Genomic DNA, 111,999 nt, shown 5'->3' with positions numbered 1-111,999 from the left:
CGCGCAAGGCTGCCTTCATCGCGGCGCGGTCGCGCTGCAGCGCGCCGGTCATTTCCGGCGTCTGGACATAGATCGCGCCGCGCGAGGCCGCGTCCCGGACGAGCCGGGTCATCGTCTCGGCGTTCCTCGCCGGATCGACGCCGGAACACATCTGGATCGCTGCAGCCTTGAACGTCATCGAACGTCTCCTTATGCGGCAAGCATCTCGTCGAGCTTGCCGGCACGGTCGAGCGCGTGCAGGTCGTCGCAACCGCCGATATGGGCGTTGTTGATGAAGATCTGCGGGAAGGTCGTTCCCCCGTTCGACCGCTCGATCATCTTCTGCCGCACCTCCGGCGCATAGGTGGCATCATGCTCCTCGAATTCGACCCCCTTGGTTTCGAGAAGTTTCTTCGCCGCTGAACAATAACCGCAGAATTGACGCGTATAGATCACTACCGAAGCCATAATTTGATCTGCTCCTTCACCGGCCCTCTGCCGGCATCCTTTCCTGTCATATAAGGCCGGACATGGCTCTTGCAAAGGTCAAAACCGTGACATCCCGGGCTCCCGCCTTCTTCAGCGCCCGCGTCGCCGCCGAAACCGTAGCACCTGTCGTGTAGACATCGTCGACCAGCACGACGCGCTTGCCGGACACGGCTGTCCTGCCCGCCTCTGTGACGGCAAAGGCACCGCGCACATTGTCCTCGCGTGCCTGAGCGCCAAGCCCGACTTGCCGCGCCGTCCGCTTGGTGCGGATCAAGGCGGTCGCGAGATGAGGCTTGCCCGAGAGCCGGGCGATGGCGCGGGCAAGCTCGGCCGACTGGTTGAACCGGCGCCCCCAAAGCCGATAGGCATGCAGGGGAACGGGAATGATCGCATCGCACGTCTCGACGGTCCCGTCGCTGGCGCGGACTATCCAGGCAGCCATCATGATGGCGAGATCGGTGCGGTCACGATATTTCAAGCCGTGGACGAGCGAGCGGGCAATGCCGTCATGGATGGCGACCGATCGCAAACGGTCAAACACCGGCGGGTTGGCGATGGCATCGGCCGAAAGTATGCCGGCACCGAGATCATGCGAGAACGGTAGGCCGAGAACCTCGCAATACGGCCGCTCAATCAGCCGCAAGGTCGCCCAGCAGGCGGGACACACGCCACGATGCTGGCCAACCATGCGGCCGCACCCGGCGCAGACCGGCGGATAGACGGCATCGACCGCCGCGGCGATCAGAGCGCGCAAGCCCCTGCCAAGCCGCCATCCCGGATTTTCCGCCTCTTCGCCCCGCATGAGGTTGACTTTACGATGAGGCGGGTTTCATTGCGACCAGATTCTCGGGCGACCCGATTATTGGGCGATCGGATTATTGGAGAGCCACCGTGGATATCGTTTTCGACCAGACACTCATCGAAGCCCGCCGCAAGCGGGCGCTGCGCAACGGCGACCCGAAGGCGCAATTCCTCTTGGAGATCGCCGGCCGCGAGCTCGCCGAGCGCCTGAGCGTCGTCGAGCGCCATTTCGACAAGGCCGTCGAGCTGCACGGCTATACCGGGCTGACCGCCGCGTTCCTCGCCGAGACCGGCAAGGTGTCCGACATCGAGCGCGTCGAGATCGACGAGGTCTTCGCAAGGGCCGATGATACCGTCTCGGTCGCCTCGCTCGAGACGGTGCCGCTAGCGCCGGAATCGGCCAATCTCATCGTCTCGCCGCTGTCGCTACACCTGACCAACGACACGCCCGGCGTCTTCATCCAGATTCGCCGGGCGCTGAAGCCGGACGGCCTGTTCCTTGCAGCCATCCCCGGCAGCGGCACGCTGCAGGAATTGCGCGAGGTCCTGCTTGCGGCAGAGAGCGAGATGACCGGCGGCGCCAGCCCCCGCGTCATTCCCTTTGCCGATGTCCGCGATATCGGCGCGCTGCTGCAGCGGGCGGGCTTTGCGCTGCCGGTCGCCGACACGGAAACCTACACCGTGCGCTACGATAGCCTGTTTGCGCTGCTGAAGGACCTCCGGGCGATGGGCATGACCAATCCGCTCGCCGCACGCAGCCGCAAGCCCCTCACCCGTCAATTTTTCCTCAGGGCCGCGGAAATCTACGCGGATCGTTTCTCGGATCCGGACGGCCGCATTCGGGCCACCTTGTCGATCATCTACATTTCCGGCTGGGCGCCGCATGAAAGCCAGCAGAAGCCGCTGAGGCCGGGCTCGGCAAAACGAAGGCTGTCGGATGCCCTTGGCACACGCGAACAGCCGCTGAAAGATCAGTGAGACACGTCAGGAGGCAGCGCCGTTGATCGCGGTGCTGATCTTGTCGAACACCTCCAGCAGGGAATCCGAAAAGCCTCCGAAACCGACGATTATTGCAACCGATATGAGGCTTGCCAGGAGGCCGTATTCGACCACCGTGGCGCCGGATTTGTCGGTCACGAAATGGGCGAGTGTCTTCATATGCTCCCAGCCTGTCAGGCGCATGTCCCGCGGATGAGGTCATCCGGAAAGGACGGGCATGCGCGCATCGTTGTCGGACCGCGTCGGTCCAGGCTGGCAGCGAACGTGGACCGGGCGCATGCCCGGCACAAAGGCCTCAGCAGCCGCTTTTGGTTCCATCACCGTCGATGATGCAGACGGCGCCCGGCATTTCCTGCAGCACGCTCCGGCGCACCGTGTAGCGCTTGGCGTTCGGGCTGCTCGGAATGGAGCCGGTCGAGATATTGTCGTAGTCGATCGGTGCATCCGCGAGCACCTTCTTGTCCGACTTCGACGCCAGCATCGGTGTCAAGATCAGGGTCAACGCAATGACGGCCGTTCCGAACAGCAGCGACAGGTTGAGCACGCCAGTCCGACGGCTCTGGCTCGTCACCAGATCCTTGTCCTGAACCGTTCTCCAAAAATCGTCGTCAACCATCGTCTGCCTCTCGAATGCCTGCGCTAACCTGAAGACGGTACATTCTCACCGCTCCAGACCATGTCCGCGCCGATATACGACCGGTGCCAATCGCGGGGATCATCCCGTAACCGTAGACACCGGCACTTCACTGAAGGCGATTTTGCGTGAGGGTGATAAATGTTCGATTAATGAAATCGAAATTTCCGGGATTTGATCAGAGCAAGTCCATCAAGTAGGGGATAAGTGGCTCGTCCGCCGGCGGCATCGGATAGTCCCGCAAGGCTTTCGGTCGAACCCACTTTACGGCCTGTCCTTCCCGCCCGTGGGCAACGCCCTCGTAGCGCCGGCAGACATAGAGCGGCATCAGCAGATGGAAGCTGTCATAAGTGTGGCTGGCGAAAGTCAGCGGTGCGAGACAAGCAACCTTGGTGCGGATGCCCAATTCCTCGTCCAGCTCGCGAATAAGTGTCTCTTCCGGCGTTTCGCCCGGCTCCACCTTGCCCCCCGGAAACTCCCAGAGACCGGCGAGCGACTTGCCCTCAGGGCGCTGGGCTAGCAGGATGCGGCCATCACCGTCGACCAGTGCGCAGGCCGCCACCAACAGAATGTTCCGCTCCGGAGGGCTCATCGCGAGGTCCCCTGCCGCCTGTAGGAATAGCGATAGACGTCCCTGAACCCGAACTTGCGATAAAGCGCAATCGCCGCCTCGTTGTCGCTGTCCACCGCGAGCCATGCCGTCCGGGCACCGCGCAAACGGGCCCAGCGCAGCGAGGCATTGACGACAGATGCACCGATGCCCTGCCGGCGGACACCCGGCGCGACGGCAACGGCGAGAATGCCGGCGAGATCGTTGTCGTGAACCGCAAGCGACACGGCGGTTGGACCGTGCTCTGGCGATTCGAACAGAAACAGGCCGCATTCCGGCTTGATGGCGTTGATGACCTCGGCCAGGCCTGCCCTGCCCTGGCTGCTTTCACCGCAGATCTGCAAGCGGGCGTCGACGAACCGGCCAACATCGCGAAGAGGCAGGTGCTCGATCGCTTCCGTCGTGTCGTTCGGTGGAATATCGGCCATCATCACGATGGTTTCCGAAAAGTACTGCCAGCCGTTGGCATCCATGTGGGCGATCAATTGCGGCGGCGCCAGCGGCGTCTGCCGCACCGTCAGCGGCCGTCCGTATTCGGCAAAGCGCCTGGCGGCTTTCTCAAGGCGGATTTCCAGATCGCGGTAGTCGGACGGGTCAAGCGGATTGAGGGAGTTCAACCGCTTCGAATCATGCCCCGCCGTAAGCCGGATCAGCCAGCTGCCGTCATACTGCACCGATGCCGCCGGCCAGGCGCGAAAGCCGACGGCTTCCAGGCGGCGGACATTCGGCAGGTCGGCTTTGGGATTCATGTCCTGCACTGAGAGCCTCGTTCGTTCAATGATGCGCATTCTGCCGAAGGATTTTTTCTCAGAAAGCGGGCTTTTGTCGAAGGGCATACCTTAAAGTACGCTCAAGACAAAAGCCCGCTTTCTGAGAAAAAAGCATCCGGCCCTCCGGGTTGGCTGAAATCGGCCGCCCACTGCGTCGGACGGCTTGACCGATGGTGATGGCATCGCTCCGCGCCATCCTTCTTGTGGATCGGCCGATTTGAGCCAACAGAATGCGCGTCATTGAACGAACGAGGCTCTAAATCAGCTCCGATAATCGCCGTTGATCTCGACATACTCCTTGGTCAGATCACAGGTATAGACCGTCGCCTTGCCGGAGCCGAGACCGATCTCGACGCGGATGGCGATATCCTGCTCCTTCATCACCGCCGTTGCCGCGGCTTCGGAATAGGACGGATCACGTTCGCCCTCGACGGCAACGCGAACATCGCCGAACCAGATCGCCAGCCGGTCGCGATCCGCCATTTCGCCGGACTTGCCGACGGCCATGACGACGCGGCCCCAATTGGCGTCTTCGCCGGCAACGGCCGTTTTGACGAGCGGCGAGTTGGCGATCGACAGGGCGATGCGCTTGGCGGCCTGATCGCTTTCGGCGCCCGCGACCGTGACCGCGACCATCTTGCGGGCGCCTTCGCCATCACGCACCACCTGCAGGGCAAGGTCGCGCAGCAGGTCGTTCAACGCGTCACGGAAGCCCTGAAGGGCCGGATCGGCAGCATCCGACACCTTCTTCTGGCCATCCCTGGCGGCCGCACCGGTGGCAAACAGCATCAGCGTGTCGGACGTCGAGGTGTCGCTGTCGACAGTAATGGAATTGAAGGTCGGGCCGGTTCCCTCGGACAGCAACACCTGCAAGGCTTCGGGCGCGATATCGGCGTCGGTGACGACGAAGGAGAGCATGGTCGCCATGTCCGGCGCGATCATGCCGGCGCCCTTGGCGATGCCGTTGATGGTGACCCTAACGCCGCCGATGTCGGTGCTGCGGGTCGAAACCTTGGGATAGGTGTCGGTGGTCATGATCGCCTTGGCGGCCTCGAACCAGAAATCGTCGGTCGCCTGAACCGTCATGTCGCCGAGAACGCCAGCGAACTTCGCCGCGTCGAGCGGCTCGCCGATCACGCCGGTCGAGGCAAGAAAGACTTCGCCGGTTGAGCAACCGACGGCTTGCGCCGCAGATTGCGCCGTGAGCTCGGTCGCCGCCTTGCCCTTCTTGCCGGTAAAGGCGTTCGCATTGCCGGAATTGACGACCACGGCGCGGGCAACGCCGCCCCGCAGGTTCTGGCGGCAGAAATCGACCGGGGCCGAGGGGCAGCGCGACCGGGTGAAAACGCCGGCGACGGCGGCCGGCTCATCGAAGACCATCAGCAGCACATCGTTGCGGTTCTTGTACTTGATGCCAGCGGCGGCGGTCGCCATGCGGACACCGCGCAGAGGCGGCATGTCGGCGAATGATTTCGGGGCAAGCGGAGAAACGGAACCGGACATGGATCTGCCTTTTAGCAAAAAGCCCGGCAAGCCGGGAAAGGAGAAATTGATTTCCAGGACAAGGGCCCCTCACCCTGACGCTCTCCCGCAAGCGGGGAGTGGCAAGACCGAATTTGCCGCTTGTCCCTTCTCCCCGCAAGCGGGGAGAAGGTGGTCGCCCTTCCTCTCAAAAAGGAGGGCCGGATGAGGGGCGCCTGATTAATTCGCAGTCTCGGGCTTGTTGGCTTCGTCATAGGCCTTCTTGAGCGCCGGATCGGTGATGTCGACGCCGGTCGCCTTCTTGGCGGTCGTCAGGAGGGCGATGTACTTGTCGCGCATGACGAGTTGCTTGACCTGCTGCTCGACCTGCGCGAGCGGCGGCGGCGCCTGCTTGCGCTTGTCTTCGAGCAGGATGACATGGAAGCCGAACTGGGTCTTCACCGGCGCTTGCGTGTACTTGCCCTTCTCGAGCTTGAAGGCGGCTTCGGAGAATTCCGGAACCATGCGGTCCTTGGTGAAATAGCCGAGATCGCCGCCGTCTGCCTTGTTCGGGTCGGTCGACTTTTCCTTGGCGAGTGTCGCAAAATCCTTGCCAGCGTCGAGATCCTTGATGATCGCCTTGGCTTCGTCCTCGGTCTTCACCAGGATATGGCGCGCCTTGACCTCCTCCTGTGGCGTAATCTTGGCGACTTCAGCGTCGTAGCGCGCCTTGACTTCTTCCGGCTTCACGGCGTCCACGACGTGCTTCTTGAAGAAGGCATTGTGCAGCTCGCGTTCGGTCAGATAGGCGATGCGCTGCTTGAAGGCCGCATCATCCTGCAGTCCTTCCTTGGAAGCATCCTTGGCAAGCAGCTTGACGTCGATCAGGCCCGAAAGGGCTGCAGCGCGCTTCTGCTCTTCCGGCAGCTGGGCGAGCTGCGGATCGAGGCCGGTAAGGGCCAGGTCGAGCTCGGACTTGTGGATCTCGGCATCGCCCACCTTGGCGATGACAGGATCGGCGGCATCCTGCGCGGTCGCCGGCGTCTGGGCGGCCATGACGGCAACCAGGGCAACCGCCGCAAGCATCTTGTATTTCAACATCCTCGTACCTTCCACCTGTGCTATCCGGAACCGTGCTCGCGGCCGGCCTGAAAAACGTTCCACATCATCAGATTGTGGCCGTTCTGTAGCCTTGGCGCGCCTCAACTCCCGTTGACATAATTCGACCCCCCTCTTATCTGTCACGCAACCTCGCGTCCAGAACAGTTCCGGGCGTTTCATAGTATTTCGCGGAAATTCCCCCGCGTTGGCGACATACAGGAAAGGACCATTCTTATGGTCAGTCTCGGCGGCCTCGCCCGCAAAATTTTCGGATCATCGAATGACCGGCGTGTGCGCGGCTACAAGGCCAGGGTGGATGCCATCAATGCGTTGGAAGCCGAAACCAAAGCGCTTTCCGACCAGGCACTGGCTGCAAAGACCGTGGAATTCCGCAAGCAACTCGCCGATGGCAAGACGCTTGACGACCTTTTGGTTCCAGCCTTTGCGGTGGTGCGCGAGGCCGCCCGCCGCGTCCTTGGCCTGCGGCCCTTCGACGTGCAGCTGATCGGCGGCATGATCCTGCACGAGAAATCCATCGCCGAAATGAAGACCGGTGAAGGCAAGACGCTGGTGGCGACGCTGCCCGTCTACCTCAATGCGCTCGCCGGCAAGGGCGTGCACGTCGTCACCGTCAACGACTACCTCGCGACGCGCGACTCCGGGATGATGGGCCGCGTTTACGGTTTCCTCGGCATGACCACCGGCGTCATCGTTCACGGGCTGACCGATGACCAGCGCCGCGCCGCCTATGCCTGCGACGTGACCTACGCGACCAACAACGAACTCGGCTTCGACTATCTGCGCGACAATATGAAGTATGAGCGCAGCCAGATGGTCCAGCGCGGCCACTTCTACGCCATCGTCGACGAAGTGGACTCGATCCTGGTCGACGAAGCGCGCACGCCGCTGATCATATCCGGCCCGCTCGACGACCGGTCCGAACTCTACAACACCATCGACAAGTTCATCCCTCTCCTGTCCCCGGAAGACTACGAGATCGACGAAAAGCAGCGCTCCGCCAACTTCAGCGAAGTCGGCACCGAGAAGCTCGAAAACCTGCTGCGTGAAGCAAACCTGCTAAAGGGCGAGACGCTCTACGATGTCGAGAACGTCGCGATTGTCCACCACGTCAACAATGCGCTTAAGGCCCACAAGCTCTTCCAGAAGGACAAGGACTATATCGTCCGCAACGACGAGATCGTCATCATCGACGAATTCACCGGCCGCATGATGCCGGGCCGCCGCTATTCGGAAGGCCAGCACCAGGCACTCGAAGCCAAGGAAAAGGTGACGATCCAGCCGGAAAACCAGACGCTGGCTTCGGTCACCTTCCAGAACTACTTCCGCATGTACAAGAAGCTCGGCGGGATGACCGGCACGGCGTCGACCGAAGCCGAGGAATTCGGCAACATCTACGGCCTCGAAGTCGTGGAAGTACCGACCAACCTGCCGATCAAGCGCATCGACGAGGACGACGAGGTCTACCGGACGGCGGAAGAGAAATTCAAGGCGATCATCGCCGAGATCATGGATAGCCACAAGCGCGGCCAGCCGATCCTCGTTGGCACGACCTCGATCGAAAAGTCCGAGCTTCTGGCAGGGCTTCTGAAGAAGACCGGGTTCACCAACTTCCAGGTCCTGAACGCCCGCTATCACGAGCAGGAAGCCTATATCGTTTCGCAGGCCGGCGTTCCAGGTGCCGTGACGATCGCCACCAACATGGCGGGCCGAGGCACCGACATCCAGCTCGGCGGCAACCCCGACATGCGCATCCAGCAGGAACTCGCCGATATCGAGCCAGGTCCTGAACGCGAAAGCCGCGAGCAGGTCATCCGCGCCGAAGTGCAGAAGCTCAAGGAGCAGGCACTGGCCGCCGGCGGTCTCTACGTTCTGGCGACCGAACGCCACGAAAGCCGCCGCATCGACAACCAGCTGCGTGGCCGCTCCGGTCGTCAGGGCGACCCTGGCCGCTCGAAATTCTTCCTGTCGCTGCAGGACGATCTGATGCGCATCTTCGGCTCCGACCGGATGGACGGCATGTTGCAGAAGCTTGGCCTCAAAGAGGGTGAGGCTATCGTCCACCCCTGGATCAACAAGGCTCTCGAGCGCGCCCAGAAAAAGGTCGAGGCCCGCAACTTCGATATCCGCAAAAACCTGCTGAAGTACGACGACGTCTTGAACGACCAGCGCAAGGTGATCTTCGAGCAGCGCATCGAGATGATGGATGCGACGGACATCTCCGAAACCGTCGCCGACATGCGCCACGAGGTCATCGAGGACATCGTCGCCAAGCGCATCCCGGAAAAGGCCTATGCCGAACAGTGGGATGCAGCCGGCCTGAAAACCGACGTGCTGAACTCGCTCAACCTCGACCTGCCGATCGTCGAATGGGCGGCCGAGGAAGGCATCGACGAGAACGACATCCGCGAACGGATCACTGCTGAGGCCGACAAGGCCGCCGCCGACCGCGCCGAGCGTTTCGGTCCCGATATCATGCTGTATGTCGAGCGCTCGGTCGTGCTGCAGACACTTGATCACCTCTGGCGCGAGCACATCGTCAATCTCGACCATCTGCGCTCGGTCATCGGCTTCCGCGGCTATGCCCAGCGCGATCCGCTGCAGGAATACAAATCCGAAGCCTTCGAGCTGTTTCAGGCGCTTTTGACCAATCTTCGCCAGGCCGTTACCGCACAACTGATGCGCGTCGAACTGGTGCGCGAAGCAGCCGAGGCGCCGCAGCCGGCACCACCGCAGATGGTCGGCCACCATATCGACCCGATCACCGGCGAGGACGATTTTGCCGACAGCATCAACCTGAATGTCGTTCCGCCGCAAAACCGCAATCCGCAGGATCCGTCGACCTGGGGCAAGATCGCCCGCAACGAAGCCTGCCCCTGCGGTTCCGGCAAGAAGTACAAGCACTGCCACGGGGCGTTCGAGGCGTAAGAGCCGTGCCCAGCTTGCATTTGCAGGGCAGTAAGGTTTATTTCTGGAGTGGCAGACGGGACTGCAATCCCGCCTGCCTATTGCTTATTTTACGAAGTTTACCCGGACGGCTATTGACCAGCCCGTCCGGGTTTTTCGCACCATAAGCGTGACGCTAAATGGCTTTTGCCACATAGATCACCTCCAGTTTCGACAGCAAGGCCGTTGCCACAGCCGGGGAGCCCGTCTTCCCGGTCGCGTTAGCTGGCCGGTTGCGCAAGCTGGTTTCGCGCACGCTGCTTGTGCCGTCGAATGCAACCTACAATAGCATATCGATTGTCGTTGTCAGCAGCGCGGCTGCTGCCTCGTTCTCCACCCTTTGTTAACGCTGTTCTGGCAAGACTGACGTCCTGTTTTGCGTAGTTTCGGGTACTCCCTTGTTCATGGCAGCGTGTCAAACGGCCGGACGAATATTGCCGCCCGCATTGCGGAGTTGGCTGTCGCCGCTGCTTGAAAAGCTCGGACCCGTCCTGACGAGCAATGATCCCAAGCATCTTGCCCAGCGCATGGCGCTCGTCGCCTTTGCCATCCGCGTCGTCAGCGCAGCCATCGCCTTCGTCTCGCAGATCATCCTCGCCCGCGTCATGGGCGACTTCGAATACGGCATCTTCGTCTTCGTCTGGGTCCTGGTCGTGCTGTTCGGCAATCTCTCCTGCCTCGGATTCCATACGGCAATCATCCGCTTCCTGCCGCAATACCACGCCCGAGGCGCACTGGCGGAAATCCGCGGGCTGACGACGACGGTGCGTATCTTTGCCCTGGTCTCGGCGACGGCGCTTGCGGTCGTCGGCATTGGCGGGCTCTGGCTGTTCGGCCACCGTATCGACGGCTACTATCTGGTACCGCTTTATCTCGGCATCTTCACACTGCCGATGATCGCGCTCGGCGATGTGATGGACGGGACGTCGCGCGCCCACAGCTGGGCGGTTTCGGCGCTGAGCCCAACCTATATCATCCGGCCGGTGCTCATCCTCGGCTTCATGCTGCTTGCCGTGGCGATCGGCGAGCCGCACACCGCGCAGACCGCGATGATCGCTGCCATGGCCGCCACCTATCTCACCAGCGCCACCCAGTTCTTCATCCTCACCTTTCGGCTGCGCCGGCGCTACCTCACGGGGCCGCGCCGGATCGAATTCGCCACCTGGATCCGCGTCGCCGTGCCGATCTTCCTGATCGAGGGGTTCGGCTTCATGCTGACCAATTCCGACGTCGTCATCGTCGGCCTCTATCTCGATCCGGAAAGCGTCGCGATCTATTTTGCTGCGGCAAAGACGATGGCGCTGGTGCATTTCGTCATGTTTTCCGTGAAAGCCGCCGCCGCCCCCCGTTTTTCGGCCGCCATGGCCAGTCCGGACCGCCAGCAATTGGCTGTCATCGCCGTCGAAAGCGCCAAATGGTCGTTCTGGCCGTCCCTCTGCGTCGGCAGTCTCGTCCTTCTTTGCGGCACCTTTCTGCTGTCCCTGTTCGGCCCAAGTTTCGTTTCAGGCTATCCGCTGATGGCGATCCTGTTTGCCGGCATCATGGCCAAGGCGCTGGTCGGTCCCGCCGAAGCCCTGCTCACCATGGCTGGCCGGCAGACGCTGTGCGTCGCCCTTTATGCCGGCGCCCTCGTTGCCAACTTGCTGCTCAACGTCACTTTGATTCCAATGTTCGGCCTGACAGGCGCGGCCTTTGCGACGACCGGCGCAATGGTGGTCGAGGCCATCCTTCTTCATGTCGCCGTTCGCCGCACCTTCGGCATCGTTCTCTTCGCCTTCGCCGACCCGCACACCAGACACATCAAAGGAGAGGCCACCCCACCATGACCGGCGGCAACACGCACATACCCGACGATGCCAACAGCCGGTCGGCGCGTATTCTCGGCGGCCTGGTTCCGCCGGCGCCCGATCGCCCGATCGCTGAAAACACGATCGACATCGGCCGCCCCGGCCGGCAGCTCTGCCTCTATCCGGCACGCCAGGGCTACGAACTGCAGGCGGAACTCGATTTCCTCTCCAACCGGGCGCTGGAGCCGAACGTCTTCTTTACCGGCCGCTTCCTGGCGCCCGCCATGCCGCGCCTGGAAGACCGCATCATCCGCCTGGCCCTGATCCGTGACAACGACGAGCGCCGCAGCCGCATCCGCTTCCTGATGCCGTTCTCGATCGAAAAGCCGGGGTTCTCGATCGGCGCGCCGATCATCCGCGCCTGGTCCAACCCGTTCGGTCCGCTCGGCGTGCCGCTGCTCGATGCCGAAGGCGCGGCAGAAACCATCGACAATCTCTACGAGGCTTTTGCCAGCCCTTCGGCCGGCCTGCCCGGCGTGCTCGTGCTTCCCGACGTGCGCCTGATGGGCAAGTTCGCCCAGCTCGCCCGCGCCGTCGCCATCGGCCGGAATCTGCCGCTGACCGTTACCGACACCTTTACCCGGCCAATGCTGGAAAGCCTGGAGGACGGCGAGAGCTACCTGCGGCACGCGATCAGCCCGTCGCATTTCCGCGAGTTGCGCCGCCAGTGGAATCGCCTGGAAGCCCTCGGCAGCGTGTCCTACAATGTCGCCCGCCAGCCGGCCGACATCCGTCTGCGGATGGAGGAGTTTCTGGCATTGGAAGCGAGCGGCTGGAAGGGCCGCCAGGGCACCGCCATGGTGCTCGACCGCTACCGCTCGGCCTTCGCCCGCGAGGCGATCACCAACCTGGCCGAAGCCGACAGCGTGCGCATCCACACGCTCGACCTCGACGGGCAGGCGATTGCGTCGATGGTCGTGTTCATGATGGCCGGCGACGCCTATACCTGGAAGACGGCCTATGACGAACGCTATGCGAAATATTCGCCCGGCAAGCTGCTCATGGCCGAGCTGACGGAATGGCATCTCGACGATGCCAACATCGTGCGTTCGGATAGCTGCGCGACGCCGGATCATGCCGTGATGAGCCGCTTCTGGGAGGAACGGGATGAGATGGGCACGCTGGTGATCGGTCTTGCCCAGAACCGGGACCGCGATGTGCGCCAGGTCGCCGCCCAGCTCCACCTCTATCGCAACACCCGCAACATGGCGCGGTTGCTGCGCGACAAGATCAGGGCACTGACGCCCCGGCGCTCGAAATGATCACGCCTGCGCAATTGCCCTGTCGCGCAGGATGCGGCGGATGACCTTGCCGGAGGTCGTCAGCGGCAGGCTGTCGAGGAATTCGATCTCGCGCGGATATTCGTGCATCGACAGCCGCATCTTGACCCAGTCGCGGATCTCGGCGGCAAGCTCGGCGCCTGCGGCATACCCCGGCTTCAGCACCACATAGGCCTTGACGATTTCGGTGCGAACCGGGTCGGGCTTGCCGATCGCCGCTGCAAGCTGGACGGCGGGATGACCGGCCAGACAGTCCTCGATCTCGCCTGGACCGATGCGGTAGCCTGACGAGGTGATGACGTCGTCATCGCGCCCGAAGAAGGTGATGTAGCCTTCGGCATCCTGAACACCCTGATCGCCGGTCGTCATCCAGTCACCGATGAATTTTTGCGCCGTCGCCGCCTCATTGCGCCAGTAACCGAGAAACATCACCGGATCGGGCCGGCGCACCGCGACCTGGCCGACGGTGCCGGCGGGAAGCTCCCTTCCCTCGGCGTCGATGATTGCCACCTCATGACCCGGTGCGGCCTTGCCCATCGAGCCGGGTTTCAGCACGCCGAGATTGGCAGCCGACGACAGGACGATGTTGCATTCGGTCTGGCCGTAGAACTCGTTGACGGGAACGCCGAAGGCCTCGCTTGCCTGCTCAAAGGTTTCGCGCCCGAGCGATTCCCCGGCCGAGCCGATGGTGCGCAGGTTGAGCCGGTAGAGAGAGCGGGGATTTTCGACCGACTTCATCAGCCGCAGGGCCGTTGGCGGGATGAAGGCGTTGCGCACCTCCATTTCCTCCAGAATGCGGAAAGCCATGTGCGGATCGAATTTCTGCCCGGGCGATGACACGACGGGAACGCCGAGCAGCAGCGACGGCAGCAGCGCGTTCAACAGCCCGCCCGCCCAGGCCCAGTCGGCCGGCGTCCACATCCGATCGCCCGGTTGCGGCAGGAAGGCGTGATGGAACTGGAAGCCGGGAATATGGCCAAGCAGGACGCGATGGCCGTGAAGCGCGCCCTTCGGCGGCCCGGTCGTGCCGGATGTGTAGATCATCATCGCCGGATCGTCCGGCGTCGTCTCGGCGGCAACAAAAACCGGAGCGTGGCCTTCCGCCAGCGCGGCAAAGGCGATGGTTGCCGGCGCTTCGCCATCGACAAGCACGACGCATTTCAGATCCGGCAACTGCGCGCGGATGGCCGCGATCTTTTCCAGGCCGAAACGATTGGTGACGACGGCCGCGGCACCTGCGTCACGCAGCCGATATTCCAGCGCTTCGATCCCGAACAGCAGCGCCAGCGGCAGGGCAATGGCGCCGAGCTTGTAGATACCGACGTGGGCGATCGCCGTTTCGAAGCTCTGCGGCAAAAGGATCGCGACCCGGTCTCCCGGCAGGATGCCCTCTGCCCGCAGACCATGGGCGAATGAGGAAGACCGGGCAGCAAAGGTGCCGTAGGTCAGCGACAGATGCGCCCCCTCGGGGCTGAAATGCTGAAGACAGACCCGTTCCGGCTCGCGCGCTGCCCAGGCATCGCTGACGGCGGTGCCGATATTGAATTTTTCGGGAATCTGCCAGCGGAAGTCCCGCCGCAGGTTCTCGTAGGTATCGCAGATCGGAAGCATGAACCCGCCGGAAAGAGGTGTTGTTGCAGTGCAACTAACACTTCTGTGGGAGAGACTTCAACTCTGGACGTAGCGTCCGCCGCCGGTTTGCGACTTTACCGCGATTACATTCTAAAATACTAATTTAGGTAATTTATTCAAATTTGCGGGAGGATATTTGCGTGGCGACTTTTACATCCTTTTTTCCCGGCGGCGTAAATCCGGACCATTACCTCCCGCCCCTGCCGGGATTCGACTACATGCCGTTTTTCGAGGAGATCGTCAAAGCCAATGAGGCTGTCCGCACCGCCACGACATCGACAGACATCTGGTACAACCTGACGAACGGATTGAAACTGAAACTGGTCGGCACCGGTTTCACCTTTGATTCCTCGGAGGACCCGATCGGCGGAACGATTACCGCCATCGAGATCTATCTCAACGACGGCACGACAAAGATGCAGACGCTGACGGGCTTGAATATCCTGCTCGCGGCCTTCGACGATGCCGTCGATACCCTCAGCCAAAACGGGATCGCACGGCTGCTGATGAATGGAAACGACATTCTGAAAGGCAGTGCCGGCAACCAGGACCTCTACGGATATGGCGGCAACGACAAGTTCATCGGCGGTTCCGGCAACGATTTCGTCTGTGGCGGCGAAGGCAAGGACACCTATGACGGCAACGGCGGCAGTTTCGATACGCTCAATTTCGACGATGCCTACTTTACGCCTTCAGCCTTCCGCGGCATCAATCTGGATGCAACCGCCAAGACGGTCATCGACCCCTGGGGCAACAGCGAAACGGTCACCGAGTTCGAACAGTTTCGCGGAACCCAGTTCGCCGATATATTCAAAGGCTCCGGCGTCAGTGAATCATTCATGGGGCTTGGCGGCGCCGACAAGATCAACGGCGGCCTCGGTTCCGACGTGGCCCTGTATCATCGCGACGACCGGCGCGGCGGCACAGGCAACGTGACCGTCAATCTCCAGACCGGCAAGGCGATCGACGGCTTCGGAAAGATCGACACGCTGACCAGCATCGAGAACGTGCGCACCGGCGGTGCGGCAGACAAGCTGACAGGCAATTCGGTCGCGAATATCCTCAGGGCAGGCGGCGGCAACGACTTGCTCGCCGGTGGACTGGGCAAGGATATGTTGCTCGGAGAAGGCGGCAGGGATACCTTCCTCTTCAACACCACGCTTAACAAATTTACAAACGTCGACAAGATCGTGGATTTCAACGTCATTGACGACACGATGCGCCTCGACAATGCGATCTTCACGCAGATTTCCGGTACTCGGACGCTGACATCGGCGCAATTCTACAAAAGCGCGGCGGGCGTTGCCCATGATGGGTCCGACCGCATCATCTACGAGACCGATACCGGAAAACTGTTTTATGACAGCAACGGCAGTGCCGCCGGAGGCTCCGTGCTTTTTGCGACGATCAGCAAGAACCTTGCCCTGACGGCCGCCGACTTCTTCATCATCTGACGCGTGCCGGCCGGCTGCGGCCAAGAGCAGTCTTACGAAGCAAAGATCGCCTCGCGGCTGAGGCGATCGCTGAGGGCCCCGAGCAGTTCATCCTGGGTGGTGTACCCCGCAAAAAATAGCTCGATCACAGCACCGGCGGCGCTGACACCCTCCTGACTGCGCAGGCGAATGCTTCGTTCCGCACACCAGGAGAACAGGGCGCCGGACAGCGCTTCGACATCCTCGAGACCGCCGGCGGACGTAACAGACTGGGACATATTCGATCTCCATGTGCCGATTAGGGATGTGCCGATTGGGGCTGACCTGCTTCAGACTGAGCGTCCATAAGAATTTTTGCAATCACGATGCAGAGTGGCGGTTAACAGCCTGCAGGACCTGTGCTGAATTGGGGCAAACGGTCTGCACTATCCACTGCAGGAACAACGCAAGATTGCATATCGATTAAGCAAGTTGCGCTCTGCGCGCATCAGCCAATGCCGGATACGAGCCTAGATGCCGTCATTCCCCCATGTCCGGTACATAGAGGCACTTGGTCCGGCCCTTGGGGCCGAAATCGTTGAAGGCGGCACAACGGTGGAACTGGCCGTCGGGGGAGCGCTTGAGGGGCCAGGTATTGTAACTGATGATCTCGCCGGTCGTCCGCACCAGCCATCCCTTCTTGGTCGGCGTCACGTCGCTTGCCGCTATCGGCTTGCAATCGCGTCCGGCGCAGCAGGCGACTTCGTAGATATCGTGCGACCATGCCGGCACGCTCAGGCAAAGCCAAACCAAGAGTGCCAATGTCCTGCCCACAGGAAACTCCTCCGTGCTGCTCAGTTGGTTGGCTTGCCCGCGGCTTGATCTCTTGCGGTCGACGGCCTGGGTAAGCTTCGACTTTCACACCAACCCTGCGAGGAGGCAACATGCGCAAATGGGATTTTTCGCTCCGATCGTCCGGCAGCATTCCCTGGAGGTCGGCTGCGGACCACGCGTCAAGAGCGCTTTCGCTGTAATAACCGATGCTATTCGACCAGCATACAACCGCCGCCGACGCGTTTCCATCGGTCGTCGGCGTTGTTCATCACTCTAAAGCATTAGTGCCTAACACCTCTGCCGCATTGCTTGCTGCAACCGGAAGATAGTAAGCTGAGCGAGTCGGCTACGGCCATAGGGGTCAGCGCTTCCGGTGGTGTTTTTCGCGCTGGCCCCGCCCAACTCTTTCCAAGCCCTGTTACCGACCGGGGTTTGTGCCCGAGGGTCATCCGATGCGCGGGCACCCTTCACGATTGGCAAGACGCAGGGTCGTGTATTCACCGCGACGGCCGATGCCGTCAACGACGATCTGCCGGCGTCCGATGGACGTCACAGCGGGATCGCGCATTCCCAGCCTGTAGGCGCGGCGGAGGGCTTGTCGTTGGCTGCAGCCGCCCCGCCATTCATAGTCCCTGCGATATGGCTCTCGGTATTCCACGTCAGGGCCGCCCGGTCCAATGTACAGGTCCAACCCTTGCGCCAGCGGAGCAGACGGCAGCGCGGTCAGGACACCCGCAACAACCAATGCCGCAGCGAGACGCTTATCAACCACTCTTGTCATAACTTCCTCCTGCACTCGATCGTTCTCGATAAAGACTAACGAAATCACGAAAAATAGGTTCCGCGACGCGGCCCTTGACCTGCTCAACCACAGGAACATAATAGGAACAGAAGCGGCGATGCAGCCGCCAATCTGAAAAGTTGTCCACAGGATATCCACCGTCTTTCCACAGCGGAAAGGCGTATCGACGGCGGGACGCCGAGCTTGGAACGGGAGGATCTCAGGCGCCGGAGCACAGCACTGCCGCTGGACCGATGTCGCGGCGACGCCGGCCCGACGTCCGGGGGACGCACCACCCCGCAAAACTAACGCGCGGGGTGGATCAGGTCGCGCCGCATTCACAAACCAGCATTAGCATCTTCTGAAATCAATGGCTGCAGCGTTTCGGCCACAGTCAGATGCTGACGTTAACCTCTTACCCGGCGCGACCGCACAATGGGAGGCTGCGGCACGCGTCGTGCACGGCTTTGCGGGGGGATTCAGATGACGAGGCGATCTGTCGGATCGGCGAATAGGTCCAAAAAACGGCAGCACCCTCCCGCTTTTCCAGAAAGAGGTTCATTGGCGGTGCAGCAGGGATGGCACGCGCTTGAGCAACACTGACAACCTCCAAGCTACTGTCGATCGCATTGCCTTTATATCGCGCGCTTGCAGCTCAATTTTTTCATTCGCCGCAGCAAGCATCTCATCCAGTATACGATTGGCGTTTTGCGCCTCAAGAACCTGACTTTCGGCCCGCCCGAGCTCACCTATCGTCAAATTGGCGCGATCCCGCGACTCCGCAAGTTCGTTGCATGTGGCTGATAACTTCTCCTCCACCTGCGCCAGGTATGGCCTCACCGCTTGAATGTCTTCCCAGGCCAATCGCGCGATAAGGTCGGACGTCGCGCCTCGAATTTTCTCGCACCAGCCCTCCGGATCAGCACGCATGTGGCCTGCATAGACCTCTTGCTCAGTTTTCCCGTCAGGCACTGAAACGCGCAGAGGTGATGGCCACCAGGTCACCTGATCAGCAACATCCAGCGCGGTCGCAAATTCGGGCATTCGCGCATATCGCGAGGCCATGCGTTTGGCGCTGAAATGAAGGACAGTTGGTGTACGGCAATAGAAGATGGGCTGGTTTGGATTTTCCCGAATTATCCTGCGCCAAAGGATCCAGTCGGCAGCAGATTCCACATCCTCAGGCCAAGCATCTCTGACCGGAAGGCTATCCGCGCGATAGAGAAAACAGCTCGCCGGTATACTGTTCCGGCGCTCCATAAAGGTTGCGAGCTCATCATCTGCCGTCAAGTTCGTCATGAACGGAGCGGAAATTCCGTCAGTCGAGACCCAGAGCGCCTGGCTGTAAGCCAGCGCGCTGCCCGCTTGCAGTCCTTTCAACAACATCTCCAGGTGGTCAGGGAACAGCAGATCGTCGTCAGCGGCGAATCCGATGTATTTTCCCCTCGCCTCCCTCATCGCCACGTTTCGATTGGCGTAGCCGAAGAATGGTGCCTTGGGCAGATCAAAGAATCGAATTCTCTGGTCGCGGAAGCTTGAGACAATTTCGGCTGTTCCTGGCGCGCAACCGTCGCCCACCACCAACAACTCAAAGTCCTCGACTGATTGGGCCAGCACTGATTGGATTGCGAAGCCAATCACGTCCGTGCGTGAGTGGGTCGGCATAAGGATTGAGATACCGGGTCGGCCTACCATCCCTTTGCATCTCCAAAACTATAGGGAATCAGATCTGTATCCAACGGGAGACGGTATTTGTCCGGGTTGGAATGATCGTATTGTATTGTTGGGAAATTCAGAACAACCACGTCTGTTGTGCCGATGTTGCGGTCAGCATGCCACACGAACTTCGGTACATTGACCAGCCGTGGGCGGGACCCAGACAGGTAAATTTTGCAGATTTTGCCGCAAGTGGTTGATTCAGGCCTCGGATCAAATAGCACGAGTTCCATCTCGCCGCTCAGCACGAAATAGCGGTCCTCATGCAACTTATGTAACCCCCAACCCTTCACAAGCCCGGGCCGGATTGTGAAGGCATAGGAAAAGACAAGCGGATCGCCGTGCCAGCCCCATCGCGGATCGAATATTTCGGTGACGCTGCCGCGATCATCGTCATGTCGAATACTATCGTGGAAGGACATTCCATCCAGTAAAGGAGCAGTACTTCGACGTTGGTCATCGACCGTTCGCTGATCCTGGGCTGCGGCCGCCAAGGTAGATTGAAGTAACTCTGCTCGGTTATTTAACTCTAAGCCGTCTCGCACGTCCTTGCTCCTCACAGCGGGTGTCAGTTGCAACTCCTAACATCACAGTACGGTTGTGCGCTAGACGGCCCACATGTGCGGCGGTGCTCCAGCACAGTGTTCAAATTAAGTCCTGGCTTGATCTTCGCGCCAATATAGAAAGACGCCGGCGGCCGAGATGAGAGCGAGCGTGATCGCCAGATTTTTGCCAGGGTCTTTTTGATGATGGGCATTAATCTCAAGGGTGTTCCGTGGATTTTGGGTGCAGCAGAGATCTGCGCCGAGGGGAAAGGGGATCGATCGTCGGGCCAAGACAGTTGAGGTTAGACGGCGCAGCGTGTATGGGTGCGCGCGCTACCGAGTACTCGACACAGGGAAGAGCTTAAGCGAATGGTTTCCACTCTTCAGCTGGGATTGACAAGGCAGATCCGCGTGATCACGGCCTTAATGATCCGTGAAGCCAGGCTACGCAACAGCAAGCACGCGTTCAGTCAGTTGTTTGACGTGCTTGAGGCCGTTGTGTTTATCGTGGCTCATTTGATCATTTTCACCTATCTGCACCGCGAGCTCTTGATAGGCGACAGTCTTCTCTTGTTCGTTACGACAGGCGTCCTGCCGGTATTGCTGTTCCGTACAATCAGCCTGAGAGCAGCCTCAGCCATAGAGGCGTCCAAGTCTGTAACAAGCATACCCACCGTTCAACCTGTAGATTATGCAATCGCTAGAAGCTTTGTGGAACTCCTTTCCTTTGGGCTGATGTTCACGGCTTTCTTTACGTTCATCGATTTATTTGAGATCTCACGGTACGCATTGCCCTACAATCCGCTCGCGCTGGTGCAATTCATACCTCTGCTTTACCTGTTTTCATTTGGCCTAGGCCTAATTAACTCTTTCATTATATATATATTCCCGCTGTGGAAATTTATATGGTCCATGTTTTCCCGAGTTCAAATTTTCTTTAGCGCAGTCTTCTTTATCCCGGAATACATGCCTCCGCAGCTCAAAAATATACTGTCGTACAATCCAATAATGCATTTTGTTTCGTTATTCAGGACGGCATTTTACCCGACTTACCCCACCCACCTTCTTTCCATCAGTTATATAGCCTTGTGGACGTGCTGCGTTCTGGTGCTTGGGCTGGCGATTGAAAGAAACCTGAGAAACCAAAGGGCATCCCACTGACGGGATTTGGGGCTTTCGCGTAGGGAAGCCGCAAGATCGTCCCAGTTGCCAAGTACGAAATCTGACTTTGCCGCCATCCCCTTCGCCGTTGCTGCCTTCCGCCAGGGGTAACGCTTTGGCTTGCCGATCGAATTGAAGTAGTTCCGCTAATAGGTATTGGTGCCCCATGCCGGAATCGAACCAGCACTCCTTTCGGAACTCGATTTTGAGTCGAGCGCGTCTACCAGTTCCGCCAATGGGGCACGGATACCGTCGAGGTAGCAAAAAGCGTGTACACGAACCGTTTCGCGCCGGTCAACCGGGATTTTGACGATCGGGCCTGCCGGAATCACAAAACTGTGCGCTTCGCAGGTGCAGCACATCATTTACAGCATCGGCAATCCTGCCTAAAAGGCTTCGAGATTAACTGGAAAGCCCGCATGCTTCGTAGCCTTTACGACTGGACAATGTCGCTCGCCGCCCGGAAATCCGCTGAAGTCTGGCTGGCGGTCATAGCGTTCGTCGAAAGCTCCGTCTTCCTCGTTCCTGCCGACGTCCTATACCTGCCGATGGCGCTCGCCCGGCCGGAGCGCGCCTGGCGCTATGCGTTGGTTGCGACGGTCGCGTCGGTGCTCGGCGGCATCGCCGGCTGGTATATCGGCCACTACGCCTTCGAGACGCTGGCACGGCCCATCCTGCAGTTCTACGGCAAGCTGGAAGCCTTCGAACACTTGAAGGCATCGGTCGGCTACGAGACGCTGGTGCTGCTCCTGGTAACGTCGGGCCTTGCGCATTTGCCGCCGATCAAGGTGGTGACGATCCTTTCCGGCGCCGCCAACATCAATCTCGGCCTGTTCATCATCTCGGCAATCATCGCCCGCGGCGCACGCTTCTTCGTGCTCGCCTGGCTGCTGCGCCGCTACGGCGAGGAAATCCGGCATTTCATCGAAAAGCGGCTGGGCATGCTGGCGGCGGCCGTTGCCGGCCTGCTGATTGCCATGTTTGCCGCCTATCGTTTCCTTGCCTGAGACGACGCCCAATGGAGCTTTCCTTGAGCCATAGCCAGACACAGCCGGCCCGCGGCCTTGCTGCCTCCCTTATCGCCACGCTCGGCATGGCGGCAACCGTCGGCGGCGCGCTCGCCTTCGAGCATATCGGCGGCTATATCCCCTGTGCGCTCTGCCTGATGCAACGCACACCCTATTACTGGGGCATCCCGATCGGCATTCTCGCCATCGTGACATCGATTGTGAAACTGCCGGTCTGGCTGACGCGGTCGCTGCTTACGATCGTCGGCATCCTGATGCTGGTCGGTGCCGGGCTCGGCGTCTACCACGCCGGCGTCGAATGGCATTTCTGGGAAGGCCCGGCGACCTGCGCGACATCGGCTTCGGGCGTCTCCACCGATGTCGGCGACCTGCTCGGCGATCTCGACAGCAAGCACGCCCCCTCCTGCACGGATGCGGCGCTGCGCGTTCTCGGCCTTTCCTTCGCGGGATGGAACGTCATCGCCAGCCTCATCCTGGCTGCCATCGCCCTGCGCGGTGCCGCTAGAGCATGATGCCGAAAAGTGTAAGCGGTTTTCGGACGACATCATGCGCTACTTCTTTGATTCCAGAGCGGATTCAGATTTTAGGTCGACTCGACCTAAAATCATCCGGCTCTAAGGCATAAAACAGCATCAGCTTCGACTTACGCTGCTCGTGCTCGTCCATTCAATGTGCGTGACGCTGTTCCGTCAAGGCTGCAGTTCGACATCCCAGTAGAGATAGTCCATCCAGCTGTCATGCAGATGGTTGGGCGGGAAGAGCCGGCCGTTGTTGTGCAGGTCCTGCACCGTCGGGTGGAACGGCTTCTGGTGGGGGAACATGCCCGCCTGGCGCGGCAGCTTGCCGCCTTTGCGCAGATTGCAGGGCGAACAGGCGGCCACGACGTTCTCCCAGGTGGTCTGGCCGCCGCAACAGCGCGGAATCACATGGTCGAAGGTCAGGTCATCCGGCGAGCCGCAATACTGGCACTCGAACCGGTCACGCAGGAAAACGTTGAACCGGGTGAAGGCCGGATGGCGCGACGGCTGGACATAGCTTTTCAGGCAGACGACGCTTGGCAGGCGCATGGTGAAGCTGGGCGAGGAAACCTGGTGGTCGTATTCTGCGAGGATATGCACACGGTCTAGAAAAACGGCCTTGATCGCGTCCTGCCAGGACCAAAGCGACAAGGGGTAGTAACTCAGCGGCCTGTAGTCAGCGTTCAGCACGAGCGCTGGAAGGCCGTGTGGTGAGACTGCAATCGTCAAGCCAGTATACTCCTGCTCGATTCGGCACCTGCACCTTCTATATTAGGCGCGTTGCGTCAGGATTGTGAAGCCAAAAGGAAAAAGGAAACAAAAGATTCGCTTTTTACCTTATGGCGCCACCGGCAGGCCGTCCCGGCGCATCTCGGTCGCATAATAGGCCCAGAAAAGCCTCGCGGCGACACTGCGCCACGGAGCCCAGAGCTCCGTCAGCGAATCAAGCTCGCGCGCCGAGGGTCTGACCTCCAGCGTCAGCGCGTGGCCGACGGCATTCTGCAGCGCCACGTCGCCGACCGGAAAGACGTCGGGATGACCGGCGCAGAACAACAGGTAGACCTCCGCCGTCCAGCGTCCGACCCCCTTGATCGAGGTCATTTCGCGAATGGCGACGCTGCCGTCGATCTCGCAAATCGCCGCGAGATCGAGCTCACCGAGCGCCACGGCCCTTGCAACGGCGCGCAGGGCATCTGCCTTGGCGTGCGACAATCCGAGTTCGCGGCAATCCTCGTCGCTCGCCGCAAGGACCGTCTCGGCCGTGATGTCGCCGAGCTTCTCTTCCATGCGCCGCCAGATCGCCGCGGCACTCGCCTTCGAGACCATCTGCGAGACGATGATATTGGCGATGCCGCGATAGCCGGGCTCGGCGCGGCGCAACGGCACCGGTCCGGCCTTGGCAACCACCGGCTCCAGTCGTGCATCGAGCATCACCAGCCCTTGCAACCCGGCGGCGATATCCTCATGCGTGCGGATGATCCGCATTTCCCACCCTCCAACGCAAAGCGGCGTTCACGCGATTCTCCACCAACGGAATGAAACGAATGGCCCGGCGCCTTCTTCCATGGCAAGAAGAAAGCATGAACGCGCCATTGCCAAAACAACCGGTCTTTCGATTCGCGCCGAGCCCCAACGGCCAGCTTCACCTCGGTCACGCATTGTCGGCCATTCTCAACCATGACATGGCGAAGGCGACGAGCGGACGCTTCCTGCTGCGGATCGAGGATATCGATCTTACCCGCTGCACGCCGGAATTCGAAGCCGGGATTTATGACGATCTCGGCTGGCTCGGATTGTCATGGGAAACACCGGTGCGCCGGCAATCCGAGCATCTCGATCTCTACCGGCAGGCACTCGGCCGATTGATCGACCGGGGCCTGGTCTATCCCGCATTCCTGACGCGTGGTGCGATCAAGACCGCGGTTGCGGCGTTCGAAGCCAAGGGCAAGGCCTGGCCGCGCGATCCGGACGGCGCACCGCTCTATCCCGGTGAGGAGCGCAAGCTCTCCGCCGCCGGGTGGCAGAGGATGCTTGCCGCAGGCAAGCCGCATGCGTGGCGGCTCGACATGGACAAGGCAATTGCCGAGCTGGACGCGCCGCTGACCTGGCAGGAAACCGGCGCCGGCCCGAACGGCGAAACGGGCCAGATCGCCGCCGATCCGGCGGCCTGGGGCGATGTCGTCCTGTCGCGCTCCGACGCACCCTCGAGCTACCATCTCGCGGTCACGATGGACGATGCGATGCAGGGGGTGACGCATGTGGTGCGCGGACGCGACCTCTATCATGCGACCGCGGTGCACCGGCTGCTGCAACGATTGCTCGACCTTCCCGAGCCCGTCTACCATCACCACCGCCTGATCCACGGGCCGGACGGGCGCAAGTTGTCGAAGAGCAACAAGGACACGGGGATTGCGGCTTTCCGGGAAGCCGGAAAGACGCCGGACGATGTTCGGGCGTTGATCCTATAGAATATTTTCCTTGCGGGTTTCCGCCGCCTGCGTCCCGCTCTCCCTCGTGCCCCTGAAGCTGCGCATCACCATGCGTTTCACCTTGTATTTCATGATCGCCGCATTGATCTCCGCGCCGATGATGAAGATGGCGCCGACGATGTAGAGGAAGACCAGTGCGATCATGATCGAGGCGAGCCCGGCATAGGTCGAAACATAGTTGGCGAAGGTGGCCAGATAGGAGGCAAAGACGTAGGCGCCGATCGACCAGGCAACCAGCGTCAGGGTGATGCCGGGCAGCACATCGAGGATTTTTCGGTGTCCGTCGGGCAACCACAGGTGGCTGACGATCAGCCCGGTCGTCAGCATGACGAAGACACCGGCAAGGCTCCAGCTGTCGAGCAGCGCCAGAAGATTGTTGAACCATGGCAGGTAGGTTCCGGCATAGCGGATGGCCAGCGGCACCGCCACCAGAAGGATGCTGACCATGGCAAGCACCAGGACGCCCGCCAGCACGAAACCAAGACTGGCCACGCGCGTCTTGTACCACGGCCTGCTTTCGGCGACGCGGTAGGCGCGGTTGAGCGAGATCCGCAGCGCCTCGACGCCGTTCGAGGCGAAGTATGCGGCCGCCAGCACCGATACGGTCAAAAGCCCCCCGCGCGGGATGGTCAGCACCCGCACGACCTCGTCGGAGATCGGCTTGGCAATCGATTCGGGCCAGGTATCGAAGATGAAATGCACGGCGGTGGTGGCAAACTGGTCGGCGCCGAGAAAGCTGCCGAGCGCCGTGCCGAAGATCAGGAAGGGAAAGATCGCCAAAAGGGTGGAAAGCGCCACATGGCTCGCCATCGCCCAGCCGTCATCCTCGCTGAAATGCCAGAGCGCGTCGAAGACGACCTTCCAGGCTATGCGAATGAAGGCCGGCATTTCCTCTCCACTGTTGCGCGATGCTGTTCGGATTGTAACCTGTTAATGAATATGGGAAACCGGGCGGTAATTTCTACAGGGTTCGAACAGAATGACCGACCGTCGCTCGATAATCGTCACCGGCTGCTCTTCCGGCATCGGAGCCTGGTGCGCCCGGGCACTCGCCAGCGACGGCTGGCGGGTGTTTGCGACTGTCCGGCGGGTGGAGGATCTGGGGCCACTGGAAAGCGACGGCATTGAAGCCTTCCTTATGGACTATACCAAACCGGACACCATATCGTCTCTTGTAGAACAGGTGCTTGCCCGCACTGGCGGAAGGCTGGACGCGCTGTTCAACAACGGCGCCTATGGTCAGGCTGGCGCGGTCGAGGACCTGCCGGTGGAAGCTCTTCGTCTACAATTGGAAACCAACGTCATCGGCTGGCACGACCTGACGCGGCAGGTCATCCCGGCCATGCGGGCGCAGGGCCACGGTCGCATCGTGCAATGCTCATCCATTCTCGGCATCGTGCCCTATCGATGGCGGGGCGCCTACAATGCGTCGAAATTCGCACTCGAAGGCCTGACGCTGACGATGCGCATGGAGCTTGCCGGAAGCGGCATCGAGGTGAGCCTGATCGAGCCCGGGCCGATCACATCGCGCTTCACCGCCAATGCGGTCGCCTATGTCGAGCGCTTCATCGACATCAAGGGCTCGGTGCACGCCAAGGAATATGAACGGCAGATGCGGCGCCTGAAAGGCGAGAGCGGACCTGCCAGAGGCAAGCTGGGGCCGGATGCGGTCTATGCTGCGCTGAAACGCGCATTGACGGAAAGGAAGCCGAAGCCGCATTACATCGTGACGCAACCGGCCAAACAGGGCGCAATTCTGAAAAAACTGCTTCCGGCCGCTCTGTTCTATCGGATCATCGGCCGTCTCGGCTGAAGGGAAAGACGAGGTAATCACATGAACAGTTTTATGACCGGTCTGAGCCTGCTTGTCATGGGCCTCGTCGTCATCGTTCTCATCCGCGGCCTGATAAACATGATGCGAGGCGGCGACGGCAATACCTCCAACAAGCTGATGCAGGCGCGTGTGTTTCTGCAGGCGGTGGCGATCGTTCTGATCATGCTGACGCTGTGGATCACCGGCGGGGGTCGCTGAACGATGGTGAAGCTCAACAAAATCTACACGCGGACCGGTGATGACGGCACGACGGGTCTCGCCGCCGGGCCGCGCCGGCTGAAAAGCGATCTGCGTGTCGAAGCCTACGGCACGATCGACGAGGCCAATTCCTTCATCGGACTGGCGCGCCAGCAGACCGCCGAGTTCACGGATCTCGACGCGATGCTGATGCGCATCCAGAACGACCTCTTCGACCTCGGCGCCGATCTTTCGACGCCGGACACAGGCGAGACGCTGGCTTACGAGCCGCTGCGCATCATCGCGGCGCAGGTAATCCGGCTCGAAACTGAGATCGACGCCTTGAACGCCGAGCTCGATCCGCTGCGCTCCTTCGTGCTGCCAGGCGGCAGCGGCGCGGCGGCGGCGCTGCACATTGCCCGCACGGTCGCCCGGCGAGCCGAGCGGCAGATGGTCGAACTGGCGCGGATGGAGGGTGAGGCCGTCAGTCGCGAAGCGCTCGCCTATATCAACCGCCTGTCGGATTTCCTCTTTGTCGCGGCGCGCTGGACGAACGGCAAGGGCAAGTCGGATGTGCTTTGGGTTCCGGGAAAAAACAGGTAGCCTCGTGACGCTACCAGCCTACAGGGGATTTCATGTTCATACCGCTGCACGACGCGAATTCCCTGAAGCACATCAAGGTCCAGTATGTCACGATCAGCCTGATCATCGTCAATGTGGCCATGTGGCTGCTCACCGGGCCGCTCATGGTGCCGGAGGCCTTTTCCAACGCCACCATCCTCGGGCTTGGCTACATTCCCGCCATCGCCTTCGAGCATGCGCAACTGACACCCGAGCTCGTGCTGGTGCCGGACGGGGCCACCTACGTGACCTATGCCTTCCTCCACGGCGACTTCTGGCATCTGGCCGGCAATATGCTGTTCCTGTGGGTGTTCGGCGATAATGTCGAGGATGCGCTCGGACATGTTCGCTACCTGATCTTCTATCTCCTGTGCGCGGCCGCTGGCGCCCTGACTCACGGCCTGGCCAACACGGCATCCGAGGCGCCGCTGATCGGCGCTTCCGGCGCGATCTCCGGCGTCGTCGCCGCCTATTTCCTGCTGCATCCGAAAGTGCGCGTCTGGGTGCTGGTGCTGTTTCGCATTCCGCTGCCGCTGCCCGCCTTCATTCCGCTCGCCTTATGGATCGGCCAGCAGTTCTTCATGCTCGTGGCGGATCCCGAGAGCGGCGTCTCGTGGGGCGCGCACGTCGGCGGCATCATCGCCGGGCTTGTCCTGGTGGTCATTTTGCGACGCCGGGACGTGCCCCTGTTCGACCGTACGATCGTTACCCCGCGCGCCGTCCAGCATGTCGAGGCGACGCCCGCCATGTCATCGCCCATGCCAGCAGAGCGCACAAGAAAGCCCACGCCTTGGGGAAGGCCGTCCTGAACGGTGTCCGGGACACCTGAAGGATGTCGGTTGAAAACAGGCCCTTAGCGACGGTCGAGATGTCTTCTTTTGACAAAGGGCCGCAAACTTCTGCCCTGCGATTACGATTCAATATTGACGCACACGTAAACGTAAGTAATTTTCCCGCTTCATTCTTTTGGCCGCGGGAGAGGCAAAGATTGTAATTGGAGAAAAAACGCGTATCGATGTCGCCAACCGACAATCAGGCACCTGCGTTAAAGCGCATTTTCTCGGCAAACGTCTTGTAAGGAAGGACACTATGAAAGTTCTTGTCACCGTGAAGCGGGTCGTCGACTACAACGTGAAGATCCGGGTGAAGCCGGATGGATCGGGTGTCGAGCTTGCCAATGTGAAGATGTCGATGAACCCGTTCGACGAGATTTCGGTCGAGGAGGCTTTGCGACTGAAGGAGGCCGGAAAGGCGTCGGAGGTGGTGGTCGTCTCCGTCGGTCCGGCCAAGGCTGAAGAGACGCTGCGCACGGCGCTGGCCATGGGCGCCGACCGGGCGATCCTGGTCGAGACGGATGATCAGGTCGAGCCGCTCGCCGTCGCCAAGATCATCAAGGGCGTCGCCGAGGCCGAACAGCCGGGACTGATCATCGTCGGCAAGCAGGCGATCGACGACGATTCCAACCAGACCGGCCAGATGCTGTCGGCCCTGCTCGGCTGGGCGCAAGGCACCTTCGCCTCCAAGATCGAGATTGCCGACGGCAAGGCTGCGGTCACCCGCGAAGTCGACGGCGGCCTGCAGACCATCGAAGTCAAACTGCCTGCCGTGGTGACGACGGACCTGCGCCTCAACGAACCGCGCTATGCCTCGCTGCCGAACATCATGAAGGCGAAGAAGAAGCCGCTCGACAAGAAGACGCCGGCCGATTTCGGCGTCGATACGACGGCCCGCCTCAAGGTGCTCAAGACCGAGGAGCCGTCGGGCCGTAAGGCCGGCATCAAGGTCAAGTCCGTCGCCGAACTGGTCGACAAGCTGAAAAACGAAGCCGGCGTGCTTTAACGGTCCAGGAAAAGGGAGACTTCATCATGGCCATTCTTCTTCTGGCAGATCACGACAACGCAACCCTGTCCGACCAGACCGCAAAGGCCCTGACGGCCGCCACCAAGATCGGCGGCGACGTGCATGTGCTGGTTGCCGGCGCGGGCTCGCAAGCCGCCGCCGATGCGGCCGCCAAGCTCACCGGTGTTTCCAAGGTTCTGCTCGCCGACAGCAGCGATCTTGCCAACAATCTCGCCGAGCCCTTGGCGGCGCTGATCGTCTCGCTCGCGGGCGCTTATGACACCATCCTCGCGGCCGCCACCTCGGTCGGGAAGAACGTCCTGCCGCGTGTTGCAGCATTGCTCGACGTCGTCCAGATCTCGGAAATCACCGAGGTGATCTCGGCAGACACGTTCAAGCGGCCGATCTATGCCGGCAATGCCATCCAGACGGTGCAGACGAGCGAGCCGAAGAAGGTGATCACCGTGCGTACCGCATCCTTCGCCTCGGCTGGCGAAGGCGGCTCGGCGCCGGTGGAAACCGTCGCGGCCGCCGCCAATCCGGGCCTGTCCAGCTTTGTCAAGGACGCGCTGTCCTCGTCCGACCGGCCGGAACTGACCTCGGCGAAGGTCATCATTTCCGGCGGCCGGGCGCTCGGCTCGGCGGAGAAGTTCCAGCAGGTCATCCTGCCCGTCGCCGACAAGCTTGGTGCCGCAGTTGGTGCAAGCCGTGCCGCCGTCGACGCCGGCTATGCGCCGAACGACTGGCAGGTCGGCCAGACCGGCAAGGTCGTCGCGCCGCAACTCTACATCGCCTGCGGCATCTCCGGCGCCATCCAGCACCTCGCCGGCATGAAGGATAGTAAGGTCATCGTCGCCATCAACAAGGACGAGGAAGCGCCGATCTTCCAGGTCGCCGACTACGGCCTCGTCGGCGATCTCTTCGACGTCCTGCCGGAACTCGAAAAGGCGCTCTGAGCCTTGCGAAACCGACATCCGCGGCCGCGCCCACCAGCGCGGCCGTTTTTTATTTTGCAAGCCGCGTGCATGCCGGTTTTCCGTAACTCATGCCGTGAATAAAGCTGGAAAATTAAGCTCGATGCCTTTATCACTGGCATCCGGACCCCGCCTTGGCGGTTTCACTATTCTTTGCCCTGATGATGGAAAATCGGCTCGATGATCAAGAATGTCGGAATTGTTGGCGCTGGACAGATGGGCTGCGGCATTGCCCAGGTATCGGCTGCCGCCGGTTACAAGGTGCATATCTACGACATCGCCGCCGACCGTGTCGAAGCTGGTCTTGCAACCATCAACGGCAACATGGCGCGGCAGGTATCGTCCGGCAAGCTGACCGACGAGCAGCGCAAGAAGGCACTGTCGCTGATCAAGGGCTCGGTTGACCTCAACGATCTCAGCCAGGCCGATCTCGTCATCGAGGCGGCCACCGAGGATGAGAGCATCAAGCGCAAGATTTACGGCCAGGTCTGTCCGGTTCTCAAGACCGATGCGATCCTCGCCACCAACACCTCGTCCCTGTCGATCACCCGGCTCGCATCCGCGACCGATCGGCCGGAACGCTTCATGGGCATCCACTTCATGAATCCGGTGCCGGTGATGAAACTGGTCGAACTGGTTCGCGGCATCGCGACGGACGAAGGAACCTTTCAGACCGCCAAGCAGTTCGTCACAGCTCTCGACAAGACGATTACGGTTGCCGAGGATTTCCCCGCCTTCATCGTCAACCGCATTCTCCTGCCGATGATCAACGAGGCGATCTACACGCTCTATGAAGGCGTCGGCAGCGTCGATGCGATCGATACCGCGATGAAGCTCGGCGCCAACCATCCGATGGGACCTCTGCAGCTTGCCGATTTCATCGGTCTCGATACCTGCCTGTCGATCATGCAGGTGCTGCATGACGGCCTGGCGGATTCCAAATACCGGCCCTGCCCGCTTCTGGTCAAATATGTCGAGGCCGGCTGGCTCGGCCGCAAATCCGGCCGCGGCTTCTATGATTACCGCGGCGATACGCCGGTTCCGACGCGCTAAGCGGTGCCGCAAGGCTAAATCAGCGGTAGAAACGTTCAACCGATCTTAACCTGTTTCGCCCACCGTCCTGGCTCAGCAACGGGCCGGGCCATGACAGTTCAGCGTAAATTACAATTCGCAGCTTTCGTGATGTGCTTTGCCGGCCTTTTTGCCGGCGGCCTCTCGCTGGCGCATACAGCCTTTATAGCCTCGTGGAACGAGCAGCAATTGCACCGCCTCGTTAGAGACACCCTTTCGCGCACGGAACAGGCCATCGATTCCGCCGTCATGAAAATGAGCGACGTCGTGTTCAACCAGCATACTTCCTGCGCCACGGTCGACCGGACGGCGATGACACGCGCCCTCTACGGTTCCAGCATCATGAAGAACATGCGGCTGGAAACCAGGGACAGCACCTGCTGGAGCTACGAGGAAAGGAACCAGGCGCTCGAGCAATCGATCGCATCCGCACAGCACAACCGGACCAGGAACCCGGACTATTCGCTCTTTTCGCTTGGTTTCCCGGGCTGGAAGGGCCTCGGCGTACGCTGGCAATACGGGCCGGAAAAAAGCATCATCGAAGTTCTCGCGACCAGCGGACTGCTCTTTGCGATTCTGCCGCTCGAACTGCGCGACAGCGCGCTGATGCAGCTTACCCTCGCGGACGGCTCGTCGTTCGCAAGCCACGTGCCCCGGGCTGGCTCTGGCAGGGATGAGGCGGCCCTCATCATTTTCGAGGAGAAATCCGTCCAGTACCCCATCGCGATCAGCCTGAAGGTCGATTCCGCCGCTCTTGCGCAATGGAACCATTCAGTGTCGCCGCTGACGAGCACGATCGTCGTCGCCTTTGGCCTTGGTTTCGGCGTGCTTGCCGCACGCGGTATGTTCCGCAGCACCTCGATCCTCGACGAACTTGACGCCGCCTTGGCCAATGGCGAGATAAGGCCGTATTTCCAGCCGATCTTCCACCTGGAAAGCCGAGAGCTTCTGGGTTTCGAAATGCTGGCGCGCTGGATCAAGCCCGATGGCGCGGTGATCCCGCCGCTCGCCTTCATCCCGCTCGCCGAAAGCAACGGCCGCATCGAGCGGTTGACGACAGAACTCTTGAAGCAGGCCGGCGCCCAGCTCGGCGGTCTGCTTCAAGCGCAGAGCCATCTCAAGCTCAGCTTCAACGTAACCCCGGACCAATATCTTGCGGCGGATTTTGTCGACAATCTCACCGCGCAGGCGACAAAGTTTGGGCTTCCCCTCAACTCGATGGTCGTGGAGGTGACCGAACGGCAGGCCATCGCCGACAAGGACAAGGCCGCTGCAGTCTCGGAAATGCTCATCGATGCCGGCATGCAGGTCGCCATCGATGATGCTGGCACCGGTCACAACGGCCTGTCCGCGATCCATGCGCTCGGCGCAAACTATCTGAAGATCGACAAGTTCTTCGTCGATGGTATCACGCTTGACCGCAAGTCGTCGGAACTGGTCGAGCTGCTCGCCGCACTGGCGGGGAAATTCGGCATGACCGTGGTCGCCGAGGGCGTCGAGACGGAGGAGCAGATCGCTGTCCTACTGCAACTCGGAATCCGCGCCGGGCAGGGCTTCGTTTATTCCAAGCCGGTGCCCGCAACAACGATCCTCGCCATGGCGGCAAAGGCAGTCACCCCGGGTCGGCAGGCCGACGGGGGCGGCTCGCAGCTAAGGAGTGCCTGAACGTGCGGCGGCGACTGCCGCCTTCACCAGCGCTTTGGCGTCGTCGCTGTCCCAGGCCGCCGGGCCGTTCATCGACGAGATCAGGCAGCCCTTTTCATCCATCAGAAGCGTGACCGGCAGGCCGAAGGCAAGGCCTTCCTTTTTCAGCGCGTTGAAGACGCCCATCGAGGCGTCCCGGTAATAGCCGAGATCATCCACGCCGGTCTCGTTCAGGAAGGCCTTCGGCTTTTCGTCGTCGCCGATATCGATGTTGACGGCAACGACCTCGAACGTGTCGCTGCCCTCGGCCTTCTGCAGCGCGTTCAACGCCGGCATTTCCTCGCGGCAGGGTACACACCACGTTGCCCAGAGATTGAGAAGGATGGTCCGGCCGGTGAAATCGGCAAGCGTCCGGTCCTTGCCGTCCTTGTCCTTGAAGCTCAATCCGGCGAGCCGACGCGGTTGGCTGACGGGTGCCATGGCGGCGACCTGGCCCTTCAGGAACGGCGTGATCGCCGCAACGCGGTCCTTGGCCGCCTCGCAGGCCCTTGCGCCTGCTGTTTCCACCGCCGCACCATTGCCAGACCCGCTTTCCCTGACGTATACCGCTGCCGCACCGGCGATCAGCCCGAAGAGGGCAGCGATCACAACCAGTCTGGCGGCGGGAAGGCGTTTCTTCCGGTCTGTCATTTCATTTTCCAATTGGGTCATTCTCCAGGGCGGGCATTCTTCATGGGCGACGGCACTTCCGAAACCAAATCCTCCAACCAGATGTGGGGCGGACGCTTCGCGCAAGGGCCGGACGCGATCATGGAGGAGATAAATGCCTCGATCGGCTTCGACAAGAAGCTTTTCGCCCAAGATATCCGCGGCTCGATAGCGCATGCGACCATGCTTGCGCATCAAGGCATCATTTCCGCCGAGGATAAAGACAAGATCGTTCACGGCCTGAGCACGATCCTGTCAGAGATCGAAAGCGGCCAGTTCGAATTCTCCCGCCAGCTCGAAGACATCCATATGAACGTCGAGGCGCGGCTCGCAACCCTGATCGGCCCGGCCGCCGGGCGCCTGCACACCGCCCGCTCGCGCAACGACCAGGTGGCGCTCGATTTCCGCCTCTGGGTGAAGGAAGAACTGCAGAAGACTGAGAAGATGCTGACGGCGCTGATCGCCGCCTTCCTCGACCGCGCCGAGGAACATGCCGAGACGGTGATGCCCGGCTTCACCCATCTGCAGACCGCCCAGCCCGTCACCTTCGGCCATCATTGCATGGCCTATGTCGAGATGTTCGGCCGCGACCGCTCGCGCGTGCGCCATGCCATCGAGCACATGGACGAAAGCCCGATCGGTGCTGCGGCGCTTGCCGGCACCGGCTTTCCGATCGACCGCCACATGACGGCCAAGGCACTCGGCTTTCGCGAACCGACGCGCAATTCGATCGACACCGTGTCGGACCGCGACTTCGCGCTGGAATTCCTGGCGATCGCCTCGATCTGCGCCACCCACCTGTCACGGCTCGCCGAAGAGATCGTCATCTGGTCGACGCCGCAATTCGGCTTCGTGCGCCTGTCGGACGCGTTTTCCACCGGCTCCTCGATCATGCCGCAGAAGAAGAACCCGGATGCAGCCGAGCTGGTCCGCGCCAAGACCGGCCGCATCAACGGTTCGCTCATCGCACTTCTGACGGTGATGAAGGGCCTGCCGCTCGCCTATTCCAAGGACATGCAGGAAGACAAGGAACAGGTCTTCGATTCGGCCGAAAGCCTGGAACTCGCCATTGCCGCGATGACCGGCATGGTGCGCGACATGACCATCCGCGCCGACCGTATGAAGGCCGCCGCCGGCTCCGGCTATTCCACGGCGACCGATCTTGCCGACTGGCTGGTGCGCGAGGCCGGCCTGCCCTTCCGCGACGCCCATCACGTCACCGGCCGGGCGGTGGCGCTGGCCGAACAGAAGGGCTGCGAGCTTGCCGAACTGTCGCTTGAAGAGCTGCAGGCGATCCATGCGGATATCACCGACAAGGTGTTCGACGTGCTCACGGTCGAGGCCTCGGTTGCCAGCCGCACCTCGTTTGGCGGCACGGCACCGAGCGAAGTGAAGAAGCAGATCGCCTGGTGGCGGGGTCGCAATTGAGGTCAAGATTCAGGGTGCACAAGCCCCTGAAAAGCCGATATGAGTTCTGACGAATTTTGCAAGAAGGGCTCACCACCCTGACCGGGAAGCATCCATGCATCTGCGAAACACCACCTATCTGCTTGCTGCGCTTGCCATCGCCGGCCTGACCTTGTCCGGCTGCGGCCGCAAGGGCGACCTTGATCGACCGGGTTCGACCGCGCCGATCAATACCAAGGCAGCACCGGGCACCGTCGAAAAGAAGGATGAGGTGCAGGACAAGCGCTTTCTCCTTGATCCTCTCCTTTAACAGGGCACTCCCTTGAACCATTTCGAATATCGCGACGGCATTCTCTTTGCGGAAGGCGTCTCCGTCATCGACATCGCCAAGGCGGTCGGCACGCCCTTCTATTGCTATTCCACCGCAACGCTCGAACGGCACTATTCGGTCTTCTCCAAGGCCTTCGCCGATATCGACGCCATGGTCTGCTATGCGATGAAGGCCAACTCCAACCAGGCCGTGCTGAAGACCCTTGGACGGCTGGGCGCCGGTGTCGACGTGGTTTCGGGCGGCGAGCTGCGCCGTGCCCTGGCGGCCGGCATTCCGGCAAGCCGCATCATGTTCTCCGGCGTCGGCAAGACGGCAGCGGAAATGGACCTCGCGCTCGAGGCCGGCATCTACTGCTTCAACGTCGAATCCGAACCGGAACTCGAGATCCTCAACGCGCGCGCCGTTCGGCTCGGCAAAAAGGCGCATGTTTCCTTCCGCATCAATCCGGACGTCGATGCGCGAACGCACGCGAAGATCTCGACCGGCAAGAAGGAAAACAAGTTCGGCATCTCGTGGGAGCGCGCCCGCGCCGTCTACGCCCATGCAGCGACGCTGCCCGGCATCAAGGTGACCGGCATCGACATGCATATCGGCAGCCAGATCACCGAGCTGCAGCCGTTCGAGGATGCATTCAAGCTCTTGCGCGAGCTGGTCGATACGCTGCGCGCCGACGGCCATGCGATCGATCACGTCGATGTCGGCGGCGGGCTTGGCGTACCGTACAAGGAAGACAACAATCCGCCTCCCCTGCCCGACGCCTATGCCAACATCGTCAAGGACCAGCTGCGCAACCTGAACTGCAAGATCGTCACCGAGCCGGGCCGGCTGATCGTCGGCAATGCCGGCATTCTGGTGACCGAGGTCATCTATGTGAAGGACGGCGGCTCGAAGACCTTCGTCATCGTCGATGGCGCCATGAACGACCTGATCCGCCCGACGCTTTACGAGGCCTATCATGAAATCCGGCCGGTCCGGATTTCCGCCGCCAATGCGCCCCGCATCAAGGCCGACGTGGTCGGCCCCGTCTGCGAGACCGGCGATTATCTGGCCCTCGACCGCGAAATGGCGATGCCGAAGCCCGGCGATCTCATCGCCGTCGGCACCGCCGGCGCCTATGGCGCTGTGCAGGCCGGCACCTATAACAGCCGCCTGCTGGTGCCCGAGGTGCTGGTCAACGGCGACCGTTTCCACGTGGTCCGCCCACGCACGACCTACGAGGACCTGATCGGGCTCGACTCGGTACCGGATTGGCTCGACTGAGCCCACCGCTCGTGCCCTGCCGCTGTTGATAGCGTCAACCACAGACGTACGAATTCGATCACGATTGCGTTGCCGCCCTCGTCTTCGCCACAAAGAGTGTTATTCTTCGTGGCACGTTTCGAATGCTGAAAGGGAACGGATGACGAAAATCCGCCGGGATAGCTCGACGGGGACGGGCTGGATGAGAAGCCTGGCGGTCAAGCGGACGCTTGCTCGTGTCATCCTCTTTGCCGAACGGGCCGCGCCCCGCGCCCTACCCCTGGCTGCGACCGTCCTTTTCTTCCTTTCCGCCGCCTGGTTCGGCTTTTTCCGCGTTGCGCCCGGCTGGATGCACGTGATCGTCCTCATTGGCTTCGCAGCCGCCTTTGTCGCTCTGCTCGTTCCGCTGCTGCGCCTTCGCGTTCCGGGCAATATCGACGCGGACCGGATGCTGGAGGAGCGCAACAACCTTGCCCACCAGGCAATCCGCGTGCAGGACGACCGGCCGGCGACCAGCGGCGCTTTCGGCCATGCGCTTTGGCAGGAACACCAGGTGCGCATGGCGCGGATGATCAACACGCTGGAGACCGGCCTGCCGCGGCCCGACATCGCCCGCAGCGATAGCTACGGACTGCGCGCGCTTCCTGTGCTGATCGCCTGTGTCGCTTTCGCCTATTCCTATTCGAACCGGGCCGGCCAGATTTCCGATGCCTTTCATCCGCCGCAACAGGTCGAGGCAAAGCCTGATGTGCGTATCGACGCCTGGGTCACGCCACCGGCCTATACCGGCCGCGCCCCGGTCTTCCTCACCGGCCGCCAGGGAAGCGAGCAGGCATCAGACAGTTCCGAACCGCTTAGCGTCCCGCAATTCAGCGAATTGACGGTCCGCATCACCAGCGGCGGCAAGGCCACGGCGGTTACCTATCATGAGGATGGTGCGAGCAAACCGCTCGTCATCCCTGCGGCGGAGCCGAAACCCTCCGAAGTGCAGAAAACCGCGGCGCAAGCCCTTCCGGCCGATCCGGCCAAGCCCGGCAGTGAAACCCATGTTCTGAAAATCACCAGGGACGGCAGGCTCGGCGTCGGCGGCGAAACATGGGCCTTCACGGTGATTCCCGACAGCGTGCCGGATATCGCATTCGACGGCATTCCCCACCCTACGGGAAATGGGGCGCTCGAAATCGGCTTCGCGGCCAGGGATGACTACGGCATTCAGGATGCATGGGCCGAGATCACGCCGCTCGACAAGCCCGAGGCGGGCGCCCGTCCACTTTATCCGCTGCCGGAATATCGTCTCGACCTGCCCAAGCGCAATGCCCGCGAGGCCAAGGGGCTGACCAGCCGCAACCTTAGCGAACATCCGCTTTCGGGAAAACGCGTCACAGTCACGCTCGTCGCCCGCGATGCCGCCGGACAGGAAGGCCGCAGCGTGCCGCAGGCGATGATCCTGCCTGCCCGCCAGTTCTTCGAGCCGCTGGCCGGTGCCGTCGCCGAGCAGCGCCAGGTGTTCTCGCTCGATACCAACCAGTTGCCGCACGCGATCGACCTCAATGACGCGCTGATGATCAGGCCTGACGAGACGATCCCCAATCTCACGCATTTCCTGCTCTTGCAATCGGCGCATACCCGCATGGCGCTCGCCCGCAATGACGACATGCTGCGCGACGCCGCGGGCCATCTCTGGGAAATCGCGCTCGGCATCGAGGATGGCGACTTGGCGCTGGCCGACAAGCGGCTGCGCGATGCGCAACAAAAGCTGTCCGAGGCCCTGGAGCGCAATGCATCCGACGAGGAAATCGCCAAGCTGATGCAGGAACTGCGCGAGGCGATGCAGGAGTATATGGAGGCGCTCGCCAGACAGGCCGCCAAGAACCCGCGCATGGCCGCCAATCCGGACCAGAACAACGTGCTGCGCCAGCAGGATCTGGAAAAGATGATGAACCAGATCGAGAACCTCGCCAGATCCGGCGCCAAGGATCAGGCACGCCAGCTGCTGTCTGAAATGCAGCGCATGATGAACAGCCTCCAGGCCGGCCGCATGCAGCAACAGCAGGGCGAAGCCAACAGCCAGATGCGCGAGCAGATGGACAAGCTTGGCCAGCTGATGCAGCAGCAGCAGCAGCTGATGGACGAGACCTTCAAGTTCGATCAGGCCCTGCGTGACCGCATGCAGCGCGGCGATCCGCTCGACGGCGAGGATCAGGAGCTGTTTAATCAGGACATGCCGCAGGAGCCCGGCCAGCAACCGGACGAGAAGGCCCAGCCGGGGCCGCTCGACAATATGACGGCCGAGGAGCTGAAGCAGGCGCTGAAGAATCTGCAGGCGCAGCAGGAACAGCTCGGCAAACAGCTTGGCGAGCTGCAGAAGGGCCTCGAAGGCATGGGTATCAAGCCCGGCAAGGGCTTCGGCGAGGCTGGCCGCGAGATGAAGGGGGCGGCAGGCGCGCTCGGCAGAGGCGAAGGCGAGCAGGCGGTCGGCAGCCAGGGCCGCGCGCTGCAGGCGCTGCGCGATGGCGCCCAGGACATGATGCAGCAGATGCAGAGCCAGGGTCCGGGCTCCGGACCGGGCCAGGGCATTCCGCAATATGGCCAGAACGGCCGCGATCCGCTCGGCCGGCGCCAGCAGAATGCCGGACCGGATTTCGGCGACCAGGTCAAGGTGCCCGACGAGATCGACACCCAGAGGGCGCGCGAAATTCTCGAGGAAATCCGCCGTCGTCTCGGCACGAATGCCTCGCCGGAAGCCGAGCGGCAATATCTGGAACGGCTGCTCGATATTCGCTGAACGTTTCAAGATTGGCCCGAATGCCCGGGCCCGCTTCTCCTGACCAAGGCTGAAACGGGTGCAGCCGCTGCTTATACCCGTTTTCGAACACCGGCTGTCGACAATGGCCACCGTCCGCCGCGCTTGGACCGGCCTCCGCGATACTGGTTGCGGCAAGGCGTGATCGACCATGCCACCAGCAGGTGCCTCGCGAAGGCAGACAAACGCTCTCTGTGTGGAGTAACTATAGCGTTACGCGTTTCTATTATAGTCCGCACAGTGACTTGCCGGTGAAGGAGGACGTCATGCCGGGAACCGGTATCGGGCAGCGTAATTGCGCGGTTCTGGCCGGCATACTGGTGCTTGCTGCCTTGTTTCGCCTCCACGATGTCCAGCAGCCCTTGATCGACGCGTTTAGCTGGCGTGAGGCCAGTACGGCGATGATGGCCGACAATTTCCTGGCACGCAGCTGGAACATCTTCTTTCCGGAGGTGAGCTGGACCGGTCCGGGCCCCGCCTATCAGGGGCGCGAACTGCAGATCATCTCCTATATAACTGCGCTGCTCTACGCGCTGTTCGGCTGGCATGACTGGCTGGGGCGCATGGTCGCCATCACCTTTGGCCTGTGGGGCGTCTTTGCCCTGCACCGGCTGCTTGATCGCGTATGGGGCATGGCGCACGCGCATGCCGGTGCGTTTCTGCTCGCAATCATGCCAGGTGCGGTTTTCATCGACCGGTCGTTTCTTCCGGACCCGGCGATGCTGTCGCTGGTCACCACCGGCGCGTGGCTCTACGTCGTCTATCTGCAGGAAGACCGCCCTGGTCTGCTGGTGCTCGCCGGTGTGATCGCGACCCTTGGGGTGCTCGCCAAGCTGCCCGGCATCGCCGTGGTCGTGCCGATGACCTATGCGACCTTTTCCATTCTCCAGGTGAGAGGCAGGCTCAATCCGCGCCGCATCCTGCAGATCGCGCCGGTCGCGCTGATGGCCGGCGCGCTGATCCTCGGCTACTATCGCTGGGCGATCCATGTCGGCACGAATTTTCCGCCCTATCATGTCGCCGGCAGCGGCTATCTCTGGGACGACGGGCTCTCCAAGTTCTTCAGCCAGGCCTTTTACCTTCCCGCCGCATGGAAGATCGCGAGCAACTGGCTCTTTACCCTGCCCGTTGTGGTCCTCGCCGGCATAGCGATGCTGGTCAGGCCGCCGGGGGCGACCAGCCCGGCACGCGGCAAAGTCCAGTGGTTCTTCCACGCATGGCTCGCCGGCGCCCTTATCGTCTATTTTTTCGCCGCGCGCGAGATCAAGACCAATCCGTGGAACTTCCATATCTTCAACGTGCCGGTGGCCGCGCTTGCCGGCCGCGGGCTCATCCTTTTGGCCAGAATTGACGGCAGCCTGCAGTGGAGCGCGCCATCAACCCTGCTGCGATCGGCCGTTATTGCGGCTATCGCGATCGTCGGCGGCAGCATTCCGGGGCTCCATCTCATGAAGACCCCCTACGCGCAATCCGGCCACCAACTTGGCTCGCGGTTGAGCGCTCTCGCGAAGCCTGGAGATCTGGTGATCGCGGCCTCGGCTACGATCGGTGATCCGATTGCAATCTATTACAGCAGACGCCGAGGCTGGGTTTTCCCACCGGGCGGCGGGATGAACGACTGGTCGGTGCTTCCCGACGACCGCGAGGCGATCGACATGCTGGAGACGCTGCGTGCCAAAGATGCGGCGTGGTTCGGGGTGACAAAGAATGCGCGCGACTCCAGGGGGCGAAAGCTCGTCGAATACAATACGGGGCTGATTGCGCATCTCGACAAGACCGCCGAGCGCGTCGTCGACAATGACACCATGCTGATTTACCGGCTGGCGCCGCCAACCGCGGATTAACTGGAAAGCCGCATCGGGACCATGGCTGTCTCGTTGGCGGCCAGGTCGGCCGATGGCTCAGACAAGTCAGTCGAAACTCCAGCGAGGCACGCACCGGGAGGTACGGCCAAAACCGCTCGGTGAGCAGATGTACGGGCCCTCGCCATAGGCGATCAAACGGCTGTTCGGCTTCAAGTCCCTAACGTATTTGACGGTTTTCGCGGAAGAGGCACGCTTTACACGATCCTCCGCTGTAGCGACGCTGCGAGCCGATGCTTTCCTGGGAGCGTGATACGGAGCGGCAGAGGCCACCTCGAGCGATCGCTCGGAACACGATGCGAGCAAGGAAACGAACCCGATTGCGATCACGCATGAAATGCTGCGAAACCGTCCCCTTACCCCGTTTGCCTCACCTTTTTTCGAATGCATCCTTGCCCCACAACTGGTCGCCGCCGGTTTCGGTCCTCAGTATGTCATCACAACCTTAATAATAGCTTTATTAGCATTTCTTCAAATATACGACCGAACCACATAGTGAAGAAAAATTCCGCCACTGTACGAAAGCTGTCGTATGCACAGAATTGGCGCAGCGCGTACTTTTTTAGTCTGAACAATCCTCTGGCCGCAACTTCTTCCATTGCAATTTCGAAGCGCAACTGCGCTTCCCGGCGCACCAATACTTCCGGGCGCGCAAGGCGGACGGGACTGTATGATAAGTATTAGTACGCAAAGACAAGTACAGATTCAGAGCGGGACTGAACCTCTCTGACCAGTCAGCACATCGAAAACCCCTGCGTTTTCCGAACCTTAAGAAAATTCCGATTCGACTTTGACTTATTTCAAAATCGCGTGCATAATCCAATTAATGTATAGGTAACCAATTTTTACTTCATCGGATCGCGCCCTTCGATCTGACTTTTTCATCCGCATAAGCGGCAGAACTTGTCCAAATCTCGTACTCACCCCCGAGTTATCCGTGATTCGGCGTTTCTGCACTCTCAAATTTTGGGGGAACGGTGTCCAGCCGCCCACAGAATTCGGGGGATATCTACGTACGACATCTAGTTTTGTGTAGTCCAGGCGGGAGCTGAGTCATGGCGCGAACGAACAAGCCCAAAACGGGTATTACTGAGAATATTCTCCAGTTTCCTAGTAACAAGAGTAAAAAACTCAAGAAAGTACTTGTGGCCGGTGGCGCGGGTTTTTTGGGCTCGCATCTCTGTGAATCGCTGCTCGCGGCAGACTATGACGTCATCTGCGCCGACGACCTCTCGACGGGGCGCATCGAGAACGTCAAGCACCTGCTCGACCTGCCGCACTTCACGTTCAGGCGGCACGACATCCGGTCACCGCTCAACGTCAAGGTCGATGCCATCTTCAATTTTGCAAGCCCGGCATCGCCGCCCGCCTATCAGGCCGATCCTATCGGTACGCTCTTCACCAATATTGTCGGTGCCCGAAACCTGCTGGAGCTTGCCCGTCGCCGCGATGCGACCATTATCCAGGCATCGACATCCGAGGTGTATGGTGATCCGTTGGTTTCACCACAACGCGAAGACTATCTCGGCAATGTCAACACGACCGGGCCTCGCGCCTGCTACGACGAAGGAAAGCGCTGCGCCGAGACCCAGTTTTTCGACTTTCACCGCCTCTATGGCCTGAAGATCAAGGTCGCACGGATTTTCAATACGTACGGACCGCGCATGCGCCCCGATGACGGGCGTGTCGTTTCGAATTTCATCGTCCAGGCGCTGCGCAATGCACCCATAACCATCTACGGATCCGGGTTGCAGACCCGTTCGTTCTGCCATGTCGACGATCTGGTCGGAGGGTTCATGAAACTCTTCCACTCGTCGCCCGACATCACCGGCCCCATCAATCTCGGCAACCCTGCCGAGTTGACGGTGATCGACCTGGCCCACCGCATCGTCCGACTCGCCAATTCGAAATCTCCGATCGTCCACATGCTTGCTGCCGTTGACGATCCCAAACAACGCCGCCCGGATATCAGCCGTGCAGCCGGGCAACTTGGCTGGCGTCCGAACATCGATATCGACGATGGTCTTCTCGCGACGATCGACCATTTCGACCAGGTTCTGCGGCATGCGGCCGCAAATAACTGAGAGGTGACGAGGTGAATACTGTTCTCGTCACCGGGGGCGCTGGATATATTGGCAGCCATACTTCGAAACTGTTGTATCATTCGGGCTTTACCCCCGTCACCTATGACAATCTCGCAACGGGATCCAAGGAGAACGTAAAATGGGGGCCGCTGGTCCGCGGTGACGTGCGCGACCCGGACCGGTTGAAACAGGCGATAAGGCTCTGGCAGCCGGCCTGCATCATTCATTTCGCCGCATCCGCCTATGTCGGCGAATCCATCACCGATCCGCGCAAATACTACAGCAACAATGTCGCCGGCCTCCTCTCTCTGCTTGATACCTGCGTGGACATCCAGCTGCGCAATATCGTCTTTTCGAGCAGTTGTGCCACCTATGGGATCCCGGCGAAACTGCCGATTGCCGAGCGTAGCCCGCAGGCCCCGATCAATCCTTACGGCCGCACCAAGCTGATCGGCGAAATGATGCTGAAGGACTATGCTTCGGCCTATAAGCTCCACTACGTCGCGCTACGCTATTTCAATGCCGCCGGCGCCGATATTGACGGCGAGCTTCGCGAGCGACACGATCCGGAAACCCATCTCATCCCCCGTGCCCTGATGGCGGCGGCAGGGCGAATCCCCGAACTGACCGTCTTCGGTAATGACTATGATACGCCCGACGGTACGTGCATTCGCGACTATGTCCACGTGACGGATCTCGCCCAGGCGCATGTTTCGGCAGTCCGGCATCTGATGGCCGGCGGCAAGAACATGATGGTGAACCTGGGTTCCGGCCGCGGCACGTCCGTGCAACAGATCATCGATACGATCGGACGGCTGACGCATCGTCGCGTACCCGTGCGTAGCGAGGCAAGGCGGGGCGGCGACCCGCCTGCGCTTTACCCGGATCTCAGCGTGGCGGCATCCGAGCTGAACTTTACCCCTCGCTTCTCGGACATCGAAACGATCATCCGCACCGCCGCCCCGACCTTCGGGCTGGAGATCAAAGATAATGTTGTCGCGTGACCGGGCGCAGGTAAGGACAGCAGGTGCGCAACGGCGCACCGCGAAGCACAGACTGCGCGAGGGACTGGTCCCCGTTTTTACGAGAGAGCGGCGCATCGCATATGCCGCGGGTGTTCTGACCTGGCTCGCAGCCCTCGCCTGGTTCTGGCGATGGTGGTTCCGGCCTGAGCATGTCATCGACATGATGCCTTTTCTGGCGCTGACGCTGATCATGGCCTGGATAACTCTGCTACCGGCCTACTTCATCTATCTGTTCGGCGGCAGCAGGCGGGCACAGCCTGTTGACGGGCAATGCGTCGCGGGGCGTATCGCAATGGTCGTCACCAAGGCGCCGTCGGAGCCGTTCGCAGTCGTCCGCAAGACGCTCAATGCGATGCTTGACCAGACCGACTATGATTACGACGTCTGGCTGGCGGACGAGGCGCCCGATCGCGAGACGATCACATGGTGCGAGCGCCACGGCATCTTCATCTCGACCCGACATGGTGTGGAGGCCTATCACCGCAAGACCTGGCCGCGCCGCACGCGCTGCAAGGAAGGCAACCTCGCCTATTTCTACGATCACTACGGATATGACCGGTACGATTTTGTCTGCCAGTTCGATGCGGACCACGTGCCTGACGTCACATACCTGCGCGAGATCATGCGGCCGTTCGCCGACCCGGGCGTGGGCTACGTCTCGGCTCCAAGCATCTGCGATTCCAATGCCGCGGAAAGCTGGGCCGCACGCGGCCGGCTTCAGGCGGAAGCCAGCATGCACGGCTGCCTGCAGATAGGCTACAACAACGGCTGGGCACCGCTTTGCATCGGTTCGCACTACGCGGTGCGAACCGATGCACTCAGACAGATCGGAGGTCTCGGTCCCGAACTGGCTGAGGATCATTCGACCACCCTTCTGATGAACGCAGGCCGATGGAAGGGCGTTCACGCCATCGACGCGATCGCCCATGGCAAGGGTCCCCGCACCTTTGCCGATCTCGCCGTCCAGGAGTTCCAGTGGTCACGCAGCCTTGTCACGATCCTGCTTCGCTATTCCAGGGACTATATACCGAGCCTCTCGGGCAAGCTGCAATTCCAGTTCCTGTTCTCGCAGCTGTGGTATCCGCTGTTTTCACTCTTCATGGCGGCCATGTTCCTGTTGCCGGTCCTGGCGCTTGCGACGGGCCGCAACCTCGTCAATGTCGCCTATCCGGATTTCCTGGCGCATATCCTGCCCTTGTCGTTGGTGCTGACCGGGCTGGCTTTCTATTGGCGCTCCACCGGAACATTCAGGCCCTACGACGCCAGGATCTTCGGTTGGGAATCGGCAGTGTTTCTGCTTGCGCGCTGGCCATGGTCACTGGCCGGCTCTCTCCTTGCCGTGTGTGACCAGATCAGGGGGTCCTTCGTCGATTTCCGGATCACGCCCAAGGATGGCAAGACTGCCACCTTCCCGCCATTGCGGGTGCTCGCACCTTATATCGCGATGTCGCTTTCCTCCGCGGCAACCGCGCTGCTTGTGTCCGATCCGGGGTCCGCCCAAGGCTACTATCTCTTCGCGATCGTGAACTCGATCGTCTATGCCGCAGTTCTCGCCATCATCATCGTCGGCCACGCGCAGGAAAACGGCCTTCCGCTGTTCTCGACATCAACGAGAGGCCTGGCCACGGTCGCAACGCTGGCGACGTGTCTCGTCGTCACCGGCAACGCGGTCTATGCGCGCGGTGTGCCCGGCCTCGAAGCCGTCGCATACGGGCAGAACATCATCACTTTTACTGAAACCCACTTTGCGGTCGCAGGGGCCGGCCAAGGGGGGGGCAAGATTACGCGTTTCAAGATCAAATGGCATGGCATTTCATGAACATCCCGTGCGGCATCGAGGTTCGGGATCGGTAATTTTTTCAACAGGAATTTCGTAACAACAACAACAACAGGGAGCCTGACCATGATCAAAGTCACCAAAGTAGCCGTTTCCGCCCTTTCCGCGGGCGGAATGCTAATCGGAACGCTTTTGCTGGCCGCCCATGCCGACACGACAAATATGCTGCTGAGAATAAACACACCGAGCGCAAAGGGAGATGCCGTCTTGCAGAAGACGAGCAGGCTCAGGGCCGGCGTCTCGTCCAGCCAGGGAGGCTGACATGCCACACAGACTTGTAAGGACCCTGGCGGGCGGTGCGCTTTTGCTGATGCCCGTCACGCTCATCACCACCGGCGCGGCCCCGTGGCCGGCCTATGCAGAGGACGCGGGTGTCGAAGCGGTCGTCGTCGACAAGCGGCCGATCCTGCACCCAAACGCCACGAAATTCGGCGCCTACGACCCCTATGGCGATTTCAGCACGCAGAGCGGTCTCGAAACCGAAGCCCTGTTTTTGCCGTGGGAAGACGTCGATCTTGCAACGCTCAGTGTCGCCGACGAATACGCTCTGCAGCGCAAACGCAAGCTCCTGATCACCATCGAACCGTGGTCCTGGAACGAAGACCGGCGGCCTGGTGCCGATGACCTGCGCCACAAGGTGCTGGCTGGAGTCTATGACGCGAACATCAAGGCGATTTCTGCCGTGGTGAAGACCTTGAAAAGCCCCGTGATCATCCGCTGGGCTCAGGAAATGGAGGACAAATCCGGACGCTTCTCGTGGGCGGACTGGCCGCCGCAGGACTATATCACGGCCTTCAGGAAAGTCGCCGACCAGTTCCGCAAAGACACGCCAACGGTGCGGATCATGTGGTCACCGAAAGGCCTGGAGGGCCTGGAGAAATACTATCCCGGCGATGACTATGTCGACCTCATCGGCCTCTCGGTCTTTGGCCTGCAGCAATACGATATGCGTGCCTACGGTGCGCCAAAAACCTTCACGGAGGCCCTGAAGCCGGGCTATGAACGGGTGGCGCCGCTCAGGAAGCCGATCTGGGTTGCAGAGCTGGGATATGAGGGGGACGCCCACTACATGCAACCGTGGATCCAAACGGCGACCGCCAGGAATGACCAGTTTCCGGATCTGAAGGAAGTGATCTATTTCAACGACCGCGACGTTATTGCATGGCCCTTCGGGCTCGGCCGGCCGAACTGGCGCGTGACGACCGGGTCAGGCGTGAACTGATCCCCAAGTCCGCGGATGGCAGCGACGCGCGTCGGCGGCCGGGCATCGGAGGCGGGGGAACGATGGGCCATGGCAGTCGCGCGCATGAAGAGCAGGCTTATGCCGCAAGAGCGACGGCCACGGCCTTGCGGATATCCGGCAAAGTGAAGGGCTTGGAGACGACATCCATGACCTTGCCGGTCAGATTATCGGCCCTTTCGCGCTGTTCGGCGTAACCGGTCATCAGGAGGATCTTCAGGCTCGGAAAGGCCGCCGATGCCTGATGGGCAAGCTCGATACCGTCCATGACGGGCATGCGGATGTCGGACAAGAGCAGATCGAAGTCTTCGCCACGCAGGCAGGCCAGCCCCTCGGCGCCATCGGCCGCCTCGACCGTCTCATGACCATCCAGTTGCAACGCCCGGGCAACGAAACGCCGCAGGCCGTCCTCATCTTCGGTAATCAGGATTTTCGCCATCATGGCCTCCGTTCCGGCAATAACTCCGCTGGGACCGGGCCCGTAGAGGCGCGCGTCCCTCATCCGCAGCACATCGCTGCGAGCTCACACCACCAGAGTTTTCTTTGTTTTCCGTAAACGCGGATGACGGATCAGCGGCCGCCCACAGCCAGCGATTACTCCGCGTCGCCGGTGACGATGCCGACGAAAGGCAGTTCGCGGAACGCGTAGGCGACATCCATGCCGTAACCAACGACGAAATAGTCCGGGCATTCGAAACCGACATAATCTGCATGGAGGTCGGTCTGACGCTTCACCGTCTTGTCGAGGAGAACGGCGATCGAAACCGACTTTGCGCCTCGCTCGTACATCAGTTCCTTGGCGAAAAGCAGGGTGCGGCCAGATTCGAGAATGTCGTCGATCAGAAGCACGTCACGGCCATGTACGTCGCTGTCGATGTCCTTGATGATCCTGACGCCCTGCGACACCGTTCCGGTGCCATAGCTCGACAAGGTGATGAACTCGACCTCCGGCGCAAGACCGACCGCGTGCATTGCGCGGATCAGGTCGGCGGCAAAAATGAAGGACCCCTTCAGCACCGCGATCACGAGAAGATCGTTTGTCGGGCCTTCGCCGATCTGCCTGGCGAGTTCGATATTTCGCGCCGCGATGGTCTCGGCGGAGTAGAGCGGTTCGATGTTTTTCCCACGGACGACGGGCATATGGAAGTCTCCAGAAAAGGTCATGGAGACTGCGTGCTAGGCCTCCGGAAGTTAGCCGCTTAGCACAATCACGGGACCGAATCACCCTTTTCGCCAAAGGAAACCGTCACGTCCGGCAGTTTTCCACCTGCGTGTGGGAGGCGCGCCGAAAAGGGCCGGCTTTCGCCAGGAGCCAGCACCGCCTCGCCCGGGAATATCCGGCTGGCCGTGCGTTTCTGTCCCCCAGCGATGACATCAACCTGGATCATCGGCACCGCCTTCGGCGCATCGGATTGATTTTCGACGGCGCCGTAGACCGAAACAACCTTCATGCCGTTGGCGTCGCTGAGCGCCGTGGTGACGCCGCTGATAGCCAGGGCGGGCAATGAAGCGACGGCCGGCTGATCGGGGGAAAGACCGGCAAAAAGCAGAAAGACGGGGGCGCACAGGCAGGTCACAAGCACCGCAAACGCCTTGGGCGACGCGGCCTGGAGAAGGCGCTCGAGATGGTTCACTGCCCAGAGGAGAGCCGACGCGACGCGCGATTCGGCGATTGCGTGCGCTTGTTGCCGAGGTGCAGCGCGGCGCTGATTGTCGTTGAAGACCGGGTAGACAGTGCGGCGGCTGTTCGCGGCGACGGTTTCGAAATCCGCGTCGATGATATCGGTCGCGCGGGGAGCCCTCATGGTCGGGGCGGAACGCTGAGGACGATCGGGAGGCAGAAAGTCCATCCGGGCGCTATGACCCCTGTTGGAACGAAAGGCGTTCATGGTCTCTCCTCTCGCCGCCATCCCGGCAACGCCAGAACGCCGGGGCGGCGCTGGCCGGAATCGGGCATTGAAACAAACCTTCCCGAGACGTAAACCTAAATGGTTAATGCTTCGAAAATGACGCCCTGGAACCAGCCGCTTTCACCGAAAATTAACCATTGTTTAACCATGTTGGGAGCTTAGCAGTGAGCGCGACGCGGTTTCCTGTGGCGGAGGCCATCAACCCGCCGGAAATGCGTGGCAAGAAGCCTGACGAGAAGCTGGACTGACCCGTTGATTCACTTTGAAAATGTCGGATTGCGCTATGGAATGGGTCCGGAAATCCTCCGCGACCTGACCTTCGACATTCCCAAAAAGTCCTTCCAGTTCCTGACCGGCCCGTCGGGAGCGGGCAAGACGACGCTGCTCAGATTGCTGTTCCTCTCGTTGAAGCCGACGCGCGGGCTGATCCGCATGTTCGACCGCAACATCTCGACGATTCCGCGCGAGGAGTTCCCGATGCTGCGCCGCCGCGTCGGCATCGTCTTCCAGGACTTCCGCCTGCTGGATCACCTGACCACCTACGAGAATGTCGCGCTGCCCCTGCGCGTGCGGGGCAAGGACGAATCGTCCTACCGCGCCGACGTTCTCGAACTTCTCGGCTGGGTCGGGCTGGGCGAGCGCATCAACGTGCTGCCGCCGGTGCTCTCGGGCGGCGAGAAGCAGCGCGCGGCGATCGCCCGCGCGCTGATCGACCGGCCGGAAATCCTGCTCGCCGACGAGCCCACGGGCAACGTCGACCCGCCGATGGCGCGGCGGCTATTGAACCTGTTTCTCGAACTCAACCGGCTCGGCACCGCCGTCGTCATCGCCACCCACGATCTGTCGCTGATGGACCAGGTCGAGGCACGGCGCATGATCCTCTCGCAGGGACGGCTCGACATCTATGAGTGACGTGCGCGCCACCGATCGCCCGCAGCCGGCCGCACCGCAGGAGCGCAAGGCAGCGCTGCGGGTGCGCCCGACCGCACCGATCGTGCCGCCCGGCAACGTGTCGGGCAATGCCTTGATGCTGGTGATCGCCATCATGGCGTTCCTCGCCTGCCTGACGCTCGGCGCCGTCAGCATGGTGCGCGCAACGGCGCAGAGCTGGCAGAGCCAGATTTCCCGCGAGATCACCATCCAGATCAAGCCGGATGAAAAGCTGGACATGGAAAAGGCGCTCGCCGATGCCCGCGATCTGGCGATGACCTTCGATGGCACGACCGACGGCAACATCGTCGACAAGGCGGCGACGGCCCGGTTGCTCGAACCCTGGCTTGGCGAAGGTCTCAATCTCGACGACCTTCCCGTGCCGCGTCTGGTGATCATCACCATCGACGAGAACAATCCGCCCGATTTTGCGGCGATGCGCAAGATGCTGACGGAAACCATCCCGCAGGCCTACCTCGACGATCACCGCACCTGGGTCGATCGGCTGGTGGCGATGGCCCATACGACGGCGCTGATCGGCACCGGTGTGCTGATGCTGGTGTTTTCCGCGATGGTGCTGACCGTCATCTTCGCCACGCGCGGGACCCTGTCGGGCAATCGCCACATCGTCGAGGTCCTGCATTTCGTCGGCGCCGAAGCCGGTTTCGTCGCCTCCGAGTTCCAGAAACATTTCCTGAAGATCAGCCTCAAGGGCGCCGGCGCCGGCGGCCTGCTGGCCGCGACCTGTTTCGCGATCGCCGGTTTCTGGCAATCGCGATCGATCGCGACGCCGCAAAGCGACCAGGCGACCGCCCTCTTCGGCAGCTTCACGATCGGCTATACCGGCTATCTCGGCATCGCGGCCATCATGATCGTCATTGCGCTTTTGACCACGCTGACGGCGCGGTTCACCGTCATGCGGACGATCTACGAGATCGACCAGATCCGCTCCGATCCGGCGCGTATCGATACCCATCAGAACTGACGGACATGATGGCATTGCCACGCATCCATTCCTTGCCGCAATCTGCCTGTATGAGAGAATCACCATGGCTGGCGAAGCGCCCGGGACAGGAATGAGCGAGAGCGGCGGATTGCGGCGGAAAGGCGCGCGGGTGCGCAGGCATGTGAGCCTTCGCCGGCGGCTGGTACGGTTGACCTTCTATGTCCTGCTGCTCGTCGCCGGTTGCGCCACCGCGGGTTTCCTCTATTTCGCCGATTCCGTCGCCTCCCTGCAGCCGCCGGCCGAGCCGAAGGCCGATGCCATCGTCGTCCTGACGGGAGGCTTCCAGCGGATCGACCAGGCGGTCGAACTTCTGAAAAGTGGAGCGGGCAAGCGGCTGCTCATCTCCGGCGTCCACCCGTCGACGACGGGCGGCCAGATCCGGCGCAACACGCAAAGTTCCGCCGACCTCTTCAAATGCTGCGTCGATATCGGCCATGACGCGATCGACACTATCGGCAATGCCAATGAAACCGCCAACTGGATCCGCGGCAACGGCTACCGGAGCATTCTCGTCGTCACCAACAACTACCACATGCCGCGCAGCCTGCTCGAGCTGCGTCGCGCCAATCCTGGCATTACGTTCATCGCCTATCCGGTCGTCAATTCCGACCTGAAGAGCACCAATTGGCTGCACAATCCGATGGTGCTGAAGACGATCCTTTCCGAGTACGTTAAACTGACCATCGCATCGGTGCGCGATACGCTGGGCGCCCATCCGGCAAGCGGCCTTCGCACCGAAGGCAAGGACGCCACCGCATCCGGAAACTGAGCGGCAAGGCTGGAAACTCGCAAGGGAAGCGGTTTTCCTTCCCCGAATATTCGTGTAGGCAGCGATCAGTCCTTTGCTGCGAAAGCCTGCCTGATGATCATCCTGCGTTCGGTCCTGTTCAACATCGCGTTCTATGTCAATCTGATTGTCCAGATGATCGTGATGACGCCGATCTATTTCCTCGTGCCCCGCAAGACGGCATGGTTCGTTCCGAAGAACTGGGCGCGCAGCAATCACTGGCTGTTCAAGACGATCGTTGGCACGACATTCGAGATCGAGGGGCTCGAAAATATCCCGAAGGGGGGCTATATCTTTGCCCCAAAGCACCAGTCCTTCTGGGACGTCTACGCGCTGCTGCCCTGGCTGTCCGATCCCTTCTTCATCCTGAAGCGCGAACTCATGTGGATCCCGCTGTTCGGCTGGTACGTCATGAAGCAGCGCATGGTGCCGGTTGATCGGGGCGCTCGCGGCAGGGTGATGGCGGCGGTGATGCAGCGCGCCAAGGACGAAATGGCGACCGGCCGCCAGTTGATCATCTACCCGGAAGGCACGCGCCGCCCGCCCGGGGCGCCGCCGCACTACAAGTACGGCATCGCCCGGCTCTACCGCGATCTCGCCGTGCCGGTGGTGCCGGTCGTCATGCATCCCGGCCTCTTCTGGCCGCGCCGCAAGTTCCTGCGCTTCCCCGGCCATTTCAAGGTGCGCATCCTGCCGCCGATCGAAGCCGGTCTCGATCCCGATGTCTTCCTGCAGACACTGGTCGATGTGATGGAAAAGGCCAGCGACGAGCTGCTGGTGGAAACGGCGAAGGACAATCCGCATCTGCCGCTGCCGCCAACGGCAGCCCAGCGGCTGAAGGAATTGCAGGCTCAGGGCTGATCCTGCATCCGTTTGACGCTGGCTGCCACTTCTTCGAGCCAGTGATCGCGAATGCCCATCTCCTGCAGATGGGCAAGCGTGTTCATCAAATACTCCGTGTTGGCGCCTGATTTGCCATGCGACACGGCAACGGTCGCAGCCGCCTCCTCGGCGCTCAGCGTGCCGGCATATTGTACATGGTTGCGGTCGATGACATAGGTGAGCGCCGGTACGCGCCGCCCGTCGGCAAGCTTAACCGGCATCGTGCGTTCCTTGTAGACATGGGTGACCAGCTCGCGCTCGCGCAGATAGTCGATGACGTCCGTCCTGTCCTTCTGGGCCACCTTGAAGGCCATGCCGTGGCAGGAGCCGCCATGGTCGAGGCCAAGCACCAGGCCGGGGCGCTCCTGCGTGCCGCGGTGCACCCAGGAGCGCACGCAAAGCGCGCGCCGGTAGCCGAAAGCCCGCGCCGTCATCTTGTGCTCGAACGCAAAGCCGGGGTTCCACATCAGGGAACCGTAGCCAAAGACCCAAAAATCGTCCATATCCACTGCCATTCATTCTCGCCATGCCAATGCAGCCTCAGGGCGCCGGGATGGCCGACAGACAACTCTGGTGCTTTCCTAGCGCATAAGATTGCCAATCGGAATCGGTTTCCTGAACGATTGGGCGCAAACCGGAAGACGCCAGCCGCCAGCCCCCGGGTGCACCAGCATCAGAGGGCGATAGCCTTGGAGCAGACCATGACAGCAGCAGACCTTGCCGAACCCAGCGCCGGGAGCCGAAAGATCCGATGGCTGGCGCTCGGTATTCTCCTGTTTCTCGTGGTCTATTCCGGCGCATGGTTTTTTGCGGCAAACCGGATCGAGACGCAGCTGCCGGCTTTACTCAGCGAGAACAAGGGCATCGGGTCATCGGCGGAATGCGGCGGCCTGAGCGTGCGCGGCTTCCCCTTCCGCATCGGCCTGTTCTGCGACACCGTCCGCCTCGACGATGCGGCACATGGCGCGTCGGCCTCGTTCGGCGCGCTGCGCTCGGCAGCCCAGGTCTACCGGCCCGGGCATGCGGTGGTCGAGCTTGATGGTCCGGCGGAAATACGGGTGTCTCCGGGCCTCACGGTGTCGGCCGACTGGTCGCTGCTGCATGCCAGCGTGCAGGCCAGCCTTTCCGGCGTTGACCGGACCTCCATGACCTACGATCAGTTGACCGGCACCGTTATTCTGCCTGCCACGCAGGAGGATGCCGCGATCGGCGATACGCACAAACTCGCCTTCGCTGCCGGACATGGCGAGGCACATTTTCGTCAGAACGGTCCGGATCTCGATGCGGCCCTCAGCGTCGATGGCTTCGATGCCAGGCTGGATGGCGCGCCAAGCCTGCTGCCGCCGCTCAATGCCAGCGCGGATATGACATTTGTCGATCGCGCCGCGCTGATGAATGCCGGCGGGCTGAAGCCTGGAGCGCTTCGCAACAGCAAGGGGGAGATGCGCAACCTGACGCTCGATCTGGGCGGCGGCATGGTCACCACCGCATCCGGACCGTTTACCGTCGACGACAAGGGGCTGATCTCGGGTGAGTTCAGCGTCACGATGAAGAACATCGAAGGATGGCGTCAGAACCTCGTCAAGGTGTTTTCGAACGAGGACGGCACGGCCATGGTCAACAACATCGCCAACATGCTGACGGCCCTTGCCGACGGCAAGAACGAGGCGACCGTGAAGCTGAACGTCCGTGACGGCATCGCCTTTCTGGCGTTCTTCCCGATCGGAGAATTGCCGCAGCTGTGATGCTGGGTAGAAGCGGGATCGTGAGGCACCTCTCTTTAGACTTCCCCCCTCGAACAAGGGGGAAGGTGGGTGCGAACCCCTACTTCTGATCCATCGCATGCCGCCCGAAATCGACCATCTCGGTGTCCTGGCCGGCCTGGATGATCGAGCGGCGGATGGCGCGGGTGCGGGTGAAGAGGTCGAACAGCTTGTCGCCGTCGCCCCAGCGGATCGCCCGCTGCAGATAAGCGAGATCCTCCGAGAACCGGGCCAGCATTTCAAGGATCGCGTCCTTGTTGTGCAGGCAGACGTCCCGCCACATGGTCGGGTCGGAGGCGGCAAGACGGGTGAAGTCGCGGAAGCCGGAAGCGGAATATTTGATCACCTCCGATTCGGTCACCGTTTCGAGATCGTCGGCGGTGCCGACGATATTGTAGGCGATGATGTGCGGCAGGTGCGAAACGATCGCCAGAACCTTGTCGTGGTGCTCCGGGTCCATGTCATCGACCATCGAGCCCAGCGTTTCCCAGAAGGTCCTGAGCTTTGCCTTCGCCGTCTCGTCCGTCTCCGGCAGCGGCGTGAGGATGCACCAGCGCCCCTTGAACAGCCCGATGAAACCGGCATCCGGACCGGAATATTCCGTGCCGGCAATCGGATGGCCCGGGATGAAGTGTACGCCCGGCGGCATATGCGGCGCCATCTGGGCAATCACCGAGCCCTTGGTCGAACCGACATCGGTGACGATCGCGCCGGGCTTCAGGTTAGCGGCGATCTCGGCCGCGACGGCACCGGACGCGCCGACCGGGACGGAAACGACCACAAGATCGGCATCCTTCACGGCCTCGGCGGCGGATGTCGTGTAGCGGTCGCCGAGCCCAAGCTCCTGCGCACGTTTCAGCGTCGCCTCGCTGCGCGAGGAAACGGTGACGGAACCGGCAAGCCCCTTGTCCTTGATCTCACGCGCGATCGAGGAACCGATCAGGCCGATCCCCACCAGCGCGATGGTGTCGAACTGCTTTGCCATCACGCCCGGCCCATGAACTCGGTCAGCGCGGCGATTACGCCTTCGTTGGCCTCGGCCGAGCCGATCGTCAGGCGCAGCGCATTGGGGAGGCCGTAGGCACGCACGGCCCGCAGGATGAAGCCGCGGCTCGTCAGGAACTCGTCGGCTTGCGGCGCCCGCTTGCCGTCGACGTCCGGGAAATGGATCAGCACGAAATTGGCGACCGACGGCGTCACCCTGAGGCCGATAGAGCCCAGCGCGCCGGTGATCTTGCCGAGCCATTCGAGGTTATGCTCTACTGCGGCGGCGACGAAGGCCTGATCGCGAACGGCGGCCGCACCGGCAGCGATGGCCGGCGCGTTCATGTTGAACGGGCCGCGCACGCGGTTCAGCGCGTCGATGATCGCAAGCGGCGCATACATCCAGCCGATGCGCAGCGCCGCAAGACCGTAGATCTTCGAGAAGGTGCGCGTCATCACCACGTTGCAGTTGGACGAGACGAGCTCGAGCCCGGCCTCGTAGTCGTTGCGGCGGACATATTCGGCATAGGCAGCGTCGAGGACGAGGATGACGTTTTTCGGCAGCCCGGCCTGCAGGCGGCGGATGTCCTCGACCGGCACATAGGTCCCGGTCGGATTACCCGGATTGGCGATGAAGACCATCTTCGTCTTCTCGGTCACGGCCGCCAGGATGGCATCGACATCGACGCGGCAATCCTTCTCCTTGACCACGACCGGCGTCGCGCCCGAGGCCATGATCTGGATCTTGTAGACCAGGAACCCGTGTTCGGTGATGATGCCCTCGTCGCCTGGTGCAAGGTAGACGTGGCAGAGCAAGCCGAGCAGTTCGTCGGAACCGTTGCCGCAGATCAGGTTTGCGGCGTTGAGGCCGTGCACGGAGGCAATCGCCTCGCGCAGTTCCACCGCCTGGCCATCGGGATAGCGCTCAAGGCTCGCCGCTGCCTTCTGGAAGGCTTCGATCGCCTTGGGGCTCGCGCCTAACGGGGTTTCGTTCGAGGAAAGCTTGTAGACCTTGGCGACGCCCGGAGCATGCTCCTTGCCCGGCACGTAAGCGGCAATGTCGAGGATACCGGGGCGGGGTGCGGGACTTTGCAGGTCAATGCTCATGGTGTCAGCTTTCCGGGGACAAAAGACGAGGCCCAGCCAATACCGGCGAATGCTGATTTTGTCGAGTGTGGCGCGCCCTAATACGAAGCTGCGCTGAATTTCAAATCATCGGCCGCACCCGCCGCAACGCTGTCTCGCGCGTCGTCGGAACGCCATGCGGCGCCAGCACCGGCACGAAGACGCGGCGCGACGCGCGGGCGGCCACCGGCAGGCCCTGGTAGAGGCGCTTCTGGGCCTCGACGATGATGACGCCGGAAAACACCGGCCACAGCGACCGGCCGATCCGCTCAAAAGCGCTGCGCATCTTGAGCACCATCTTGAGCTTGGAGGGCGGGAAGAACAGCGCATCGGCCGATGCACCGGGCGTGAAATTGGTCTCGCGCAGAAGTGCGGTCAATTGTCCGCGCGAATAGGGACGGCCGGAGCCGAAGGGCGTGTGCTCCATGCGGGCCCAGACGCCGCGGCGGTTCGGCACGACAATGACGAGGCGACCGCCGGGTGCAAGGACGCGCCAGAGCTCCTTCATTGTTTCCCGCGGGTTTTCCGCAAATTCCAGCGAATGCACCATCAGCACGCGGTCGACCGACGAATCTGGCAAAGGCAGTTCCTCGTCGAAGACCAGCGCCGTGGCGGAGAGCTCCGCTACCGGCCAGTTCACCGCCCCCTGCCCCGCCGGCATGAAGGCGAAGGTCCGCTCCGTGTCGGCGCGAAAACGGTCGAGATAGGGAACGGCATAGCCGAGCCCGACCAGCCGCTCTTCCGGTAGACGCGCCCAGACGGACGACAGCGCCATGCTGATCGACTGCTCGGCAAAGCGGCCGAGGCGGGAATGATAGAACTGGCGAAGATCGACAATATCTGCATGCATGAGCACCATGTTAGTCGGGAACGGGTGGACTTCAAGGCGGCCGTCACTACATTTGCGGTAACGCCCAGTCTCTGCCCAGGAGCCATTGCCATGGCCAATCTCGAACTCGACCTGTTTCTGTGCCGCACCGACAATTTCGGCGTGCTGGTCCACGACCCGGAAACCGGCGCGACCGCCTCCATCGATGCGCCGGAAGAACAACCGATCCTTGGCGCGCTGAAACGGCGCGGCTGGACCCTGACCCATATTCTGACGACTCATCATCACCCCGACCATGTCTCGGCGAACCTCTCCTTGAAGGAGGCCTTTGACGCAACGATTATCGGGCCGGAGAACGAGGCAGGCAAAATCCCCGGCATCGACCGCATGATCGGCGACGGCGGCCATTTCCAATTTGCCGGCCACAGGGTCGATGTCTTTGAGACGCCCGGGCATACCGCCGGGCATATCTGCTTTCATTTTCCCGACGACAAGCTCCTGTTTTCCGCCGACACGCTGTTTGCGCTCGGCTGCGGTCGGCTGTTCGAGGGCACGCCGGCACAGATGTGGGCGTCGCTGCAGAAGCTGATGGCGCTGCCGGACGACACGACGGTCTATTTCGGCCACGAATACACGCAATCGAACGCCCGTTTCGCACTCACGGTCGATCCGCAAAACGACGCCTTGAAAAAGCGCGCAGCCGAGATCGACGCCCTGCGTGCAAAGGACGAACCCACGGCGCCGACAACGCTTGGGCTGGAGAAGCAGACCAACCCTTTCCTGCGGCCGCATGATACGGGAATACGCACGCATCTGGGCATGGAAAGCGCCTCCGACGCCGAGGTCTTCGCCGAAATCCGCAAGCGCAAGGACAATTTCTGATGGATGTTCAGTTGCCCCTCTCGGCCCAGGCGATCATCCAGACGCTGAAGATGCAGCGCCACCCCGAGGGTGGCTGGTACATCCAGACCTTCAAGGATGTGGCGGGCGGCGCGCGGGGGCATTCCACCGCCATCTACTACCTGCTGGAGCGCGGCGAGCGTTCGCACTGGCACCGTGTTCGCGATGCGACGGAAGTCTGGCACTTCTATGCGGGCGCGCCGCTGGCGCTCAGCATTGCCGAAGACGGCAAGCCGGCGACGAGCGTCACGCTTGGTTCGAATATTCTACTGGATGAGCGGCCACAGGCGATCGTGCCCGCCGACTGGTGGCAGTCCGCGACCTCGCTCGGCGCATGGACGCTGGTTGGTTGCACCGTATCTCCGGGCTTCGATTTTTCCGCCTTCGAAATGGCGCCGCCGGATTGGCGGCCGCCTGAGGCGTGATCTCTATTCGGCGGGCTGCGTCACTTCGCCCCGATCACGGAAAATCACGTCCTTTGCGGCCTGAATCGCGCCGCCGGTCACGAACACGCAGGCAAGCGCAATGCGCCAGGACGGCTCGGCAAAGCCGAACAGGACGAGCACGAGCGTGGACAGCACAGGCGCTGCGTAGCTGGCAACGCCGAGAATCTGGATATTGCCGTTCTTGACGCCATAATCCCAGGCATAGAAGGCCGCCCCGACCGGCAGGAGTCCAAGGCCGGCGACCGCGAGCCATTGCGTTGCCGTATCCGGCCAGACCGTTGCCTCCAGGCCGAGATGGCAAAGGAACGACAGTGCCGCGGTTGCCAGGCAGAAGCCGGTGACGAGATCCGTCGAAACGGCATCGAACCGTCGCGTCAGTAGCGAGTAGCCAGACCATGTGAAGGCACAGGCGAGTGCCGCGCAATAGCCGAGCGTGTAGGCATGATCGAACTCGACGCCGTTGCGCGCGACGATCAGGATCGTCCCCGCAAGGCCGCAAAGCGCGCCGGCAATGTGATACCAGCGCAGCCGCTCACCCGGCAGCAGCGCCGAACCGACGACGATGAACAGGGGCCAGAGATAGGCAATGAGCCCGGCCTCGACGGCAGGCGCGTTTCTGAGCGCCGTAAAATAGAGGAAGTGGTAGCCGAACAGTCCGGCGATGCCGACAATCCAGACCTTTGCCGGCTGCTTCAGCAGTGCAAGCCGCTCCGGCTTCAGCGCCAGCACGACGATGCCCGGCAGGCTGCCGATGGAAAAGCAGATCGCCGACAGCTGAAACGGGGGCATGGTGCCTGAGGCGGCGGTGAACAAAGCCAGCAGCGACCACATCAGGATCGCCGAAAAGCCGATCAGCGTTGCCTTGACCTTCACGCGCGTGCCCCAGCCTTCAGAATTGTCAGCCCCCGAATTTGGTGGCCCAAACGGTGACCGGACCGAGTCGCGTCGGAATCCGGACATACACCGGAGCATATACGTTCGCCGCCTCGGACTTGGCAAACCAGATTTCCATGGTTTCCAGCTTGCGCAGGTAGTCTACGTCCTGACGCCCCTTGCGGTAGCCGGATTTCGGCACGAACTTGATGCCACAGACGATGACGTCACCTTCGAAGCCATCGGTCTTGAACGGTTTGGTGCCTTTTGCCGAGAGTTTCAGGTCCATCCGCGATTCGCCGTCGAAGATCGGCACGCTTTTCGGGCAGACGCGCGTGTCCGCAGGAAAGATCAGGCCGGACAGCGGGTCGACGACGTTGCGCATGTCGGCCTTGGTGACCGGTACCCAGTTTTTCGGAATCCGGCGCGCCGGCTTCATCGAGGCCGACAGCACGTTGCCATCGCGAAACTGGACGGCGATCGCCCGTCGCTTCTTACCCGTCTGGTAGCGGACCCGATATTCCGAAGCACTCAGCCGATCCCGGCCGACGGTGCCGGACACGGAGGTCTGACCCGAGGTCTGGGCGAAGATGTCGGCGAGACCAGCGGAATTCATTGTGCCCGAGATCGTGTAGCGGTCGGCGTTGAATTTACTATAAAACGACGCCCTGGCGATCGGCAGGCCGGCCAGCGAGATACTGTAATCGGTGCTGTGCTTCACCTCGACGGCTTGTGCCGGGCCTGTGGAAAACATCGCCGTGGCAAAAGCCAGAAGCGCCGAGATACCGATGCGCCAGTTCATTGCGCAAGCCCTTCCATTTCCGTTCAGCAACCGTCGCAGATACGGCGGGTTTGCGGCATTTCTGCGCCGCAAGACCTGCATTTGCTGCAAGTTTTAACCCACGACGCAGCAAAGTGGAATTGCGCCGGTCAATGATGTATATGGACGCGACCAAACACAATCGAAGCTCTCCGGCCCTGTAAAATCGGCACGGATTTCAAGAGTTTTCCCGGAAAACGAAGGTTTGGCTTGACGGCGCGGCTCTGTCTGACTATAGAACCGCAACTTTCCAATCATGGCCAACGGAATGCGGCCTGGGCGCTTAGGCCCGCTAACGCATGGACCGAAGCCGAAAAGAAAAATAGGTGCATCATGTCCCGTAGTTGCGAATTGACCGGCAAGGGCGTCCAGTCGGGCAACAATGTGAGCCACGCAAACAACAAGACCAAGCGCAAGTTCCTCCCGAACCTGTGCAGCGTCACGTTGATCTCCGACGCGCTTGGCCAGCGTTACCGTCTGCGCGTTTCGGCTGCAGCCCTGCGTTCGGTCGAACACCGTGGCGGCCTCGACGCATTCCTGCTCAAGGCTGACGAAACCGAACTGTCGATGCGCGCTCGCCTGCTGCGCCGCCAGATCGTCAAGAAGACGGCCGAAGCGGTCGCTGCTTAACCAGCAGGTTGCGCATGCGATTTGAGAGGCTTGCCTGGGCAACCGGCGAGCCTTTTTCTCGTTTGACGTTTCGATAGAACTCCCCGATTTTGCCAGGCCTGAAGCGTGGCGCACATCCATATTCCTCCAACTGGTGGCATACCCCAGGATAAAAAAATGCTGACGAACCGCACATTCCTCGTCTATGTCGCCCTGATGACCGCCGTGGTCGTGGCGTCCAATTTTCTCGTTCAATACCCTCTGCCGGGCTCGATCGCCGGCATGCAGCTGGGAGACCTCCTGACCTGGGGCGCCTTCAGCTATCCGATCGCCTTCCTGGTCACCGACCTCACCAATCGCCAGTTCGGACCGCAGATCGCCCGCAAGGTGGTGATCGCCGGCTTTGCCGTTGCCATCCTATTGTCGGTGCTGATCGCCACGCCGCGCATCGCCATTGCCTCCGGCTCGGCCTTCCTGCTCGGCCAGTTCCTCGATATCTCGGTGTTCAACAGGCTTCGGGCGCAGAGCTGGTGGCGCGCGCCGCTGATCGGCTCGCTGTTCGGCTCGTTTCTCGATACAGCGATCTTCTTCTCCTTTGCCTTCGCCTCGTTCTTCGTATTCTTCGGCCCGAACGATCCGTTCGCCCTCGAAAACGCACCGATTCTGGGCGTCATGACGGCCGAAGCGCCGCGCTGGATTTCCTGGGCGCTCGGCGATCTCGGTGTGAAGATCCTCGTGGGTCTTACCATGCTTCTGCCCTATGGCGCCCTGATGAGCATCATCAAGCCAATGCCCGCCCTGAAGGCAAGCGCGCGAGCCTGAATACCAAACGCAAGCGAACGAACCCGCGCCACGCCGTGACGCGGGTTTTTTCACGCACCCGGTTTACTCGACCAGCCGGAATTCCAGCATCAGGTTGCGCTCAAGGATCGAGTGGTTGTCGTCGGAAACGATGATAACGCGGATGTCCCCACCTGGTTCGGCGACAACGTCGAGGCCTTCCATGTTGTCGATCTGGTAGCCCATGTCCGCCTGCAACAGGATCTCGCCGTCGACCGCCGCACCCGGTTTGATGTCATCGCCCTTGATGCGTCTTATCTGCATGCCGACGCCCTGGGCAAAGCTGAACCGGCGCTCCAGAAGCAGCAGATCGCCATTCGGCAGGAATGCACCGTCGGTAATGGCGAAAGGTTTTTTCTGAACGACGCCGAAGACGCCCTTGCGCGGGCCGTCGAGAACGGCGGCATAGATGTGCCCCGCCTTATCCAGGCTCAGCTCCGAGACGACCATGGCGCCACCGGCAAGCAAGCTTTCCTTTGGCGAAACGGCAATGGTTTCAAGCCCGCGATTGCCGCGCAACGATTTCGGCGGAATGAACGTGGGGAGCGTCGCCAGCGGGCGCGACTGCGCAAATCCGGGGTCGGGATAGACCTCGACGAGATTCATCTGCTCGATACCGACAAGCGCCTCGCCGCCGCGCAGCGCCAATCCCTCGCTGTCCATCTCACCCTTGACCTGCTCGGATCGGCCTTTGGGATCGATCATCGATGTCACGGCGAGATCACTCACGCCTGCCAGCCGGCCCCGCCCGTCACGGACGATTGCGCCCTCGACCCAGTGTCCGGTATCCATCACGGCGAGGAAGGACTTCCGGTTCGGCCGGAAGCGGATCGAGGAGATCGCGCCGAGAAGAGCGTTGCTCGACGACATCTCGATGCCACCGATGAATTCCAGCTTTCCGAACAGTCTCTGGTCCGAACCGATCTTGAAATTCTCGATCTGCCGGCTCGTCACCGGGACGGTTTCCTGCGCCGGGAGGGAGACGGCGGCGGCCGGCGTCACGGTGAGCGTGAGGGACATGGCCGCCGGAATCAGTATCGCTCTCAATTGGATTTCCTTCCGGCAGGCCGGCGCGGAGCATGAAACGCTCCTCGAAAACGCAAATATACAATGCACAAACGCAACCGGGGCTGCTTGCCGCCCCGATCAAGAAATGGCTCAGCCGGCGCGCCGCATCGCCGGGCCTCGCCGCGAGCCTTCGTCGTCGAACAGGGAAGCGAGCTGCTCGGTCATCGCACCGGCCAGTTCATCGGCATCGACGATCGTCACGGCACGGCGATAGTAGCGCGTCACGTCATGGCCGATGCCGATCGCCAGCAGTTCGACCGGCGACCGCGTCTCGATCTGCTCGATCACGGCACGCAGATGCCGCTCGAGGTAGTTGCCCGGATTGACCGACAAGGTCGAATCATCGACCGGCGCGCCGTCCGAAATCATCATCAGGATGCGGCGCTGCTCGGGGCGGCCGAGCAGCCGGTTGTGCGCCCAGATCAGCGCCTCGCCGTCGATGTTCTCTTTCAACAGGCCTTCGCGCATCATCAGGCCGAGATTGCGGCGCGCGCGCCGCCATGGCGCGTCTGCGGACTTGTAGATGATGTGGCGCAGGTCGTTGAGGCGTCCCGGCGTCTGCGGCTTGCCGCTGGCGAGCCACTTTTCGCGCGACTGCCCGCCCTTCCAGGCCTTGGTCGTGAAGCCGAGAATCTCGACCTTGACGCCGCAGCGCTCCAGCGTGCGGGCAAGGATATCGGCGCAGGTGGCCGCAACCGTGATCGGCCGGCCGCGCATGGAGCCGGAGTTGTCGATCAGCAGCGTCACCACGGTATCGCGGAAATTGGTGTCTTTTTCGCGCTTGAAGGAAAGCGGCTGCATCGGATCGATGATCATCCGGGTAAGGCGCGCCGAATCAAGATAGCCCTCTTCGAGGTCGAATTCCCAGGAACGGTTCTGCTGCGCCATCAGGCGGCGCTGCAGCCGGTTGGCGAGACGCCCGACGGCGCCCTGAAGGTGGGCCAGCTGCTTGTCGAGGAAGGCCCGCAGCCGGTCCAGTTCAGCCTCGTCGCAAAGTTCTTCGGAGGAGATGATCTCGTCGAATTCCTCGGTGAAGACCGTATAGTCGACCTTCTCGTTGAAATCGTCGAAGGGATGCGCGGGGCGCTTGACCTCGCCCGGCGTCTCGCTGTCGTCCTCGCCGTCGTCCGACATCTCGTCTTCGGAGATTTCGGCGCCGTCCATCTCGCCTTCGTCCATCTGCTCGTCGGCAGTCTCGTTTTCGTCGGCGGGGGCGGCGTCGGATCCAGCATCCTCGTCGGAGCTGTTTTCGTCCTGCTCCTGGCTGCGCGGCTGGTCCTCGTCGGTCTGGGTGTCCTGATCGTCCGGCTCGACGTCATCGTCGCCATATTTCTCTGCAACGTCCATCGAGCTCAGCATGTCGCGCACGACGCGGGCAAAAGCCTGCTGGTCGTTGACGGTGGCCGACAGGTTGGCCATGTCGCCGGCTGCCTTTTCCTCGATGAAATCCCGCCAGAGATCAAGCACCTTGCCGGCCGTGGCCGGGGGCTTCTGCCCGGTCAGCTTCTCGCGCACGATCAGCGCCACCGCTTCCTCGAGCGGCGCATCGGCCTGCCGGTCGATATTGCCGAAGTTGGCGCGGGCATATTTCTCGTCGAGCATGGAGGCGAGGTTGTCCGCCACGCCGCTCATCCGAAGCGAGCCGATGGCTTCGACGCGCGCCTGTTCAACGGCATCGAAGATCGCCCGCGCATCCGCCCCTTGCGGCGACATGGTCGCATGGATCCGCGCATTGTGGCAGGCCTTGCGCAACGCCATGCTATCGCCGAGCCCGCGCGTTACCGAAAGCTCCTTGCGGGTCGGTCGCTTGGAGATTTCGGGCAGCCGCATGCGCTCGCCGGTCAGGCCGGGGCGCTCGTTGGCAAAAACCACCTCGATCTCGGCATCGCCGGCGATCGAGCGGATGCAGCCGGTCAGCGCGCGCCGGAACGGTTCGACGTCGACGGTCCCCGCCGGCCTTGGTTTCGAATTGTCGCCGCGGCCCGACATGGATCAGGCCGTGGCTTCGAGCACGATGTTGGCGGCGCTTTCCTTCAGCTCGACACCAAAGGCGCGCTGATAATGTTCGGCCACCAGCGGACGCTCGAGCTCATCGCACTTGTTGAGGAAGGTTATGCGGAAGGCAAAGGCGATATCGCCGAAGATATAGGCGTTTTCCGCCCAGGTGATCACCGTGCGCGGGCTCATGACGGTCGACAGGTCGCCGTTGATGAAGGCGGCGCGGGTGAGATCGGCCACGCGCACCATCTTCGAAACCGTCTCGCGTCCCTTGTCCTTGGTGAAGCCCTTGACCTTGGCGGCGACGATGTCGACTTCGTTGTCATGCGGCAGGTAGTTCAGCGTGGTGACGATCGACCAGCGGTCCATCTGCGCCTGGTTGATCTGCTGCGTGCCGTGATAAAGGCCGGTCGTATCGCCGAGACCAACGGTGTTGGCGGTGGCGAACAACCGGAACGCCGGGTGCGGGCGGATGACGCGGCTCTGGTCGAGCAGGGTGAGACGTCCCGACGATTCAAGCACGCGCTGGATGACGAACATCACGTCTGGACGGCCGGCGTCATATTCGTCGAAGACCAGCGCGACATTGTGCTGGTAGGCCCAGGGCAGGATGCCGTCCTTGAATTCGGTGACCTGCATGCCGTCCTTGACGACGATCGCGTCCTTGCCGACGAGGTCGATACGGCTGACGTGGCTGTCGAGGTTGACGCGCACGCAAGGCCAGTTAAGGCGCGCTGCGACCTGCTCGATATGGGTCGATTTTCCGGTGCCGTGGTAACCGGACACCATGACGCGGCGGTTATGGGCAAAGCCTGCGAGAATGGCGAGCGTCGTTTCGCGATCGAACAGATAGTCCGGATCGACGTCCGGCACATAGGCATCGGCCTTCGAATAGGCCGGGACCCTGAGTTCGGTATCGATACCGAAAACGTCACGGACGGAAATTGTCGTGTCGGGAAGGTTGGAAATATCGAGGTCTACCTTGCTCATCATGTCTCCAGCACGGAAGCCCCCCTGATTGTCCTGGGGCATCCCGTCTATGCCTTTTAAATGTGTGACCGTCATAAAACGGGTTACTAGCAGAAGCCAGCCTGTTTTAACAATTGATATGCCTGGATCACGGCGCGAAAACGCTCTTCCGAGCCTCTGTCTCCGCCATTTGCATCAGGATGATGCTTTTTTACAAGCTCCTTGTAGGCGGCCTTGACGTCGGCGGCGGTCGCATTGGCATGCAGGCCAAGCGTATCGAAGGCCTTGGCCTCCAGCGTCTTCAGCTTGCGCAGCCGCGGTTCCTGCCGGGCGGCGCGAGCGCGCGCCTGGTCGACGAAGCCGAACGGGTCTCGCATGCGGGCCTGCGCCCCGGCCGAACCGGACCGCATCTGCGACTGCGCCGGACCGTTCTTGGCATTCTTGTTGACGCCAACCGTCCAGGTCGGACGATGTCCGGTCAGGGCTTCCTTCTGGTAGCGCGCGATCTCATTGTCGGAAAGGCCGGAAAAGTAGTTGTAGCCCTTGTTGTATTCCTTCACGTGCTCGAAGCAGAACATGAAATATTCGTTCTCGGCGTTACGCCCCACGGGCGCGCGATGCACAGCATTTTCCTCGCACCCGTCCCACTGGCATTTGGGTGCCATCGGTTCCGGTTTCTGGTTCACCTTGCGGCGGGTACGGATGCCATCGAAGTATTTTGAATCGAGTTTCATGGCGCTAATTATGGGGGGTAGCGGGCACCACAACAAGAATTGACAAATGGGAATGTTGCTGGCTTTGTGAAACCATTTTGCACCTCGCAAAAAGCAATCCGGGACGGGTCCGTCGTCTGCTGTCGACGCAACGGAGAAGCCAGAGAAACGGGGCTGAAACATGTCGCTTCAAAGCCGCATCGAAACGAAACTCAAGGCGGCCTTTGCACCCGAGCGGCTGATCGTCATCAACGAGAGCCACCTGCACGCTGGCCATCAGCCCGACTTCCACGGCACCGGCGAAACCCATATGCGCGTGCGCATCGTCTCGAGCGCCTTCATCGGCATGAGCCGCGTCGCCCGCCACCGCGCCATCAATGAGCTTCTGAAACCGGAATTCGACGCCGGGCTGCATGCGCTTGCGGTGGAACCGGCTGTTCCCGGAGAAACAACGCGCTGGTAACGGGCGTGCTAACTCTCTCGCAATGCCCGATCGAACTCGTCAGGCCCGACACCGCGTCGAACTGACGGTTTTGATCCTGCATTGACAATTATTGCGGGCGGAGAATGGGCGGATCGCGTGATCCGTTGAAATTTCGACATACGGAAAATTTTCATCTTTAAGGCGCAGCCGACAGGTTGTCCGGCCGGCCTTTATTTTTGGGGTCAAGGCTATGCTCAGGTTTGGGCTTGTCGCGGCGTTTGTCGCCGCATTCTTGTCAATGGATTACGCATCCGCATCGACGCCTTCGGGCAAGCGCGTCGCGCTGGTCATGGGCAACAGCGCGTATCAGCACGCGGTTGAGCTGCCCAATCCGAAAAACGACGCCAAGCTGATGTCGCAGACGCTGCGCGCGGCCGGCTTCACCGTGCTTGACGGGGAAAATCTCGACAAAGCGGCGATGGCGGCGATGGTCGATCAGTTCACCGAGATCGCCTACGATGCAGACGTCGCGGTCGTCTACTATGCCGGGCACGGGCTGCAGGTGGACGGCCGCAACTACCTTGTTCCGATCGACGCGCAACTGGAGAAGGCGGCGCAGCTTCAGACCCGCACCATCCCCGCCGACAAGGTGATCGGCGCGCTGCCGCCGGATCCGGCCGTCAGCATCATCATCCTCGACGCCTGCCGCGACAACCCGCTGGCGCGCTCCCTGGCAAAGGTGCTGCCGGCCAGCCGTTCCGCCTCAATGGGGGTCGGCCTGGCGCCGGTACAGGCCAATGGGCAGAGCACGGGTTCCGGTGGACTGCTGATCGCCTATGCGACCGATCCGGGCGCTGTCGCCTATGACGGCAAGGGGATCAACAGCCCGTACACGGCCGCGCTTGCACGGCACCTGACGACACCGGGCCTGGAAATCCAGAGCGCCCTGACGCGGGTGCGGGCGGACGTGTCGGAGGCAACGGGGGGCGCGCAGCGTCCATGGCATAATGCCTCCCTCTCCCGCGAAGTCTTCATCGGCGGCGATGCGCCGGCTGAAACGGCTAAGGCCGCGGCGGAGATCAAGGCCAGCACTGACGCCGCTACCGACAAGACCGACGTCAACTGGACCGTGGAGCAGAAGCTCTGGGAAGAAGCCTCCAAGCGCAACACCGTGGCGCATTACGAACTCTACCTGCAGCAATATCCGAACGGCAATTTCGCGACGCTGGCCAAGCTCAATCTCGACCAGTTGAAGACGGTGGCGACAGCCGAAGTGGCGGCCGTGGCTCCTGCCGGCGAGGCAAGCGCATCGGCATCGCAGGTCAGGACAGCGGTCGCCGTACCCGACGACGTCAAGCTGACGGTCGGCACGCCGGAAACGGAAACAGCGCTGAACCTCGACAAGAGTGCCCGCATCGACTTGCAACTGCGGCTCGGAGCATTGGGCCACGTCACCGGCGGTGCGGACGGTGCGCTCGGCGCCAAGACACGCAACGCGATCGGTGCCTGGCAGCGCCAGAACGGGCTCGTCGAGACGACATACCTGACACCGCAGCAGCACATGTTCCTGGTCGTGCAGACCGACCCGATGATGCCGCAAATCCGGGCGCAGTACGAGGCGCAGAAGAAGGCAGCGGCAGCGCTCAGCAAGGCGCAGGCCCGCCAGAAGGTCGTGGCGCAGCAGCGCGTAAAACGGCAGCGGCCGCCAACACAGGACACGCTGGAGGGTCCGGTCGAACGCAGGGGTGGCGGCATGGACCCCGCAAGCGCGGCATTCGCCGGCGGCCTGCTGGGCGGCGCCCTTGGCGGGATCATCGGCAACCGCTGAGCCGAACGCCCCTCTATTCGCGGCCTTCGCCCTTTACCGGGGGCGGAGGCATCGGCGCATCTTCAGCCGGCCTGATCCTCAGCCGGGTGATCCGGTTCTTCACCCGCTTCATCACGATGAAGCGCTTGCCGTAAAAGGTGAAGGCTTGACGCTCCTCGGGGATCGACTTGGATTCGTGGATGACGAGGCCCGCGACGGTCGTTGCCTCCTCGTCCGGGAGGGTCCAGTCGAGGGCCCGGTTGAGGTCGCGGATCGGCACGCTGCCATCAACGACGATCGAGCCGTCGGCCTCCTGGCGAACGCCCTGGATTTCCAGATCGTGCTCGTCGGAGATATCACCGACGATTTCCTCCAGAATATCTTCCAGCGTCACCAGCCCCTGCACCTCGCCATATTCGTCGACGACGATGGCGAAATGCATCTTGCGGCGCAGGAACGCGTTGAGCTGCTCCTTGAGGTTGGTCGTCTCCGGCACAAACCAGGGCTTTTGCGCAATGCGCACGATATCAAGATTTTCCGGCTCGACATCCGGCTCCGCAAGCGCCCGCAAAAGGTCCTTGGCATGGACGACGCCGATGATGTTATCCGTCGATCCGCGCCAGACGGGCATGCGCGTATAGGGGCTTTCGAGCACCGCGCGAACCGCCGCTTCGGGAGCATCGTCGGCATTGATGCCGCGCATCGAGGTGCGATGGATCATGATGTCGGAGACTTCGAGTTCACCGAGATCGAGCACGCCGCCGAGCCGGTCGCGGTCGGCCTTGATGACGGAGCCTTCGCGATGCAGCAGATCGACGGCGCTACGCAGTTCCTCATGTGCCGACAGCATCGGCATTTCGGAAGAAAGATTGATGCCGAAGAGGGCGAGGATGCGCCGGACGATCCAGTTGACCAGACTGGAGAGCGGGCCAACCACCAGAACGAAGAGATTGACGGTATGCGACACGCCGAGCGCAAACCGGTCAGGCGCCGAGATCGCCCAGCTCTTGGGGAGTACCTCGGCAAAAATAACGAGAATCACGGTCATGGCCAGCGTCGCATAGGCGACGCCGGACGCGCCGTAGACATGCAGAAACAGGCTGGTGGCGACAGACGACGAGAGGATGTTGGCAAGATTGTTGCCGATCAGGAGGGCACCGACCAACCGGTCGCGGCGCTCGATCAGCCTGTTGACGAGGCCGGCACGATTGTCGCCATTGGCCTCCAGCGTATGCATGCGCGCCCGGGAGGCGGCGGTGAGCGCGGTTTCGGCACCTGAAAAGAAACCCGACAGCAGGACCATCACCAGGATGATCAGGATGCCCGGGCCGTAGTCCGTCAAGAAAACCGCGAACGTCTCGTTGGTCATCCCGGATGTTTTTCCTCAAGAAACCGCAGCACTTCACTGGCAGGCACGTCGTCGGCCACGAAAGACTGGCCTATACCGCGGGTCAGGATGAAGGTCAGCTTGCCGCCCTTGACCTTCTTGTCCTGGGCAATCGCATCCATCAGCTTTTCAGCCGGCGGCAGGGTGCCGGGAATGTCGTTCATGCGGGTCGGCAGGCCAACGGCCTTCAGATGTGCCTCGACGCGGGTTGCATCGTCGCGGCTTGCGAGGTTCATGCGCGCCGAAAACTCGTGCGCCAGCACCATGCCGATCGCAACGCCTTCGCCGTGCACCAACCGGCGGCCATCATAATGCGTGGCCGCTTCCAGCGCATGACCGAAGGTGTGGCCGAGATTGAGGAGCGCGCGCAGGCCGTTTTCACGCTCGTCGGCCGCAACGACATCGGCTTTCGCCTGGCAGCTGATGGCGATCGCCTCGATGCGGGCGTCGCCGCCGGCAAACACGGCCTGCCAGTTCTTTTCAAGCCAGGCGAAGAAGTCCGGCTTGTCGATCAGGCCGTATTTTGCGACTTCGGCATAGCCGGCCCGGAACTCGCGCGGGCTCAGTGTGTCGAGCACATCGGTATCGGCGAGCACGAGGTCGGGCTGATGGAAGACGCCGATCAGGTTCTTGCCGTGGGGCGAGTTGATGCCGGTCTTGCCGCCCACGGAGGAATCGACTTGCGCCAAAAGCGAGGTGGGGATCTGGATGAACCGCGACCCGCGCCGGGCGATGCCTGCCGCAAAACCGGTGAGGTCGCCGATCACGCCGCCACCGAGCGCGATCACCGCATCGTTGCGCTCGATGCGAGCGCCGAGGATTGCCTCGCAGACAGGGATCAGATGGTCGAAGCTCTTGGTCTTTTCGCCGGCGGGCAGGACGAGCGAAACGGCCTCGATCTCCTTTGCCTTGAGGGTGGCCATCAGCGGTTCCAGATAGAGCGGCGCGACATGCTCGTCGGTGATGACCGCCATCCTGCGCCCCTTCAGCCGGCTGGCGATTTCGTTTGCCGCCGTCGCAATCAGGCCGGGGCCGATCAGAATGTCATAGGAGCGGTCGCCGAGATCGACGCGGACGGTACGCTTGGCGGGAGATAAATCAGGAGAGGTCATTGTTTCACTTCTTCGGCATGGCGGCGAGCGCGGCGAGAACCTCTTCCACCATCACCTCCTTCTTCACATCGCGGGAGATCACGGTGAGGTCCGCCTCGGCATAGATCGGGTAGCGGGCGTGCATCAGCTTCTCGAGCGTCTGCTTCGGGTTTTCGGTCTTGAGCAACGGCCGCGTGTCACGCTTGTTGACGCGTTCCCACAGCACATCCAGTTCGGCATTGAGCCAGATCGACAAGCCTTGCTTCTTGATATGCCTGCGGGTCCGCTCGTTGATATAGGCACCGCCGCCGGTGGAAACGACTCGCGGACCGGTGTTCAGCAGCCGCTTGATGACGCGGGTTTCCAGCGCACGGAACTCTTCCTCGCCATAGGCTGCGAAGAGCTCGCTGATCGTCATGCGCGAAACACGCTCGATCTCATGATCGGAATCGATGAAGGGAATGCCGAGCGCGGCTGCCGTCATCCGGCCGACCGCCGATTTTCCGGCGCCCATCAGGCCGATGAAGACGAGGTTCCGCCGGCCGAGCGCGGCCTTCGCCCGTTCGATCAGCGCCTCGGAGACCGGTTCCATCACGTCGCTCATTAAGTTCAAATTCCCCGTTCCGTTCCGGTATCGACAAAACGGCGAGGAGCGTCAAGACATGGCTGCGGCATGACGCAGGCATGATGCAGAAAAGTGTGAAGCGGCAGGGCAACATCATACTCCGCGCCGAGCCGGCAGTTCTTGCACTTGCGAACAGTCATGGGCATATAGGCGCAAGCCCCAGGAGTAAAAAATGCCCACCCTTTTCCGGTTCCTGTTCATCTGCGCTTTGATTGCCGGGGTGATTTACGGAAGCATGGTGGCGCTTGTGACCTTCGTCGATCCGGTGGAGCGCGACGTCACCATCCGCATCCCCTCCGAACGGATCAACAAGGCGCGATGATCGACCTCTCCGCCGCCCATATGGAATCCTTCCTGGAGATGATGAGCGCCGAGCGAGGTGCTGCCAGCAACACGCTTCTATCCTATGAGCACGATCTGGAAGATGCCTATTCCTTCCTGAAACAGCGCGGCGTCAAGCCGACCGAGGCTGCCTCGGACGATCTGCGCGCCTATCTCGCCCATCTCGCCCAGCAGGGTTTCAAGGCTTCCTCACAGGCACGCAGGCTTTCCGCGCTCAGGCAATTCTACAAGTTCCTCTATGCAGAGGGACTGCGCACCGATGATCCAACCGGCGTACTCGATGCGCCGAAGAAAGCGCGCGCCCTGCCGAAGGTGCTGAGCATCGACGATGTCTCACGGCTGATCGGGCAGGCGGAAATCGAGGCGGCACGGAAGGACGGCGACGTCATCGGCCGGTTGCGGATGCATGCGCTGATCGAACTGCTCTATGCGACCGGCATGCGCGTCAGCGAATTGGTCGCCCTGCCCGCCTCCGTGCTTGCCCAGAACGGCCGCTTCCTCGTCATTCGCGGCAAAGGCAACAAGGAGCGGATGGTGCCGCTTTCGCAATCGGCCATACGCGCCCTGCAAGCCTATGGCGCTGAAATGGCAAGGAGCAACGCCGGGCAGAAGACATCGCCCGAAAGCCCATGGTTGTTCCCCTCCTCCGGCAAGGCCGGCTATCTGCCGCGGCAGGTGTTTGCCCGCGATCTCAAGGGGCTGGCGTCCCGCGCCGGTATCCGCGTCGCGGCGATCTCGCCGCACGTGCTGCGCCACGCCTTTGCCAGCCATCTGCTTGCCAACGGCGCGGACCTTCGCGCCGTACAGGAACTTCTCGGTCATTCGGACATTTCGACGACACAAATCTACACCCATGTGCTCGAAGAGCGGCTGCATCAGCTGGTCCAAAATCATCACCCCCTTGCCAAACAGGCGAAAAAACAGGATTAGGAGCGCCAGAACCCTTCGCGAAGACATTGGGATCATCATGTCCGCGGCCATTGGCGCAATATGATCGGAAACGCATCTCATGCACAATTATCTCGATTTCGAAAAACCAATCTCTGATCTCGAAGGCAAGATTCACGAGCTGAAGAAGATTGCCAGCGAAGACGAGAGCATCGACACGACCGACGAGGTGGAGCGCCTTGAAGTGCGCGCCCGCGAGGCGATGGCCGAAATCTATTCCAAGCTGAACCCCTGGCAGAAGACGCAGGTCGCGCGCCATCCGCAGCGCCCCCACTTCCAGGAATATGCCGCAAGCCTCTTCACCGAATTCACGCCGCTTGCCGGCGACCGCAAGTTCGCCAACGACGAGGCGATCCAGGCCGGTCTCGCGCGCTTTCGCGGTACGCCTGTCGCTGTTATCGGCCAGGAAAAGGGCAACGACACGAAGTCGCGCATCAAGCACAATTTCGGCAGTGCCCGTCCAGAAGGCTATCGCAAGGCGATCCGCGTCATGGAGATGGCCGACCGCTTCGGCCTGCCGCTGATCACCCTGATCGACACCGCCGGCGCCTATCCGGGCATCGGCGCCGAAGAACGCGGCCAGGCGGAAGCCATCGCCCGCTCGACGGAAATGTGCCTCAACCTCAAGGTCCCGATCGTCTCGGTGGTTCTCGGCGAAGGCGGTTCGGGCGGCGCGATCGCCATCGCCACCGGCAATCGCGTCTACATGCTGGAGCACGCGATCTACAGTGTGATCTCGCCGGAAGGCGCCGCCTCGATCCTCTGGCGCGACAGCACCCGCGCCAAGGAAGCGGCGACCAACATGAAGATCACCGCCGAGGACCTGAAGTCGCTCGGCATCATCGACGGCATCATCGGCGAGCCGGTCGGTGGCGCGCATCGCGATCCGGACGCGGTCATCGCAAAGACCGGCACGGTGATTGCCGATGCGCTGAAGGAACTGTCCGGACGCACCGGCGACCAGCTGCGCTCAGACCGCCGGCAGAAATACCTGGCGATCGGTCGCCAGCTTTAACATATCGGCATGTTTCGCCTGGCTACCCGCGCAGATTGAGCCCACGGTCCAACCTTGGCCACAATCTTGGCGTCTGGAACGACTGGCGTGAGGCGGGTCTGCAAGGTTAATATTTTGTGAAGTATAAGGACGTATTGATTCTCCGTGGACCGCCGCCGCGGGTACCTCACGCTCAGTAGTTTTTTCGATGGGCCTTTGCCGATGCGTCTGACACATCTTGTTGCCACCGCCGCCATCGCAGCGCTGCTCGCAGGCTGCACCGCCAATGAGGCGATGGATACGGTCGATGTCGATCTCAAGAAGGTCTCGAGCAAGGTAAACTACCAGCTTTCCGGCAAGATCGTGCAGAAGATGCAGGCAATGAGCATGGCGAAGGAATCGCCGATCATGCTGCGCATCTTCAAGGAGGAAGGCGTGCTCGAGGTCTGGAAGGCGAATGCCTCCAACCGCTTCGAAATGCTGCGCCAGTACAAGATCTGCGCCTGGTCGGGCAAGCTCGGCCCCAAGGTCAAGGAAGGCGACCGGCAGGCGCCGGAAGGCTTCTATCCTATCACACCGGGCCAGATGAACCCGAATTCGAGCTACTACCTGGCGATCAACACCGGCTTTCCCAACCGTTTTGACCAGGCCAACGGCCGCTACGGCACCAACCTGATGATCCATGGCGCCTGCTCCTCGTCCGGCTGCTACTCGATGACCGACGAGCAGATGCAGGAAATCTTTGCGCTCGCCCGCGACGCCTACAAGGGCGGCCAGCAGGCTATCCAGCTGCAGGCCCTGCCCTTCCGCATGACTGCGGAAAACATGGCGCGACATCGCAACAGCCCTCACATCGGCTTCTGGAACATGCTGAAGCCCGGCTACGACCAGTTCGAGATCACCAAGCGACCGCCGGAAGTCAACATCTGCGAGAAGAAGTACGTCTTCAACCAGCAGACCGACGGCAAGTTCAGTCCGACCGGGCCTTGCCCGGCGATGTCGACGCCGGCGGTGATGCAGGGCGCACTTGCCGCCTACAACAAGAAATACAATGAAGACTACGCCAAGGCGATGAAGAAGCTCGACGGCATGGTCTGGTACGAACCGAGCGAAGCCGAACGCAAGGCGATCGTCGCCAAGCAACGTGTCGGCAAGGAACTGGCCTATGCGCCGACCGGCACCTCGCTCGATGCCGGCAAGCTGATGAAGGTCGCCGACCTCGAAAAGCAGGAAGCCCGCCGGGCCGAGCTTGAGGAGGCAAGGAAGGCGATCGAGATCCAGAAAGCCGAGCTGGAAAAAACCACCCGCAATGGCAAGAGCGTGCCCGTGCCGGCCGAAAACCCGCTGCCGCGCCCGGTCGAAACGGCCTCGGTCGAGCAGACGGCCGACAGGAAGAGCTTCTGGGGCGGCCTGTTCTCCAAGAGAGGCGACGATGCGCAGAAGCTGCAGCCTGCTGCGGCGGCGCCCGTTGACGCCGCACAGCAACCGGCAGCCGTCGCCACGGCCGGGCCGGCTGTCGCAGAGACGGCACGGAAACCGGCTGAAGCGGCGGCTCAGGCAGGAACCGCGACCGAGGCTGCACCGGTGGCTGAGCAGGCCGTCATCGTGCAGGCGCCGGCCAGCAAGGGTTTCTGGGGCCGTCTATTCTCCAAGGACAGTGCTGATGCGCGGAAACCAGAGTTCGTAGGTGCAGCGTCCGCTGACATCGCAATTCAACAGCCCGCGCAGCAACCCGCGAACAGCGCCGTTCAACAGGAGGCAGCCGTCGCCGCCACTCCGACGGCAGTCTCCAAGACCACACAGAAGCCCGCCGAAGCGGCGCAACAGGCAACCACCGCAAACGAAGGAGCACCCGTTGCCGAACAGGTCGTTGCCGAGCAGCAACCGAAGAAGCGGCCGTTCTGGAAGCTCTGGGGCAATTGATGCCCGACGCCGACAGCCTGATTTATGATCTCAAGGGACTGAAATGCCCCTTGCCGGTGTTGAAGACCCGCAAGCGCATGAAAACCCTTGCGCCCGGCGCGCTGATCATCGTCGAGACGACGGACCCGCTAGCCATCATCGACATTCCGCATTTCTGCACTGAGGACGGGCATAGCTTAGAGCATTCCGAGGCGCTGGCCGTTGGTCATCGGTTCGTGATCCGCAAGAAGGCCTGACGCGCTGTTTAGTCCGCCGGACCGTCATCTGCAGCCAGATTATGGTCTTCCCATTGGCTTTTGGGGATTGCATCGCCGACCAGGAAAGCAAACGAAACAACCTCTTTCAGGTCCGCTGTGACATCGCAGGTGAAGCCGATAGTGTACCATTGCCGCTTGCTGCGGAACGCGCCTCCATCGGCCGTAAGTTTCTGTCCCGACAGTTTCGTATCGGCCATTGCATAGGCCACCACAAAATCCGGTTGGAACTCGGGTTTCCAGATATGGACCTGTTCCATCGCCTCGATATTGCAGAGTTGCACGACGCGCTCGGACGACGCCAGTTCCTGCAGCGCCTTGCGCGCCTTGGCGCTGCGCGGATCAGCCAGGACTGTTGCGGATCTGAGGTTCGTCGCCTGGACCATGCCGCCGGGGTCGGGTCGCGGCCGGGCGCCCGGCACTTTGCCGACGTCAGGCACGGTATTTTTAACAATCGACTCGGCCGGCTCATCGCTCCGCGGCCCGACGCTCGCTTGGATGATCGGCGATTGGTTCGCCGCGTCGAACTGCTGCTCTGTCAGGACATCGACGGTTACGCTCTCCTCCAACGGTGTGGTCTGCCGGCGCGGCACCACGGCGAAGAGCAGAGCAAGCCCGATCAGAATGTGAAAGCCGAGTGAGGCGCCAAGTTCCCACGGGCTGGGCCGGCTGGATCGAAGCGCCGGTCCTGGCATGTCGCCGATGACTTCACCCGCCCGGAGAAACATGCCAGCCCTTTGCCCGCCGAAAGCTACATCCTGAGACCCGGTACCGCCAAAGGATTATCCTCCAGCGCCTGACGATCCGGGCGGTCGATGCGCGGCTTGCCGGTGAAGGCGTCGAACAGGTCCCGGACGAAAGCCTCCGGCAGACCCTTGGTGATCAGCACCATGCGGGTGCGCCGGTCCGACGGGTCCGGCCAGCCGGCCAGGCGCTGCGGCGGATGGAACACAGCCTGCACGCCGTGCAGGATCAGCGGCCTGTCCGGATTGTCGGACATGGCAACGATCGCCTTCATCCGAAGCAGTTTTTCGCCATGGGCGGAGCGCAGGAGGTCGACGAACATTTCCAGCGCCATCGGGTCGATCGGCCGGTCATGGACGATGCTGAAGGAGCGGATATCCGTGCCATGGCGGTTTTCGTCATGGCGGTGGTGGCCGTGATCATGGTGGTCATGGTCACAATGCGCATGGTCATGGTGATGGTGACCGTCATGCACATGGGCATGATCATGTTCGGCGACATCCTCGTCCTGCAGCCAACGGCCGACATCGGCGATCTTTGTTGCCGGATCATAAAGCCCGCAGTGAAAAAGCTCTGCCTTGGCGACTTCCGGCAGATCGCCGTCCATTATCGGAGCGCGCGGATTGAGGTCTCGCAGCCGTGCCTTCAGGGAGATGACAACATCGGGCGTCGCGAGCGACACCTTGCTGATGACCAGCCTGTCGGCCATGGCAACCTGCCTGAGCGCCTCCTCGTGGTTGGCAAGTGTCGAAAGCCCGTTGACCGCATCGACGACGGTAACCACACCATCCAGCCGGTAGCTCTGGGCGATCACCGGATTGCCCATCACCGATTGGAGCACGGGAGCCGGATCGGCAAGGCCGGTGGTTTCGATGACGACGCGCTTCAGCGGCTTGATCTTGCCCGTCTGCATCCGGTCCATCAGATCGGCGAGCGTATCGACCAGTTCGCCGCGCACCGTGCAGCAGAGGCAGCCATCCGACAGCTCGATGATGCCGTCGCTCGACGCTTCGACCAGCAGGTGATCCAGCGAGACATCGCCGAACTCGTTGATGATGACGGCGGTGTCAGTGAGATCAGGATCCTTCAGCAGCCGGTTCAGCAGCGAGGTCTTTCCGGCACCGAGGAAGCCGGTGAGGATCGACACCGGCACAGCATTGAGGACGGGGCTCATATCTTATCCGATCGGTAAAGGGCTCAAAAGACCGGGCGCGGGACCGGGATCGGAATATTGGCGACGTCGCCCTGTGCGGTCTCGGTCTGCCCGTTGACGTTTACAGCTTTTTCGGTGCCGGGGATAAGGCCGGCGGTAACCAGGTTCAGCGGGCGATTGATCTCATGGATGTAGGGCGAGAGCAGTTTTTGCCGGCCGACTTCGTCCCGGTTTTCGGAGCGAATCTTTGCAGCCTTCGGATTGCAGATTTCCTTGCTGACGTCGGCGACCATGTCGCGGGTCTCGCCATAGGGCGCGATCTGGCCGAGGCCGGGCTTGCCGACGCCGGTAGACGTCAGGCCGAGTTGCAGCAACCGGGCCGATTCGTCCGCCCTGCTGCCCAGGCTGTCGGCGCCGAGCACGACGGAAACGACGGCGCGGCCGTTACGCGTCGCCGAGGAGACCTGGTTGAAGCCGGAGGCGCAGATGAAGCCGGTCTTCATCCCGTCGGCGCCATCGAAGCGGCCGATCAGCATGTTGAGGTTGGGATAGTTCTTCTTGCCCGTTGTGAAGCCTTCATAGGCAAAATAGGGGGCATATTGCGGGAACTCGCGCTTGATGGTGACCGCCAGCACGGCGAGGTCGCGCGCCGTCGTGTACTGGCCGGCACCCGGCAGACCGTTCGGGTTGATGAAATGCGAGGAGGTCATGCCGATCCGCCGGGCCTCAGCGTTCATCAGGTTGACGAAGGCGGGCTCGGAGCCTGCGACCGTCTCGCCGATCGCGACCGCGATGTCGTTTGCCGATTTGATCAGCATCATCTTCAGCGCGCTGTCGAGCGTCACGGCCTGGCCGGGCTTGTAAAACATCTTGCTCGGCGGCTCGCCCGCCGCATTCTTCGATATCACGACCGGCGACTCGAGCGTCAACTGGCCGGACTTCAGGGCGCGGAACGTTGTATAGGCCGTCATCAGCTTGGTGAGCGAGGCCGGATACCACTTCTGGTAGATATCCTGCTGCTCGTAGACCTTCAGCGAGTTGACATCGACGACCAGCTTTGGATTGGCTGCGCCCGGCATGGCAGTCGCCAGAAGCGAAGCGCAGGCACCCGCCAGCACCGAGAACAGCTTCATCTTGCCACCTGTCCGGTTTCCATTCGTCACCACAATCAGACCTCGAAATTTCGGGAATTGCCTCGTATCGTCCGGCTATTTAACCTATATGGCGAGGTAATGGCAAAGACCAATCTTCCGCGCCAATGCCAAAATCCCGCACCCTATGCCCGCAATGGACCCACAGGAACCCACAATGCCCATTCTCAACCGCGCAGCAGAGCTCCAGAACGAAGTCACCGAATGGCGGCGACACCTGCACACGAAGCCGGAACTCCTGTTCGCCGTGGAAAATACGGCAGCTTTCGTCGAAAATAAACTGAGGGAATTCGGGGTCGACCAGATCGTCACCGGCCTTGGCCGTACCGGTGTCGTCGGCCTGATCAAGGGCAAGCTCGGCGAAGGCCGGACGATCGGCCTGCGCGCCGACATGGACGCCCTGCCGATGACCGAGACGAGCGGCAAGCCCTGGGCTTCCACCGTGCCAGGCAAGATGCATGCCTGCGGCCATGACGGCCACACCGCCATGCTGCTGGGTGCGGCGAAATATCTGACCGAGACCCGCAATTTCAAGGGCGCGGTCGCCGTGATCTTCCAGCCGGCCGAAGAAGGCGGCGGCGGCGGTAACGAAATGGTCAAGGACGGCATGATGGAGCGGTTTGCCATCGAGGAGGTCTACGGCATGCACAACATGCCGGGCATGCCGCTTGGCCGGTTCGGCACGCGCGTCGGCCCGATCATGGCCTCGACCGACGAATTCACCATCACCATCGATGGTCGGGGCGGCCATGCGGCCCAGCCGCACAGAACCGTCGACCCGATCGTCATCGGCTCGCAGATTGTCAATGCGCTGCAGACGATCGCCTCGCGCACCGTCGATCCGCTCGCCTCCGTCGTCGTCTCCGTGACCAAGTTCAATGCCGGCTTTGCCCACAACATCATTCCGGAGCAGGCGGTGCTCGCCGGTACCGTGCGCACGCTGATGCCGGAGGTCCGCGATCTCGCCGAAGCCCGCATCAAGCAGATTTCCGAAAGCCTTGGCTCCGCCTATGGCGCCAGGGTCACCATCTCCTACGGCCGCAACTATCCCGTCACGGTCAATCACCGCGACCAGACCGGCCATGCGCTGGCGGCAGCCTCCGAGATTGCAGGGGAAAGCAAGGTCTCGGCCGATCTCGACCCGATGATGGGCGGCGAGGATTTCTCCTACATGCTGCTTGCCCGCCCCGGCGCCTTCATCTTCATCGGCAACGGCGATACGGCCGGCCTGCACAACCCCGCCTACGACTTCAACGACGAGGCTATCCCGCACGGCATCTCCTATTGGGTGAAGCTCGCAGAAATTCGGCTGGCGGCGTGACGGCTCCGGGAGTGCGCCGATGCATGAAATAGACAAGATCGACCGGCGGATCCTCAATATCCTCCAGGCGGACGGGCGGATCACCAATCTCGAACTGGCCGACCGGATCGGTCTGTCCCCGACCGCAACCAGCGAGCGGCTGCGCCGCCTCTTGAAGGAAGGCTACGTCTCGGGCTTCGGCGCGCGGCTCGATCCGCACAAGCTGGGCTTCGGCCTGCTCGTCTTCATTGAGGTCATGCTCGACAAGACGACGCCGGAAGTCTTCGACAAGTTCGCCATCGCCATCAAGCAGGCTTCAGCAGTGCTCGAATGCCATATGGTGGCCGGCGGCTTCGATTATCTCGTCAAGACCCGCTTCGAGGACATGCACGCCTACCGCAATTTTCTGGGGCAGGTGCTCTGGACGCTGCCCGGCGTCAAGGAAACGCGCACCTATGCGGTGATGGAAGAGATCAAGAACGACGGACCGCTGCCGCTGGTTTGAGGCGGCTTCCAGACGGGTAAGCAACGCGGGGCCATGGCCTCGAAGGCATGGCACACTCCTGATCCCCCTTTCAAACCGCCAAGGTTGCGCATACGCTTCGGCGGCGCTCGATCATCGAGCATTCTTGAGAGGGGTCACATGAAGAAGATCATCGTCACCGCCGCGTTCCTGCTGGCGGCTACGGCCGCATCTGCCGTGAATGCGCAAACCGTCAACGCCGGCACATATACAGTGGAAGGCACCAATCTCGACGGATCGAGCTATTCCGGCACCGCGGAAATAACACTGGCCAGCGAGACGACCTGCGTCATCGAGTGGGAGACCGCGGGTGTCAAATCGAGCGGCGTCTGCATGCTCAACGGCAACGCTTTTGCCGCCTCCTATGTGCTGGAGGACGCTTTGGGGCTGATCGTCTACGAGGTCAAGGGCAATGGGACGCTCGAGGGGAGGTGGACGATCACCGGCAAGGATGGCTCCGGTACGGAAACGCTGACGGAAGCCAATTGACGCCTTGGCGGGACGGACCTAGGGGCATCCGAAACGCCTCCTTCCAGACTGAGAAAGCCGGCACGCCATCTCGGCGCGTGCCGGCTCCGAACGTCGGAAGGTTCGCAAACCCCGCGGCCTACAGCGTCGCCATGTCGATGACGAAGCGGTAGCGCACGTCGCTCTTGATCACGCGCTCATATGCTTCGTTGACCTGGTCCATGCGGATCAGCTCGATCTCCGAGACGATGTTGTGTTCGCCGCAGAAATCGAGCATCTCCTGCGTTTCCTTGATCGAACCGATCATCGAGCCGGCGATCGAGCGGCGGCCCGGAATGAGCGAGAAGGCATGCACCGGCACCGGATTTTCCGGAACGCCGAGCAGGACGAGCGTTCCGTCCACCTTGAGCAGGCCGAGATAGGCGTTCCAGTCGATTTCCGCCGAGACGGTGCACAGGATCAGGTCAAACGTGCCGGCGAGCGTCTTGAAGGTTTCCGCATTGCTGGTGGCGTAATAGTGATCGGCACCGAGCTTCAGGCCGTCTTCCTTCTTCGAGAGCGACTGGCTGAGCACGGTCACCTCTGCGCCCATAGCGTGCGCGAGCTTCACGCCCATATGGCCAAGACCACCCATGCCGACGATCGCCACCTTCTTGCCGGGACCAGCACCCCAGTTGCGCAACGGCGAATAGAGCGTGATGCCGGCGCACAGCAGCGGCGCCGTCGCTTCGAAAGGCAGATGCTCCGGAATGGACAGCACATAGCCTTCCTTGACGACGATGTGATCGGAATAGCCGCCCTGGGTCGGCGTCTTTCCGTCCGCCTCAACGCCGTTATAGGTAGGCACGAGGCCAGGCATGTACTGTTCGAGATCCACGTCGCGGCTGGCACAAGTGGTGCAGCTATCGACAAAGCAGCCGACGCCGACCCGGTCGCCCACCTTGAATTTCGAAACCTTCGATCCGACAGCGGTGACGATGCCGGCGATCTCGTGGCCGGGAACCATCGGAAACATCGAGTTGCCCCATTCGTTGCGGGCCTGATGAATGTCCGAGTGGCAGATGCCGGAATATTTGATACTGATGACAACGTCGTCCTCGCGCGGTTCGCGCCGTTCGAACGTGAAGGGTTGCAGCGGTTTCGACGCATCCGTCGCCGCATATCCTCTTGCCAGGGCCATGGGTCACTCCTTTATGTCATGAAGCGGGGACTGAGACGGAGGCGCGAGCGGCCTCTCCCCGAAGCGCACTATGCAGGCAACGGCGAACGGGTGTTAGAGCAATCCTGCAAAATTATTGTACGATCCTGCAAAACATCTCGCCGGCGTTTTGCAGACGCGTGTTAAAAGACTATCTCTCGAAATGCGTGATGAAGTCTAAATGGCTGGAAAGACTTTCGATTATGACAGATTCAAGAACCCCGCGCAGTCAGGAACTGATTGATCTTATTGCCCGTTTCGCCAAGGAAGACGGCGATCATCAAACCCCGATCCCAGGTTTGAGCGTCCACAGGCGTTCAGGAACGGGCATGAAGGCCTGTGGTGCCTACAAGCCGAGCCTGGCGCTGATCGTCCAGGGAGCAAAACAGGTGGCGCTCGGCGACGATATCTACCGCTATGGCCGCGGCGACTACCTGCTCACCTCGATCGACCTGCCGGTCACCACCCAGATCGTCGAGGCTACCGTCGAAAAGCCGTATCTGAGCATGACATTCCAGATCGACACCACCAAGATCGCCGGTTTCGTGGACCAAGCCGGTCAGGCGGATCGCAGTTCCATCCCAGCCGCCCGCGGCATGGCGGTGAGCGAGCTAACGCCTGAGCTCGAAGATGTCGCCACGCGACTGCTGCGGCTGCTGGACCGGCCGCACGACGTTGCGGTCCTGCTTCCCCTGATCGAGCAGGAGATTCTCTATCGCCTCTTGACGGGACCGCAGAGCGGTCGCCTGCGCCAGATGGCCGTCACCGACAGCCAGTCGCACCAGATCAACCGTGCCTGCATCTGGCTGAAGGAGCATTACGCACGGCCGCTGAAGATCGAGGAACTCGCCAGCCGCGTCAGCATGAGCGTGTCCTCGCTGCACCATCATTTCAAGGCGATCACCGCCATGAGCCCGATGCAGTATCAGAAGCAGTTGCGCCTGCAGGAAGCGCGCCGGCTGATGCTGGAAGAGATGCTCGATGCAGGATCGGCCGGCCATCAGGTGGGTTTTGAGAGCCAGTCGCAGTTCAGCCGCGAATATGCCCGGCTGTACGGCGAGCCGCCGCGGCGCGATGTCGGTCGCGTCCGCCGCAGCCTGATGGACCGGCTGACAGGCGGTGTGGAAATGCTGAGCGAGGGATAGGCCTCCGCGTTCGGGAAGCGAACTGGGCGCCCGCCCTTGCCGGTCAGGATCGGCCGATCTTAGCGCTCGTTAAAATTGTCGGCTTTCTCACGCCATTTCCTTTACGGCATTTCCGTAGCATTCTTGCACACAGAGGCGAGGAACATGTGATGGCAAGTCACCGAAGAGATGCATATTCGGCGTTCGCAGAAGATCATCGGCAGCTGGGAGCCGCGAAAGGTCCCCTCTCGCCGACGCTGCGCATAAAGGCGCTTGCCGCAGCCGTACTGGCTGGCGCGCTGTTCTGGGGCGCGGTGATCTATTTCATGATCCGCTGAGACGCGTTGCCCATCCCGGCACGGTGCCTTGCCGCTGCCCGGTAGATTGGCGAACCTCCAGAGTCCACATTTTCCACGCCCGCAACCGCGCAGTCGCGACCGGCCTTGCAGGCGTATCGCCAATCCGTTTGCCGCCATTGCGCTCGAAAACCCGGCTGACACGGTTTTACAGCGCGAAACAATTTGCGATGACTTTTTTCGGAACGATCGCCCCTCCTCTCGCATTGTGGACCACATGGCCATGACAAAACGAAAGGAGTGAGCCATGAAAACCAAGATCCTGATCCTCTCCGCTGCCGCTCTCGGCATGATGTCCACCGCTGCGCTCGCTGAGGATGGCGCCATCACCGGTGCTGCCGGTGGCGCGGTCACGGGCGCCATCGTCGGCGGCCCGGTCGGCGCTGCTGTCGGTGGCGTTGTCGGCCTGGCGGCCGGCGCCGCTCTCGACCCGCCGCCGCAGAGGGTGGTGACCTATGTCGAACAGCAGCCGCTGCAGCGGTCGGTGGTCATCAAAGAGCCGTTGGCGGTCGGCAAGCCGATCCCGCGCGACGTCGTCCTGATGCCCGTTCCGGAAGACACCCGCTATTCCTATGCGGTGGTCAACAACCAGCGCGTGATCGTCGATCCGAGAACCCATACGGTCGTACAGATCATGCAATAAAGCGGCAGCTAAGCGAATTGAAAGGGCGGACGGCTGTCCGCCCTTTTGTTTGAGGAACCCCGACCCTTCGCCGCGCTTTACATGCCGATAAAAGGACCGGACATTTGGCCGAGATAAAGTATAAAGTGAGCTTGGACGAGGGAAGCGATATGAGGAAGATACTCATTCTGGCGTGCGCCGTCGCGCTGGGGTCCTGCACGCCGTCGGAGGTGGAACCGATCCCCGGAAGCATCACCTACGGCGGCCAGCCGCGCACGAAGCTGACGAAAGCCCCGATCGGCAGCACGTTCACCCATCAGATGATGGACGAAACCGGCCGAATGGCCATCGAGACCTACAGGATCGAGGCAGACCGCTCGTTGACGCTGATCAGGCGGCAACGCATCCACCCCGACTTTTTCGCACACGATTGAGGACGTGGTTGCGTCGATCAACGACATGTCGAACGAATAGGCGACCGCCACTCGGCGAGTCCTCACTATGCGTCGGGCCGGACAATGAAAATGGTAGCGGGAGAGGGACTCGAACCCCCGACACGCGGATTATGATTCCGCTGCTCTAACCACCTGAGCTACCCCGCCGCCGGAACGTTGACATGGGCCTTGGCCGCTGTCGTCGCCGTCAGTGGGGCGGCTTATAAGGTGCGGTTCATGCCGGTGTCAAGCGGAGGCGTTTTAAAAAATTGGAAGTTTTCCAATGGCCGTGCACGCCGAGCAAGCGCGGCCCGGCGCCGCGCCCTGCTCACGCGGCGGCCGAGCTGCGCAGCAGGTCCTTCAACGCTGCCTCGGCGGCCGCTTCGCGTTCGGAGCGCAGGATGAAACCGCCGCCATAGACGCGGGCGTCCTCGCCGGTGCCGGAATAGAGCGCGCAAGCCTGCCCGGGGGCAACGCCCGCTTCGCCTTCCATGAGTTCGACGGAGATGCCGCCCGCATCGGCGTGCAGGATGGCGGGTGCCGGCTGGCGCGTCGAGCGCACCTTGGCGAAGCAGGCAAAACCGCCTGCCGCGACTTCATGGATATCGCCGTCGCCCAGCCAGTTGACGTCGCGCAGATAGACGCGGCGCGTCTCCAGCGCTTCCTTCGGGCCGACGATGACGCGACGCGAGCGGGCGTCGAGATGCACCACATAAAGCGGTTCGCCGGTGGCGATGCCGATGCCGCGGCGCTGGCCGATGGTGTAATGCAGGATGCCCTCATGGCTGCCGAGAACCCGGCCGTCGAGATGGACTATATCGCCCGACAGGGCGGCATTCGGCTTCAGCTTCGAGACGATATCGGAATATTTGCCCTGCGGTACGAAACAGATGTCCTGGCTGTCGGCCTTCTTGGCGACGACCAGGCCCATCTCTTCGGCCAGCGCCCGGGTTTCGGCCTTGGTAAGGCTGCCGAGCGGGAAACGCAGATAGTCGATCTGCTCCTGCGTCGTGGCAAAGAGGAAATAGCTCTGGTCGCGATCGGCATCGGCCGGCCGGAAGAGCGCGCGGCGGCCGGGCGCGCCGGCTTGAGGATTTGCCCTGGAGCGGATGTAATGCCCCGTCGCCAGGGCATCGGCGCCAAGTTCGCGCGCGGTCGCGAGCAGATCGGCAAACTTGACCGTCTGGTTGCATGCGACGCAGGGGATCGGCGTTTCGCCGGCGACATAGCTTTCCGCAAAGGGATTGATGACGGTCTCGCGAAAGCGCTGTTCATAGTCGAGCACGTAATGCGGAATGCCGAGGACTTCGCAGACGCGGCGCGCGTCGTCGATATCCTGGCCCGCGCAACAGGAACCGGCCCGGTGCACGGCAGCGCCATGATCGTAGAGCTGCAGGGTGATGCCGAGGACATCGTAGCCCTCGCGCTTCAGGATGCCGGCCACGACGGAGGAATCGACGCCGCCGGACATGGCAACGACGACGCGCGTATCTTCGGGCTTGCGGTCAAAATCGAGACTGTTCACGGCTTCCAATCCGGCATTCCGGTCCATCGGCGGGTTTTAGCACTTATGCGCGACCATACCCTGTTTCCTGCAAACGGCCAACGCCGCAGCGACGCGGGCATCGGCGAGCCTGTCCGCAAGCCCGCTATATAGAAAGTCGCGAGGCAATGGACAAGAGAGCGTTGAAAGCGTGCTTCAGATCAGCTTCATCCGCATGGCGCGGGCAATCGCCTGCATCCGGTTGACGGCATCAAGCTTGCGTGTCGCGGTCTTGAAATAGCTGGAGACGGTGTAGACGGAGATGCCCAGGATGATGGCGATCTCGTCGCTGCTCTTGCCGGCCGCCGCCCAGCGCAAGCATTCGATCTCGCGGGCCGACAGCCTGTCGCGCACCGGGGACCCGGCCTCGAAGGTGCGTTCGAGAGTTTCGAGCAACTGCAGCAGGGTCAGGTAGAGATCCGCGGTCTCTGCCCTGTCGGGCTCGGCGCGGGTACCGGAAAGGAGGACGGCAAAAGCCTCGCCGGTCGTCGTATGCATGAGGACGGCAAAGGCGTTGCGCATCGCCGGGCCCGCAAACAGCGTACCGATCGCATTGACGCCCTTTTCACCTTGGGCGTTCATGAGGAGGGCGGCTTCACCGAAAATCGGCAGCTTTGTCCGGCGCAGGCACTCGACCAGCATGCTGGCGTGGAACACCGTGGCCGCATCATATTGCCGTACCGTATCGGAGGGCCAGTTGCTCAGCACAAGACGCTCGGCAAAGCGCTGTTGCTCGCCGGAGGGAAGGCGCGTGATCATGAAGTGGCTGAAGCCGAACGTCGCCGTGCAGTGGCGCATCAGGTGCAGCACTTCATATTCCGTCTGGACTGCGGAACTGTTCATGCCGGAAAGGAAATCAGCATACGCCTCGCTCCGCAAGGCCAGCCTGTCATGGTCGCTCATAATTTCGATCACCACTTGCCGGCCCAGGCCGCCGGCGCGTCAAGAAAAATTCTCGTCCCGGTATTTCTCTTAAAGCAGCACGGTCGGCCAAACAGCGACAAGACTGCGAAAGTGTCGGGAAAACACACGATCGAAGCAACAGACCGGAGCTTGGAAATAATGTGATGCTGAGAGCGCATTGCTGAGCATCGAACGCGGTGTATCTACCAGATTTTCTATCAGACTGTACTGATATATTTGCATGGCTCCCATGTGGACGCCTTGTTGAGAGCCTCCATCAGCTTGCAACAGGGATAAGAGAGTGCAGTTAAAAACTATTTGCCCTTGCGGGACACGTCCCCGACCGGCCTGAAGCGCAGGGGCGGACAAATCTCAGGTCCATTGGCAGCAACACCCCGGAAGCCTCTAAAATAATGAGCAAATTGTTACCGTGCGCTTAGGCAAATGTTAAATGTGGCAAGGTAGGTTGCACGTATATGGTCTTGAGTATGTGTAGAGAGTCCAATGACCGAAATGATACGACCCCGCGTGAAATATGTCATCGGACCCGATGGCAGCCCCTTGACGATTGCAGACCTGCCGCCGGCCAATACCCGCCGCTGGGTCATCCGCCGCAAGGCTGAAGTCGTCGCCGCCGTTCGTGGCGGGCTTCTGAGCCTGGAAGAAGCCTGCGAACGTTATACCCTGACCGTCGAAGAATTCCTGTCCTGGCAGTCCTCCATCAACGACCATGGCCTCGCCGGCCTGCGCACGACGCGTATCCAGCAGTATCGCCACTAATCGACTCGCCAAGCGAAACCATTTTCGGGCGGTTGCCATGAACCCGGCAACCGCCCGACGCATTTTCATCTACCAGCCACCCTTCGCGTTCTGCTCGCGGCATGCCATATATCCACAAGCAGACAATCCGGATGGGTGGCCCATGAATATCGAACTTGAGGAAGCCGGCTCGCACGGCCGCTACAGTGTGACGGTTGAAGGTCACACCGCTGAAATGACCTATTCCCGGTCATCGCCGCAGCTGATCATCATCGATCATACCGCCGTCCCCGACGCGCTGCGCGGCAAAGGCGTCGGTCAGGCGCTCGCTGCCCATGCGATCGAGGCGGCCCGCAAAGGCGGCTGGAAGATCATTCCGCTCTGCCCTTTCATGCGCGCCCAGACGCTGCGCCACGCCGAATGGCGGGACGTCGTCCAGGGCTAGGACTGCGCCGCCCCGACGCAACGCGCCAAAAAAAGCACAAGGCCCTCCTCACGAACTTGAGACAAGTCCGTCAGAAGGGCCTTTTTGCGCGCTGAGTGCTTTAAGCGCGCATGCGAACGCCACTGTCGCGCTCTTCGAGCGCGGCCGCCTTGGCGAATTCCGCCTGGACTTCCTCCAGCGCCAGTTCCGCCGCATCCTGTTGCACCTTCAACTCACGAACCGAGACCTGCAGGTTGTCGGCCCGCTGCCGGGCAGCCTTGGCAAACGTCGGATAGGCAAAATGCGAAGGATCGAAAATGCCGGACTTCTTCTCTTCGAACGTGATCTGGTTTTCCAATTCCTTGGTCATCCGCTCAAATTCGGCCATCATCATTTGAAGCTGGTTCAACTGACGCTGTTTCTCCTTCACCTGAAATTCCTTCAGGCGAACAAGGCTCTCACGTGACTTCATACGCAATACTCCCGTGATGCGAGACCCCGGTTACCGGATTATGGCCCGTCCAACCGACCTGCCGTGTCGGAAAATGAAAAAATTTCCAGCGATCTTAACAAAATCCTACCGCTGGTAACCTTTCGTTTACGGGCATCGTTAATCATAGGGACGATCATTTAAGGGTCAGTAAATGCCGGATGTTAAATTTGATGTTCGGCATAGATTGAGTCGGATGAGTCAGATAGCCGATTTTCTTAATGTGGCGCATTAAGGATGTCATTCTGGATTCACCTTGAAAATCAGAGGACTGCAAAAAATATTTAACATTTCCGATACACCTTGCCAGAGTGAATCAGAATTTGTTAACCATTTGCTGGCAGCCTCCAAATCAGGCAACGACTGGATCCGTATCGCGTAAGGGGGCCATCAACGACCTTTCGGCGGCGGAAAAGGGGACAATTATGCGGGTTCTACTGATTGAAGACGACAGCGCCACAGCGCAGAGCATCGAACTGATGCTCAAGTCGGAAAGTTTTAACGTTTACACCACCGATCTCGGTGAAGAGGGCGTCGATCTCGGCAAGCTCTATGACTACGACATCATTCTGCTCGATCTCAACCTGCCGGATATGTCCGGATACGAGGTTTTGAGAACGCTGCGCCTGTCCAAGGTCAAGACGCCGATTCTCATCCTCTCCGGCATGGCCGGCATCGAAGACAAGGTTCGCGGCCTCGGCTTCGGCGCCGACGACTACATGACCAAGCCTTTCCACAAGGACGAACTCGTCGCCCGCATCCATGCGATCGTCCGCCGCTCCAAGGGCCATGCGCAGTCGGTCATCTCGACCGGCGAGCTCATCGTCAACCTGGATGCCAAGACTGTCGAAGTCGGCGGCCAGCGCGTTCACCTGACGGGTAAGGAATACCAGATGCTGGAGCTTCTCTCGCTCCGCAAGGGCACCACCCTTACCAAGGAAATGTTCCTCAACCACCTTTACGGCGGCATGGACGAGCCGGAACTGAAGATCATCGACGTCTTCATCTGCAAGCTGCGCAAGAAGCTGGCCAATGCCGCAGGCGGCGCGAACTATATCGAGACCGTCTGGGGCCGCGGCTATGTGTTGCGCGAGCCGGACGGCGATTACGCCGAAAGCGCCTGATTTTCGCCGAGCATTAGCTGACGGCGCCCGCATTCCGCATATGCGGGGCGCCGTGGTTGGTCGTGCCGAAGTGAATGTGAGAACCCGCCGGAAATGGCGGGTTTTTCCGTTTCTGGACCGGGATGCGTCGAGACGCCGACCCAACCGGCCAAAACGCACATAAAAAAGCCGCGACCCGAGGCAGCGGCTCAGCTGGCGGAATGGAATGGATATTGCTCAGGCGGCAACCGAAGGGCTGCCGAAAACGCTGGTCAGGATCTTGCGATCGAAGGGCTTCAGGAGGAAGTCGTCGGCACCCGCCCGCTTGCCGGCCATCATCTTCTTCAGGTCGGCTTCGACGACGCAATAATAAATGCGCACGGTCTTGCCGTTGGGCAGGTTGCGGATATTGGCGATGAGGTCCAGCGCGCCATCAAGAGCTGCATCGACGATGATGATATTCGGCAATTCCGCTTCGCAACGCACGAGTGCTTCAAGGCCGTTGGCGGCCTCGGAGACCAGGAAATTCAAGCCGGAGAGAATGCGCTTTCCGACCTTGCGTACGACGTCAGAATCATCGGCAATCATTAACCGTTGCATCTCTAGCTCCTTCTTTATACTTAAGCGGGAGTCATTCCCTCACAACAACCGTAGGCGGGTTTGGCAAAGATTTTGTTACCGCAGCAGCTAAAAAGCGATTAATTTCGAAATCCTCAGGCTTCGTTCACCCTTGCGGAAAAGACGATCTCCTCCGGCGTCGAATCGACCGCGATCTCCATGCCTGCCTCCTCGGCAAGCAGGACCGTGTAATAGGGCTGGATCGTGTGTGCATCGACAGCTTCTTCGAGCGTGCCGGACAGAAGTTCGACGAGCTTCGGCGGCACGCGCATCATCCGGCCCCTGGCGATCAGCTTGAAGACCGCGTCATATTCAGGGTTTTCCAGCACGACCTCGATCGAGCCGCCGCGCGGAATGGCGCCATAGGCGATGAGGAAAAGATTGAGCAGCAGCTTCACCCGGTTCTTGGCGATGATCACACGCGGGCCGGTCCAGGTGACTTCGGTCTTTTTTTCGACGGAGGCGAAATCCTTCGCCGCCTTCTCGGCCTCGCCGGTATCGATCGAGGCGCCAACCGAACCGGAAGCGCCGAAGGCGAGCCGCGCGAACTTCAGCCGGACGGAGGCATTGAGCGCGCTGGTGCGGATCAAATCCATGGCATCGGCATCCGCTCCACCCTCGTCCAGAAGCTCGAGGCCGTTGTTGATGGCGCCGACGGGAGAAATGATGTCATGACAAACGCGGCTGCACAGTAGCGCTGCGAGATCGGGACCGGTCAAGGTCAGGTTCGGGTTCTTTCCCATATCGTTTCCTCAATAGCCGTCTTTCGGCTTCCGGCTCATAAGCGTGGTCTGGCGGCTGGCGCGATGCTTGCCCGGCACTTGTGTAGCCCGCGAAGATTGCGCGGACATAGCGTCAAGGGCGAAGACCATAAAGACACCACATTTGGTAAACCGATTGTTAAGATCATCGGTTCAAATTGCTGACAATCAGCCCGGACCCGCCACAAGGCGGACCGGGGTAAGACAACGGCCCGCAAATGAACGCGCGTGGCCGCTCCCGAGTTACGGAGAAAGCTATGCAACGGATCGCCAATGCCGTGAAAACCCTCCTCCTGCGCACACTCGTGACGTTGACGGCTGCTTTGAGCCTTGTGACCGCTTCGCATGCGCAGAGTGCCAACGGCAACCAGTACAGCATGCAGGAAATCGTCGACGCCGGTCACGGCTTCTTCGGATCGACCGCCGGCGGCCTTGCCAAGGTGGTCGAGAACGCATTTTCCAAATACGGCCTGCCGAACGGCTACATCCTTGGCCAGGAAGGCTCCGGCGCTTTCGTAGCCGGCCTCACCTACGGCGAAGGCGACCTCTACACAAAGAATGCCGGACAGCACAACGTGTTCTGGCAGGGCCCGTCGCTCGGCATCGACTGGGGCGGCCAGGGCAGCCGCGCGATGATGCTGGTCTACAACCTTCCGGCGGTTCCCTCGCTCTACAAGCGCTTCGGCGGCGTCTCCGGCTCGGCCTATGTGGTCGCAGGCGTCGGCATGACCGTGCTGACCGATGACAACATCGTGCTGGTACCGATCCGCACCGGGGTCGGCGCACGGCTGGGCATCAATGTCGGCTATTTGAAGCTCACCGAGCAGCCGACATGGAACCCTTTCTGAGGTAATGGCGCGGCTATTGTTTGCATCATTTGTTCAGCGGACGCGTCTTGCAAAAAAGGCGCGTCCGCGACTATTTGAAATGATAGTGTGGGTGCGCTTACGAACCTGGTGAGACGAGAACCATCCCGTGTGCTTCGAATTGAAATGGCCGGCCCTTGATTGAATTCGCACTCCTGTTTGCGCTCGGTTTCCTGACGGCGGCCATTCTCGGCCTTCTGGCTGCGCCTGCCGTTTACAAGCGCATCGTCCGCTTCGCCGAAGATCGGCTGAAGGCAACGATGCCGCTGTCTCCACAGGAAGTGCGGGCACAGAAGGATGCGGCCCGCGCCGCTTATGCCGCGGAAAATGCCCGCACCAGTCAAGTGCTGAAGCGCGAACGCGACAAGACCGTTACCCTGATGCTGCAGAATGACGCCGTGCTGAAAGACGCCCGGCGCCTCGCCGGCGAGAATGCCGATCTGCACACCCAGATTGCCGACATGAATGTCGAGGCGGCCGACCTGCGCTCCACCGCCCGCCAACTGGAGCAGACGATCGAGCGGCTGAAAGCCAGTCTGGCGGACCTGGAGCGCGACAACGTCAAGAAAAAAGACGACATCAGGACTTTGCAGCGTCAACTGGATCATTTCACCGCCGATCTCGACAACCTGAAGATCGACGCCGTCACCTCCGATACGGAGGCGGAAAACCTGAAAAGCCGCATTGCCGGGTTGAGGGATGAGCGTGATAACCTGCGCAACGAACTGAGAGCGGAAAGCGCCAGGGCGCGCGAACTGGAAGTCCGGCTTGCCCGCGACGAAACCCGCATCCGCCAGTTCGAAGCCAAGCTTGCAAAGGCAATTGCGGCCAACGCGGACAAGGATAACTTCCTGGAGCGCCGAGGAGCGGAAATCGAGCGCTTGAAGGCAAAGATCAGGGATGCCGGCGCTGCCGGCCCGGCGATGCCGGTGCGCAAAGATAAAAGGCCTTTGGCAGAAGTATCCGCCGCTGGCGGTCTGCACGTCGACGCGAAGGCTACAGCCGACCAGTCCCGCCCGACGAGTGCCGCGATCGACCTGTCTGCACCAGAGGAAGCCGCCCGCAACCGGGCGGCTGCTCTGTCGGAACGACTGGTCAATTCAAGAACGGCGTCTCACGACGACGCCCTGCGGGAAGAAATCGCCGAAATCGCAGCGACCATGGTGGTGTTGACGGCGGCAAAGGAGGGCCCGGCCTCGCCGATACCGGCCCTTCTCACCCCCGCAGGCGCTCAAACCGACCGAAGCGGCAAAAGCCTCGCCCGCCGCGTCAAGAACATGCTGCCGCCCGAACAGCCATAAACGCGGTCAAATAAACCCGTTGATCATCGCCACCTGATGCAGCGCAATGCCGGTCGCCGTCGCGACGTTGAGGCTGTCGAGGCCGGGTCGCTGGCGAATGCGGGCCGTGCGGATCGTGGACAGGATATGCTGCGGCAGCCCCTCGCCTTCCGTACCCACCAGAAGCGCGGTGCGCGGCGAAGGCGCGATGTCGCGCAGATCGGTTTGCCCGCGCGGCGACAGTCCCCAGATCGAGAATCCCTCCGCCTGCAGTCTCGACACGAGCGCGGTAACCGAGCCTTCGCGGGCAAAGGGGACGGTCAGGACCGAACCGACGGACACGCGGATCGCCTTGCGGTACATGGGATCGCAACTGGTTTCGTCCAACAGCACCGCGTCGGCACCGAATGCCGCGGCATTGCGGAACATCGACCCCATATTGTCGTGATTGGAGATGCCACAGGCGGCCAGCACCAGGCTTTTCGCGGATAGGCCACCGATCAGGACATCCATTCGAGGTGCTTGGTCACGCCGCCCGAGCGCCATCACACCACGATGCATGTTGAAGCCGGCAATGGCATCGAACACCGGGGCATCGGCGACGTAGACGGGAATATCGGCCGGGAAGTCAGCGAGAATATCACTGACACCGCTGACCCGGTTTTCGAGCAGCAGGATTGCCTCGGCCGCCACACCCCGCTCCGCCCGATGCGCGGCGGCAAGCATGCGCAGCACGACGGTTCCCTCGGCGATGAACCGGCCATGCCGCCCGGTAAGATCCTTTTCCTTGATCGAGACGAAGCCGGCGATGCGCGGATCGGCCGGGTCGTCGATACGGACGGGGGCGTTCGTCACGAGCCTATCCCGCTCAGTTCGGCTTGACGGTCACATCCGCGACAACGCGGCCCGCAGCGATATCGAACACGATAGCCTTGCGGTCTCCGCCACCAACCGCCCCGTAGAACAGGATCTGGCCGCCCGACAAGGCCACGTTCGACACCTCGAACCCGGCCGGCAGCGCGGCAACCGCAGTCTGGGGGGCGTCGCTTGGAACGGAAACGGCGGCCGTTTGCGGGCCATCCTGGTCGCTCAGCCGTGTTAGCTTGTAGACAATCGCTCCAAGCACGACCATAAGCATCACCAACATGACACCGGCCGAGACAAGCTGCAGGCGGATCATCTTGCGGCGCACGTTCTCCATCACCGGATCGAGCGGCTTTTCTTCCTGTTCGTCTGGTTTCTGAGTAGACATGGCTGGCCTTTACATGCGGAATGGAACGAAGAATGAGCGATCCCTTTAAACAAGCCCCGGCGATTAGGAAAGTGCTGACCGCAAATGAGGACGCAAGCGGGCGCATGGACGCGTTCCTGACGGAGGCGCTGGCCGGCGAGTTTTCCCGCAACCGCATCAAAGGCCTGATCGAGCAGGGCGAGGTCACCGTCAACGGCAAGACCGTGACGGAGGCGAAAAAGAAGGTGCAACCGGGCGACGTCTTCGAGATCGGCCTGCCGGAACCGGAAGATCCCGAACCCAAGGGCGAAGATATCCCCCTCGACGTGCTCTACGAGGATGACGACCTTATCGTGCTGGTCAAGCCGCCAGGCCTTGTCGTTCATCCCGGCGCCGGAAACTGGACCGGCACGCTGGTCAATGCGCTGATCCATCATTGCGGCGACAGCCTGTCGGGCATCGGCGGCGTCAAGCGCCCCGGCATCGTCCATCGCCTGGACAAGGATACCAGCGGCGTCATGGTGGTGGCCAAGAACGATGCCGCGCACCGGCATCTCTCCGACCAGTTTGCCGACCACGGCCGCACCGGGCCGCTGGAGCGCGCCTACATGGCCGTCGTGTGGGGGCGGCCACGCGGCCTCAAGGGGACGATCGATGCGCCACTCGGCCGCGCCGGCGACCGCGTCAAGCGTGCCGTCAAGCAGGAAGGTACGGATGATGCGCGCGAGGCGATCACCCATTACGAGGTCATCGAGCGCTACCACGAAAAGCCCGATGCGACGGCGCTCGCTTCGATGGTCGAATGCCATCTCGAAACCGGCCGCACGCACCAGATCCGCGTGCACATGGCCCACATCGGTCACCCCCTGATCGGCGACCAGGATTATGGCGCAGCGTTCAAGACCAAGGCCAATCTGCTGCCCGATGCAGCAAAAGCCGTCGTTAACCGCTTCCCCCGCCAGGCGCTGCACGCCTTCATGCTGGCCTTTGAGCACCCGTCAACCGGCGAAACCATGCATTTCGAATCGCCGGTTCCCGACGATATGCGTGAACTGGTCGAGGCACTGCGCGGTTGAAGCACGCCACGGCTTCAGAAAACATGCATCCTTTTGCGGCTTGGGGCGTTCTACCAATCTGCGAAAGGAGAGAATCATGTTCGATGTCAGCCAAATCAGGGAACACGCCGAGGTCGTCAGCGCCGACGGCCTGCACATCGGTACCGTGGACCGCGTCGAAGGAAACCGGATAAAGCTCACAAGGAAGGACAGCGGCGCCGGTCACGAAGGCCATCACCGCTTCATCGATCTCGACCTTGTCGAAAGCGTCGATGACAATCGGGTTCGCCTGACTGCAAGAAGCGCAGATGTGATCTCCTCGGAGGAAGAAGAAAGCGGCTCTTCGGTTCACTGAACGGGATTGCCGCAGATTCCGCCTCGCGCAGGACAGGCCGGGCAAATGGGTGAATTTTGTGCAATTCCGCCCTTGATATCTCGCCGGAGAACACGATTTACATGTGGTAACCCGCATGGAGCATCCGCTTCTCCGGCTTCGCGCCCGCGTGAAACCGGAGTCCTTGAATCATGCTTTCGCCGCACTTATCTATGAGCATGTGGGGTCGGACAGACCCACAAGCCCGGCTTGCCACAAGGAGGCCGGAACGCGAAAGGGGGGTGCTTAATGGCCCGCAGTACGTTACCGTCCATTACCGCCGGAGAAGGCGGTCTCAATCGTTACCTCGACGAAATCCGCAAGTTTCCGATGCTCGAGCCGCAGGAAGAGTACATGCTCGCCAAGCGGTACCAGGAGCATGACGACCGCAAGGCCGCCCATCAGCTCGTGACCAGCCATCTGCGCCTGGTGGCGAAGATCGCCATGGGCTATCGCGGCTATGGCCTGCCGATCGGCGAAGTCGTTTCCGAAGGCAATGTCGGCCTCATGCAGGCCGTCAAGAAGTTCGATCCGGAACGCGGCTTCCGCCTGGCAACCTACGCCATGTGGTGGATCAAGGCCTCCATCCAGGAATATATCCTGCGCTCGTGGTCGCTCGTCAAAATGGGCACGACCGCCAATCAGAAGCGGCTGTTCTTCAACCTGCGGCGCCTCAAGGGCAAGATCCAGGCCCTGGACGAGGGCGATCTGAAGCCCGAGCAGGTCAAGCAGATCGCCACGACGCTGAACGTGTCGGAGGCCGAAGTCGTGTCGATGAACCAGCGCCTTTCCGGCGATGCGTCGCTCAACGCGCCGATCAAGGCGGGAGAAGGCGAGTCCGGCCAATGGCAGGACTGGCTGGTCGATGACCACGACACACAGGAAGAAATGCTCATCGAGCAGGACGAGCTGGAAAGCCGCCGCAGCCTGCTCTCGGGCGCCATGAAGGTGCTGAACGATCGCGAACGCCGTATCTTCGAGGCTCGCCGCCTGACCGAAGAGCCTGTGACGCTTGAAGACCTGTCGGCGGAATTCGACATCAGCCGCGAGCGCGTTCGACAGATCGAGGTCCGCGCCTTCGAGAAGGTTCAGGACGCTGTTCGCAAGGCCGCGCTCGACCGGCAGAATGCCCTTCGCCTCGTCGAAAGCGCTTGATCGGATCGACACCTCAACAAAAAGCCCGGCTGGATCCAGCCGGGCTTTTTGCGTTCAGGCGGCGCCTGCCAAGTTACTGGCCGGCGGGGTTCGGCTTGGCGACGATGCTCCAGGCCTGCATGGCCTTTGCGAAGGCCTCGGTGCCCGCAGGACCCTTTTCAAGCGTCAGCAGGGCGCGGCGACCATTGCGATAGGTTAGCGGGATATCGATCCAGCTGCGGCTGCGCAGCAGCTCGGTATTCGTCGCCACTGCCTCGGGGAAATCGTTAAGCGCGATCATGTGGAAATCTTCCGTGATCTTCGCCGGCACAGCGATCAGCGGATCGCCTCGATCCTGCTCGTTGCGCTTCATCGCCACACGCTGGACGCTCTCGATGCTGCCACCCTCGAAATTCTCCGGCAAGGAGAAAACGAACTCGATGACATGGCTCGCCGGCAGCGAGGTATCGGCATTGCGCTTGATCGTCATCAACGCCGTCAGACCGCGTTCCGGAACATTGATCTGCGCCTGTACGACAGGCTCCGGTTTGGCGTCGCCACCCGGAGATTCCTCCTTCACCGACCAGGCGACATTGCCCTCGATAGCCGTCGGCGCGGACTGTCCGAGCCGTTCCTCATAGAGAAACATCTTCTGGGCGCCGGCAGGTATCTGCTGCGTCGCCGGGTTGACTGCGGTCTGTTGCTCCGGCACCGCCTGGGGGGGTTGGGCATTGTCGGCCTGGCCGCCGGTTGCCTGCGCGACGTCCTGAGGTGCGCCTGCCTCTGTCTGCGCGGCAACGGATTTGCCTTCCTCGGAGGCAGCTTCCCCTCCCGGCACGGGTGCAGGTCCCTGATCGACCTCCGTACCATCCGCCTGCAGCCGTTGCGTGAATTTGGTGCTGCTGCCTTCAACTGAAGCCACCTCAGTGCTGGGCGGGGTTTCAGCCTGTTTGCTCGCCTCCGGCGTGGCGACGTTTTTGGTCGCTTGCGAGCCCGTCGCATCCGGCGTCTTCTGGGCCGGGACCTGTGCAGTCAGGGAATTAATCGTAGCCGTAACCCAGGCGTTCACTGCCTCCTGGTTTCGCCAATACGCATAAGTCGCGCCAGCGAGAATGATGAGAACGGCCGCGACGATCGCGATGACCTTTAGATTGATCGAGGAACGCTTCGGTTCGGCACGGTAGGAGACCGGCCTGGAGGGAACCGCCAGATCCTCCCCGACACCCGCCGCTTCCCGATTCTGCTGAAAGGCCGCTGCAGCACCGGTCGCCGCGGGGGCATTGTAATGGAGAAGGTCGTCGACATCGTTCCAGGCATTACCGGCAGGCTTCTGCTCGTCCGCCGGGGCTTGCTTCTCGACAGGCCAGGACCAGTCGGAAATGGCAGGCTCGGTGCTGTCGCCCGTTGCCGATTGCTGGGTGAAGGGATCGCGATCGTCCCATGCCCAGGAGTGCGAGGGTTCAGCGGTCTCCTGCTCTTTGCCGCTGGACTCGGCGTGCCGCGGCGCGACCGGTTCGGCGCGCTCGTAGTCTGTGAGGTCGGGAATATCGTCGGTGATGGCACCATCGCTCGCCGCTTCGGTCCAGACGGATTGGCTGTGCGCGGCGACGGGAACCGGATCGTTCCACTCCGGCAATTCCCACTCGGACGACGACGCCGAGGGCATCGGCTTGTCTTTGACGGTCGCTGGCGCGGCGCTGAACTCATCCTCCAGAAGACTCGACACATGCGCGTCGTCCTGGGACGAGGTTTGCGCGGCAACGGCATAAGGGGGTTCGGAAGCGGCTTGCGGCAGCTCTTCGTGCGGGACTTCGTCTTGCCGCAGTTCGTGCGGCGTCTCGTCTCGCCGCAGTTCGGGTTGCGGCAGTTGGTGTTGCGACAGTTCGTGTTGCTGCGGCTCGTCTTCGGCCGGCGCTTCAACAGTCTCGTCCGTCGCGGCGAATTCCGCCTGGCCGACAGGTTCCGCCGTCGGTGCTGGTTCGCCCTGCTCGGCGTAAGTTTCCCCCGCCCCGGCAGCAACCGGCGCAGCCGTTTCATCGAAGCCGGGGCTTTCAACCGTTTCGTCGACAGGCGCGACGGCATCGGCATGAGCTTCAACCGGCTGAGACGGCTCCTGGACAACGTCGCCATGACTGTCCTCGGCGTCGGTTTCGACAGCCGGGTGGCCTTCAGCGACAGCCGGGGGCGCTGCCTCGGCCACAGCGCGCTCCTCAGTGGTCTCGACGGGCTCGGCAGCAACCTCGGGCGGTGCCGCAGCCAGCTCCTCCTCAAGCGCCGGAAGCGCTTCGGCGTGATCGCTCTCGACCTCCATGATGGCGGCTTCCAGCTTGACCATCTGGCGCTCGATCATCTCGTCGGAGGGACGAGGCTTCATGCTTTCAAGTTGACGGCGGACGGCGCCCCTGGCCTTTTCATAGACCTTGGCCCGCATTTCGGGAACGTTGTCCGACAGACCATCGACGGTCCTTCGAATGACTGCAACAAAATCCGCCATCAGAACTTTCTCATACAATCGGCGTGCTTACGCCAGACCCATCCCCAGTCGCGAACGCGAAGACTAGTCCTCAAACGGGTCTGTCACAAGTATCGTGTCATCGCGCTCGGGGCTGGTGGAAAGCAGCGCGACTGGCGCACCGATCAACTCCTCCACCTGGCGAACATATTTGATCGCCTGGGCTGGAAGATCTGCCCATTTGCGGGCACCGACGGTCGATTCCTTCCAGCCTTCCAGCGTGATGTAGACGGGCTTTGCCTGCGCCTGCTGCGCCTGCCCGGCCGGCAGATGATCGATCTCGACGCCGTCCAGCGTGTAGCCAACGCAGATCTTCAGCTCATCGAGCCCGTCAAGCACATCAAGCTTGGTCAGCGCGATGCCGGTAATGCCGTTGGTCGCCACGGACTGGCGCACGAGCGCGGCGTCGAACCAGCCGCAGCGGCGCTTGCGACCCGTCACGGTGCCGAACTCATGGCCCTTTTCGCCGAGGAACTGGCCGATTTCGTCGTGCAGCTCGGTCGGGAACGGTCCCTCGCCGACCCGCGTCGTGTAGGCCTTGGTGATGCCGAGGATGTAGCCGAGAGCGCCCGGGCCCATGCCCGAGCCTGCGGCTGCCTGGCCCGCCACGGTGTTGGACGAGGTGACGAACGGATAGGTGCCGTGATCGATGTCGAGCAGCGTGCCCTGCGCGCCCTCGAACAGGATGCGCGCACCCTTGCGGCGATGGCGGTCGAGCAGCAGCCAGACGGTGTCCATGAACGGCAGGACCCGGGCTGCGATAGAGGACAGTTCCGTCATGATCGCCTCATGGCTCACTTCCGCTTCGCCAAGGCCGCGGCGCAGCGCGTTGTGGTGCGTCAGGAGACGGTCGACCTTGGCCGGCAGCGTGTCGAGGTCGGCGAGATCCATGACCCGGATGGCGCGGCGGCCGACCTTGTCCTCATAGGCAGGGCCGATGCCGCGGCGGGTGGTGCCGATCTTGGTGCCGCTGTTGGACGCTGCGTCTTCGCGAATACCGTCAAGCTCGCGATGCAGCGACAGGATGAGCGTCGCATTATCGGCAATGCGCAGGTTTTCCGGCGAGATCGTCACGCCCTGCTTGTCGAGCTTCTCGATTTCGGCGATCAGCGCATGCGGATCGATGACGACGCCATTGCCGATGACGGCGAGCTTGCCCGGACGCACGACGCCAGAGGGCAGCAGGGAAAGCTTGTAGCTGGTGCCGTCGATCACCAGGGTATGGCCGGCATTATGACCGCCCTGAAAGCGCACGACGACGTCGGCACGCTCCGAGAGCCAGTCGACAATCTTGCCCTTGCCTTCGTCACCCCATTGCGATCCGACCACCACGACATTCGTCATTTCAGTTTTCCTGTTTCCACGCGCCAGTCATTGCGCTGTCTTCAAACCCGCGCATCTATACTGTTTTGTTTTTTGGAAAGCGACCCTGTTTAGGGCTGGATCGGGGCTTTTTGCATGACAAAGAGGGCATTTAGGCCTCGAAGAGAAAAGGCAGCGCCGACTTCGGCGGGGCGGGATCACAGCAAAGACCCGCTGGATGGACAGGATTGACTGGATATTCGACCCTGTTTGCATGCTTCGGTCCAAGGTATTGACGCGCCATCCCTGTTTGCAGCCAGGGCTGCTGCATACTTCCTTATGCGACGAGCTATGGAGAAAACTATGCAGCAGTTTCAAAGTCCTAGAGCGCCGCACATGTCCGCGTTCCGTCGCTTGTGGACCCGTCCCCGTCCGGCAGGGCCAATAATGCGGGGTTGCCTTATGTGCGCCGGATTGATTCAATGCGAACGCGGTGTGATGACGGCCCGATTTGACCGCGCTATTCCGCCTGTCGCCATCGTACTCCACATGCCTCGCCCAGGAACACCGTGCCCATAAATCTTCAAGCCTATGTCATTCTTTGCATCACCACCCTGATCTGGGGCGGCAACTCGGTCGCCGGCAAGATGGCGGTCGGCCATGTCAGCCCGATGATGCTGACCAGCTTGCGTTGGGTGGTTGCCTGTACCGTGCTTTTGATCTTCGCGGCGCCGCAGGTGCGCCGCGACCTTCCCGAGATCCGCAGGAACTGGCTGATCCTGCTCGGCTACGGCACGGTCGGCTTCACCGCCTTCAACGCGTTTCTCTATTCAGCGCTGCAGTATACCAGCGCCATCAACGCCGTCATCGAGCAGGCCGGCATCCCCATGGTCATCTTCGTGCTGAACTACCTGCTCTTCCGCACGGCCTTTTCGATGGCGCAGATCGCCGGCTTCACGCTGACGCTGTTCGGCGTGGCGCTGACCGCCTCGCATGGCGAGCTCTCCACGCTTCTTTCCCTGGAACTCAATCAGGGCGACGCGCTGATGATGGCGGCCGTCTTGGTCTATGCCGGCTATACCGTAGCGCTGCGCTGGAAGCCGAATATTCACTGGAAAAGCCTGATCGCGATATCCGCCCTGGGCGCCCTGCTTAGCAGCATACCTCTGATCGTCTGGGAGTTTTCCGCGGGCCGGCTGCTCTTGCCCGATGCTCAAGGCTGGGCGATCGTCGCCTATGCCGGCCTGTTGCCTTCGCTGGTGTCGCAAATACTCTATGTGCGCGGCGTCGAACTGATCGGTCCCAACCGCGCCGGCCTGTTCATCAACACCATCCCGATCTTCGGCACGCTCCTGTCCATCGCGCTCATAGGCGAGGCCCTGCAGACATTCCACGTCGTCGCGATGGCGCTGGTACTCGGCGGCATCGCGGTTGCCGAGAGGGGCCGGCCGCGCCCGGTAGCAAACGAACAGGCTTCGTAAAGCACGGCGGTTCGCGTCGAGATGCCTTATCGCGGCAAGTCGCGCTCCATATAAACAGCGTGGTCGCCATAGCTTGCCAGTTTTTCGGCAAGCGCCCCGTCCATACGCACCGAAAAACCTTGCCGTTCCCAGAACCGCCGCGATCCATTGACCGAAACAAGCGCCACCGTTTCGTAGCCGGCTGACCGCGCCTGCTCGGCAAGCAACGCAGAAACCTTTCCTCCCGCGCCGGAACCGCGCGTTTCAGCAAGGAGAGCGAGGTCGTGAAGATACCACGCGTCCGCCTCGGCCGGGAGCGCACCGAGCCGGACGTCTATCGGCGGTGGTGCGCGCCGCATCCAGGGGTGACTGAGAACATATCCCGAAACCACACCGCCTTTTTCCAGCACAAAACATCCCTGCGGACAAAGCAGCAGCCGTTCCAGCAGCACGTCATGCGCCTCGGGCTGAAGAGTGTGAGCAACGCACTGGATGTCGTAGATGGCGCTGATGTCCGCCGGAGCGGCGGGGCGCCAATGATAGGCGGTATTCTTTGCGTCCATGCCAATTGCTCTCGTCAACGACAGACGCGCCGGAGGCGAATCCCGGCGCGTCCATGTTCTATTCGTGAAGTTATGCGCGCTCGGCCGAGCGCACATCGAGGGATCAATCGACGTTGAACACCAATTGCTTGGCCTGGCGGATCGCCGGGTTGGCGCGCAGCTTGTCGAGCACCTCTTCCGACACCGCCCCGTCGACATAAAGCAGCGCGATGGCATCGGAGCCGGCATGATGACGGCCGAGCTGGAAGTTGGCGATGTTGACGCCGGCATCGCCAAGGGTCGTTCCGATGAAGCCGATCATGCCGGGAACGTCAGTATTGGTGATATAGACCATGTGACTGCCGACATCGGCATCCAGGTTGATGTCCTTGATCTGGATGAAGCGCGGCTTGCCATCCGAGAAGACGGTGCCGGCAACCGAACGCGTCTGGTTGGCCGTCGTCACCGTCAGCTTGATATAACCGTCGAAAACGCCCGACTTGTCGCGCTTGACCTCGGAGAGGATGATGCCCTTCTCCTTGACCATCACCGGCGCCGAAACCATGTTGACGTCCGAGACCTGGCTGCGGATCAGACCGGCGAGGGCTGCACTCGTCAGCGCCTTGGTGTTCATCGCGGCAGTCGAGCCGTCATAGAGGATTTCGATTTCCTTGATGGCGCTTTCCGTCACCTGGCCGACAAAGGCGCCGAGCACGTCGGCAAGTTTGATGAACGGCTTCAGTATCGGCGCTTCTTCAGCCGTGATCGACGGCATGTTGATGGCATTGGAAACAGCGCCCTTGACGAGGTAGTCCGACATCTGCTCGGCGACCTGCAGGGCCACGTTCTCCTGCGCTTCCGTGGTGGAAGCGCCGAGATGCGGCGTGCAGACGACGTTCGGCAGGCCAAACAGCGGGCTTTCCGTCGCGGGCTCGACCTCGAACACGTCGAAACCGGCACCGGCGACATGACCGGACTTGATGGCATCTGCCAGCGCATGCTCGTCGACCAGGCCGCCGCGGGCGCAGTTGATGATGCGTACGCCCGGCTTGGTTTTCGCCAGTGCTTCGCGGTTCAGGATGCCGCGCGTCTTGTCGGTCATCGGCACATGCAGGGTGATGAAATCTGCCTGGGCCAGCAGTTCGTCGAGCTCGACCTTGGTGACGCCCATTTCCTCGGCGCGTTCCTTCGAGAGGAAGGGATCATAGGCGAGCACGTGCATCTTCAGGCCGATGGCGCGGGCGCAGACGATACCACCGATATTGCCGGCGCCGATGACGCCGAGCGTCTTGCCGGTAATCTCGACACCCATGAATTTCGACTTTTCCCACTTTCCGGCCTGGGTCGACGCGTCGGCCTGCGGCAGCTGGCGGGCGACGGCAAACATCAAGGCGATGGCATGCTCGGCCGTCGTGATCGAGTTGCCGAACGGCGTGTTCATGACGATGATGCCGCGGCGTGAGGCGGCCGGAATATCGACATTGTCGACGCCGATGCCGGCGCGGCCGATAACCTTGAGGTTGGTCGCAGCCGCAATCAGCTTTTCCGTCGCCTTGGTGGCGGAGCGGATGGCGAGACCGTCGTAATTGCCGATGATCTCGGCCAGCTTGTCCTTGTCCTTGCCGAGCTTCGGCTGGAAATCGACTTCGACGCCACGATCGCGGAAGATCTGGACGGCGGTTTCCGACAATTCATCGGATACGAGTACGCGAGGTGCCATGAGAGGCCTCCATTGGTTTCGTCAAAATTGAAAGGATAGGGAAGACCGCGCCCTGTCGGCGCGGCCATAAGCCTGTCAGGCAGCAGCCTGGGAAAGCGTCGCCTTCTGGGTCGCAAACGCCCAGTCGAACCAAGGCATCAGCGCCTTGAGGTCGGCCGTCTCGATCGTCGCGCCGGCCCAGATGCGGAAACCGGACGGGGCGTCGCGGTAGGCGCCGATATCGTGAGCAACACCGTGCTTTTCCAGAAGCGCCACCATGCCCTTGGCGAATGCGTCCTGCGCGGCGGCGTCGAGGGCGGCAACATCCTTGTCTGCGATCTTCAGGCAGACGGAGGTGTTGGAGCGGGTTGCCGGATCCTCGGCCAGATTGGCGATCCAGTCCGTCTTTGCAACGAAGTCATGGATGACCTGCGCATTGGCGTCGGCACGGGCGATCAGCGCCTTCAGGCCGCCAACCTTTTTGGCCCAGAGCAGGGCATCGATATAGTCCTCGACGCAGAGCATCGATGGCGTATTGATCGTCTCGCCCTGAAAGATGCCTTCGATGATCTTGCCGCCCTTGGTCAGGCGGAAGATCTTCGGCAGCGGCCAGGATGGCTCGTAGCTTTCCAGTCGCTCGACAGCGCGCGGCGAGAGAATGAGAATGCCGTGCGCACCCTCACCGCCCAGAACCTTCTGCCAGGAGAAGGTGACGACATCGAGCTTGGCGAAATCGAGTTCCTGAGCGAAGGCCGCCGAAGTGGCGTCGCAGATCGTCAGGCCCTTGCGGTCGGCCGGAATGAAATCGGCGTTTGGAACGCGCACACCCGAGGTCGTGCCATTCCAGGTGAAGACCACGTCGCGGTCGAAATCGAGCTTGGAGAGGTCCGGAAGCAGGCCGTAATCGGCCACGATCTTGCGGGTGTCGGGGAGCTTCAGCTCCTTGACGACATCGGATACCCAGCCGGAGCCGAAGCTTTCCCAAGCGACCATATCGACGCCGCGGGGCCCGAGCAGCGACCAGAGCGCCATCTCGACGGCGCCGGTGTCGGACGCCGGCACGATGCCGATGCGGTAGTCCGCCGGCACTTCCAGAACTTCGCGGGTCAGGTCGATGGCCTGCTTCAGCTTGCTCTTGCCAACCTTGGCACGATGCGAGCGACCGAGGGCTGCATCAGAGAGCGCATCGAGCGACCAGCCGGGGCGCTTCGAGCAGGGACCAGAAGAGAAATGGGTGTTTTGCGGACGGATGTCCGGCGTCGCAGGTGTCGTCATCTGAGCTATCCTTCCAGATAGAAAGCCTCTCGTTAGGGAGAGGTGGCCTGCCGCCGTCAATATGGCGGACCGGGAAGGAAGTCAATGAACTTATGTCGCTGTTGAAAAGATTTTTGACGCGACCAGCATGGCAGGGGGACTTGCGTCCCCGCCTACCACAACGCCAGCCGCAGGCCGGCACGAACCTCATGACGGCCGAGGCCGTCGTCCCGCCCGCTTGTATCGCCGCTGCCGAACATGTCGCCGTCATCGATCTGCGAATAGCGATAACCGATGTCAAGCTTCAGCCGTTCTGTCATGTCATAGGAAACACCGGCCATCAGCGCATAGGTCAAGCGCCAGCTGCTGTCGCCATTGAAGGACTGGTCAACGGCACCGGCCCCGGAACAGGCGGCAGCGCCCGGCACGCAGCTGGTGCTGAGCGACACGTCGCTCCAGCGCAGGTGCGTCACGCCGAGGCCAGCGCCGAGATAGGGAGTGAGGCCGGCAAGCGTGCCTAGATCGACATAGCCGTTTGCCATGATGCCGATTGCATTGTAGTCGGCGCGCTCGCTTGCGGCACAGGAGGTCCCGGCCGCCTCGCCGGCGCAGGGGACGTCCGCCTCGCCCGAACCATCGAACTCTCCGTCGAAATAATCGCCCGTCAGGTCAGCACGGAACATGTCGGTGAACTGATAGCCAGCGCCCAACGAGCCGGAGAACGGCCTGCCGAAGCGGGCGTTGTCGAAGGACGCGGTGCCCGTCGTACCCGTACCGGCGTCGAGGAGACGAACCGCCGGATCGCCCTCCTGCGTCCAGCCGGCATAGCCGACATCGGCGCGCAGATAGAACCCCTGGCCTCCCGTTTCGGCGGCCGAGATGCTGACCTCGGGCGCCTCGAGCAGATCATCCGCCGCCGTCGCCTGATTGGCGGCCAGCAGCGCCAGCGCGGATGCAGAGAGGAGAATACGTCGCCAGTTCATCGTCGCGTCCTTGGAAAGCCATCCGTCGCGGCGCGAGGCACCTTGGCCGGCCGCATTTACGAGGATTAACTATCGCAGCCGCGGGTTAACCATCGGTTAACCATGCTTCTTAACCTGACGACGGGCACAACGGAAAAGGCCGCCCGGACACCGGACGGCCTTTGCAACTGGATCTTTGGATGCGGGTTACTTGTAGACGGCGGGCTCGACCGGCGGCACATAGGCTTCCTGGCAGCCGCTGAAGGAATAGCGCAGACCGGCGCGGGCTTCGTGCAGGTAGAGGCCCTCATCCGAGCCCGGGCCGCCATTGGATGCATAGCCGAACATGTCGCCCCCGAGCACGTGGCGGAAGCGGTAGCCGACATCGGCCTTCAGGTTGCAGGTCAGGTCGATCGCCGTACCGGCCATCAGGGCATAGGTGAAACGCCACTTGTCACGACCCTCATGGTCGATCGTCGGATCGCAATTGCTCGGATCGGCCGTCTCGCAGCTCGTGTTGCGCAGATTGTCCCACCGGACCTGGGTGCCACCGATACCGCCACCGACATAGGGCGTGAACGAACCGTAGGTGCCGATATCGACATAGGCGTTGGCCATCAAGCTCCATGCCGTCAGAGCCGCCACGTCACGCGACGTACAGGCAGCAGCAACACCGCAGGAACCCGTGGTCGAGCCTTCGAAGTCGGCCTCGCCAATGTAGTCGAGAGTCACGTCGGTGCGCAGATAGTCGTTGATCTGGTAGCCGACACCGATCCCGGCCGTCCAGGTGTCATCGAGATCGGCGTCGTCGAAGTCCTGAACGAAGCGGCCGGGGCCTTGATAGTAGTGCGCGCCGCGAAGATCGGTGAAGGCGTAGCCGACGTCGCCGCGCAGATACCAACCGCTGGCGGAAGCGACCTGCACCGGCTCGGCAATCGGCTGCTCGATCGGCGGCTCGTAGAGATCCGCAGCGAAGGCTGCGGTGCTGAGCAACGCCGCAACAACGCCAATCAAAATAGACTTCATGGCCTCACTCCAAAATTTTTTTGTTGCTTGGTCAGCCGAGAGAGCGGCCTCCAATAAATGATGTCGAAGTGGATCATGAATAGGAAAGGTTAAGGTCCAATTAACTACAAAAATTTACCGTAACTATTAAGGGGTTTGCTTGATGACAAAGCAACTCCAGATGCCTTCCTAGCAAGAGCTAAAAAAAAGACCGGGCATAACCCGGCCTTCCTTGCATCTCGGACGCGAATGCGCTTCAGGCGACGTTGCGAACGGCGCTGATGACACTGATCAGCTCGTCGACGATCCGTTCGACCTGCTGCCGGTCGTCGCCTTCCGCCATGACGCGGATCAGCGGCTCGGTACCGGACGGGCGGATCAGCAAGCGACCGTTCTTGGCAAGTTCCGCCTCCGCGTCGGCGATTGCCTGACGGACGGTGACGTTTTCGAGCGACATGCCGGACGAAACCCGAACATTCTTCAGAACCTGCGGTACGGGGTCGAAACGGTGGCAAACGTCGCTGACCGATTTTCCCTGGCGCTTGACGCAGGCGAGAATCTGCAGCGCCGCGACAAGGCCATCACCGGTGGTGCCGAAATCCGAAAGGACGATATGACCGGATTGCTCGCCGCCGACATTGAAGCCATGCTGGCGCATGTGCTCGACCACGTACCGGTCACCGACCTTGGTGCGATGCAGGTTGAGGCTGCGTCCCTGAAGGTAGCGCTCCAGGCCAAGATTGGACATCACGGTCGCAACGATGCCATCACCGTTGAGCATGCCTTCGGCCGCCCAGCTGTCGGCGATGACCGCCATCAGCTGGTCGCCGTCGACGATCTTGCCGTGCTCATCGACGATCAGCACCCGGTCGGCGTCGCCATCGAGCGCAATGCCGATATCGGCGCGCACCTCGTGCACCTTTTTCTGCAGGGTCTCCGGATGGGTCGATCCGCAGTCAAGATTGATGTTGATGCCGTTCGGTTCGTTCCCGATCGTCACGACGTCCGCTCCGAGCTCCCATAGGGCAAGCGGCGCGACCTTGTAGGCCGCACCATTGGCGCAGTCGATCGCGACCCTCAGGCCCTGGAGCGTCACGTCGCGCGGCAACGTGCGCTTGGCGTGTTCGATATAGCGATAGATATCGCCCTCGACGCGCTTGGCCCGGCCGATTTCCTGCGATTTGGCGAGCTGCGCCGCCATGTCCTTTTCGAGCAGTTCCTCGATCTGGCCTTCCATCTCGTCGGACAGCTTGTAGCCATCCGGCCCGAACAGCTTGATGCCGTTGTCTTCGAAGGGATTGTGCGAGGCGGAGATCATCACGCCGATATCGGCGCGCAGCGAGCGCGTGAGCATCGCGACGCCGGGGGTCGGTATAGGTCCGAGCAGGAAGACATCAAGACCTGCGGCGGTGAAACCGGCCACCAGCGCATTTTCCAGCATATAGCCCGAAAGACGGGTATCCTTACCGATCACCACCCGATGCCGGTGCGCGCCATTGCGAAAGATCGTACCAACGGCAACGCCGACGCGCATGGCTAGATCCGGCGTCATCGGAAACAGGTTCGACTGTCCGCGGATACCATCCGTCCCGAAATATTTGCGCTTCATAAAAACTCCAATTCTTGTCAAAGGCCCCGGCGCAACGTCAGTCACAGGCCCGCCAGGGAGGCGCTTTTCCGCAACACCGGCCTTCCGGGTCACTTTGCAGGCGCTCAGCCGTCAATCTGCGATCGCTCGGAAAACTGCGCATGGGTATTTTATTGCCATAAAACCTGCGCAACAACATCCCGTGGTATCATCAGAATTCATTACAGCGCGTTACCAAATTATTCAGGACAAAGAAAAACCGCCGCATCTTTCGGCGCGGCGGTTTTAATACGCATTCGTACCCGGTGTAAGCCTATTGCGGCTGCGGTTCGAACCCGCCTTCGGCCTCGTCGCCCTTGTGGCCAACGGAACCGTCCTTCTTTGCGCCCGCCGACGGAACCGCAGAGCCGCGATGCGGAGGCGAGTCGTCGCCAAGGTCGCGCGCCGGCTTTTCGCCGCGGATCAGCGCCTTGATCTCGTCGCCGGTCAGCGTCTCGTATTCGAGCAAGCCCTCGGCAATCGCAACGAATTCAGTATGCATCTCGGTGATGATCCGCTTGGCTTCCAGATATGCCTCGTCGATCAGGCGACGGATTTCGGTGTCGATCTTCTGCGAGGTCGCTTCCGAGACGTTTTTGGTCTGCGAAACGGAGTGGCCGAGGAAGACCTCCTGCTGGTTCTCGCCATAGGCGACCTGACCGAGTTCGTCGGAGAAGCCCCATTGCGTCACCATGGCGCGCGCAAGCTTGGTTGCCTGTTCGATATCGGACGATGCGCCGGAGGTAATGTTTTCCTTGCCGAAGGTGATTTCCTCGGCAACACGGCCGCCCATCATGATCGCCAGGCGCGACACCATCCACTTGTAGCTCATCGAATAGCGATCGCCTTCGGGAAGCTGCATGACCATGCCGAGAGCGCGACCGCGCGGAATGATCGTCGCCTTGTGCAAGGGATCGGCAACCGGAACCTTGAGCGCCAGAATAGCGTGTCCCGCCTCATGATAGGCAGTCAGCTTCTTCTCGGCTTCGGTCATGGCGGAGGAGCGGCGTTCCGCACCCATCATGATCT

The 111,999-nt window shown here is 61.6% G+C and carries 112 protein-coding genes, 2 tRNA genes and 1 pseudogene (2 of these 115 only partly in view); 58 read left to right on the top strand and 57 right to left on the bottom strand.

Annotation, left to right across the window (positions count from 1 at the left end; all coding sequences use genetic code 11):
• The 3 genes in view from JNB71_RS18980 to JNB71_RS18970 are tightly spaced (at most 46 nt apart) and all read right to left on the bottom strand, a layout consistent with a single transcriptional unit that may run on beyond the window.
• Positions 1–178, bottom strand: the 5' portion of a protein-coding gene (locus JNB71_RS18980) for a carbon-nitrogen hydrolase family protein (protein ID WP_220373336.1). It extends 680 nt beyond the left edge of the window; the window shows 178 of its 858 coding nt (coding positions 1–178); the start codon lies at positions 176–178; its stop codon lies beyond the left edge, outside the window.
• A gap of 11 nt (positions 179–189) precedes the next feature.
• Complete coding sequence (gene grxC, locus JNB71_RS18975; protein WP_018327057.1) at positions 190–447, bottom strand: glutaredoxin 3; 258 nt, start codon at positions 445–447, stop codon at positions 190–192.
• A gap of 46 nt (positions 448–493) precedes the next feature.
• Positions 494–1,270, bottom strand: a complete 777-nt coding sequence (locus JNB71_RS18970; RefSeq protein WP_220373335.1) for a ComF family protein — start codon at positions 1,268–1,270, stop codon at positions 494–496.
• Between the two features lie 89 nt (positions 1,271–1,359).
• Here JNB71_RS18970 and JNB71_RS18965 point away from each other — a divergent pair, with 89 nt between their 5' ends.
• On the top strand, positions 1,360–2,247 hold the full coding sequence (locus tag JNB71_RS18965) for a methyltransferase domain-containing protein (protein ID WP_220373334.1): 888 nt from the start codon (positions 1,360–1,362) through the stop codon (positions 2,245–2,247).
• 6 nt (positions 2,248–2,253) lie between these two features.
• Here the strand turns inward: JNB71_RS18965 and JNB71_RS18960 are convergent, their stop codons facing one another.
• The 6 genes from JNB71_RS18960 to JNB71_RS18935 all read right to left on the bottom strand — a co-directional run bounded on the left by JNB71_RS18960 (position 2,254) and on the right by JNB71_RS18935 (position 6,844).
• Positions 2,254–2,427 (bottom strand): Flp family type IVb pilin, encoded by a 174-nt coding sequence (locus tag JNB71_RS18960; protein WP_223215913.1) that lies wholly within the window; start codon positions 2,425–2,427, stop codon positions 2,254–2,256.
• Between the two features lie 136 nt (positions 2,428–2,563).
• Positions 2,564–2,884, bottom strand: a complete 321-nt coding sequence (locus tag JNB71_RS18955) for a hypothetical protein (RefSeq protein ID WP_112854999.1) — start codon at positions 2,882–2,884, stop codon at positions 2,564–2,566.
• 196 nt (positions 2,885–3,080) lie between these two features.
• Positions 3,081–3,494 (bottom strand): 8-oxo-dGTP diphosphatase MutT, encoded by a 414-nt coding sequence (gene mutT / locus JNB71_RS18950; protein WP_220373332.1) that lies wholly within the window; start codon positions 3,492–3,494, stop codon positions 3,081–3,083.
• Positions 3,491–4,261: a GNAT family N-acetyltransferase gene (locus tag JNB71_RS18945; protein WP_220373331.1), complete on the bottom strand. Its 771-nt coding sequence runs from the start codon at positions 4,259–4,261 to the stop codon at positions 3,491–3,493. The genes mutT and JNB71_RS18945 overlap by 4 nt, the downstream gene beginning before the upstream one ends.
• Positions 4,262–4,543: 282 nt before the next feature.
• Complete coding sequence (gene argJ, locus JNB71_RS18940; protein ID WP_220373330.1) at positions 4,544–5,785, bottom strand: bifunctional glutamate N-acetyltransferase/amino-acid acetyltransferase ArgJ; 1,242 nt, start codon at positions 5,783–5,785, stop codon at positions 4,544–4,546.
• A 198-nt stretch (positions 5,786–5,983) separates the two neighbouring features.
• A complete protein-coding gene (locus JNB71_RS18935; protein WP_220373329.1) occupies positions 5,984–6,844 on the bottom strand; it encodes a peptidylprolyl isomerase in 861 nt (286 codons plus the stop codon).
• A gap of 234 nt (positions 6,845–7,078) precedes the next feature.
• On the opposite strand from JNB71_RS18935, the gene secA reads away from it, so the two are divergent.
• The 3 genes from secA (at position 7,079) to JNB71_RS18920 (ending at position 12,917) form a co-directional block, all read left to right on the top strand.
• On the top strand, positions 7,079–9,790 hold the full coding sequence (gene secA / locus JNB71_RS18930; protein ID WP_220373328.1) for a preprotein translocase subunit SecA: 2,712 nt from the start codon (positions 7,079–7,081) through the stop codon (positions 9,788–9,790).
• Positions 9,791–10,212: 422 nt separating this feature from the next.
• Positions 10,213–11,634 carry a lipopolysaccharide biosynthesis protein gene (locus JNB71_RS18925; protein WP_220373327.1) on the top strand — a complete coding sequence of 474 codons (1,422 nt, stop codon included), beginning with the start codon at positions 10,213–10,215 and terminating at the stop codon, positions 11,632–11,634.
• Positions 11,631–12,917 (top strand): GNAT family N-acetyltransferase, encoded by a 1,287-nt coding sequence (locus tag JNB71_RS18920; protein WP_220373326.1) that lies wholly within the window; start codon positions 11,631–11,633, stop codon positions 12,915–12,917. Before JNB71_RS18925 ends, JNB71_RS18920 begins: the two co-directional genes overlap by 4 nt.
• Here the strand turns inward: JNB71_RS18920 and JNB71_RS18915 are convergent, their stop codons facing one another.
• Positions 12,918–14,546 (bottom strand): AMP-binding protein, encoded by a 1,629-nt coding sequence (locus JNB71_RS18915; RefSeq protein WP_220373325.1) that lies wholly within the window; start codon positions 14,544–14,546, stop codon positions 12,918–12,920.
• Between the two features lie 161 nt (positions 14,547–14,707).
• Here JNB71_RS18915 and JNB71_RS18910 point away from each other — a divergent pair, with 161 nt between their 5' ends.
• A complete protein-coding gene (locus JNB71_RS18910) occupies positions 14,708–16,021 on the top strand; it encodes a calcium-binding protein (RefSeq protein ID WP_220373324.1) in 1,314 nt (437 codons plus the stop codon).
• A 32-nt stretch (positions 16,022–16,053) separates the two neighbouring features.
• Here the strand turns inward: JNB71_RS18910 and JNB71_RS18905 are convergent, their stop codons facing one another.
• The 5 genes from JNB71_RS18905 to JNB71_RS18885 form a co-directional block, all read right to left on the bottom strand.
• Entirely contained in the window at positions 16,054–16,278 is a 225-nt protein-coding gene (locus JNB71_RS18905; protein ID WP_220373323.1) for a hypothetical protein, read from the bottom strand.
• 241 nt (positions 16,279–16,519) lie between these two features.
• Positions 16,520–16,813, bottom strand: coding sequence for a hypothetical protein (locus JNB71_RS18900; protein WP_220373322.1), 294 nt, complete (start codon positions 16,811–16,813; stop codon positions 16,520–16,522).
• Between the two features lie 445 nt (positions 16,814–17,258).
• Positions 17,259–17,753, bottom strand: a complete 495-nt coding sequence (locus JNB71_RS18895) for a hypothetical protein (protein WP_223215912.1) — start codon at positions 17,751–17,753, stop codon at positions 17,259–17,261.
• A gap of 399 nt (positions 17,754–18,152) precedes the next feature.
• Positions 18,153–19,289: a glycosyltransferase family 2 protein gene (locus tag JNB71_RS18890; RefSeq protein WP_220373321.1), complete on the bottom strand. Its 1,137-nt coding sequence runs from the start codon at positions 19,287–19,289 to the stop codon at positions 18,153–18,155.
• Complete coding sequence (locus JNB71_RS18885; RefSeq protein ID WP_346657287.1) at positions 19,283–19,855, bottom strand: dTDP-4-dehydrorhamnose 3,5-epimerase; 573 nt, start codon at positions 19,853–19,855, stop codon at positions 19,283–19,285. Before JNB71_RS18885 ends, JNB71_RS18890 begins: the two co-directional genes overlap by 7 nt.
• A 369-nt stretch (positions 19,856–20,224) precedes the next feature.
• On the opposite strand from JNB71_RS18885, the gene JNB71_RS18880 reads away from it, so the two are divergent.
• Positions 20,225–21,016, top strand: a complete 792-nt coding sequence (locus JNB71_RS18880; RefSeq protein WP_223215911.1) for an ABC transporter permease — start codon at positions 20,225–20,227, stop codon at positions 21,014–21,016.
• Positions 21,017–21,173: 157 nt separating this feature from the next.
• Here the strand turns inward: JNB71_RS18880 and JNB71_RS18875 are convergent.
• Positions 21,174–21,258 (bottom strand) — tRNA-Leu (locus JNB71_RS18875).
• A 177-nt stretch (positions 21,259–21,435) separates the two neighbouring features.
• Here JNB71_RS18875 and JNB71_RS18870 point away from each other — a divergent pair.
• Together JNB71_RS18870 and JNB71_RS18865 are read left to right on the top strand one after the other, a co-directional pair.
• The gene (locus JNB71_RS18870) at positions 21,436–22,023 is read left to right on the top strand and encodes a YqaA family protein (RefSeq protein WP_220373320.1); all 588 of its coding nucleotides are present in this window, start codon (positions 21,436–21,438) and stop codon (positions 22,021–22,023) included.
• 11 nt (positions 22,024–22,034) lie between these two features.
• Positions 22,035–22,556 carry a disulfide bond formation protein B gene (locus JNB71_RS18865; protein WP_220373319.1) on the top strand — a complete coding sequence of 174 codons (522 nt, stop codon included), beginning with the start codon at positions 22,035–22,037 and terminating at the stop codon, positions 22,554–22,556.
• Positions 22,557–22,733: 177 nt separating this feature from the next.
• Here the strand turns inward: JNB71_RS18865 and JNB71_RS18860 are convergent, their stop codons facing one another.
• Together JNB71_RS18860 and JNB71_RS18855 are read right to left on the bottom strand one after the other, a co-directional pair.
• The gene (locus JNB71_RS18860) at positions 22,734–23,291 is read right to left on the bottom strand and encodes an HNH endonuclease (RefSeq protein ID WP_018327092.1); all 558 of its coding nucleotides are present in this window, start codon (positions 23,289–23,291) and stop codon (positions 22,734–22,736) included.
• A gap of 108 nt (positions 23,292–23,399) precedes the next feature.
• Entirely contained in the window at positions 23,400–24,047 is a 648-nt protein-coding gene (locus JNB71_RS18855; RefSeq protein WP_220373318.1) for a DNA-3-methyladenine glycosylase family protein, read from the bottom strand.
• Between the two features lie 95 nt (positions 24,048–24,142).
• Between JNB71_RS18855 and gluQRS the strand changes: the two genes are divergently transcribed.
• Entirely contained in the window at positions 24,143–25,030 is an 888-nt protein-coding gene (gluQRS, locus tag JNB71_RS18850; RefSeq protein ID WP_220373317.1) for a tRNA glutamyl-Q(34) synthetase GluQRS, read from the top strand.
• On the opposite strand, the gene JNB71_RS18845 is transcribed toward gluQRS, so the two are convergent.
• Entirely contained in the window at positions 25,025–25,939 is a 915-nt protein-coding gene (locus JNB71_RS18845) for a YihY/virulence factor BrkB family protein (RefSeq protein ID WP_220373316.1), read from the bottom strand. The genes gluQRS and JNB71_RS18845 overlap by 6 nt on opposite strands.
• A 91-nt stretch (positions 25,940–26,030) precedes the next feature.
• On the opposite strand from JNB71_RS18845, the gene JNB71_RS18840 reads away from it, so the two are divergent.
• The 8 genes from JNB71_RS18840 (at position 26,031) to JNB71_RS18805 (ending at position 33,232) form a co-directional block, all read left to right on the top strand.
• On the top strand, positions 26,031–26,864 hold the full coding sequence (locus JNB71_RS18840; protein WP_220373315.1) for an SDR family oxidoreductase: 834 nt from the start codon (positions 26,031–26,033) through the stop codon (positions 26,862–26,864).
• A 21-nt stretch (positions 26,865–26,885) separates the two neighbouring features.
• Positions 26,886–27,083, top strand: a complete 198-nt coding sequence (locus tag JNB71_RS18835) for a twin transmembrane helix small protein (RefSeq protein ID WP_220373314.1) — start codon at positions 26,886–26,888, stop codon at positions 27,081–27,083.
• A 3-nt stretch (positions 27,084–27,086) separates the two neighbouring features.
• Positions 27,087–27,665 carry a cob(I)yrinic acid a,c-diamide adenosyltransferase gene (locus JNB71_RS18830; protein WP_220373313.1) on the top strand — a complete coding sequence of 193 codons (579 nt, stop codon included), beginning with the start codon at positions 27,087–27,089 and terminating at the stop codon, positions 27,663–27,665.
• A 32-nt stretch (positions 27,666–27,697) separates the two neighbouring features.
• Positions 27,698–28,492, top strand: coding sequence for a rhomboid family intramembrane serine protease (locus JNB71_RS18825; protein WP_220373312.1), 795 nt, complete (start codon positions 27,698–27,700; stop codon positions 28,490–28,492).
• Positions 28,493–28,772: 280 nt separating this feature from the next.
• Entirely contained in the window at positions 28,773–29,522 is a 750-nt protein-coding gene (locus JNB71_RS18820) for an electron transfer flavoprotein subunit beta/FixA family protein (protein ID WP_112853003.1), read from the top strand.
• Positions 29,523–29,548: 26 nt separating this feature from the next.
• The gene (locus tag JNB71_RS18815) at positions 29,549–30,478 is read left to right on the top strand and encodes an electron transfer flavoprotein subunit alpha/FixB family protein (protein ID WP_220373311.1); all 930 of its coding nucleotides are present in this window, start codon (positions 29,549–29,551) and stop codon (positions 30,476–30,478) included.
• 198 nt (positions 30,479–30,676) lie between these two features.
• Entirely contained in the window at positions 30,677–31,549 is an 873-nt protein-coding gene (locus tag JNB71_RS18810) for a 3-hydroxybutyryl-CoA dehydrogenase (protein ID WP_220373310.1), read from the top strand.
• A gap of 90 nt (positions 31,550–31,639) precedes the next feature.
• The gene (locus tag JNB71_RS18805) at positions 31,640–33,232 is read left to right on the top strand and encodes an EAL domain-containing protein (RefSeq protein WP_220373309.1); all 1,593 of its coding nucleotides are present in this window, start codon (positions 31,640–31,642) and stop codon (positions 33,230–33,232) included.
• On the opposite strand, the gene tlpA is transcribed toward JNB71_RS18805, so the two are convergent.
• The gene (gene tlpA / locus JNB71_RS18800; RefSeq protein ID WP_220373308.1) at positions 33,218–33,901 is read right to left on the bottom strand and encodes a thiol:disulfide interchange protein TlpA; all 684 of its coding nucleotides are present in this window, start codon (positions 33,899–33,901) and stop codon (positions 33,218–33,220) included. The genes JNB71_RS18805 and tlpA overlap by 15 nt on opposite strands.
• A 42-nt stretch (positions 33,902–33,943) precedes the next feature.
• Here tlpA and argH point away from each other — a divergent pair, with 42 nt between their 5' ends.
• From argH to JNB71_RS18755, 9 genes are all read left to right on the top strand, one after another.
• A complete protein-coding gene (gene argH / locus JNB71_RS18795; RefSeq protein ID WP_220373307.1) occupies positions 33,944–35,347 on the top strand; it encodes an argininosuccinate lyase in 1,404 nt (467 codons plus the stop codon).
• Between the two features lie 94 nt (positions 35,348–35,441).
• On the top strand, positions 35,442–35,636 hold the full coding sequence (gene lptM, locus JNB71_RS18790) for an LPS translocon maturation chaperone LptM (protein WP_112856262.1): 195 nt from the start codon (positions 35,442–35,444) through the stop codon (positions 35,634–35,636).
• A gap of 12 nt (positions 35,637–35,648) precedes the next feature.
• A complete protein-coding gene (gene lysA / locus JNB71_RS18785) occupies positions 35,649–36,917 on the top strand; it encodes a diaminopimelate decarboxylase (RefSeq protein WP_220373306.1) in 1,269 nt (422 codons plus the stop codon).
• Between the two features lie 139 nt (positions 36,918–37,056).
• A complete protein-coding gene (locus JNB71_RS18780) occupies positions 37,057–39,681 on the top strand; it encodes a TIGR02302 family protein (RefSeq protein ID WP_220373305.1) in 2,625 nt (874 codons plus the stop codon).
• Between the two features lie 284 nt (positions 39,682–39,965).
• On the top strand, positions 39,966–41,543 hold the full coding sequence (locus JNB71_RS18775; protein ID WP_220373304.1) for an ArnT family glycosyltransferase: 1,578 nt from the start codon (positions 39,966–39,968) through the stop codon (positions 41,541–41,543).
• 1,073 nt (positions 41,544–42,616) lie between these two features.
• On the top strand, positions 42,617–43,645 hold the full coding sequence (locus JNB71_RS18770) for a UDP-glucuronic acid decarboxylase family protein (RefSeq protein WP_223215910.1): 1,029 nt from the start codon (positions 42,617–42,619) through the stop codon (positions 43,643–43,645).
• 11 nt (positions 43,646–43,656) lie between these two features.
• Complete coding sequence (gene galE, locus JNB71_RS18765) at positions 43,657–44,649, top strand: UDP-glucose 4-epimerase GalE (protein WP_220373303.1); 993 nt, start codon at positions 43,657–43,659, stop codon at positions 44,647–44,649.
• A complete protein-coding gene (locus tag JNB71_RS18760) occupies positions 44,636–46,489 on the top strand; it encodes a glycosyltransferase family 2 protein (RefSeq protein ID WP_220373302.1) in 1,854 nt (617 codons plus the stop codon). The genes galE and JNB71_RS18760 overlap by 14 nt, the downstream gene beginning before the upstream one ends.
• Positions 46,490–46,817: 328 nt before the next feature.
• Complete coding sequence (locus tag JNB71_RS18755) at positions 46,818–47,729, top strand: glycoside hydrolase family 26 protein (protein ID WP_223215921.1); 912 nt, start codon at positions 46,818–46,820, stop codon at positions 47,727–47,729.
• A 97-nt stretch (positions 47,730–47,826) separates the two neighbouring features.
• Here JNB71_RS18755 and JNB71_RS18750 read toward each other — a convergent pair whose 3' ends face one another.
• From JNB71_RS18750 to JNB71_RS18740, 3 genes are all read right to left on the bottom strand, one after another.
• Complete coding sequence (locus JNB71_RS18750; protein ID WP_026203695.1) at positions 47,827–48,186, bottom strand: response regulator; 360 nt, start codon at positions 48,184–48,186, stop codon at positions 47,827–47,829.
• A gap of 155 nt (positions 48,187–48,341) precedes the next feature.
• A complete protein-coding gene (gene hpt / locus JNB71_RS18745) occupies positions 48,342–48,887 on the bottom strand; it encodes a hypoxanthine phosphoribosyltransferase (RefSeq protein ID WP_220373301.1) in 546 nt (181 codons plus the stop codon).
• A gap of 68 nt (positions 48,888–48,955) precedes the next feature.
• Positions 48,956–49,636, bottom strand: a complete 681-nt coding sequence (locus JNB71_RS18740) for a hypothetical protein (protein WP_220373300.1) — start codon at positions 49,634–49,636, stop codon at positions 48,956–48,958.
• A 273-nt stretch (positions 49,637–49,909) separates the two neighbouring features.
• On the opposite strand from JNB71_RS18740, the gene ftsE reads away from it, so the two are divergent.
• The 4 genes from ftsE (at position 49,910) to JNB71_RS18720 (ending at position 53,241) form a co-directional block, all read left to right on the top strand.
• Entirely contained in the window at positions 49,910–50,569 is a 660-nt protein-coding gene (gene ftsE, locus JNB71_RS18735; RefSeq protein ID WP_081920897.1) for a cell division ATP-binding protein FtsE, read from the top strand.
• Positions 50,562–51,572, top strand: coding sequence for a cell division protein FtsX (locus tag JNB71_RS18730; protein ID WP_220373299.1), 1,011 nt, complete (start codon positions 50,562–50,564; stop codon positions 51,570–51,572). Before ftsE ends, JNB71_RS18730 begins: the two co-directional genes overlap by 8 nt.
• Before the next feature lie 91 nt (positions 51,573–51,663).
• Complete coding sequence (locus JNB71_RS18725; RefSeq protein ID WP_220373384.1) at positions 51,664–52,362, top strand: YdcF family protein; 699 nt, start codon at positions 51,664–51,666, stop codon at positions 52,360–52,362.
• A gap of 93 nt (positions 52,363–52,455) precedes the next feature.
• Entirely contained in the window at positions 52,456–53,241 is a 786-nt protein-coding gene (locus JNB71_RS18720; protein WP_220373298.1) for a lysophospholipid acyltransferase family protein, read from the top strand.
• Here the strand turns inward: JNB71_RS18720 and JNB71_RS18715 are convergent.
• Entirely contained in the window at positions 53,232–53,777 is a 546-nt protein-coding gene (locus tag JNB71_RS18715) for a gamma-glutamylcyclotransferase (RefSeq protein ID WP_220373297.1), read from the bottom strand. The two genes, JNB71_RS18720 and JNB71_RS18715, sit on opposite strands and share 10 nt — an antisense overlap.
• Before the next feature lie 186 nt (positions 53,778–53,963).
• Here JNB71_RS18715 and JNB71_RS18710 point away from each other — a divergent pair, with 186 nt between their 5' ends.
• The gene (locus JNB71_RS18710) at positions 53,964–55,007 is read left to right on the top strand and encodes a DUF2125 domain-containing protein (protein ID WP_220373296.1); all 1,044 of its coding nucleotides are present in this window, start codon (positions 53,964–53,966) and stop codon (positions 55,005–55,007) included.
• 79 nt (positions 55,008–55,086) lie between these two features.
• Here JNB71_RS18710 and JNB71_RS18705 read toward each other — a convergent pair whose 3' ends face one another.
• The 3 genes from JNB71_RS18705 to JNB71_RS18695 form a co-directional block, all read right to left on the bottom strand.
• On the bottom strand, positions 55,087–56,013 hold the full coding sequence (locus tag JNB71_RS18705; RefSeq protein ID WP_220373295.1) for a prephenate/arogenate dehydrogenase family protein: 927 nt from the start codon (positions 56,011–56,013) through the stop codon (positions 55,087–55,089).
• Positions 56,010–57,116, bottom strand: a complete 1,107-nt coding sequence (gene hisC, locus JNB71_RS18700) for a histidinol-phosphate transaminase (protein WP_220373294.1) — start codon at positions 57,114–57,116, stop codon at positions 56,010–56,012. Before hisC ends, JNB71_RS18705 begins: the two co-directional genes overlap by 4 nt.
• A 100-nt stretch (positions 57,117–57,216) precedes the next feature.
• The gene (locus tag JNB71_RS18695; RefSeq protein WP_220373293.1) at positions 57,217–57,984 is read right to left on the bottom strand and encodes a class I SAM-dependent methyltransferase; all 768 of its coding nucleotides are present in this window, start codon (positions 57,982–57,984) and stop codon (positions 57,217–57,219) included.
• Between the two features lie 90 nt (positions 57,985–58,074).
• Here JNB71_RS18695 and gloB point away from each other — a divergent pair, with 90 nt between their 5' ends.
• Entirely contained in the window at positions 58,075–58,845 is a 771-nt protein-coding gene (gene gloB / locus JNB71_RS18690) for a hydroxyacylglutathione hydrolase (RefSeq protein ID WP_220373292.1), read from the top strand.
• Positions 58,845–59,288 carry a cupin domain-containing protein gene (locus tag JNB71_RS18685; RefSeq protein ID WP_220373291.1) on the top strand — a complete coding sequence of 148 codons (444 nt, stop codon included), beginning with the start codon at positions 58,845–58,847 and terminating at the stop codon, positions 59,286–59,288. Before gloB ends, JNB71_RS18685 begins: the two co-directional genes overlap by 1 nt.
• Before the next feature lie 3 nt (positions 59,289–59,291).
• On the opposite strand, the gene yddG is transcribed toward JNB71_RS18685, so the two are convergent.
• Positions 59,292–60,182: an aromatic amino acid exporter YddG gene (gene yddG, locus JNB71_RS18680; RefSeq protein WP_220373290.1), complete on the bottom strand. Its 891-nt coding sequence runs from the start codon at positions 60,180–60,182 to the stop codon at positions 59,292–59,294.
• A 25-nt stretch (positions 60,183–60,207) separates the two neighbouring features.
• Positions 60,208–60,984, bottom strand: coding sequence for a DUF3108 domain-containing protein (locus tag JNB71_RS18675; RefSeq protein ID WP_220373289.1), 777 nt, complete (start codon positions 60,982–60,984; stop codon positions 60,208–60,210).
• A gap of 351 nt (positions 60,985–61,335) precedes the next feature.
• On the opposite strand from JNB71_RS18675, the gene rpmB reads away from it, so the two are divergent.
• Positions 61,336–61,632 carry a 50S ribosomal protein L28 gene (gene rpmB, locus JNB71_RS18670; protein WP_026203698.1) on the top strand — a complete coding sequence of 99 codons (297 nt, stop codon included), beginning with the start codon at positions 61,336–61,338 and terminating at the stop codon, positions 61,630–61,632.
• Between the two features lie 156 nt (positions 61,633–61,788).
• The gene (locus JNB71_RS18665) at positions 61,789–62,433 is read left to right on the top strand and encodes a VUT family protein (RefSeq protein ID WP_220373288.1); all 645 of its coding nucleotides are present in this window, start codon (positions 61,789–61,791) and stop codon (positions 62,431–62,433) included.
• A gap of 63 nt (positions 62,434–62,496) precedes the next feature.
• On the opposite strand, the gene JNB71_RS18660 is transcribed toward JNB71_RS18665, so the two are convergent.
• The 4 genes from JNB71_RS18660 to JNB71_RS18645 form a co-directional block, all read right to left on the bottom strand.
• On the bottom strand, positions 62,497–63,471 hold the full coding sequence (locus JNB71_RS18660; RefSeq protein ID WP_220373383.1) for an esterase-like activity of phytase family protein: 975 nt from the start codon (positions 63,469–63,471) through the stop codon (positions 62,497–62,499).
• 138 nt (positions 63,472–63,609) lie between these two features.
• Positions 63,610–65,508 (bottom strand): cobaltochelatase subunit CobT, encoded by a 1,899-nt coding sequence (cobT, locus tag JNB71_RS18655; RefSeq protein WP_220373287.1) that lies wholly within the window; start codon positions 65,506–65,508, stop codon positions 63,610–63,612.
• A 3-nt stretch (positions 65,509–65,511) separates the two neighbouring features.
• On the bottom strand, positions 65,512–66,507 hold the full coding sequence (gene cobS, locus JNB71_RS18650) for a cobaltochelatase subunit CobS (protein ID WP_220373286.1): 996 nt from the start codon (positions 66,505–66,507) through the stop codon (positions 65,512–65,514).
• 86 nt (positions 66,508–66,593) lie between these two features.
• Positions 66,594–67,229 carry a J domain-containing protein gene (locus JNB71_RS18645; RefSeq protein WP_026203699.1) on the bottom strand — a complete coding sequence of 212 codons (636 nt, stop codon included), beginning with the start codon at positions 67,227–67,229 and terminating at the stop codon, positions 66,594–66,596.
• 151 nt (positions 67,230–67,380) lie between these two features.
• Here JNB71_RS18645 and JNB71_RS18640 point away from each other — a divergent pair, with 151 nt between their 5' ends.
• Both JNB71_RS18640 and JNB71_RS18635 read left to right on the top strand, forming a co-directional pair.
• On the top strand, positions 67,381–67,662 hold the full coding sequence (locus JNB71_RS18640) for a BolA family protein (RefSeq protein WP_220373285.1): 282 nt from the start codon (positions 67,381–67,383) through the stop codon (positions 67,660–67,662).
• Positions 67,663–67,921: 259 nt separating this feature from the next.
• Complete coding sequence (locus JNB71_RS18635) at positions 67,922–69,451, top strand: caspase family protein (RefSeq protein WP_223215909.1); 1,530 nt, start codon at positions 67,922–67,924, stop codon at positions 69,449–69,451.
• Positions 69,452–69,464: 13 nt separating this feature from the next.
• Here JNB71_RS18635 and JNB71_RS18630 read toward each other — a convergent pair whose 3' ends face one another.
• From JNB71_RS18630 to JNB71_RS18620, 3 genes are read right to left on the bottom strand one after another with little or no spacing between them, the layout of a single operon-like run.
• Positions 69,465–70,799: an HlyC/CorC family transporter gene (locus JNB71_RS18630; RefSeq protein WP_220373283.1), complete on the bottom strand. Its 1,335-nt coding sequence runs from the start codon at positions 70,797–70,799 to the stop codon at positions 69,465–69,467.
• Positions 70,796–71,929: a 3-dehydroquinate synthase gene (gene aroB, locus JNB71_RS18625; protein WP_220373282.1), complete on the bottom strand. Its 1,134-nt coding sequence runs from the start codon at positions 71,927–71,929 to the stop codon at positions 70,796–70,798. The genes JNB71_RS18630 and aroB overlap by 4 nt, the downstream gene beginning before the upstream one ends.
• A 4-nt stretch (positions 71,930–71,933) precedes the next feature.
• Positions 71,934–72,512: a shikimate kinase gene (locus JNB71_RS18620; RefSeq protein WP_220373281.1), complete on the bottom strand. Its 579-nt coding sequence runs from the start codon at positions 72,510–72,512 to the stop codon at positions 71,934–71,936.
• A 193-nt stretch (positions 72,513–72,705) separates the two neighbouring features.
• Here JNB71_RS18620 and JNB71_RS18615 point away from each other — a divergent pair, with 193 nt between their 5' ends.
• The 5 genes and pseudogenes from JNB71_RS18615 (at position 72,706) to JNB71_RS18595 (ending at position 76,976) form a co-directional block, all read left to right on the top strand.
• Positions 72,706–72,855, top strand: a complete 150-nt coding sequence (locus JNB71_RS18615; RefSeq protein ID WP_220373280.1) for a hypothetical protein — start codon at positions 72,706–72,708, stop codon at positions 72,853–72,855.
• Positions 72,852–73,805: a site-specific tyrosine recombinase XerD gene (gene xerD / locus JNB71_RS18610; protein WP_220373279.1), complete on the top strand. Its 954-nt coding sequence runs from the start codon at positions 72,852–72,854 to the stop codon at positions 73,803–73,805. The genes JNB71_RS18615 and xerD overlap by 4 nt, the downstream gene beginning before the upstream one ends.
• A 79-nt stretch (positions 73,806–73,884) precedes the next feature.
• Positions 73,885–74,838 (top strand): acetyl-CoA carboxylase carboxyltransferase subunit alpha, encoded by a 954-nt coding sequence (locus JNB71_RS18605; protein WP_018327799.1) that lies wholly within the window; start codon positions 73,885–73,887, stop codon positions 74,836–74,838.
• A 201-nt stretch (positions 74,839–75,039) separates the two neighbouring features.
• Positions 75,040–76,401, top strand: a pseudogene (locus JNB71_RS18600) (L,D-transpeptidase family protein); the annotation flags it as partial.
• Positions 76,402–76,739: 338 nt separating this feature from the next.
• On the top strand, positions 76,740–76,976 hold the full coding sequence (locus JNB71_RS18595; RefSeq protein ID WP_220373277.1) for a sulfurtransferase TusA family protein: 237 nt from the start codon (positions 76,740–76,742) through the stop codon (positions 76,974–76,976).
• Between the two features lie 8 nt (positions 76,977–76,984).
• Here the strand turns inward: JNB71_RS18595 and JNB71_RS24535 are convergent, their stop codons facing one another.
• From JNB71_RS24535 to JNB71_RS18580, 3 genes are read right to left on the bottom strand one after another with little or no spacing between them, the layout of a single operon-like run.
• On the bottom strand, positions 76,985–77,689 hold the full coding sequence (locus tag JNB71_RS24535; RefSeq protein WP_223215908.1) for a DUF930 domain-containing protein: 705 nt from the start codon (positions 77,687–77,689) through the stop codon (positions 76,985–76,987).
• A gap of 56 nt (positions 77,690–77,745) precedes the next feature.
• Complete coding sequence (locus JNB71_RS18585) at positions 77,746–78,912, bottom strand: CobW family GTP-binding protein (RefSeq protein WP_220373276.1); 1,167 nt, start codon at positions 78,910–78,912, stop codon at positions 77,746–77,748.
• A 23-nt stretch (positions 78,913–78,935) separates the two neighbouring features.
• On the bottom strand, positions 78,936–80,009 hold the full coding sequence (locus JNB71_RS18580) for a D-alanyl-D-alanine carboxypeptidase family protein (RefSeq protein ID WP_220373381.1): 1,074 nt from the start codon (positions 80,007–80,009) through the stop codon (positions 78,936–78,938).
• A 190-nt stretch (positions 80,010–80,199) separates the two neighbouring features.
• On the opposite strand from JNB71_RS18580, the gene JNB71_RS18575 reads away from it, so the two are divergent.
• From JNB71_RS18575 to JNB71_RS18565, 3 genes are all read left to right on the top strand, one after another.
• Positions 80,200–81,363, top strand: coding sequence for a M20 aminoacylase family protein (locus JNB71_RS18575; protein WP_220373275.1), 1,164 nt, complete (start codon positions 80,200–80,202; stop codon positions 81,361–81,363).
• A gap of 19 nt (positions 81,364–81,382) precedes the next feature.
• Complete coding sequence (locus JNB71_RS18570) at positions 81,383–81,847, top strand: winged helix-turn-helix transcriptional regulator (protein WP_018327806.1); 465 nt, start codon at positions 81,383–81,385, stop codon at positions 81,845–81,847.
• Positions 81,848–81,985: 138 nt separating this feature from the next.
• Entirely contained in the window at positions 81,986–82,354 is a 369-nt protein-coding gene (locus tag JNB71_RS18565) for a hypothetical protein (protein ID WP_220373274.1), read from the top strand.
• Positions 82,355–82,472: 118 nt separating this feature from the next.
• Here JNB71_RS18565 and JNB71_RS18560 read toward each other — a convergent pair whose 3' ends face one another.
• Positions 82,473–83,513, bottom strand: coding sequence for an NAD(P)-dependent alcohol dehydrogenase (locus JNB71_RS18560; protein ID WP_220373273.1), 1,041 nt, complete (start codon positions 83,511–83,513; stop codon positions 82,473–82,475).
• 221 nt (positions 83,514–83,734) lie between these two features.
• On the opposite strand from JNB71_RS18560, the gene JNB71_RS18555 reads away from it, so the two are divergent.
• The 4 genes from JNB71_RS18555 (at position 83,735) to JNB71_RS18540 (ending at position 86,067) form a co-directional block, all read left to right on the top strand.
• Positions 83,735–84,676, top strand: coding sequence for an AraC family transcriptional regulator (locus JNB71_RS18555; protein ID WP_220373272.1), 942 nt, complete (start codon positions 83,735–83,737; stop codon positions 84,674–84,676).
• A 149-nt stretch (positions 84,677–84,825) separates the two neighbouring features.
• A complete protein-coding gene (locus tag JNB71_RS18550) occupies positions 84,826–84,993 on the top strand; it encodes a hypothetical protein (protein ID WP_220373271.1) in 168 nt (55 codons plus the stop codon).
• 265 nt (positions 84,994–85,258) lie between these two features.
• On the top strand, positions 85,259–85,654 hold the full coding sequence (locus tag JNB71_RS18545; RefSeq protein ID WP_220373270.1) for a DUF1236 domain-containing protein: 396 nt from the start codon (positions 85,259–85,261) through the stop codon (positions 85,652–85,654).
• A 149-nt stretch (positions 85,655–85,803) separates the two neighbouring features.
• Entirely contained in the window at positions 85,804–86,067 is a 264-nt protein-coding gene (locus JNB71_RS18540) for a hypothetical protein (RefSeq protein WP_220373269.1), read from the top strand.
• Positions 86,068–86,158: 91 nt separating this feature from the next.
• On the opposite strand, the gene JNB71_RS18535 is transcribed toward JNB71_RS18540, so the two are convergent.
• The 3 genes from JNB71_RS18535 to JNB71_RS18525 form a co-directional block, all read right to left on the bottom strand.
• Positions 86,159–86,235, bottom strand: a tRNA-Met gene (locus tag JNB71_RS18535).
• A 160-nt stretch (positions 86,236–86,395) separates the two neighbouring features.
• Positions 86,396–87,619: a tRNA 2-thiouridine(34) synthase MnmA gene (mnmA, locus tag JNB71_RS18530; protein ID WP_220373268.1), complete on the bottom strand. Its 1,224-nt coding sequence runs from the start codon at positions 87,617–87,619 to the stop codon at positions 86,396–86,398.
• Between the two features lie 147 nt (positions 87,620–87,766).
• On the bottom strand, positions 87,767–88,513 hold the full coding sequence (locus JNB71_RS18525; RefSeq protein WP_220373267.1) for a helix-turn-helix transcriptional regulator: 747 nt from the start codon (positions 88,511–88,513) through the stop codon (positions 87,767–87,769).
• Between the two features lie 504 nt (positions 88,514–89,017).
• On the opposite strand from JNB71_RS18525, the gene JNB71_RS18520 reads away from it, so the two are divergent.
• Together JNB71_RS18520 and JNB71_RS18515 are read left to right on the top strand one after the other, a co-directional pair.
• Positions 89,018–89,293 (top strand): DUF1153 domain-containing protein, encoded by a 276-nt coding sequence (locus JNB71_RS18520; RefSeq protein ID WP_018327815.1) that lies wholly within the window; start codon positions 89,018–89,020, stop codon positions 89,291–89,293.
• Positions 89,294–89,435: 142 nt separating this feature from the next.
• Positions 89,436–89,717, top strand: a complete 282-nt coding sequence (locus JNB71_RS18515; RefSeq protein ID WP_220373266.1) for a GNAT family N-acetyltransferase — start codon at positions 89,436–89,438, stop codon at positions 89,715–89,717.
• A gap of 100 nt (positions 89,718–89,817) precedes the next feature.
• Here JNB71_RS18515 and JNB71_RS18510 read toward each other — a convergent pair whose 3' ends face one another.
• The gene (locus tag JNB71_RS18510) at positions 89,818–90,168 is read right to left on the bottom strand and encodes a flagellar export protein FliJ (RefSeq protein ID WP_220373265.1); all 351 of its coding nucleotides are present in this window, start codon (positions 90,166–90,168) and stop codon (positions 89,818–89,820) included.
• Between the two features lie 443 nt (positions 90,169–90,611).
• Between JNB71_RS18510 and ctrA the strand changes: the two genes are divergently transcribed.
• Positions 90,612–91,310: a response regulator transcription factor CtrA gene (gene ctrA / locus JNB71_RS18505; protein ID WP_018327818.1), complete on the top strand. Its 699-nt coding sequence runs from the start codon at positions 90,612–90,614 to the stop codon at positions 91,308–91,310.
• A 216-nt stretch (positions 91,311–91,526) separates the two neighbouring features.
• Here the strand turns inward: ctrA and JNB71_RS18500 are convergent, their stop codons facing one another.
• On the bottom strand, positions 91,527–91,889 hold the full coding sequence (locus JNB71_RS18500; RefSeq protein WP_026203705.1) for a response regulator: 363 nt from the start codon (positions 91,887–91,889) through the stop codon (positions 91,527–91,529).
• Between the two features lie 113 nt (positions 91,890–92,002).
• A complete protein-coding gene (chpT, locus tag JNB71_RS18495) occupies positions 92,003–92,650 on the bottom strand; it encodes a histidine phosphotransferase ChpT (RefSeq protein ID WP_220373264.1) in 648 nt (215 codons plus the stop codon).
• A gap of 275 nt (positions 92,651–92,925) precedes the next feature.
• On the opposite strand from chpT, the gene JNB71_RS18490 reads away from it, so the two are divergent.
• A complete protein-coding gene (locus tag JNB71_RS18490; protein WP_220373263.1) occupies positions 92,926–93,516 on the top strand; it encodes a DUF1134 domain-containing protein in 591 nt (196 codons plus the stop codon).
• A 155-nt stretch (positions 93,517–93,671) separates the two neighbouring features.
• Positions 93,672–94,835, top strand: a complete 1,164-nt coding sequence (locus JNB71_RS18485; protein ID WP_220373262.1) for a hypothetical protein — start codon at positions 93,672–93,674, stop codon at positions 94,833–94,835.
• Positions 94,836–94,841: 6 nt separating this feature from the next.
• On the opposite strand, the gene JNB71_RS18480 is transcribed toward JNB71_RS18485, so the two are convergent.
• Together JNB71_RS18480 and JNB71_RS18475 are read right to left on the bottom strand one after the other, a co-directional pair.
• Positions 94,842–95,669, bottom strand: coding sequence for a TrmH family RNA methyltransferase (locus JNB71_RS18480; protein WP_220373261.1), 828 nt, complete (start codon positions 95,667–95,669; stop codon positions 94,842–94,844).
• Between the two features lie 13 nt (positions 95,670–95,682).
• Complete coding sequence (locus tag JNB71_RS18475) at positions 95,683–96,066, bottom strand: hypothetical protein (protein ID WP_220373260.1); 384 nt, start codon at positions 96,064–96,066, stop codon at positions 95,683–95,685.
• A 32-nt stretch (positions 96,067–96,098) separates the two neighbouring features.
• Between JNB71_RS18475 and JNB71_RS18470 the strand changes: the two genes are divergently transcribed.
• From JNB71_RS18470 to rpoH, 3 genes are all read left to right on the top strand, one after another.
• A complete protein-coding gene (locus JNB71_RS18470) occupies positions 96,099–97,121 on the top strand; it encodes an RluA family pseudouridine synthase (protein WP_220373259.1) in 1,023 nt (340 codons plus the stop codon).
• A gap of 76 nt (positions 97,122–97,197) precedes the next feature.
• The gene (locus JNB71_RS18465) at positions 97,198–97,455 is read left to right on the top strand and encodes a DUF2171 domain-containing protein (protein WP_220373258.1); all 258 of its coding nucleotides are present in this window, start codon (positions 97,198–97,200) and stop codon (positions 97,453–97,455) included.
• Between the two features lie 267 nt (positions 97,456–97,722).
• The gene (rpoH, locus tag JNB71_RS18460) at positions 97,723–98,628 is read left to right on the top strand and encodes an RNA polymerase sigma factor RpoH (RefSeq protein ID WP_220373257.1); all 906 of its coding nucleotides are present in this window, start codon (positions 97,723–97,725) and stop codon (positions 98,626–98,628) included.
• A gap of 73 nt (positions 98,629–98,701) precedes the next feature.
• Here rpoH and JNB71_RS18455 read toward each other — a convergent pair whose 3' ends face one another.
• Together JNB71_RS18455 and JNB71_RS18450 are read right to left on the bottom strand one after the other, a co-directional pair.
• Complete coding sequence (locus JNB71_RS18455; RefSeq protein WP_220373256.1) at positions 98,702–101,101, bottom strand: hypothetical protein; 2,400 nt, start codon at positions 101,099–101,101, stop codon at positions 98,702–98,704.
• A 63-nt stretch (positions 101,102–101,164) separates the two neighbouring features.
• Positions 101,165–102,463, bottom strand: coding sequence for an adenylosuccinate synthase (locus JNB71_RS18450; RefSeq protein ID WP_220373255.1), 1,299 nt, complete (start codon positions 102,461–102,463; stop codon positions 101,165–101,167).
• 533 nt (positions 102,464–102,996) lie between these two features.
• Here JNB71_RS18450 and JNB71_RS18445 point away from each other — a divergent pair.
• Entirely contained in the window at positions 102,997–103,902 is a 906-nt protein-coding gene (locus tag JNB71_RS18445; RefSeq protein ID WP_220373380.1) for a DMT family transporter, read from the top strand.
• Between the two features lie 26 nt (positions 103,903–103,928).
• Here JNB71_RS18445 and JNB71_RS18440 read toward each other — a convergent pair whose 3' ends face one another.
• The 7 genes from JNB71_RS18440 to ftsH form a co-directional block, all read right to left on the bottom strand.
• Positions 103,929–104,444, bottom strand: a complete 516-nt coding sequence (locus JNB71_RS18440; RefSeq protein WP_220373254.1) for a GNAT family N-acetyltransferase — start codon at positions 104,442–104,444, stop codon at positions 103,929–103,931.
• A 103-nt stretch (positions 104,445–104,547) separates the two neighbouring features.
• Positions 104,548–106,143, bottom strand: coding sequence for a phosphoglycerate dehydrogenase (serA, locus tag JNB71_RS18435; protein WP_220373253.1), 1,596 nt, complete (start codon positions 106,141–106,143; stop codon positions 104,548–104,550).
• Positions 106,144–106,218: 75 nt separating this feature from the next.
• Positions 106,219–107,397, bottom strand: a complete 1,179-nt coding sequence (locus JNB71_RS18430) for a phosphoserine transaminase (RefSeq protein ID WP_220373252.1) — start codon at positions 107,395–107,397, stop codon at positions 106,219–106,221.
• A 152-nt stretch (positions 107,398–107,549) separates the two neighbouring features.
• Positions 107,550–108,359, bottom strand: a complete 810-nt coding sequence (locus JNB71_RS18425) for an outer membrane protein (protein ID WP_220373251.1) — start codon at positions 108,357–108,359, stop codon at positions 107,550–107,552.
• A gap of 186 nt (positions 108,360–108,545) precedes the next feature.
• The gene (locus JNB71_RS18420) at positions 108,546–109,364 is read right to left on the bottom strand and encodes an outer membrane protein (RefSeq protein ID WP_220373250.1); all 819 of its coding nucleotides are present in this window, start codon (positions 109,362–109,364) and stop codon (positions 108,546–108,548) included.
• A gap of 235 nt (positions 109,365–109,599) precedes the next feature.
• On the bottom strand, positions 109,600–110,952 hold the full coding sequence (gene glmM / locus JNB71_RS18415; protein WP_220373249.1) for a phosphoglucosamine mutase: 1,353 nt from the start codon (positions 110,950–110,952) through the stop codon (positions 109,600–109,602).
• A 292-nt stretch (positions 110,953–111,244) separates the two neighbouring features.
• A protein-coding gene (ftsH, locus tag JNB71_RS18410) for an ATP-dependent zinc metalloprotease FtsH (protein ID WP_018327837.1) crosses the window boundary here: on the bottom strand, positions 111,245–111,999 show its 3' end. Its footprint extends 1,189 nt past the window's final position; 755 of the gene's 1,944 nt are visible here — the last part of the coding sequence; its start codon lies off the right edge, out of view — the gene reads right to left on this strand; it ends in the stop codon at positions 111,245–111,247.

It is taken from the genome of Rhizobium herbae, assembly GCF_019511375.1.
GTDB classification, from domain to species: domain Bacteria; phylum Pseudomonadota; class Alphaproteobacteria; order Rhizobiales; family Rhizobiaceae; genus Pararhizobium; species Pararhizobium herbae_A.
The sequence above is the reverse complement of the archived record's forward strand: the minus strand, read 5'-3'. Positions and strand labels throughout refer to the sequence as shown.

Coding starts and splice junctions, on each gene's coding strand:
- grxC (WP_018327057.1), bottom strand. CDS start 447: ATGGCTTCGGTAGTGATCTATACGCGTCAATTCTGCGGTTATTGTTCA.
- JNB71_RS18970 (WP_220373335.1), bottom strand. CDS start 1,270: ATGCGGGGCGAAGAGGCGGAAAATCCGGGATGGCGGCTTGGCAGGGGC.
- JNB71_RS18960 (WP_223215913.1), bottom strand. CDS start 2,427: ATGAAGACACTCGCCCATTTCGTGACCGACAAATCCGGCGCCACGGTG.
- JNB71_RS18955 (WP_112854999.1), bottom strand. CDS start 2,884: ATGGTTGACGACGATTTTTGGAGAACGGTTCAGGACAAGGATCTGGTG.
- mutT (WP_220373332.1), bottom strand. CDS start 3,494: ATGAGCCCTCCGGAGCGGAACATTCTGTTGGTGGCGGCCTGCGCACTG.
- JNB71_RS18945 (WP_220373331.1), bottom strand. CDS start 4,261: ATGAATCCCAAAGCCGACCTGCCGAATGTCCGCCGCCTGGAAGCCGTC.
- argJ (WP_220373330.1), bottom strand. CDS start 5,785: ATGTCCGGTTCCGTTTCTCCGCTTGCCCCGAAATCATTCGCCGACATG.
- JNB71_RS18935 (WP_220373329.1), bottom strand. CDS start 6,844: ATGTTGAAATACAAGATGCTTGCGGCGGTTGCCCTGGTTGCCGTCATG.
- secA (WP_220373328.1), top strand. CDS start 7,079: ATGGTCAGTCTCGGCGGCCTCGCCCGCAAAATTTTCGGATCATCGAAT.
- JNB71_RS18925 (WP_220373327.1), top strand. CDS start 10,213: ATGGCAGCGTGTCAAACGGCCGGACGAATATTGCCGCCCGCATTGCGG.
- JNB71_RS18920 (WP_220373326.1), top strand. CDS start 11,631: ATGACCGGCGGCAACACGCACATACCCGACGATGCCAACAGCCGGTCG.
- JNB71_RS18915 (WP_220373325.1), bottom strand. CDS start 14,546: ATGCTTCCGATCTGCGATACCTACGAGAACCTGCGGCGGGACTTCCGC.
- JNB71_RS18905 (WP_220373323.1), bottom strand. CDS start 16,278: ATGTCCCAGTCTGTTACGTCCGCCGGCGGTCTCGAGGATGTCGAAGCG.
- JNB71_RS18890 (WP_220373321.1), bottom strand. CDS start 19,289: ATGGTAGGCCGACCCGGTATCTCAATCCTTATGCCGACCCACTCACGC.
- JNB71_RS18880 (WP_223215911.1), top strand. CDS start 20,225: ATGGTTTCCACTCTTCAGCTGGGATTGACAAGGCAGATCCGCGTGATC.
- JNB71_RS18870 (WP_220373320.1), top strand. CDS start 21,436: ATGCTTCGTAGCCTTTACGACTGGACAATGTCGCTCGCCGCCCGGAAA.
- JNB71_RS18865 (WP_220373319.1), top strand. CDS start 22,035: ATGGAGCTTTCCTTGAGCCATAGCCAGACACAGCCGGCCCGCGGCCTT.
- JNB71_RS18855 (WP_220373318.1), bottom strand. CDS start 24,047: ATGCGGATCATCCGCACGCATGAGGATATCGCCGCCGGGTTGCAAGGG.
- gluQRS (WP_220373317.1), top strand. CDS start 24,143: ATGAACGCGCCATTGCCAAAACAACCGGTCTTTCGATTCGCGCCGAGC.
- JNB71_RS18845 (WP_220373316.1), bottom strand. CDS start 25,939: ATGCCGGCCTTCATTCGCATAGCCTGGAAGGTCGTCTTCGACGCGCTC.
- JNB71_RS18840 (WP_220373315.1), top strand. CDS start 26,031: ATGACCGACCGTCGCTCGATAATCGTCACCGGCTGCTCTTCCGGCATC.
- JNB71_RS18835 (WP_220373314.1), top strand. CDS start 26,886: ATGAACAGTTTTATGACCGGTCTGAGCCTGCTTGTCATGGGCCTCGTC.
- JNB71_RS18830 (WP_220373313.1), top strand. CDS start 27,087: ATGGTGAAGCTCAACAAAATCTACACGCGGACCGGTGATGACGGCACG.
- JNB71_RS18825 (WP_220373312.1), top strand. CDS start 27,698: ATGTTCATACCGCTGCACGACGCGAATTCCCTGAAGCACATCAAGGTC.
- JNB71_RS18820 (WP_112853003.1), top strand. CDS start 28,773: ATGAAAGTTCTTGTCACCGTGAAGCGGGTCGTCGACTACAACGTGAAG.
- JNB71_RS18815 (WP_220373311.1), top strand. CDS start 29,549: ATGGCCATTCTTCTTCTGGCAGATCACGACAACGCAACCCTGTCCGAC.
- JNB71_RS18810 (WP_220373310.1), top strand. CDS start 30,677: ATGATCAAGAATGTCGGAATTGTTGGCGCTGGACAGATGGGCTGCGGC.
- JNB71_RS18805 (WP_220373309.1), top strand. CDS start 31,640: ATGACAGTTCAGCGTAAATTACAATTCGCAGCTTTCGTGATGTGCTTT.
- tlpA (WP_220373308.1), bottom strand. CDS start 33,901: ATGACAGACCGGAAGAAACGCCTTCCCGCCGCCAGACTGGTTGTGATC.
- argH (WP_220373307.1), top strand. CDS start 33,944: ATGGGCGACGGCACTTCCGAAACCAAATCCTCCAACCAGATGTGGGGC.
- lptM (WP_112856262.1), top strand. CDS start 35,442: ATGCATCTGCGAAACACCACCTATCTGCTTGCTGCGCTTGCCATCGCC.
- JNB71_RS18780 (WP_220373305.1), top strand. CDS start 37,057: ATGACGAAAATCCGCCGGGATAGCTCGACGGGGACGGGCTGGATGAGA.
- JNB71_RS18775 (WP_220373304.1), top strand. CDS start 39,966: ATGCCGGGAACCGGTATCGGGCAGCGTAATTGCGCGGTTCTGGCCGGC.
- JNB71_RS18770 (WP_223215910.1), top strand. CDS start 42,617: ATGGCGCGAACGAACAAGCCCAAAACGGGTATTACTGAGAATATTCTC.
- JNB71_RS18760 (WP_220373302.1), top strand. CDS start 44,636: ATGTTGTCGCGTGACCGGGCGCAGGTAAGGACAGCAGGTGCGCAACGG.
- JNB71_RS18755 (WP_223215921.1), top strand. CDS start 46,818: ATGCCCGTCACGCTCATCACCACCGGCGCGGCCCCGTGGCCGGCCTAT.
- JNB71_RS18750 (WP_026203695.1), bottom strand. CDS start 48,186: ATGGCGAAAATCCTGATTACCGAAGATGAGGACGGCCTGCGGCGTTTC.
- hpt (WP_220373301.1), bottom strand. CDS start 48,887: ATGCCCGTCGTCCGTGGGAAAAACATCGAACCGCTCTACTCCGCCGAG.
- JNB71_RS18740 (WP_220373300.1), bottom strand. CDS start 49,636: ATGAACGCCTTTCGTTCCAACAGGGGTCATAGCGCCCGGATGGACTTT.
- JNB71_RS18730 (WP_220373299.1), top strand. CDS start 50,562: ATGAGTGACGTGCGCGCCACCGATCGCCCGCAGCCGGCCGCACCGCAG.
- JNB71_RS18725 (WP_220373384.1), top strand. CDS start 51,664: ATGAGCGAGAGCGGCGGATTGCGGCGGAAAGGCGCGCGGGTGCGCAGG.
- JNB71_RS18720 (WP_220373298.1), top strand. CDS start 52,456: ATGATCATCCTGCGTTCGGTCCTGTTCAACATCGCGTTCTATGTCAAT.
- JNB71_RS18715 (WP_220373297.1), bottom strand. CDS start 53,777: ATGGCAGTGGATATGGACGATTTTTGGGTCTTTGGCTACGGTTCCCTG.
- JNB71_RS18710 (WP_220373296.1), top strand. CDS start 53,964: ATGACAGCAGCAGACCTTGCCGAACCCAGCGCCGGGAGCCGAAAGATC.
- hisC (WP_220373294.1), bottom strand. CDS start 57,116: ATGAGCATTGACCTGCAAAGTCCCGCACCCCGCCCCGGTATCCTCGAC.
- JNB71_RS18695 (WP_220373293.1), bottom strand. CDS start 57,984: ATGCATGCAGATATTGTCGATCTTCGCCAGTTCTATCATTCCCGCCTC.
- gloB (WP_220373292.1), top strand. CDS start 58,075: ATGGCCAATCTCGAACTCGACCTGTTTCTGTGCCGCACCGACAATTTC.
- JNB71_RS18685 (WP_220373291.1), top strand. CDS start 58,845: ATGGATGTTCAGTTGCCCCTCTCGGCCCAGGCGATCATCCAGACGCTG.
- JNB71_RS18675 (WP_220373289.1), bottom strand. CDS start 60,984: ATGAACTGGCGCATCGGTATCTCGGCGCTTCTGGCTTTTGCCACGGCG.
- rpmB (WP_026203698.1), top strand. CDS start 61,336: ATGTCCCGTAGTTGCGAATTGACCGGCAAGGGCGTCCAGTCGGGCAAC.
- JNB71_RS18665 (WP_220373288.1), top strand. CDS start 61,789: ATGCTGACGAACCGCACATTCCTCGTCTATGTCGCCCTGATGACCGCC.
- JNB71_RS18660 (WP_220373383.1), bottom strand. CDS start 63,471: ATGTCCCTCACGCTCACCGTGACGCCGGCCGCCGCCGTCTCCCTCCCG.
- cobT (WP_220373287.1), bottom strand. CDS start 65,508: ATGTCGGGCCGCGGCGACAATTCGAAACCAAGGCCGGCGGGGACCGTC.
- cobS (WP_220373286.1), bottom strand. CDS start 66,507: ATGAGCAAGGTAGACCTCGATATTTCCAACCTTCCCGACACGACAATT.
- JNB71_RS18640 (WP_220373285.1), top strand. CDS start 67,381: ATGTCGCTTCAAAGCCGCATCGAAACGAAACTCAAGGCGGCCTTTGCA.
- JNB71_RS18635 (WP_223215909.1), top strand. CDS start 67,922: ATGGATTACGCATCCGCATCGACGCCTTCGGGCAAGCGCGTCGCGCTG.
- JNB71_RS18630 (WP_220373283.1), bottom strand. CDS start 70,799: ATGACCAACGAGACGTTCGCGGTTTTCTTGACGGACTACGGCCCGGGC.
- aroB (WP_220373282.1), bottom strand. CDS start 71,929: ATGACCTCTCCTGATTTATCTCCCGCCAAGCGTACCGTCCGCGTCGAT.
- JNB71_RS18620 (WP_220373281.1), bottom strand. CDS start 72,512: ATGAGCGACGTGATGGAACCGGTCTCCGAGGCGCTGATCGAACGGGCG.
- JNB71_RS18615 (WP_220373280.1), top strand. CDS start 72,706: ATGCCCACCCTTTTCCGGTTCCTGTTCATCTGCGCTTTGATTGCCGGG.
- xerD (WP_220373279.1), top strand. CDS start 72,852: ATGATCGACCTCTCCGCCGCCCATATGGAATCCTTCCTGGAGATGATG.
- JNB71_RS18605 (WP_018327799.1), top strand. CDS start 73,885: ATGCACAATTATCTCGATTTCGAAAAACCAATCTCTGATCTCGAAGGC.
- JNB71_RS18595 (WP_220373277.1), top strand. CDS start 76,740: ATGCCCGACGCCGACAGCCTGATTTATGATCTCAAGGGACTGAAATGC.
- JNB71_RS24535 (WP_223215908.1), bottom strand. CDS start 77,689: ATGCCAGGACCGGCGCTTCGATCCAGCCGGCCCAGCCCGTGGGAACTT.
- JNB71_RS18585 (WP_220373276.1), bottom strand. CDS start 78,912: ATGAGCCCCGTCCTCAATGCTGTGCCGGTGTCGATCCTCACCGGCTTC.
- JNB71_RS18575 (WP_220373275.1), top strand. CDS start 80,200: ATGCCCATTCTCAACCGCGCAGCAGAGCTCCAGAACGAAGTCACCGAA.
- JNB71_RS18570 (WP_018327806.1), top strand. CDS start 81,383: ATGCATGAAATAGACAAGATCGACCGGCGGATCCTCAATATCCTCCAG.
- JNB71_RS18565 (WP_220373274.1), top strand. CDS start 81,986: ATGAAGAAGATCATCGTCACCGCCGCGTTCCTGCTGGCGGCTACGGCC.
- JNB71_RS18560 (WP_220373273.1), bottom strand. CDS start 83,513: ATGGCCCTGGCAAGAGGATATGCGGCGACGGATGCGTCGAAACCGCTG.
- JNB71_RS18555 (WP_220373272.1), top strand. CDS start 83,735: ATGACAGATTCAAGAACCCCGCGCAGTCAGGAACTGATTGATCTTATT.
- JNB71_RS18550 (WP_220373271.1), top strand. CDS start 84,826: ATGGCAAGTCACCGAAGAGATGCATATTCGGCGTTCGCAGAAGATCAT.
- JNB71_RS18545 (WP_220373270.1), top strand. CDS start 85,259: ATGAAAACCAAGATCCTGATCCTCTCCGCTGCCGCTCTCGGCATGATG.
- JNB71_RS18540 (WP_220373269.1), top strand. CDS start 85,804: ATGAGGAAGATACTCATTCTGGCGTGCGCCGTCGCGCTGGGGTCCTGC.
- mnmA (WP_220373268.1), bottom strand. CDS start 87,619: ATGGACCGGAATGCCGGATTGGAAGCCGTGAACAGTCTCGATTTTGAC.
- JNB71_RS18525 (WP_220373267.1), bottom strand. CDS start 88,513: ATGAGCGACCATGACAGGCTGGCCTTGCGGAGCGAGGCGTATGCTGAT.
- JNB71_RS18520 (WP_018327815.1), top strand. CDS start 89,018: ATGACCGAAATGATACGACCCCGCGTGAAATATGTCATCGGACCCGAT.
- JNB71_RS18515 (WP_220373266.1), top strand. CDS start 89,436: ATGAATATCGAACTTGAGGAAGCCGGCTCGCACGGCCGCTACAGTGTG.
- JNB71_RS18510 (WP_220373265.1), bottom strand. CDS start 90,168: ATGAAGTCACGTGAGAGCCTTGTTCGCCTGAAGGAATTTCAGGTGAAG.
- ctrA (WP_018327818.1), top strand. CDS start 90,612: ATGCGGGTTCTACTGATTGAAGACGACAGCGCCACAGCGCAGAGCATC.
- JNB71_RS18500 (WP_026203705.1), bottom strand. CDS start 91,889: ATGCAACGGTTAATGATTGCCGATGATTCTGACGTCGTACGCAAGGTC.
- chpT (WP_220373264.1), bottom strand. CDS start 92,650: ATGGGAAAGAACCCGAACCTGACCTTGACCGGTCCCGATCTCGCAGCG.
- JNB71_RS18490 (WP_220373263.1), top strand. CDS start 92,926: ATGCAACGGATCGCCAATGCCGTGAAAACCCTCCTCCTGCGCACACTC.
- JNB71_RS18475 (WP_220373260.1), bottom strand. CDS start 96,066: ATGTCTACTCAGAAACCAGACGAACAGGAAGAAAAGCCGCTCGATCCG.
- JNB71_RS18470 (WP_220373259.1), top strand. CDS start 96,099: ATGAGCGATCCCTTTAAACAAGCCCCGGCGATTAGGAAAGTGCTGACC.
- JNB71_RS18465 (WP_220373258.1), top strand. CDS start 97,198: ATGTTCGATGTCAGCCAAATCAGGGAACACGCCGAGGTCGTCAGCGCC.
- rpoH (WP_220373257.1), top strand. CDS start 97,723: ATGGCCCGCAGTACGTTACCGTCCATTACCGCCGGAGAAGGCGGTCTC.
- JNB71_RS18455 (WP_220373256.1), bottom strand. CDS start 101,101: ATGGCGGATTTTGTTGCAGTCATTCGAAGGACCGTCGATGGTCTGTCG.
- JNB71_RS18450 (WP_220373255.1), bottom strand. CDS start 102,463: ATGACGAATGTCGTGGTGGTCGGATCGCAATGGGGTGACGAAGGCAAG.
- JNB71_RS18440 (WP_220373254.1), bottom strand. CDS start 104,444: ATGGACGCAAAGAATACCGCCTATCATTGGCGCCCCGCCGCTCCGGCG.
- serA (WP_220373253.1), bottom strand. CDS start 106,143: ATGGCACCTCGCGTACTCGTATCCGATGAATTGTCGGAAACCGCCGTC.
- JNB71_RS18430 (WP_220373252.1), bottom strand. CDS start 107,397: ATGACGACACCTGCGACGCCGGACATCCGTCCGCAAAACACCCATTTC.
- JNB71_RS18425 (WP_220373251.1), bottom strand. CDS start 108,359: ATGAACTGGCGACGTATTCTCCTCTCTGCATCCGCGCTGGCGCTGCTG.
- JNB71_RS18420 (WP_220373250.1), bottom strand. CDS start 109,364: ATGAAGTCTATTTTGATTGGCGTTGTTGCGGCGTTGCTCAGCACCGCA.
- glmM (WP_220373249.1), bottom strand. CDS start 110,952: ATGAAGCGCAAATATTTCGGGACGGATGGTATCCGCGGACAGTCGAAC.